The 105,195-nt window shown below is 70.2% G+C and carries 91 protein-coding genes and 2 pseudogenes; 65 read left to right on the top strand and 28 right to left on the bottom strand.

Going from position 1 to position 105,195, the window contains the following annotated elements:
• Nucleotides 1–428: 428 nt before the first annotated feature.
• The 5 genes from HY049_03630 to HY049_03610 all read right to left on the bottom strand — a co-directional run bounded on the left by HY049_03630 (nucleotide 429) and on the right by HY049_03610 (nucleotide 5,246).
• Nucleotides 429–623, bottom strand: coding sequence for a hypothetical protein (locus HY049_03630; protein ID MBI3447997.1), 195 nt, complete (start codon nucleotides 621–623; stop codon nucleotides 429–431).
• A gap of 4 nt (nucleotides 624–627) precedes the next feature.
• Complete coding sequence (locus HY049_03625) at nucleotides 628–1,500, bottom strand: SPFH domain-containing protein (GenBank protein MBI3447996.1); 873 nt, start codon at nucleotides 1,498–1,500, stop codon at nucleotides 628–630.
• A gap of 85 nt (nucleotides 1,501–1,585) precedes the next feature.
• Nucleotides 1,586–3,031, bottom strand: a complete 1,446-nt coding sequence (locus HY049_03620; GenBank protein ID MBI3447995.1) for an insulinase family protein — start codon at nucleotides 3,029–3,031, stop codon at nucleotides 1,586–1,588.
• Nucleotides 3,032–3,033: 2 nt separating this feature from the next.
• A complete protein-coding gene (locus tag HY049_03615) occupies nucleotides 3,034–4,440 on the bottom strand; it encodes an insulinase family protein (protein ID MBI3447994.1) in 1,407 nt (468 codons plus the stop codon).
• Nucleotides 4,441–4,535: 95 nt separating this feature from the next.
• Nucleotides 4,536–5,246: a 1-acyl-sn-glycerol-3-phosphate acyltransferase gene (locus HY049_03610; GenBank protein ID MBI3447993.1), complete on the bottom strand. Its 711-nt coding sequence runs from the start codon at nucleotides 5,244–5,246 to the stop codon at nucleotides 4,536–4,538.
• Between HY049_03610 and HY049_03605 the strand changes: the two genes are divergently transcribed.
• The 16 genes and pseudogenes from HY049_03605 to HY049_03530 all read left to right on the top strand — a co-directional run bounded on the left by HY049_03605 (nucleotide 5,245) and on the right by HY049_03530 (nucleotide 23,400).
• Nucleotides 5,245–7,356 (top strand): hydantoinase/oxoprolinase family protein, encoded by a 2,112-nt coding sequence (locus HY049_03605; GenBank protein MBI3447992.1) that lies wholly within the window; start codon nucleotides 5,245–5,247, stop codon nucleotides 7,354–7,356. The two genes, HY049_03610 and HY049_03605, sit on opposite strands and share 2 nt — an antisense overlap.
• Nucleotides 7,353–8,924 (top strand): hydantoinase B/oxoprolinase family protein, encoded by a 1,572-nt coding sequence (locus HY049_03600; protein MBI3447991.1) that lies wholly within the window; start codon nucleotides 7,353–7,355, stop codon nucleotides 8,922–8,924. The genes HY049_03605 and HY049_03600 overlap by 4 nt, the downstream gene beginning before the upstream one ends.
• Nucleotides 8,921–9,370, top strand: coding sequence for a hypothetical protein (locus HY049_03595; protein MBI3447990.1), 450 nt, complete (start codon nucleotides 8,921–8,923; stop codon nucleotides 9,368–9,370). The genes HY049_03600 and HY049_03595 overlap by 4 nt, the downstream gene beginning before the upstream one ends.
• A gap of 1 nt (nucleotide 9,371) precedes the next feature.
• Nucleotides 9,372–10,370, top strand: coding sequence for a UDP-glucose 4-epimerase GalE (gene galE / locus HY049_03590; GenBank protein MBI3447989.1), 999 nt, complete (start codon nucleotides 9,372–9,374; stop codon nucleotides 10,368–10,370).
• A gap of 39 nt (nucleotides 10,371–10,409) precedes the next feature.
• Entirely contained in the window at nucleotides 10,410–11,168 is a 759-nt protein-coding gene (locus HY049_03585) for an ABC transporter permease (GenBank protein ID MBI3447988.1), read from the top strand.
• 7 nt (nucleotides 11,169–11,175) lie between these two features.
• Nucleotides 11,176–11,928: an ABC transporter ATP-binding protein gene (locus HY049_03580; protein MBI3447987.1), complete on the top strand. Its 753-nt coding sequence runs from the start codon at nucleotides 11,176–11,178 to the stop codon at nucleotides 11,926–11,928.
• Nucleotides 11,925–13,103: an MCE family protein gene (locus HY049_03575; GenBank protein MBI3447986.1), complete on the top strand. Its 1,179-nt coding sequence runs from the start codon at nucleotides 11,925–11,927 to the stop codon at nucleotides 13,101–13,103. The genes HY049_03580 and HY049_03575 overlap by 4 nt, the downstream gene beginning before the upstream one ends.
• Complete coding sequence (locus HY049_03570; protein MBI3447985.1) at nucleotides 13,100–14,443, top strand: nucleotide sugar dehydrogenase; 1,344 nt, start codon at nucleotides 13,100–13,102, stop codon at nucleotides 14,441–14,443. The genes HY049_03575 and HY049_03570 overlap by 4 nt, the downstream gene beginning before the upstream one ends.
• A 31-nt stretch (nucleotides 14,444–14,474) precedes the next feature.
• Nucleotides 14,475–15,455 carry a GDP-mannose 4,6-dehydratase gene (locus tag HY049_03565; GenBank protein MBI3447984.1) on the top strand — a complete coding sequence of 327 codons (981 nt, stop codon included), beginning with the start codon at nucleotides 14,475–14,477 and terminating at the stop codon, nucleotides 15,453–15,455.
• A gap of 48 nt (nucleotides 15,456–15,503) precedes the next feature.
• Nucleotides 15,504–15,839 (top strand): annotated as a pseudogene (locus HY049_03560) (glycosyltransferase family 2 protein).
• Nucleotides 15,840–15,868: 29 nt separating this feature from the next.
• Nucleotides 15,869–17,191: a UDP-glucose/GDP-mannose dehydrogenase family protein gene (locus HY049_03555; protein MBI3447983.1), complete on the top strand. Its 1,323-nt coding sequence runs from the start codon at nucleotides 15,869–15,871 to the stop codon at nucleotides 17,189–17,191.
• A 32-nt stretch (nucleotides 17,192–17,223) separates the two neighbouring features.
• Entirely contained in the window at nucleotides 17,224–18,186 is a 963-nt protein-coding gene (locus HY049_03550; protein ID MBI3447982.1) for an SDR family oxidoreductase, read from the top strand.
• A gap of 11 nt (nucleotides 18,187–18,197) precedes the next feature.
• The gene (locus tag HY049_03545) at nucleotides 18,198–19,775 is read left to right on the top strand and encodes an O-antigen ligase family protein (protein MBI3447981.1); all 1,578 of its coding nucleotides are present in this window, start codon (nucleotides 18,198–18,200) and stop codon (nucleotides 19,773–19,775) included.
• Nucleotides 19,772–20,929 (top strand): DegT/DnrJ/EryC1/StrS family aminotransferase, encoded by a 1,158-nt coding sequence (locus HY049_03540; protein MBI3447980.1) that lies wholly within the window; start codon nucleotides 19,772–19,774, stop codon nucleotides 20,927–20,929. Before HY049_03545 ends, HY049_03540 begins: the two co-directional genes overlap by 4 nt.
• 89 nt (nucleotides 20,930–21,018) lie before the next feature.
• Nucleotides 21,019–22,290 carry a tetratricopeptide repeat protein gene (locus HY049_03535; protein ID MBI3447979.1) on the top strand — a complete coding sequence of 424 codons (1,272 nt, stop codon included), beginning with the start codon at nucleotides 21,019–21,021 and terminating at the stop codon, nucleotides 22,288–22,290.
• A 6-nt stretch (nucleotides 22,291–22,296) separates the two neighbouring features.
• Nucleotides 22,297–23,400, top strand: a complete 1,104-nt coding sequence (locus HY049_03530) for a mannose-1-phosphate guanylyltransferase (protein MBI3447978.1) — start codon at nucleotides 22,297–22,299, stop codon at nucleotides 23,398–23,400.
• A 4-nt stretch (nucleotides 23,401–23,404) separates the two neighbouring features.
• Here the strand turns inward: HY049_03530 and HY049_03525 are convergent, their stop codons facing one another.
• The 4 genes from HY049_03525 to HY049_03510 all read right to left on the bottom strand — a co-directional run bounded on the left by HY049_03525 (nucleotide 23,405) and on the right by HY049_03510 (nucleotide 30,118).
• Nucleotides 23,405–25,222 carry a DNRLRE domain-containing protein gene (locus HY049_03525; GenBank protein ID MBI3447977.1) on the bottom strand — a complete coding sequence of 606 codons (1,818 nt, stop codon included), beginning with the start codon at nucleotides 25,220–25,222 and terminating at the stop codon, nucleotides 23,405–23,407.
• A 54-nt stretch (nucleotides 25,223–25,276) separates the two neighbouring features.
• Nucleotides 25,277–27,100 (bottom strand): DNRLRE domain-containing protein, encoded by a 1,824-nt coding sequence (locus tag HY049_03520; protein ID MBI3447976.1) that lies wholly within the window; start codon nucleotides 27,098–27,100, stop codon nucleotides 25,277–25,279.
• Nucleotides 27,101–27,431: 331 nt separating this feature from the next.
• A complete protein-coding gene (locus HY049_03515) occupies nucleotides 27,432–28,985 on the bottom strand; it encodes an oligosaccharide flippase family protein (protein ID MBI3447975.1) in 1,554 nt (517 codons plus the stop codon).
• Complete coding sequence (locus HY049_03510; GenBank protein ID MBI3447974.1) at nucleotides 28,982–30,118, bottom strand: glycosyltransferase family 4 protein; 1,137 nt, start codon at nucleotides 30,116–30,118, stop codon at nucleotides 28,982–28,984. Before HY049_03510 ends, HY049_03515 begins: the two co-directional genes overlap by 4 nt.
• Before the next feature lie 152 nt (nucleotides 30,119–30,270).
• Between HY049_03510 and HY049_03505 the strand changes: the two genes are divergently transcribed.
• The 9 genes from HY049_03505 to HY049_03465 all read left to right on the top strand — a co-directional run bounded on the left by HY049_03505 (nucleotide 30,271) and on the right by HY049_03465 (nucleotide 40,469).
• Nucleotides 30,271–31,383, top strand: a complete 1,113-nt coding sequence (locus HY049_03505) for a glycosyltransferase (protein MBI3447973.1) — start codon at nucleotides 30,271–30,273, stop codon at nucleotides 31,381–31,383.
• Complete coding sequence (locus HY049_03500; GenBank protein MBI3447972.1) at nucleotides 31,380–32,780, top strand: O-antigen ligase family protein; 1,401 nt, start codon at nucleotides 31,380–31,382, stop codon at nucleotides 32,778–32,780. Before HY049_03505 ends, HY049_03500 begins: the two co-directional genes overlap by 4 nt.
• Nucleotides 32,777–33,511 carry a class I SAM-dependent methyltransferase gene (locus HY049_03495; GenBank protein MBI3447971.1) on the top strand — a complete coding sequence of 245 codons (735 nt, stop codon included), beginning with the start codon at nucleotides 32,777–32,779 and terminating at the stop codon, nucleotides 33,509–33,511. Before HY049_03500 ends, HY049_03495 begins: the two co-directional genes overlap by 4 nt.
• The gene (locus tag HY049_03490; GenBank protein MBI3447970.1) at nucleotides 33,508–34,623 is read left to right on the top strand and encodes a glycosyltransferase; all 1,116 of its coding nucleotides are present in this window, start codon (nucleotides 33,508–33,510) and stop codon (nucleotides 34,621–34,623) included. The genes HY049_03495 and HY049_03490 overlap by 4 nt, the downstream gene beginning before the upstream one ends.
• Nucleotides 34,620–35,702 carry a glycosyltransferase family 4 protein gene (locus HY049_03485; protein ID MBI3447969.1) on the top strand — a complete coding sequence of 361 codons (1,083 nt, stop codon included), beginning with the start codon at nucleotides 34,620–34,622 and terminating at the stop codon, nucleotides 35,700–35,702. The genes HY049_03490 and HY049_03485 overlap by 4 nt, the downstream gene beginning before the upstream one ends.
• Entirely contained in the window at nucleotides 35,699–37,438 is a 1,740-nt protein-coding gene (locus HY049_03480) for a nucleotidyltransferase family protein (GenBank protein ID MBI3447968.1), read from the top strand. The genes HY049_03485 and HY049_03480 overlap by 4 nt, the downstream gene beginning before the upstream one ends.
• Nucleotides 37,435–38,658 carry a glycosyltransferase gene (locus HY049_03475; GenBank protein ID MBI3447967.1) on the top strand — a complete coding sequence of 408 codons (1,224 nt, stop codon included), beginning with the start codon at nucleotides 37,435–37,437 and terminating at the stop codon, nucleotides 38,656–38,658. The genes HY049_03480 and HY049_03475 overlap by 4 nt, the downstream gene beginning before the upstream one ends.
• On the top strand, nucleotides 38,658–39,797 hold the full coding sequence (locus HY049_03470; GenBank protein MBI3447966.1) for a glycosyltransferase family 2 protein: 1,140 nt from the start codon (nucleotides 38,658–38,660) through the stop codon (nucleotides 39,795–39,797). The genes HY049_03475 and HY049_03470 overlap by 1 nt, the downstream gene beginning before the upstream one ends.
• 78 nt (nucleotides 39,798–39,875) lie before the next feature.
• Nucleotides 39,876–40,469, top strand: coding sequence for an SIS domain-containing protein (locus HY049_03465; GenBank protein ID MBI3447965.1), 594 nt, complete (start codon nucleotides 39,876–39,878; stop codon nucleotides 40,467–40,469).
• A 13-nt stretch (nucleotides 40,470–40,482) separates the two neighbouring features.
• On the opposite strand, the gene HY049_03460 is transcribed toward HY049_03465, so the two are convergent.
• A complete protein-coding gene (locus tag HY049_03460; GenBank protein ID MBI3447964.1) occupies nucleotides 40,483–43,212 on the bottom strand; it encodes a M1 family metallopeptidase in 2,730 nt (909 codons plus the stop codon).
• Nucleotides 43,213–43,385: 173 nt separating this feature from the next.
• On the opposite strand from HY049_03460, the gene HY049_03455 reads away from it, so the two are divergent.
• From HY049_03455 to HY049_03425, 7 genes are all read left to right on the top strand, one after another.
• On the top strand, nucleotides 43,386–44,789 hold the full coding sequence (locus tag HY049_03455) for a sugar transferase (protein MBI3447963.1): 1,404 nt from the start codon (nucleotides 43,386–43,388) through the stop codon (nucleotides 44,787–44,789).
• A 1-nt stretch (nucleotide 44,790) separates the two neighbouring features.
• A complete protein-coding gene (locus HY049_03450) occupies nucleotides 44,791–45,864 on the top strand; it encodes an SGNH/GDSL hydrolase family protein (protein MBI3447962.1) in 1,074 nt (357 codons plus the stop codon).
• On the top strand, nucleotides 45,861–47,768 hold the full coding sequence (locus HY049_03445) for a tetratricopeptide repeat protein (GenBank protein ID MBI3447961.1): 1,908 nt from the start codon (nucleotides 45,861–45,863) through the stop codon (nucleotides 47,766–47,768). Before HY049_03450 ends, HY049_03445 begins: the two co-directional genes overlap by 4 nt.
• Before the next feature lie 31 nt (nucleotides 47,769–47,799).
• Nucleotides 47,800–48,864 carry a nucleotidyltransferase family protein gene (locus HY049_03440; GenBank protein ID MBI3447960.1) on the top strand — a complete coding sequence of 355 codons (1,065 nt, stop codon included), beginning with the start codon at nucleotides 47,800–47,802 and terminating at the stop codon, nucleotides 48,862–48,864.
• Entirely contained in the window at nucleotides 48,861–49,676 is an 816-nt protein-coding gene (locus tag HY049_03435; protein ID MBI3447959.1) for a class I SAM-dependent methyltransferase, read from the top strand. Before HY049_03440 ends, HY049_03435 begins: the two co-directional genes overlap by 4 nt.
• Before the next feature lie 121 nt (nucleotides 49,677–49,797).
• Nucleotides 49,798–50,970 (top strand): polysaccharide biosynthesis/export family protein, encoded by a 1,173-nt coding sequence (locus HY049_03430; GenBank protein MBI3447958.1) that lies wholly within the window; start codon nucleotides 49,798–49,800, stop codon nucleotides 50,968–50,970.
• A 58-nt stretch (nucleotides 50,971–51,028) separates the two neighbouring features.
• The gene (locus tag HY049_03425; protein MBI3447957.1) at nucleotides 51,029–53,086 is read left to right on the top strand and encodes a polysaccharide biosynthesis tyrosine autokinase; all 2,058 of its coding nucleotides are present in this window, start codon (nucleotides 51,029–51,031) and stop codon (nucleotides 53,084–53,086) included.
• On the opposite strand, the gene HY049_03420 is transcribed toward HY049_03425, so the two are convergent.
• Nucleotides 53,087–54,028 carry an SDR family oxidoreductase gene (locus tag HY049_03420; GenBank protein MBI3447956.1) on the bottom strand — a complete coding sequence of 314 codons (942 nt, stop codon included), beginning with the start codon at nucleotides 54,026–54,028 and terminating at the stop codon, nucleotides 53,087–53,089.
• Nucleotides 54,029–54,199: 171 nt separating this feature from the next.
• Between HY049_03420 and HY049_03415 the strand changes: the two genes are divergently transcribed.
• Genes HY049_03415 through HY049_03405 form a run of 3 tightly spaced genes read left to right on the top strand, consistent with a single transcriptional unit; the run spans nucleotide 54,200 to nucleotide 57,610 of the window.
• Nucleotides 54,200–54,916, top strand: a complete 717-nt coding sequence (locus HY049_03415; protein MBI3447955.1) for a lysophospholipid acyltransferase family protein — start codon at nucleotides 54,200–54,202, stop codon at nucleotides 54,914–54,916.
• Nucleotides 54,913–56,097 carry a lipid-A-disaccharide synthase gene (lpxB, locus tag HY049_03410; GenBank protein MBI3447954.1) on the top strand — a complete coding sequence of 395 codons (1,185 nt, stop codon included), beginning with the start codon at nucleotides 54,913–54,915 and terminating at the stop codon, nucleotides 56,095–56,097. Before HY049_03415 ends, lpxB begins: the two co-directional genes overlap by 4 nt.
• 52 nt (nucleotides 56,098–56,149) lie before the next feature.
• Complete coding sequence (locus tag HY049_03405; GenBank protein ID MBI3447953.1) at nucleotides 56,150–57,610, top strand: DUF362 domain-containing protein; 1,461 nt, start codon at nucleotides 56,150–56,152, stop codon at nucleotides 57,608–57,610.
• A 13-nt stretch (nucleotides 57,611–57,623) separates the two neighbouring features.
• On the opposite strand, the gene HY049_03400 is transcribed toward HY049_03405, so the two are convergent.
• From HY049_03400 to HY049_03385, 4 genes are all read right to left on the bottom strand, one after another.
• Nucleotides 57,624–58,310, bottom strand: coding sequence for an ankyrin repeat domain-containing protein (locus HY049_03400; protein ID MBI3447952.1), 687 nt, complete (start codon nucleotides 58,308–58,310; stop codon nucleotides 57,624–57,626).
• 84 nt (nucleotides 58,311–58,394) lie between these two features.
• A complete protein-coding gene (locus HY049_03395) occupies nucleotides 58,395–58,670 on the bottom strand; it encodes a hypothetical protein (GenBank protein ID MBI3447951.1) in 276 nt (91 codons plus the stop codon).
• Nucleotides 58,671–58,745: 75 nt separating this feature from the next.
• Nucleotides 58,746–60,137 carry a transcriptional regulator gene (locus HY049_03390; GenBank protein ID MBI3447950.1) on the bottom strand — a complete coding sequence of 464 codons (1,392 nt, stop codon included), beginning with the start codon at nucleotides 60,135–60,137 and terminating at the stop codon, nucleotides 58,746–58,748.
• 4 nt (nucleotides 60,138–60,141) lie between these two features.
• Complete coding sequence (locus tag HY049_03385) at nucleotides 60,142–60,612, bottom strand: DUF2231 domain-containing protein (protein ID MBI3447949.1); 471 nt, start codon at nucleotides 60,610–60,612, stop codon at nucleotides 60,142–60,144.
• 63 nt (nucleotides 60,613–60,675) lie between these two features.
• Between HY049_03385 and HY049_03380 the strand changes: the two genes are divergently transcribed.
• The 6 genes from HY049_03380 to HY049_03355 all read left to right on the top strand — a co-directional run bounded on the left by HY049_03380 (nucleotide 60,676) and on the right by HY049_03355 (nucleotide 65,702).
• Entirely contained in the window at nucleotides 60,676–61,800 is a 1,125-nt protein-coding gene (locus HY049_03380) for an aldo/keto reductase (protein MBI3447948.1), read from the top strand.
• A 108-nt stretch (nucleotides 61,801–61,908) separates the two neighbouring features.
• A complete protein-coding gene (locus tag HY049_03375; GenBank protein MBI3447947.1) occupies nucleotides 61,909–62,790 on the top strand; it encodes a YicC family protein in 882 nt (293 codons plus the stop codon).
• 9 nt (nucleotides 62,791–62,799) lie between these two features.
• Nucleotides 62,800–63,438 (top strand): guanylate kinase, encoded by a 639-nt coding sequence (gmk, locus tag HY049_03370; GenBank protein ID MBI3447946.1) that lies wholly within the window; start codon nucleotides 62,800–62,802, stop codon nucleotides 63,436–63,438.
• 43 nt (nucleotides 63,439–63,481) lie between these two features.
• A complete protein-coding gene (locus HY049_03365; GenBank protein MBI3447945.1) occupies nucleotides 63,482–63,745 on the top strand; it encodes a DNA-directed RNA polymerase subunit omega in 264 nt (87 codons plus the stop codon).
• Nucleotides 63,742–64,920: a bifunctional phosphopantothenoylcysteine decarboxylase/phosphopantothenate--cysteine ligase CoaBC gene (coaBC, locus tag HY049_03360; GenBank protein ID MBI3447944.1), complete on the top strand. Its 1,179-nt coding sequence runs from the start codon at nucleotides 63,742–63,744 to the stop codon at nucleotides 64,918–64,920. Before HY049_03365 ends, coaBC begins: the two co-directional genes overlap by 4 nt.
• 74 nt (nucleotides 64,921–64,994) lie before the next feature.
• A complete protein-coding gene (locus HY049_03355) occupies nucleotides 64,995–65,702 on the top strand; it encodes a uracil-DNA glycosylase (GenBank protein ID MBI3447943.1) in 708 nt (235 codons plus the stop codon).
• Here the strand turns inward: HY049_03355 and HY049_03350 are convergent.
• Nucleotides 65,665–66,450 carry an RNA methyltransferase gene (locus HY049_03350; protein ID MBI3447942.1) on the bottom strand — a complete coding sequence of 262 codons (786 nt, stop codon included), beginning with the start codon at nucleotides 66,448–66,450 and terminating at the stop codon, nucleotides 65,665–65,667. The two genes, HY049_03355 and HY049_03350, sit on opposite strands and share 38 nt — an antisense overlap.
• On the opposite strand from HY049_03350, the gene priA reads away from it, so the two are divergent.
• The 12 genes from priA to HY049_03290 all read left to right on the top strand — a co-directional run bounded on the left by priA (nucleotide 66,419) and on the right by HY049_03290 (nucleotide 81,972).
• Entirely contained in the window at nucleotides 66,419–68,710 is a 2,292-nt protein-coding gene (gene priA / locus HY049_03345) for a primosomal protein N' (GenBank protein MBI3447941.1), read from the top strand. The two genes, HY049_03350 and priA, sit on opposite strands and share 32 nt — an antisense overlap.
• A gap of 224 nt (nucleotides 68,711–68,934) precedes the next feature.
• Nucleotides 68,935–70,254, top strand: coding sequence for an acetyl-CoA hydrolase/transferase family protein (locus HY049_03340; protein MBI3447940.1), 1,320 nt, complete (start codon nucleotides 68,935–68,937; stop codon nucleotides 70,252–70,254).
• Nucleotides 70,255–70,257: 3 nt separating this feature from the next.
• Nucleotides 70,258–70,512, top strand: a complete 255-nt coding sequence (locus HY049_03335; protein MBI3447939.1) for a 4Fe-4S dicluster domain-containing protein — start codon at nucleotides 70,258–70,260, stop codon at nucleotides 70,510–70,512.
• Nucleotides 70,490–71,542, top strand: a complete 1,053-nt coding sequence (gene vorB, locus HY049_03330) for a 3-methyl-2-oxobutanoate dehydrogenase subunit VorB (GenBank protein ID MBI3447938.1) — start codon at nucleotides 70,490–70,492, stop codon at nucleotides 71,540–71,542. The genes HY049_03335 and vorB overlap by 23 nt, the downstream gene beginning before the upstream one ends.
• 22 nt (nucleotides 71,543–71,564) lie before the next feature.
• Nucleotides 71,565–72,977, top strand: a complete 1,413-nt coding sequence (locus HY049_03325) for a 2-oxoacid:acceptor oxidoreductase family protein (protein ID MBI3447937.1) — start codon at nucleotides 71,565–71,567, stop codon at nucleotides 72,975–72,977.
• Nucleotides 72,978–73,022: 45 nt separating this feature from the next.
• Nucleotides 73,023–75,377 carry an NADP-dependent malic enzyme gene (locus HY049_03320; GenBank protein ID MBI3447936.1) on the top strand — a complete coding sequence of 785 codons (2,355 nt, stop codon included), beginning with the start codon at nucleotides 73,023–73,025 and terminating at the stop codon, nucleotides 75,375–75,377.
• A 247-nt stretch (nucleotides 75,378–75,624) separates the two neighbouring features.
• Nucleotides 75,625–76,293 carry a glycine cleavage system protein H gene (locus tag HY049_03315; GenBank protein ID MBI3447935.1) on the top strand — a complete coding sequence of 223 codons (669 nt, stop codon included), beginning with the start codon at nucleotides 75,625–75,627 and terminating at the stop codon, nucleotides 76,291–76,293.
• A 213-nt stretch (nucleotides 76,294–76,506) separates the two neighbouring features.
• Nucleotides 76,507–77,268, top strand: a complete 762-nt coding sequence (locus HY049_03310) for a 4Fe-4S dicluster domain-containing protein (protein ID MBI3447934.1) — start codon at nucleotides 76,507–76,509, stop codon at nucleotides 77,266–77,268.
• Nucleotides 77,269–77,317: 49 nt separating this feature from the next.
• Nucleotides 77,318–78,433, top strand: coding sequence for a Ni/Fe-hydrogenase cytochrome b subunit (gene hybB / locus HY049_03305; protein MBI3447933.1), 1,116 nt, complete (start codon nucleotides 77,318–77,320; stop codon nucleotides 78,431–78,433).
• Nucleotides 78,420–80,105, top strand: coding sequence for a HAMP domain-containing protein (locus tag HY049_03300; protein ID MBI3447932.1), 1,686 nt, complete (start codon nucleotides 78,420–78,422; stop codon nucleotides 80,103–80,105). Before hybB ends, HY049_03300 begins: the two co-directional genes overlap by 14 nt.
• Complete coding sequence (locus tag HY049_03295) at nucleotides 80,102–81,457, top strand: sigma-54-dependent Fis family transcriptional regulator (protein MBI3447931.1); 1,356 nt, start codon at nucleotides 80,102–80,104, stop codon at nucleotides 81,455–81,457. Before HY049_03300 ends, HY049_03295 begins: the two co-directional genes overlap by 4 nt.
• The gene (locus HY049_03290) at nucleotides 81,454–81,972 is read left to right on the top strand and encodes an archaemetzincin family Zn-dependent metalloprotease (protein MBI3447930.1); all 519 of its coding nucleotides are present in this window, start codon (nucleotides 81,454–81,456) and stop codon (nucleotides 81,970–81,972) included. The genes HY049_03295 and HY049_03290 overlap by 4 nt, the downstream gene beginning before the upstream one ends.
• Here the strand turns inward: HY049_03290 and HY049_03285 are convergent.
• Genes HY049_03285 through gltA form a run of 4 tightly spaced genes read right to left on the bottom strand, consistent with a single transcriptional unit; the run spans nucleotide 81,969 to nucleotide 86,274 of the window.
• Nucleotides 81,969–82,358, bottom strand: a complete 390-nt coding sequence (locus HY049_03285; GenBank protein ID MBI3447929.1) for an OsmC family protein — start codon at nucleotides 82,356–82,358, stop codon at nucleotides 81,969–81,971. The genes HY049_03290 and HY049_03285 overlap by 4 nt on opposite strands.
• A gap of 10 nt (nucleotides 82,359–82,368) precedes the next feature.
• Nucleotides 82,369–83,160, bottom strand: coding sequence for a HEAT repeat domain-containing protein (locus tag HY049_03280; GenBank protein ID MBI3447928.1), 792 nt, complete (start codon nucleotides 83,158–83,160; stop codon nucleotides 82,369–82,371).
• A 15-nt stretch (nucleotides 83,161–83,175) separates the two neighbouring features.
• Nucleotides 83,176–83,823: a hypothetical protein gene (locus HY049_03275; GenBank protein ID MBI3447927.1), complete on the bottom strand. Its 648-nt coding sequence runs from the start codon at nucleotides 83,821–83,823 to the stop codon at nucleotides 83,176–83,178.
• Between the two features lie 15 nt (nucleotides 83,824–83,838).
• Entirely contained in the window at nucleotides 83,839–86,274 is a 2,436-nt protein-coding gene (gene gltA / locus HY049_03270) for an NADPH-dependent glutamate synthase (protein MBI3447926.1), read from the bottom strand.
• 277 nt (nucleotides 86,275–86,551) lie between these two features.
• Between gltA and HY049_03265 the strand changes: the two genes are divergently transcribed.
• The 4 genes and pseudogenes from HY049_03265 to HY049_03250 all read left to right on the top strand — a co-directional run bounded on the left by HY049_03265 (nucleotide 86,552) and on the right by HY049_03250 (nucleotide 91,509).
• Nucleotides 86,552–87,574 carry a type I glyceraldehyde-3-phosphate dehydrogenase gene (locus HY049_03265; GenBank protein ID MBI3447925.1) on the top strand — a complete coding sequence of 341 codons (1,023 nt, stop codon included), beginning with the start codon at nucleotides 86,552–86,554 and terminating at the stop codon, nucleotides 87,572–87,574.
• Nucleotides 87,571–88,572, top strand: a complete 1,002-nt coding sequence (gap, locus tag HY049_03260) for a type I glyceraldehyde-3-phosphate dehydrogenase (protein ID MBI3447924.1) — start codon at nucleotides 87,571–87,573, stop codon at nucleotides 88,570–88,572. The genes HY049_03265 and gap overlap by 4 nt, the downstream gene beginning before the upstream one ends.
• Nucleotides 88,573–88,585: 13 nt before the next feature.
• Nucleotides 88,586–89,033, top strand: a pseudogene (locus HY049_03255) (Rieske (2Fe-2S) protein).
• Nucleotides 89,011–91,509, top strand: a complete 2,499-nt coding sequence (locus HY049_03250; GenBank protein MBI3447923.1) for a cytochrome b N-terminal domain-containing protein — start codon at nucleotides 89,011–89,013, stop codon at nucleotides 91,507–91,509. Before HY049_03255 ends, HY049_03250 begins: the two are co-directional and overlap by 23 nt.
• Nucleotides 91,510–91,513: 4 nt before the next feature.
• Here HY049_03250 and HY049_03245 read toward each other — a convergent pair whose 3' ends face one another.
• Nucleotides 91,514–91,849: a hypothetical protein gene (locus HY049_03245; protein ID MBI3447922.1), complete on the bottom strand. Its 336-nt coding sequence runs from the start codon at nucleotides 91,847–91,849 to the stop codon at nucleotides 91,514–91,516.
• Between the two features lie 319 nt (nucleotides 91,850–92,168).
• On the opposite strand from HY049_03245, the gene HY049_03240 reads away from it, so the two are divergent.
• Nucleotides 92,169–92,552 carry a response regulator gene (locus HY049_03240; protein ID MBI3447921.1) on the top strand — a complete coding sequence of 128 codons (384 nt, stop codon included), beginning with the start codon at nucleotides 92,169–92,171 and terminating at the stop codon, nucleotides 92,550–92,552.
• Nucleotides 92,553–92,579: 27 nt separating this feature from the next.
• On the opposite strand, the gene HY049_03235 is transcribed toward HY049_03240, so the two are convergent.
• From HY049_03235 to HY049_03205, 7 genes are all read right to left on the bottom strand, one after another.
• Nucleotides 92,580–92,786 carry a hypothetical protein gene (locus tag HY049_03235; GenBank protein MBI3447920.1) on the bottom strand — a complete coding sequence of 69 codons (207 nt, stop codon included), beginning with the start codon at nucleotides 92,784–92,786 and terminating at the stop codon, nucleotides 92,580–92,582.
• A 528-nt stretch (nucleotides 92,787–93,314) separates the two neighbouring features.
• Nucleotides 93,315–94,688, bottom strand: a complete 1,374-nt coding sequence (locus HY049_03230) for a sigma-54-dependent Fis family transcriptional regulator (GenBank protein ID MBI3447919.1) — start codon at nucleotides 94,686–94,688, stop codon at nucleotides 93,315–93,317.
• A gap of 183 nt (nucleotides 94,689–94,871) precedes the next feature.
• Nucleotides 94,872–95,369, bottom strand: a complete 498-nt coding sequence (locus tag HY049_03225; protein ID MBI3447918.1) for a hypothetical protein — start codon at nucleotides 95,367–95,369, stop codon at nucleotides 94,872–94,874.
• Entirely contained in the window at nucleotides 95,342–96,688 is a 1,347-nt protein-coding gene (locus HY049_03220) for a PAS domain S-box protein (protein MBI3447917.1), read from the bottom strand. Before HY049_03220 ends, HY049_03225 begins: the two co-directional genes overlap by 28 nt.
• Before the next feature lie 153 nt (nucleotides 96,689–96,841).
• Nucleotides 96,842–98,128 (bottom strand): hypothetical protein, encoded by a 1,287-nt coding sequence (locus HY049_03215; protein MBI3447916.1) that lies wholly within the window; start codon nucleotides 98,126–98,128, stop codon nucleotides 96,842–96,844.
• A gap of 34 nt (nucleotides 98,129–98,162) precedes the next feature.
• Complete coding sequence (locus HY049_03210; protein MBI3447915.1) at nucleotides 98,163–98,975, bottom strand: cytochrome b/b6 domain-containing protein; 813 nt, start codon at nucleotides 98,973–98,975, stop codon at nucleotides 98,163–98,165.
• Nucleotides 98,972–99,925, bottom strand: a complete 954-nt coding sequence (locus tag HY049_03205; GenBank protein ID MBI3447914.1) for a hypothetical protein — start codon at nucleotides 99,923–99,925, stop codon at nucleotides 98,972–98,974. Before HY049_03205 ends, HY049_03210 begins: the two co-directional genes overlap by 4 nt.
• A gap of 158 nt (nucleotides 99,926–100,083) precedes the next feature.
• Here HY049_03205 and HY049_03200 point away from each other — a divergent pair, with 158 nt between their 5' ends.
• The 7 genes from HY049_03200 to HY049_03170 all read left to right on the top strand — a co-directional run.
• Nucleotides 100,084–100,296, top strand: a complete 213-nt coding sequence (locus HY049_03200) for a hypothetical protein (protein MBI3447913.1) — start codon at nucleotides 100,084–100,086, stop codon at nucleotides 100,294–100,296.
• Nucleotides 100,297–100,317: 21 nt separating this feature from the next.
• Entirely contained in the window at nucleotides 100,318–101,184 is an 867-nt protein-coding gene (locus HY049_03195; GenBank protein MBI3447912.1) for a hypothetical protein, read from the top strand.
• Between the two features lie 13 nt (nucleotides 101,185–101,197).
• Nucleotides 101,198–102,148 (top strand): branched-chain amino acid transaminase, encoded by a 951-nt coding sequence (locus HY049_03190; GenBank protein ID MBI3447911.1) that lies wholly within the window; start codon nucleotides 101,198–101,200, stop codon nucleotides 102,146–102,148.
• 476 nt (nucleotides 102,149–102,624) lie between these two features.
• Entirely contained in the window at nucleotides 102,625–103,122 is a 498-nt protein-coding gene (locus tag HY049_03185; GenBank protein MBI3447910.1) for a hypothetical protein, read from the top strand.
• 792 nt (nucleotides 103,123–103,914) lie between these two features.
• A complete protein-coding gene (locus tag HY049_03180; GenBank protein ID MBI3447909.1) occupies nucleotides 103,915–104,280 on the top strand; it encodes a helix-turn-helix transcriptional regulator in 366 nt (121 codons plus the stop codon).
• Nucleotides 104,258–104,767 carry an SRPBCC family protein gene (locus HY049_03175; GenBank protein MBI3447908.1) on the top strand — a complete coding sequence of 170 codons (510 nt, stop codon included), beginning with the start codon at nucleotides 104,258–104,260 and terminating at the stop codon, nucleotides 104,765–104,767. The genes HY049_03180 and HY049_03175 overlap by 23 nt, the downstream gene beginning before the upstream one ends.
• Nucleotides 104,768–104,877: 110 nt before the next feature.
• A partial coding sequence (locus HY049_03170) for an alpha/beta hydrolase (protein MBI3447907.1) occupies nucleotides 104,878–105,195 on the top strand: 318 nt, incomplete at its 3' end.

The following is a 105,195-nucleotide window of genomic DNA, read 5'->3' as shown; positions in this document are numbered from 1 at the left end:
GATCGGACCTCTGGTTGCGCCATGAGAGGGTGACCTCCCACTTGTCGACCCCTCCAGTTTCCGCGGGCGCGCCGGGCACGGGCGCGTCGAGTCTTGCGGCCACTCACCCCTGGGCGAAAGCGGGCCTTGCCTGGAGCATCAGCGCGGCGAGGGCGACGAGCGCGCCTCCGGCCACCCTGTGCGCGAGCTTGAACGACGGCATGCGAGATCCTCCGGGTCCACATGGTTGGTGGTGCCGCCGGTGGAGCAAGCCGCGGACCACGGGAGATGCGGCTCTTGCCTGTCGGGATCGCGTCGAGAACCGCTTGAGGTGGCAAGGCTTGGCGGGACGACGAGTCGGGGAGGGACGGCGCGCGAACCCATAGAGAGTAAGCGCCCCGAGCCGACGATCCTAGAGTCTATGCGCGTCGCGTCGGCGAGCCGCCCCCTCATCCCGGCTTTCGCTTCCCTGCCCCGCCGGCGCCGTGTTCCGGCTCCTTCATGCGGCCCGAGTCCCGGAGAGCCCGCCTCAGGACCCACTCGATCTGTCCGTTGAGGCTCCGGAGGTCCGCGTCGGCCCAGCGCTGGAGCGCCTCGAGCACCGCCGGGTCGACGCGGAGGAGAAACGGTCTGCGCTCGGCCACGGCGCTACTGGTAGAGGGTGCCGGTGTTGACGACGGGCTGGGTCGCGTGGTCGCTGCACAGGACGACGAGGAGGTTGCTCACCATCGAGGCCTTCCGCTCCTCGTCGAGGACGACGATCTTCTGCTCCGAGAGCTTCGCCAGCGCCATCTCCACCATTCCCACGGCCCCCTCGACGATCTTCTGCCGCGCGGCGATGATCGCCGAGGCCTGCTGGCGCCGCAGCATCGCCTGGGCGATCTCGGCGGCGTAGGCGAGGTGGCTGATGCGCGTCTCGATGACCGAGATCCCCGCCTGGTCGAGTCGTTCCTGCACCTCCTTCTTGAGGTGCTCGGCGATCTCCTTCGCGTTGGCGCGCAACGACATGTGCGAGTCCTCGTGGGAGTCGTACGAGTAGCTCGTCGCGAGATTCCGGAGCGCCGCCTCCGTCTGGACGTGCATGAAGTTCTCGTAGTTGTCGACCTGGAAAAGCGCCTCCGCGGTGTCCACGACCTTCCAGACGACGACCGCCGCGATCTCGATGGGGTTGCCGTCGAGATCGTTCACCTTGAGCTTGCTGCTCTCGAAGTTCCGGACGCGCATCGACACGCGCCGGGCGGTGAGGAACGGGTTCGTCCACCGGAGCCCCGGCTGCCTCACCGTGCCGGCGTACGCCCCGAAGAGCTGCATCACCTTCCCCTCGTTCGGCGCCACGACGACGAAGCCGAGGGCGCCGAGGACCACGCCGGCCGCGGTCGTGACGAGCCAGAAGACGATCATCGCGGGCCGGGCGTCGCGGATTCCCGCCGCGACGCCGAGGACGCCGCCGGCGAGGAGCGCCAGCAGGATGGGGATCACGATCAGTCCTGAGAGGGTCGGGCGGGTCGCTTCACGAATCATGGTCTGTCGCCTCCTTGAGCGTGTGGTTGCATAATGATATCACTTTGCAACCACACGTCAAGGGGCGATGTCGTGCGGGGGAGGATCAGTGCGCGGCGGCCTTCGGGTTCCCCTCCGCGTCGAAGACGGCGACCGGGCCGAACGATTCGAGCTCGGCCCGGACCTTCTCCCCGTCCCCGACGACGACGATGGCGGATCGGGACGTGTCGCAGAGGCTCTTCGCGGCGTCGCGCACCTGCTCGGGCGTAACGGCGCCGATCTTCGCGACGTACGTCTCGAGCTCGTCGGCCGGAAGCCCGAAGAAGCGCTGCTCGGCGAGGAGGCCGGAGAGGGCCGCGGGCCTCTCGAGCTGCAGCGTGAAGATCCCCGTGGCGAGCGTCTTCGCAGCGGTCAGCTCGGAGGGGTCCACGGTCTCGTTGCGCACGCGGTCCAGCTGCTTCAGGATCTCCGCCAGGGCGGGCTTCGTGACGTCGGTGCGCACCTCGGTGACCGCGCACCAGTCTCCCGACCGGAGGCGCGTGCGGAACTCGCTGTGGGCGTCGTAGGTGAACCCCTTCTCCTCGCGGAGCACGAGGAAGAGCCGGGACGCGGTCCCCGCCCCCACGACGCCGTCGAGCATGAGAGCCGGGAAATAGAGAGGATCGGTCCGGCGAATCCCGAGAGTGCCGACGACGATGTCGGATTGCACCGAGCCGGGCCTGTCGACGAGGAGGATCCGCCTCGCGGACGCGGCCGGAGGGTCGGGGAACCGAGGCGCGGCGACGGACCCTCCCTTCCAGCTCCCCAGCTTCGCGGTGATCTCCGCGAGGGCCGCCGCCTCCTCGACGTCTCCGACGACGACGAGGATCGCCGCTCCCGGCACGAACATCTTCCGGTGGAACTCGGCGATCGCCCCCCTTTCCATCGCGTCAATCGACGCGTCGGTGGGGGAGGTTCTCGCGTAGGGGGAGCTCCCGTACACGGCGCCCGCGAACCTCTGGCGGGCGAGCCACGCGGGCTGCGCGCGGTTCTGCGCGAGTTCCTGCTTCATGTTCGCCTTCCGGAGCGCGACCTCGGCCTGCGGGAACGAGGGGTTGAGGATCTCGTCCGCCAGGAGCGAGGCCAGCCGCGGGACGAACTCGGAGAGAACGGAGCCGGACACGGTGACCGAGTCGGGGCCCGCGCTCGCCGTCAGGGAGCCTCCGATTGCGGCGAGCTCATCCGCGATCTGGCGGCTCGTCCGCGAGGTCGTTCCCTCCTCGAGCAGGTCCGCCGTCACCTGGCAGATGCCGGGGAGGCCGGCCGGATCCGATGTGGTCCCGAACGGAAGGACCAGGGTCATGTTCACGAGCGGCAGCCGGTGATCCTCGACGACGCGGACGAGCAGGCCGTTCGGCAGCATCGTGTCGTGGATCTTCGGGAGCTTCACCGGTCGGGGCGAGCCGGAAAGCGGTGCAGGGGCCTTCGGCGCGGGCGTCGCCGCGAGGGAGAGAGGCATCGCCGCGAGAAGGGCCGCGGCGATCGAAGTCATCGCCCCGGGGGGAACGCGCATGATCACTTCGCCTCCTTCACGCCGGCGGCCGCCGGCGTCGCGCCGGCCGGGGCCGGCTGGATCTCGATAACCACGCGGTTCGACGCGACGAGGAAGCTCGCCGCCGCCTGACGGATGTCCGAGGACGAGACGTCCAGGAACCTGGGGATGTCGGTGGTCATCCTCGAGGCGTCGCCGTCCACCGCCGCGTAGATGCCGAGCCGCGTCGCGCGGTCGAGGGTGGACGTGAGTCCCCTCACGACCTTCGAGCGGAACTGCACCTTCGCCCGCTCGAGCTCGTCCGCCGGAACCCCCTCCTTCGCGATCCGGTCGATCTCGGACTGGACCTCCGAAACGATGCCGTTGGCGTCGATCGACGGCTTGTAGATGACGAAGAGGCCGTACAGGCCGGGGCTCCGGTACTCGACGTAGTCGCCCAGGGGCATCCCCATGTCCCCCTGGATGGAGACCGCGACTTCCTTCCCCTTGACGAGATCCTGGTAGAGCCGCGAAGCGTTACCTTCGAAGAGGACCCCCTGAAGCAGCGCCAGGGCGTAGTAGTCCGTCGTGCTCCGCGCCGGCCCCCGCCACGCGATGACCACGCCGGGGGTCGGCGCCTGGACGTCCTTGACCGCCCTGCGCACCTCGCCGCCGGCGGGGGGCTCGGTCGAGTCGACGGCGATGGGGGAGGGCTGCCTCGGAATGGATCCGAACTCCCGCACGATGAGCCGCTTCGCCTCCGCGGGATCGAAGTCGCCCACGAGGACCAGCGTCGCGTTGTTTGGCGCGTAGTACGTGGTGAAGAAGTCCTGCACGTCTTTCACCGAGGCCGCGTTCAGGTCGTCGAACGATCCGATCGTCGAGTGCCGGTTCGCGTAGTTCTTGAAGGCGACGTCGGTGAGCTGGTTCGCGAGCGCGTCGGCGTACGGCTGGTTGTCGATGCCGAGCCGCTTCTCCTCCTTCACCGCCTCCTGCTGGTTCTTCAGGTTCTCGGCGTTGATGGCGAGCGAGCGCATCCGGTCGGCCTCGAGCCAGATCGCCAGCTCCAGCCGGTGGGCGGGGAGCTCGGCGTAGTAGTTCGTGTAGTCCTCGTGGGTCGATCCGTTGAAGATCCCGCCGTTGCTCTCGACGTACTTGAAGTACTCCCCCTTCCCGACGTTGGGGGTCCCCTGGAACATCATGTGCTCGAAGAGATGCGCGAACCCCGATCGCCCCGCGGGCTCGGCCCGGGATCCGACCGCGTAGTCGATCGAGTAGGCGATGACGGGGAAGGCGTGATCCTCGGACAGCACCACCTTGAGCCCGTTGTCCAGTGTGAAGGTCGTGAGCGGGACGGACGGCACAGCGCTCTTCGACCCGGCGGCGAGGACCACGGTCACCGGCGCCGCGAGAAGCAGGGCCGCGACCGCGAGCGATCTGATTCGATTCATCGGGTTCTCCCTTGAGCGTGGCGAGGAACGCGCCTCGACGCGTCCCGGTTCACGGGGCACGGCAGCGCGCCCCCGCACGTACGCCGATCCTGCGCTCAGGTTTCGAGCCTTTCGAGACCGGCGGCGAGCGCTGCGCGCACCTCGGCCACGAGCTCCTCGAGGTCGTCGGCCGAGCGGCCCCGCGTCGCGATCGGATCTCCCACCACGACGTCGATGCGCCCGGGGCGGATCCGGAGGGCCCCCTTGGGAAGGACCGCGTGGCTCCCGCGGATGCTGACGGGCACGATGGGCGCGCCGCTCCGCAGGGCCAGGTGGAAGCCGCCCTTCTTGAGCGGCTGGAGAGTCCCGTCGTCGCTCCGCGTTCCCTCGCCGAAGATCAGCACCGAGCGCCCCCGCCGCACCTTCTCCGCCGCGCGCTCGATGCTGAGGAGGGCTCGCTCGCGCCGCCCGCGATCCACCGGGATGAAGCCCGCGAGCCAGATCGCCCAGCCGAATACGGGTATCCAGAACAGCTCGCGCTTCGCGAGGACGCGGTACTGTCCCGGGAGGGCGAGGAGCAGCGCGAGGATGTCTACGTTGCTGGCGTGATTGCACAGGATCACGCACGGCGCGGCGCGCCGCAGGTTCTCCGGGCCGATCGCGCGCACCCTCACGCCGCAGGCGGTCGTGATCGCGAGCGCCCAGGGGCGCGCGAACCAGAGGAGGGGATCTCCGTTCGGGATCAGGATCAGCGCGACGATCGCCAGGACGCCGAAGAACGCGGTGCTCACCGCGATGACGATCGCGTGAAAGGCGATTCTCAGCATGGCGCGCGAGGATACGCGCGGCGCCGCGCCCCCGCAACGCGCAGGCCCGCCCCTTCGACGCGGGCGTCATGTAGAATCGCTCGCTTCGCCGGGAGCGAGGCGCGGGCGATCGGGGGGAGTTCCACTGCGAATCGGCATCGACACGGGCGGCACGTTCACCGACGTCGTGGTCGCGGGCGACCGGGGGGTCGTCTCGTTCAAGGTGCCTTCGACGCCCGCCGATCCCTCGATCGCCATCCTGGGCGCTCTCGCCGCCGCAGGATGGCGGGAGGGATCCGCGGCCCCAGCCGCCGGCATCGAGGTCGTCCACGGCTCGACGGTGGCCACCAACGCGCTCCTGGAAGGGAAAACGGCGCGCGTCGCCCTCGTCACGACCGCCGGGTTCGAGGACGTGCTCGAGATCGGCCGGCAGTCGCGCCCTTCGCTCTACGATCTCGAGGCGACGCGGCCGCCCCCCCTGGTGTCGAGGGATCTGCGGTTCGGGATCCCGGAGCGCGTTCTCGCCGACGGATCGATCCGCCGGCCCCTCGACGCCGGCGCCGTCCGGCGCGCCGCGGAGGCGGCGGTGCGCGCCGGGGCCGACGCGGTCGCCGTCTGCTTCCTCCATTCCTACATCCGGCCCGGTCACGAGGCCGAGGCGGCGCGCCTGCTCCGGGAGATCTTCCACGGCCCTGTCACGATCTCGTCGTCGCTCGTGCGCGAGTTCCGCGAGTATGAGCGGTGCAGCACCGCGGCGGTCAACGCGGCCGTCTCGCCCCTGGTCGGCAAATACCTCCGACGGCTCGAGGGGGGGCTTGAGGCGGGGTCGCTCACGATCATGGGGAGCAACGGCGGCGCGCTCGCTCCGGGCGTCGCCTCGGACGAGGCCGTCCGGACCGTCCTCTCGGGGCCCGCCGCCGGAGTCGTCGCCGCGCGCCGCGCCTGCGCCGCCGTCGGCATCGGCCGGCTCGTCTCGTTCGACATGGGCGGCACGTCGACCGACGTCTCCCTGGTCCCCGATCAGATCCTCCTGTCGGGTGAGACCGTGGTCGCCGGCTATCCGATCCGGACGCCCGTCGTGGACATCCACACCGTGGGGGCCGGCGGCGGCTCGATCGCCTGGATCGATCCGGGGGGGGCGCTCAAGGTGGGCCCGAGGAGCGCCGGCGCCGATCCCGGCCCGGCGTGCTACGGGCACGGCGGCCCCGCGACCGTGACCGACGCGAACCTCTTCCTGGGGAGGATCGTCCCCGAGCGCTTCCTCGACGGGAAGATGGCGCTCGACGCCGCGGCGGCGGAGCGCGCGATCGGAGCGCTCGCCGCGTCGCTCGGGATGTCCCTCGAGGAGACGGCGTCCGGCATCCTCGACGTCGCCAACGTGACGATGGCGCGGGCGATCCGGCATGTCTCCCTCTTCCGCGGGTTCGATCCCGCCGGGTTCGCCCTCTGCGCTTTCGGCGGCGCCGGTGGCCTGCACGCGTCGAGCGTCGCCGCCGCGGCGGGGATCGACGAGGTCCTGGTGCCCGCCGAGCCCGGGGTCCTGTCGGCGTGGGGGCTCCTGGCGGGAGACCTCGTCGCGGATCGATCGGAGACGGTGCTCGTCCCCGCGGGGCCCGTCAGCGACTCCGCCCTGAGATCGAGCTTCGCGCGGCTCGCCTCGGAGGCGAGCTCGATTCTCCTCGGGACCGAGCGCCCCGCGTCCGCGGGAGATCGCGTCGTCGTCGAGCGCACCATCGACGCGCGATACCGCGGCCAGTCGCATGAGATCGCAGTCCCTGCGGACGGCGACTGGATCGCCGCCTTCCACGCCGAGCACTTCAGGCGCTACGGGTTCGACCGGCGCGGCGACGACGTCATCGCGGTGACCGTGCGCGTCGCCGCGCGCCTTCCCGTCGCGCCGGTCCCCTTCGCCGCCCCCGAGCGGCGCGAGGCCGGCCGCCGACCGGCGCGCCTCTGGGATCGCGGGGAGTGGCGCGAGGGGGTCTCGATCGAGAGAGGGGGGCTGACTCCCGGAGAGACCGTCCGGGGGCCCGCGGTGGTCACAGAGGCCGGCGCCACGACCTTCGTCCCGTCGGGATCGAGCGCGATCGCGGGGGCCGACGGCTCCCTGCGGATTCGGAGGGCTCGATGACGCTGCCCGTGCAGATCGAGATCTTCCGGAATCTCTTCGCGTCGGTCTGCGACGAGATGGGGGCGGTGCTGAGGCGCGCGGCCTACTCGCCGAACATCAAGGAGCGCTGCGACTACTCGTGCGCGCTCTTCGACGGCGCCGGCCGGCTGATCGCGCAGGGGGACCACATGCCCGTGCATCTCGGCTCGATGCCCGCGTCGGTGCGCGCCGTGCTCGACGCGATGCACCTCGCTCCCGGGGACATCGCGGCGGTGAACGATCCCTTCGCGGGCGGAACCCACCTCCCCGACATCACGATGGTCGCCCCGTACTACGGCTCGGACCCGGAGTCGCCGCTCTTCTACTCCGCGAACCGCGCCCATCACTCGGACATCGGCGGGATGTCTCCGGGCTCGATGCCGCTCGCCTCCGAGATCTTCCAGGAGGGGCTCCGGATCCCCCCCGTCCGCTTCGCGCGCGGGGGACGCGTCGACGATGACCTGCTGGCGATGATCCTCGCCAACGTGAGGACCCCCCGCGAGCGGTCGGGGGATCTGCGAGCGCAGATCGCCTCGCTCGACGTGGGGCGCGCCCGCGTGGCGCAGATGTGCGCGACGTACGGAGAGGCGGCGGTGCAGGAGAGGGCCGCCGAGCTCCACGCGTACGCCGAGCGCGGCACCCGGGCCCTCCTCGCGACGCTCCCCCCGGGAATCTACGAGTTCGAGGACGCCCTCGAGGACGACGGTTTCGGGAGCGGGCCGTTGCCGATTCGCGTCCGCATCACGCTGCGGGATCGCGAGGCGATCGTCGATTTCACCGGCACCGCGCCTCAGACCGCCGGGCCCGTGAATGCCGTCGAGGCGATCACGCGCTCGTCCGTGCTCTACGCCTTCCGATGCCTCCTGCCGGTCGAGGTGCCCGCGAACGACGGATGCTTCGTCCCGATCCGGCTCATCGCCCCGCCGGGAACGATCGTCAACGCGAACCCGCCCGCCGCCGTCGCCGCCGGCAACGTCGAGACGTCGCAGCGCATCGTCGACGTCGTCTTCGGGGCCCTCGCGCGCGCGATCCCCGGGCGGATCCCGGCCGCGAGCGCCGGGACGATGAACAACGTCGCCATCGGCGGGACGGATCCCGCGACGGGCGCCGCCTTCGCGTACTACGAGACCCTGGGAGGGGGCATGGGGGGGCGGCCGGGGAGCGACGGCCTGAGCGCGGTGCACACCCACATGACCAACTCGCTCAACACCCCCATCGAGGCGATCGAGCACGATTTCCCCGTGGTGATCCGCCGCTACAGCCTGCGCGCGGGCTCCGGCGGCGAAGGCCTGAGGCGCGGCGGCGACGGCCTCGTCCGCGAGTACGAGTTCCTCGCGCCGGCGGAGGTGACGGTGCTGTCCGAGCGGAGATCGCTCCGCCCGTGGGGCGCCGCGGGGGGCGAGGCGGGGGCGCCCGGCCGGGACACCCTGGTGGGGCGCGACGGGAGTGAAGAGCGGATGCCCGGGAAATTCCGGGCGCGCGTGGCGAAGGGTGACGTGCTCATCGTGGAGACGCCCGGCGGCGGAGGGTGGGGGAGACGCAAGCCATGAACACCGGGACCTTCGTTTGGATCGTGCGGGCCACCATGCTCGCCGGCGCCCTGTACGATCTCTTCTTCGCCATCTGCATCCTCGCGGCGCCCGCGGCTCTCGCGGGCGCGCTGGGCCTCGAGATGCCGCAGCAGCAGATCTACCTCCGGTTTCTCGGAGTCTTCCTGGCCGGCGTCCCGGCCTTCTACCTCATGCCCGTGCTCCACCCCGGCCGATACCTCGGCAACGTCGTCGCCGCGGCGCTCCTGCGCGCTCTCGGCGGCGTCTTCCTCGTGGTCGCCGTGCTCGGGTACGGCGAGCCGAAGGCCTTCCTCGTGCTCGCGGCGGCCGATCTCGCCTTCGCGGCCGTGCACTACCTTTCGCTCGTTCCGTTCGCCGGGCTCGCGGTGTGGAAGCTCACCGGAGTCGATCTGTCGCCGCGCGGCGCGGCCACCGGAGGTTCCTGACATGGACGTTCTCGTGACGGGTGGGGCCGGGTACATCGGCTCGTTCATCGTGCAGCTGCTCCGCTCCCGCGGGGACCGCGCCATCGTGCTCGACGATCTCAGCGAGGGACACACCCGCGCCGTCGGCCGGACGGATCTCGTCGTCGGCGACATCGTCGATCCCGAGGCGGTCGACCGCGCCCTCTCGCTCGGGGAGGTGCGCGCCGTCATCCACATGGCGGCCTCCGCGCAGGTCGGCCAGTCGATGCGCGACCCGGCCGCCTACTACGAGAACAATCTGGTCAAGTCGATCGCCTTCCTGAACCTCGTGCGGGCGCGGGGCGTTGCGAAGCTCGTCTTCTCCTCGACCGCCGCGGTGTACGGGGAGCCGGTCAGCGTGCCGATCACCGAGGAGCACCCCACGGCGCCGACGAACCCGTACGGGGCGACGAAGCTCGCCTTCGAGCACGCGCTGCGCTGGTACGGCGAGGCCTACGGGTTCCGCTCGATCGCGCTGCGCTACTTCAACGCCTCGGGGGGCGGGCTCCCGGCGGGATCGATGGGCGAGGACCACGATCCCGAGACGCACCTCGTCCCGAACATCCTGCGCGCCGCGCTCGGGGTCTGCGACTTCGTCGAGATCTTCGGGACCGACTATCCGACGGCGGACGGGACGTGCCTGCGCGACTACGTGCACGTGCTTGATCTCGCGGAGGCCCACGTCCTGGCGCTGCGGGCGCTCGACGCGCCGTCCGCGGGGGCGGCCTTCCGCGCGTACAATCTCGGCGCCGATCAGGCGGCGAGCGTGAGGGACGTGATCCGCGTCGCCGAGGAGGTCTCGGGCCGATCGATCCGCGTGCTCGAGGCGGGGCGCCGCCCGGGCGACCCCGCGCTCCTCCTCGCCTCGTCCGCGCGGCTGAAGAAAGAGCTCGGATGGAGCCCGCGTTTCAGCGACCTGAAGACGATTATCGACTCGGCGCTCGCGTGGCATCGCGATCACCCGCGGGGCTACGGCGACTGACGGTCGCCGCCCCCGCCCCGTGTGTCATAATCGCCCGCGATGGGGGAGATCCTGAGGAACGGCCTCGAGGAGGTGGGCGGGGTCGCGATTCTGTTCCGCGCGGCGGTGAGGCAGATCTTCTCCCGCCCGTTCGAGGGCGAGCAGATCCGCCATCAGCTCTTCCAGTTGGGGGTGCGATCGCTGTCGATCACCACGATCACGGCGGTCTTCACCGGCATGGTCCTCGCGCTCGAGACCGCGTACACGCTGGCGCAGTACGGCGCGCGCATGCTCATCGGCAAGGCGGTCGCTCTCTCGATGGTGCAGGAGCTCGGCCCCGTTCTGACCGCGATCGTGGTGGCCGGGAGGGTCGGCGCGGGGATCACCGCGGAGATCGGGACGATGAACGTCACCGAGCAGGTGGACGCGATCCGCGCGCTCGGCGCAGACCCGGTCAAGAAGCTCGTCATGCCGAAGGTCGTCGCCACCTTCCTGATGGTCCCGGCGCTGACGGTGCTGGCGGACTTCGTCGGCATCCTCGGCGGGCTCTTCATCAGCGTCATGGAGCTGGGCCAGTCGGGGTCGTACTATCTGAGGCAGGTCGTCACGACGCTGAGCTTCCGGGACGTCTTCACGGGGACGGGCAAGACGCCGGTCTTCGCGCTCATCATCGCGCTCGTCGCGTGCTACAACGGGCTGCGCGCGTCGGGGGGCGCCGACGGCGTCGGCCGGGCGACGACGCGCACCGTGGTCACGGCGTCGATCGCGATCCTCGTCTCCAACTTCTTCCTGACGAAGCTCTTCTTCGTCGTGCTCTGAGGGGCCGGTGGCGGAGCCCTTCATCCGGTTCGAGGACGTCAGGAAGTCGTTCGGGCCGAAGGTGGTCCTCGACGGCGTGACGCTCGACGTGCCGAGAGGCGAGACGATGGTCGTGCTCGGCGGGAGCGGCACCGGGAAGAGCGTGCTGCTCCGGCACGTCATCGGGCTGCACCGGCCGGACGGAGGGCGCGTCTTCGTCGACGGGGACGACGTCACGGACTACCCGGAGGAGCGGTTCATGGCGGTGCGCCGCAAGGTGAGCATGCTCTTCCAGGCCGGGGCCCTCTTCGATTCGATGAACGTGTATGAGAACATCGCCTTCGGGCTCAGGGAGCACACGCGGATGACGGAGGAGGAGATCGGCGCGCGGGTCGCCGGGAAGCTGGAGCTCGTGGAGCTCCCGGGGGTGGAGGCGCTGACGCCCGCGGATCTTTCCGGAGGCATGCGCAAGCGCGTGGCGCTCGCGCGCGCGATCGCGCTCGAGCCGGCCGGCCTGCTCTACGACGAGCCGACCACGGGGCTCGATCCGATCACGGCCGGGGCCATCAACCATCTCATACGGAATCTCCAGCGCGCCCTCGGGGTCACGGCCATCGTCGTGACGCACGACATCGACAGCGCGTTCACGGTGGGGGATCGCATGGCGTTCCTGCATGAAGGGAAGCTGCTCTTCACAGGCACCGTGGCGGAGGCCCGGGCCAGCGCGGAGCCCAGGCTCCGCGCGTTCCTCGACGGTGCGCGACGGGGAGGTGACCGATGACCGGACCGAAGCGCGCCGGACGGGACCTGAGCGTCGGCCTGGTCCTGACCGTCGCGGCCCTGATCTTCGCCGTGGGGCTCTTCGCCATCGGCAGCGAGAGCCGCCTCTGGTCCCGGAAGGTCGCGTACAGGATCCGGCTCGCGAACACCAACGGGCTCCAGGTCGGCTCGCCGGTGCGGCTCGTCGGGGTGCAGGTCGGGACGGTGACGGAGGTGGTCCTCCCCGAGGACCCTCAAAGGAGCGACATCGACATCGTCCTCAAGGTGGACCATGCCGTCGAATCGCGCATTCGCCGGGACACGACGGCCACGCTCAAGGTCCTCTCCCTGCTCGGCGGCGACAAGTTCCTGGATCTCACCCCCGGGAGCGCGCGGGAGCCCGTCCTCGAGCCCGGGTCGTACATCCAGGTGCCCGAGGGGATGGGGATGGAGGAGTTCCAGGCGCTCGGGGCCTCGATCGCCGACGATCTCCAGGGGATCACGAAGGGGCTCAAGGTGATCCTCGACCAGCTCCAGAACCGCGAGACCTTTCTCGGCTCCGCCCTCTTCGATCCGAACTTCGGGAAGGAGACGATCTCCAGCCTGAAGGAATCCGTCGCCACCACGAACTCCATCCTCGGGAAGGTGGACCGGGGGCAGGGGCTGGCGGGGCGGCTGCTCGCGGACCGGGAGCTCGCCGACACCACCGTCGCGCGCGTCGAGACCTCGCTCGGTCGCATCGAGGCGATCCTCGGCCGCCTCGCCGACGAAAAAGGCGTGGCGATGCAGGCGCTGGCGCCCGACGGATCCGTGAGCCAGATTCTAGCCAATCTCCAGGCGACCACCGGGACGATGAAGGGCCTCGTCCAGGAGATCCGGGACGGGAAGGGCCTCGCCGGTCGCCTCGTCACGGACGACGAGGTCGCGGGCCAGGTCCTCGGCGATCTGAAGAAGGTCACGGAAAACCTCAGGGAGATCACCGAGAAGCTCAACCACGGGGACGGGACCGCCGGAGCGTTCATCAACGACCCGACCCTCTATCGAGATCTTCAGGACGTGCTGCACGGGGTCCAGAAGAGCAAGATGATGTCGTGGTTCGTCCGGCACTATCGCGAGAAAGGAGAGAAGGAGCGCTTGAAGGATCCCAACAACGACGGCACGACGAAGCCGGAGCCCGTCTCGCCGGAGGGGCTGTGAAGCGAGCCGCGGGGAACGGCCGGAAGATCGCCGACGACCTGCGCGCCAGGGTGGACTCGAGGCGCGCGCAGATCGGAATCCTGGGCCTGGGGTACGTGGGCCTGCCTCTCGCGCTGGAGTTCTCGCGGCAGGGCTTCCGGGTCCACGGCATCGACGTCGACGCAAGAAAGGTCGACTCCCTGAAGCGGGGGCGCTCGTACGTCCAGGACGTCTCGTCGAAGGCGCTGCGGGAGGCGCTGGGCGCCGGCAGGCTCAGCGCGACGTCGGATTTCGAGATCATCCGGAAGCTCGACGCGGTCATCGTCTGCGTGCCGACTCCGCTCCGCAAGACGCGCGATCCCGACATCTCCTACATCGTCTCGGCTCTCGACGAGATCGCGCCGCGCGTCCACCGGGGGATGCTCATCGTCCTCGAGTCGACGTCGTATCCCGGGACCACCGAGGAGATCATGCTGCCGAGCCTCCAGGAAGGGGGCCTGCGGGCCGGCGTCGATTTCTTCCTGGCCTTCTCGCCGGAGCGCGTCGATCCCGGGAACGCCCGGTACGGGATCCGCAACACCCCCAAGGTCGTCGGCGGGATCACCCTCGCGTGCGGCCGCATGGCGGCCCACCTCTACCAGCAGGCGGTGGAGAGGGTCGTCCCCGTGAGCTCGGCGCGCGCCGCCGAGATGATCAAGCTCCTCGAGAACACGTTCCGATCCGTGAACATCGGCCTGGTGAACGAGATCGCGCTCATCTGCGACCGGCTCAAGCTCGACGTCTGGGAGATCATCTCGGCGGCGGCGACGAAGCCCTTCGGCTTCATGCCGTTCTACCCCGGGCCGGGTCTCGGCGGCCACTGCATCCCGATCGATCCCCACTACCTCTCGTGGAAGCTGCGGACGCTCGACTACCAGGCGCGGTTCATCGAGCTGGCGGCGGAGGTCAACGGGCAGATGCCGAACTACGTGCTCGGCAAGGTGGTCGACGCGCTGAACGTGCGCCGCAAGGCGCTTCGCGGCGCGAAGGTGCTCGTCGTCGGCGTCGCGTACAAGCGGGACACCAACGACACGCGCGAGTCGCCGGCCCTCGACCTGATGCGCCTGCTGCGGGAGAGGGGGGCCGTGGTCCGGTATCACGATCCGCACGTGCCGGCCCTTCACGGCGGCTCCCATGGCCCGGCCGCGACGTCGGTCCCGCTCACGCGCGGATCGCTCCGGGGCCTCGACTGCGCGGTCATCGTCACCGATCACGCCGACGTCGACTACCAGAGAATCCTCGACGGAGTGCCGGTTCTCGTCGACACGCGCAACGCCACGCGGAGCCTCAAGCGCGGCCGCTCGAAGCTCGTGAAGCTCTGAGGGGGCCGCAGCCACGGGAGGGGGATCGCACGTGAGCACAGTGCTCGTGACGGGGGGCGCCGGGTTCATCGGCTCGCACCTCTGCGAAAGGCTGCTGGCCCGCGGGGATCGGGTCGTCGCTCTCGACAACTTCGATCCCTTCTACGACGAGGCGATCAAGCGCGACAACGTGGCCGCCGCGCTCGCGCATCCGCGCTACCGCCTCATCACGGGGGACATCCGGAGCGCCGCGACCGTCGACGAGGTCCTGGGCGCGGAGAGGTTCGACGTCGTCGTCCACCTCGCCGCGCGCGCGGGCGTGAGACCGTCGATCGCGGAGCCGGCCCTGTACAGCGACGTGAACCTCACGGGCACGTCGGTCCTGCTCGAGGCGTGCCGGCGGCACGGTCCCCGTCGCTTCGTCTTCGGGTCGTCCTCCTCCGTCTACGGCGACGCGAACAAGGTCCCGTTCGCGGAGAGCGATCCGGTGACCCATCCGGTCTCCCCCTACGCGGCCACGAAGGCGGCGGGGGAGCTCCTGTGCTATGCCCACCACCACGTGCACGCCCTCGACGTCACGTGCCTGAGATTCTTCACGGTCTACGGCCCGCGCCAGCGCCCCGAGATGGCGATCCACAAGTTCGCGCGCGAGATCCTCGAAGGGCGGCCCCTTCCCCGTTACGGCGACGGCTCGACCGAGCGCGACTACACGTACGTCGACGACATCATCGAAGGCGTCGTGAGGGCGATGGACAGGGTCTCGGGGTTCCACATCTACAACCTCGGGGAGTCGCGCCGCGTGCCGCTCTCTTCGCTCATCGCGATCCTCGAGCGCGAGATCGGGACGCCGGCGAAGATCCAGGCCATGCCGAACCAGCCCGGGGACGTCCGCATGACGTGGGCGGACGTCTCGCGCGCGCGCGAGGAGCTGGGGTACGACCCGAAGGTGCCCATCGAGGAGGGGATCCGGCGCTTCGTAGCGTGGCTGAAGGATCGGCGGCCGGGAAATCGCGCCGGGGTCGTCTCCTCTTGAAGGCCTCCGTCGTCATCCCGGTCTTCAACGAGGTCCACACGGTGCTCGTTCCTGGCGGGGCCCCACCGCGTTCACCTTTTCTGGCATTATGCCGGCAATCGCTTTCTGACGCTCCTGAGCAACATGCTCTCGAACATCAACCTGACCGACATGGAGACCTGCTACAAGGTCTTCAGGCGCCGGGTCCTCGACGGCCTGAAGCTGCGATCGGATCGCTTCGGGTTCGAGCCCGAGTTCACGATGAAGGTCGCGCGGCGGGGATGGCGGATCTACGAGGTCCCCATCTCCTATCACGGCCGCGACTACGCTCAGGGAAAGAAAATCGGCTGGAAGGACGGCGTCGCGGCGATCTGGTGCATCGTCAAGTACCGCTTCGTCGACTGACGCGCGCGAGGCCCGAGGGGACGCATCGAATGAACATCGCCGTCGTGGGAACGGGGTACGTCGGGTTGGTGACCGGGGCGTGCTTCGCCGAGTTCGGCGTCCACGTGACGTGCGTGGACAAGATCGAGGAGAAGGTCCGCGATCTGAAAGCCGGCAGGATGCCGATCTACGAGCCCGGCCTCGAGGAGATGGTCGAGCGCAACGTGCGGCAGGGGCGATTGAGCTTCACGACCGATCTCGCCACCGCCGTCGAGCAGTCGCTCGTCATCTTCATCGCCGTCGGCACCCCGCCGGACGAGTCCGGCGCCGCCGACCTGACCTTCGTCCGGGACGTCGCGCTCGCGGTCGCGCGCCACCTCAACGAGTACAAGGTCGTCGTCACCAAGAGCACCGTCCCGATGGGAACCGGATCGATGATCCGCAAGCTCATCGAGGAGAACCGGAAGTCCGAGATCGCCTTCTCGGTCGCCAGCAACCCCGAGTTCCTCCGCGAGGGGGCCGCCGTGGAGGACTTCATGCGGCCGAACCGAGTGGTGATCGGGACGGAGGACCCGCAGGCGACGGCCATCCTGAGGGATCTGTACCGCCCTCTCTACCTGATCGAGACGCCGTTCCTCACCACCGACGTCGTCACGGCCGAGATGATCAAGTACGCGAGCAACGCCTTCCTCGCGACCAAGATCTCCTTCATCAACGAGATCGCCAACCTCTGCGATCGCATCGGAGCCGACGTCCACGACGTCGCTCGCGGGATGGGGCTCGACAACCGGATCGGCCGCAAGTTCCTCCACCCCGGCCCCGGGTTCGGCGGCTCGTGCTTCCCCAAGGACACCCAGGCCGTCGCGCAGATCGCGCGCAACCGCGGGTACCGCCTTCGCATCGTCGAGGCCGTGATGGAGGTCAACGACCAGCAGATCGGGGAGGTCATCGGCAAGGTGCGCGATCTCGTCGGCGAGCCGAAGGGGAAGACGGCCGCCCTTCTCGGGATCTCGTTCAAGCCGAACACGGACGACATCCGCGAGTCGCCGGCGCTGCGGGTCGCCGAGATCCTCGGGGAGTGGGGGATGAAGATCCGCGCGTACGATCCGGTGGCCATGGAGGCGGCGCGCAAGGTGCTGAAGGGTGTCACCTTCGCGCAGAGCGAGTACGACGCGGCGGAGGGGGCGGACGTCCTCGTCGTCGCCACCGAGTGGAACCAGTTCCGGCAGCTCGACCTCGGCCGCCTCAAGAAGGTGATGAAGTCCCCGGCCATCGTGGACCTCCGGAACATCTACGAGGTATCTGAGATGTCGCGGCTCGGTTTCAGCTACCGCTGCGTGGGCCGGCCGGGGGTCGACGCGGGCAAGCGCTGACGGGCCGGAACGCGAGGCCGGCGGGAGGATCCGTGGGGAAACTGTTCGTCGTCACCGGCGGGGCCGGCTTCATCGGCTCGAACATCGTGGAGCGCCTGCTCCGCGAGGGGGAGCGCGTCCGCGTCGTGGACAACTTCGCGACGGGACGGCGCGAGAACATCGACGCGGCGAGCCGCGCGGCAGGAGGCGCGCGCCCGGAGATCCTGGAGGGAGATCTCGCGGACGTCGAGGTCGCGCGTCGCGCCGTGGACGGCGCGTCGTACGTCCTGCACCAGGCCGCCATCCCCTCGGTGCCGCGATCGGTCGCCGATCCCGTGCGGACTCACGCGGCCAACATCACCGCGACGCTCAACCTCCTCCAGGCGGCCCGCGAGAAGGGCGTCGAGCGGTTCGTCTACGCCTCGTCCTCGTCGGCCTACGGCGACACGCCGGTCCTGCCCAAGGTCGAGACGATGCCGACCTCCCCGCTGTCCCCCTATGCCATCCAGAAACTCGGAGGGGAGCAGTACGCGCGCGTCTTCCACGCTCTCTACCGTCTCCCGACGGTCTCCCTGCGATACTTCAACATCTTCGGGCCCCGTCAGGATCCCGCCTCCGAGTACGCCGCCGTGATCCCCCGGTTCATCACGATGATGGCCGCGGGGAAATCACCGACGATCTACGGCGACGGAAAGCAGACGCGCGACTTCTGCTACATCGACAACGCGGTCGACGCGAACCTCCTCGCGTGCCGGGCGGGGGACTCCGCGCTCGGCCGCGCGTTCAACGTGGCGTGCGGGCGGCGGATCTCCCTCCTCGATCTCGTCCGCATCGTCAACGGCATCCTCGGCGCCGACGTGGCGCCCAGGCACGATCCTCCGCGCGCGGGCGACGTCCGCGATTCGCTCGCCGACGTGTCGGCCGCGCACGAGCACCTGGGGTACGACCCGAAAGTGCACCTCGAGGAAGGTCTGGCGCGGACCGCGGCTTTCTTCGTCCCGCGGATGCGTGCATGAGGAGGGGCTGAGTGGGAGGGCGGGAAGCCGCCTTCGACGCCGGGATTCTCGGCCTCATGATCCTCATCGTCACCGGGGCGCCCCTCGCTCTCGGGGCGGTCCAGCCCCCGGTCGCCGGCGCGCTCGAGTGGGCCTGCCTCGTCCTCGTGCTGGTCTGGGTGGTGCGGTGCGCGTGGGTCCCGCCCCCGAGGGACGCAGGTCCCCCCCGGTTCTCGAGGTTCGGCCTCTTCGGGCACCGCCTCGTCTCGAGCGGGGTCGAGCTTCCCGCGCTCCTTTTCGCCCTGGTCGTCGCGGCGCAGCTCGTGCCGCTCCCCTCGGCCGTCGTCCGGCGCGTGTCCCCCGCGGCCGGCGCCGTCTTCGCCGCGTCCCTGCCCGGATGGGACGCCGGGCACGTCGACTTCGCCGGCACGGGATCGTTTCTCGCGGGCGCCGAGGGGGACGCGGTGGTGCGCCGTCTCCTCGACGCTCCCGGCCCCCGTTCCGAGGGGCTCGGCGCGGCGGCGTCCACGTTCCGCCCGCTGAGCATCTACCCGTTCGCCACCGCCCAGCGGCTGGCGATCTTCGTCTCGCTGCTCGGCCTGTTCGTCGTCGCCGTCAACTTCCTCGTCGTGAGGCGCCGGGTGGCTCTTCTCACGCGCTGGCTCGTCGTCCTGGGATTCGCCATCTCCGTCTTCGGAATTCTCCAGAGGTTTTCCTGGAACGGGAAACTGTACTGGTCGATCGACGTCGACTCCGCGGCGGCTCCGTTCGGCCCCTTCATCAATCGCAACCACTTCGGCGCCTTCGTCGGGATGATCATCCCCATCGCGGCCGGGATGCTGCTCGACCAGACCCGTCGCCTCGCGGGTCCCGCGGGCGGCCGCGGGCTCTTCTCGCTGGCGGCGCACGGGCCGGAGCCCTTCGCGCGGCTCCTCCTCGTCTCCTTCGTCGTCGCGGTCATGGCCGGGGCGCTGGTCCTCTCCGCGTCGCGCGGAGCGATCCTCGCCCTGGCCTGCGCCCTCGCGCTGTCGGGGGCGGCGATGGCGGTGCGCGGGAGAGTCGGGAGGACCGAGGCGCTCGTGGCCCTGGCCCTCGTCGGCGCCGCGGTGGCCGTCTCGATCTGGCTCGGCGTGGGCCCGCTCGCCGAGAGGCTCCAGGCCTTTCGCGAGGTCGAGTCGGAGCCCTCGTTCGTCTCCCGGTTCGTCGGCTGGCGGGCGACGCTCCAGATCGCCGCGGCCTACCCGATCCTCGGGACCGGCCTCGGGACCTTCTCGGAGGCGTGGGGCTCCGTCTACCCTGCCGGGACGTCGTACGCGTGGCATGAGGCGCACAACGACTACCTGCAGCTCGCCTCCGAGACCGGGATCGTGGGCGTCCTCGTCTTCCTCGCGGGAGCCCTCGTCTTCGCGAGGAGGTATCTCGTGCCGTCGATCACCGGGGCCCGGGCGGGCGAGTCGTACGCATCGCGAGGCGTCGGCGTCGGGGTGCTGATGGTGGCGATCCATTCCCTCGTCGATTTTCCGCTGCAGATCAACGCCTGCGCCGTGCTGCTCGTGACGATGACCGGTCTGCTGGTCGCGACGCGGCTCACGGCCGAGGAGAGCGCATGAGCGTCCCGTTCCTGGACCTGACACGGCAGCACGGCCCGCTCCGCGGAGAGATCGACGCGGCGCTCTCCCGCGTGCTCGACTCCGGGCAGTACATCCTCGGGCCCGAGACCGCGGCGCTCGAGCGCGCGCTCGCCGAGCGCTGCGGCGTGCCGCACGCGATCGCCGTCGCCTCGGGGACCGACGCCATCCTACTGGCGCTCGTGGCGCTCGGCGCCGGCCCGGGCGCCGAAGTCGTGACGACGCCCTTCACCTTCATGGCGACCGGGGGGGCGGTGGCGCGCACGGGGGCGCGCCCCGTCTTCGCCGACATCGATCCGGAGACGTACAACCTCGATCCGGCTCTCGCCGAAGCGGCGGTGACGCCGCGCACGCGGGCGCTGCTCCCGGTCGATCTCTACGGGCTGTGCGCCGACTGGGCGCGGTTCGAGGGTCTCGCCGCGGCGCGCGGTGTCGCGCTCGTGGAGGACGCGGCGCAGTCGATGGGCGCCCGGTGCGACGGTCGGCCGGCCGGCGCCTTCGGCGATGCGGCCGCCTTCTCCTTCTATCCGACGAAGAACCTCGGCGGGATGGGGGACGGCGGGCTCGTCACGACCCGGCGGGCCGATGTCGCGGAGAGGATCCGGCTTCTTCGGGCGCATGGGGACGCGGGCGGTTACGATCACCGTGAGGTGGGGATGAACAGCCGGCTCGACGCCTTCCAGGCGGCGGTGCTCCTCGTCAAGGCGTCGCGCCTCGACGCCTGGAACGACGAGCGCAGGAGGATCGCGGCGCGCTACACGCGCCGGCTGCTCGATCTCTTCCCGGGCGGGGAGGGCGTGGGGCGGCGGGGCGGCCGCGCGGGCCCGATCGTTCCGCCGACTCCGGCGCCGGCGGGAAGCCTCCCGATTTTTCACCAGTACGTCGTCCGCGCCGAGCGGCGCGCGGAGCTGATGACCCACCTTCGCTCGAAATCGATTGGATGCGCCGTCTACTACCCGACGCCTCTTCACCTCCAGCCGTGCTTCCGCGACCTGGGATATCGGAAGGGCTCGTTCCCCGAATCGGAGAGGGCGGCGGCTGAGGCCCTCGCGCTGCCGATCTTCCCGGGGCTCACCGAGGCGGAACAGGACGAGGTGTGCGGGGCGATCGACGGCTTCTTCCGGGGGAGGGGGTGAGCGACCGGGGCGCGCGTCGGCTGGCATTTCCCGCGAGCCCGCCGTCTCGCTCCGCTCCCGGCCCCGGGATCCGCTGGGCGGTCACCGCGATGGCTTTCCTCGTCGCCGCCGGCGCGGCCTGGCTGCAGTTCGATCGAGGGTGGGTTGGATGGGAGGCGTCCCGTGGAGCCGAGCTCTACAACTCGGGGAAGCCCGGCCCGGCCTACCCCTATCTCACGCGCGCCGTGTCGCGAACGTCCCTCGCCGCGAAGCCGTGCCTGGATCTGGGCGATCTCGCCGTCTGGACGGTGGACGACGGAGCGTTCCAGCATTTCTACCGGATCGACGACGCGCGGACGCTGCTGCGGCTCGCCTTCCTGTCGTACGCGGAGGCTCTCAATCGGCAGCCGGGCTCGGCCAGGGCCTGGGCCGGGCTCGCCGAGGTGTTCAAGAAAGAGCGATCGCTCCGGCTGAAGGACGAAGCGGTCGACCTCGACGCCCTCTCGGGGGAGCGGCCGCAGAGCCTCGACGCCGAGGACCGCCTCGTCGTCGCGGCGTACTCGCGGTCGACCCGCCTCGAGCCCAACAACTACTTCTACCACGCTTACCTCGGAGATTTCTACGACGGACGCGGCCTGAGGCGGGAGGCGCTCGCCGCGTACGCCCGATCGATCGAGATCATGCCGGACCTGTCGTGGCACTACTACCTGCCGAAACAGGACGTGCCGGCGGACCTCTACGCCGCCGCGCGCGGAGCGCTCGAGAGGGCGCTCGTGTCGAACCACCTCTTCCTGCGCGAGAGGGTCTGGCTCAATCTCGCGGATCTCGCCGAGAGGGCGGGCGACCACGACACGGCCGTGGACGCCTACCGCCAGGCGATCGCGGCGGCCGCGGATCCGTCGCCCTACATGCAGCTCCTCGGAGAGCTCCTCTTCGGCCTGAAGCGATACGACGAGGCGGAGAAGGTTCTCAAGGACTCCATCTCCCGCCAGAGCCTGCAGTCCCGAACCTCCGGTCTGGTGTACGCGCTGCTCGGAAAGTGCGCGATGATGCGGAACGACCAGCGCGAGGCGGTCGAGTACCTGAAGCAGGCGCGATGGCTCAGCCCGACGGTGGCGTACATCGGCGTCGAGCTCGGCCAGGCGTACGAGTCGCTCGGGATGCTCGCCCAGGCGGAGGCGGAGTACGAAGCGGCCATCCGCCTCGAGCCGAACAAGGCCAGCGTCTACGCCGAGCTGATCGCCATGTACCGCAGGACGCACCAGATCAGCAAGGCGATCGCGCTGGCGCGCCGGCTCGTCGAGATGTTTCCCGACAACGAGATCTTCAAGGACCAGCTCCGATCCCTGAACCGGGAGATCGGTCGGCCAGAGGCCGGGTAGGAGAGGATGCCGGACATCTATCACGTCATCATGGCGGGCGGATCGGGAACGCGCTTCTGGCCCGCGAGCCGCAGGTCGAGGCCCAAGCAGTTTCTTTCGCTCTCGGGCGAGGCCTCGCTGATACGGCAGACGTTCGATCGCTGCGCTGCGTCGGGGCCGGCCGGGCGGATCCTCGTCTCGGCGGGGGAGGAGCATCGCGCGGGAGTCATCGCGGCGCTCCCGGAGCTTCCCGACTCGCGTTTCATCGGCGAGCCGGTGGCGCGCAACACCGCCCCGGCCGTGGGCCTCTCGGCCCTCAGGCTGTCGCTGATGGATCCCGGCGCGATCGCGGTCTTCTGCCCGGCGGATCACGTCTACTCCCGCCCGGGGGCGTACGCCGAGGCGATCGCGACGGCCGCCGAAGTCGCCGCGGCCGGCGACCATCTCGTCACTCTGGGGATTCGCCCGGCACGCCCGGAGACCGGCTACGGGTACATCGAGGCGGGCGAGGCCGGCGCGTCAGGCTCGCTGCGGGCGCTCCGGTTCATCGAGAAGCCCGACGCGGCGACCGCCTCGACTCTCGCGGGCTCCGGACGCCACTTCTGGAACGCCGGGGTCTTCGTGTGGCGGGTGGCGTCGATCCTCGACGCGATCCGCCGCCATCATCCGATCCTGCACGACGGTCTTGAGAGAATCCGGGCCGCGCTCGGCCCCGCCCTCCCGGAGGCGGCGGACGATCCGCTGGCGCGCCCGGCCGTCCGGAGCGCCGTCCGCGAGGTGTTCGCCTCGCAGCCCTCGATCTCGATCGACTACGCCGTGATGGAAAAAGCCCGGAACGTTCTCGTGGTTCCGTGCGACGCGGGGTGGAGCGACGTCGGATCCTGGGACGCCGTGGCGGAGCTCGGCGCGCCGGACGACGCCGGCAACGTCCTCGACGAGGAGGTGCTGGCGATCGAGTCGAGCGGCAACCTGGTGCGTTCCGGCGGGAAGGTCATCGCGCTCGTCGGGGTGAGCGACCTGATCGTCGTCGACGCGGGCGACGCCCTCCTCATCTGCCGCCGGGGCTCGTCGCAGAAGGTCCGAGACGTCGTGGCCGCGCTCTCCCGGAGGGGTCGCCCGGACCTACTCTGAGCGATCAGAACTTCAGGACGACGTCGCCGGTCGAGGAGGTCACCCAGACGTTCGCGCCGTCGTACACCAGCCCCTCGGGGGCCGTCGCCGCCGGGTAGATGGCGATCAGCGAGCCGTCGCTCGCCCGCAGCTTGTAGACGTTGTTGCTGAACTTGTGCGAGACCCAGATCGACGACCCGTCGTACAGCGACCAGAACGGGCCGTTGCCGACGGGTATCGTCGCGAGGACCGCCCCGTCGCTCACCCGCAGGCGGGTCACCGTGTTGTCGTTGAAGTTGCACACCCACATCGACGCGCCGTCGAAGGTCGCGCGCAGCGGGACGGCGCCGACGCCGTAGGTCGCCAGGATCACGCCGTCGGACGGCCGCATCACCTGGACGGTGTTCGCGTTGCCGTTGGCGATCCAGATATTCACGCCGTCGAACGTCACGCCGCGCGGCGAGAGCCCCGTCGCGAACGTCCCCAGATTGGCGCCGTCGCTCGCGCGCAGCTTCGTGACCGTGTTGTCGGTCTGGTTCGGGACCCAGATGTTGGTCCCGTCGAACGCGTGCGCGGTGGGCCCGCGGCCGGTGGGGTAGTCGGCGATCTTCACGCCGTCGCTCGCCCGGACCTTCGAGACGCTGTTCCCCCCGAAGTTCGTGACCCAGACGAACGCGCCGTCGGTCAGGACCGCGAAGGGGGACTGTCCCGCCGCAAACGTCCCCTGGTTCTGGCCCGTGGCGACCGACAGCCGCTCCACGCTGCTGTTGTTGAAGTTCGCGATCCAGATGTATTGCCCGTCGAATGCCCCGCCGATCGGGTGGGCGTGCGTCACGTAGGAGATCGGGATCTGATTCGACTCGTACCAGCGGAGCGCCGCGATCGCCATCGGATTGAACGGGGTCCCCGCCGGTCCGGTCGGCCCCCCGGGGCCGGTGCCTCCGATCGGGCCGTCGGCGCCCGTGGGTCCGGCGGCCCCCGGCGCACCGGCGATCCCCTGAGCGCCGGCGCTTCCCGCGGTCCCCGTCACCCCCTGAATCCCGTCGGGCCCGGTCGGCCCGGCGGCCCCCGCCGGCCCCGCGTCGCCCGCGGTCCCCGGAATCCCCTGGAGACCAGGAGATCCATTCGCACCCGGGGCCCCGTCCACCCCGGGAAGCCCCTGAGGCCCGTCCGATCCCGGGATTCCATCGAGGCCCTGAGGTCCGGTCGCCCCCACCGGGCCCGGCGTCCCCTGCGCGCCCGCCGCTCCCTGGGCGCCGACCTTCGCCACGAGATCGACGTGCAGCGCCGGCGCGTGGCTGGTGGTCACGTCGTCCCGGCTGTCGAAGGCGACGGCCGCCCCCGACGTCGAGACGATCGCGATGCCGTGGTTCGGCACGACCCCGTCAATCCAGGATTTCACGAGCGACGTGACGTCGACGTCGACGAAGGTGCCGAGCGCGCCCGGCGCGACTGTGAACGTGGAGACGGCGGCGCCGAGGGCGGGCGATGAATCGAACGTGATGCCGCTCTCGGTCCAGGAGTCTCCCACCGGCCTCACTTCGAAGGCTCCCGCGGCCATCACGCTCCGGACGAAGAGGCGGACGCGGGCGAGGCCGACGTCCGCCGATGTGATCCCGCCGGGAAGCGTCGACATGTCGAACTGGAGGAATGCGGTCTGGAGCGGAGAGAGGGAGACGTCGAGCTCGGGGGCGGCGCCGAGCTGAATCGCGGAGGCGAGCGACGACGTGTGGGCGTCGGCGAACGCGGGGGCCCGCGCCGCAAGCGCTCCGTCCGCGAAGAGAGTGGCGGCGAGCGCGACGGTCGCCGCGGCGACGAGAGAGGGGTATCGGGCAGAGTACACCGATCCGCCGGCACCCCCCATTCCAAGCTCCATTTTCCGCGGCGCGCGCCGCGACTACAGCTTCGAGACTGTGTTGCTCAGCGAGTTCGAAATCCAGAGGTTGACGCCGTCGAACGCGATCCCCTGGGGGGCGGACCCGACGGAGTAGGTGCCGATGAGCGAGCCGTCGCTGGCGCGGAGCTTCGTGACCGAGCTCGCGCCGCTGTTCGTGACCCAGATGCTCTGACCGTCGTAGCCGATCGCGAGCGGCTGCGTTCCGACGTTGAATGTGCCGAAGACCACGCCGTCGCTCGCCCGCACCTTCGACACCGTGTTGTCGTCGAAGTTCGCGCTCCAGATGTACACGCCGTCGAAGGTCAACCGCACAGGCCGCGCCCCGACGTTGACCGTCTGGGTCACGGTGCCCGCCTGGTTCAGCTTCATGAGCGTGTTGTCGTTCGCGTTGGTGACCCAGATGTTCGCGCCGTCGAACGCCACCCCTCTCGGTGAGACGCCGACATTGAAGGTGCCGAGGATGACGCCGTCGCTCGGACGGATCTTCATGACGGTGTTCGAGTTCTGGTTCGCGATCCAGATGCTCGTCCCGTCGAAAGCGACCCCCGTCGGACCGCTGCCGACGATCACCGTCCCGACGACGACGCCATCAAGAGACCGCACCTTCGAGACGGTTCCGCCGCCGAAGTTCGTCACCCAGACGTTGGCGCCATCGTACGCGAGTCCGAGGGGGTTGTTCCCTACGGTGGAGTTACTCTGGAACGCCCCGGTGCTGACTCGGAGCTTGGTCAGGGTTCCGCTGTCGAAGTTCGCGATCCAGACGTTCAGGCCGTCGAAGACGACCCCCGTCGGCTTCGCGGACGTGGCGAAGGCGATCCCGCTCTGGACGGCCTCGAACCAGCGCAGCGTGGCGATTGCGAGGAGGTTCTGTGAGTTTCCCGACGGCCCCTGGGCGCCGATCGGCCCGATGGGACCTTGCGACCCGGTCGCGCCCGCGGGCCCCGTGTTGCCGGCAGGTCCCTGCAATCCCTGCGATCCGGTCGGCCCGACCGGCCCCGGCAGCCCCTGAGCTCCCTGCGCGCCCTGCGATCCGGTCGCGCCGGCAGTCCCGGTCGGCCCCAGCGGTCCTGCGATTCCCTGGATTCCCTGAGCGCCCGTGGCCCCCGCCGGTCCGGCCGCGCCCTGCGGCCCTGCGATCCCCTGGACTCCCTGGGGTCCCTGAAGGCCCTGCGGCCCCGTCGCGCCGGCCGGCCCGCCGGGGCCGGTCAGCCCGTTGGCCCCCTGAGGGCCCTGGGGCCCGACGAAGACGAGATCGAGAAAGGCCTCGTGGCTGGTGGTCGTGTTCTCCTTGCTGTCGAAAGCACCGGCCGGCCCACCGGTGCCCGAGACGAGCGCGATCCCGTCGTTCGACACGGATCCCGCGAGCCACGCGCTGACGAGCGCCGTCACGTCGGCCGTCATGTACGAGCGCGCGGAGGTGGCGTCGATGTCGAAGGAGGTTTCGACGGTTCCGAGGGCGGGAGCCGTGCTGAACGTGATCGACTCCTCGTTCCAGGGAGCCATCACGCGCTGCACGTTGATCGTTCCCGGGCTCGTCACCTTGCTCAGCCAGATCTTGAGCGTCGCCTTGGCGACCCCGCCGCCGGTGATCGCGCTGGGAAACGAGGAGAGATCGAACTTGAGGAAGGAGGTCGCGGCTGGGCTCTGCGACACGAGGACGGAGGTCTTCGCGCCGAAGTGCCCGGTCGGGGACGCGGACGAGACGTGCGCGTCGTCCATGAGCGTCGCCTCGATCGCCAGAGCGTTTCCTCCCGAGACGAAAGCCGTTGCGATGAAACCCAAGGTCAGCCCGATCACGCGTCGGTGCATGGAAAGCAGGTCCACGATACCTCCTGACACCCGGTTCAATTCGCCCCGGCCCCGCGGTGACTTGCCGCAGGCCGCGGCCCCAAGATCATACCCCCACAGGGCGAGAACGGGAGATGAATATTGGCCAGGAGCCCGCGCAGCGCTAGGTTTCAAGCCACGTCTGTCCCGAGAGATGTAACTTCCAACCCGGAAGCGTTGAAGCGGGCAGATCCCCCACCGATATCCAAACGGTCATCGTCGTTATCCAGGCGGCGCGAGGTGTCGCGTGCGCTTCCCGGGAGCGTGACGAATCCCCTGCGTAATGGGAGAACTCATTCAACCCGCATGCCAGGAGGTTACAGGCGTGTCATCCCGCGGCGGGCCGGCGGAACACCCGGCGCGCGAGCCGCTCGGCGGGACGAAAGCGCCCGCGGAGGAGGTCTCCGAGAAGGGCCAGATCGTCGTCTCGAACCGCGGGCCTGACGATCAGGATGAAGAGCCCCGCGCCCACCGCGGCGCCGATCGGCGCGGAGAAAATCGGCGCGCCGAAGACCCGTGGGACGAGGATTGCCGCCGCGAGAACGGCCGACCCGGCGAAGGTGGGCGCCAGCGCCTCGACGTCGTAGGCCGGCGCGAGGTACCGCGAGAGCTGGCGGTGAGCGTACGCGAGCCCGACGAGGAGCGAGACGACCCTCGCCACCGCGATCGCCGCCGCCGCGGTGATGGGCGGCGCCCCCGCCGCCGCGCCCGCGCCGAGGAGCGAGGTCATGATCGCCAGCTGGGTGAGCCCCGCGACCAGATTGTGCTTCAGCCTGTCGAGGGGCGCCCCCAGGACGTACACGTACCCGGTGACGAGATTGAAGGCCGCGTAAGGGGCGACGGAGAGCGACAGCAGCGCGAGGACGAGCGTCGCCGGTCGATACCGATCTCCGCCGGCGAGCTGCAGGTAGAATCCGCTGAGGGCCGCCGACGCCACGGAAAACGGCAGGAAGACCAGGATGAAGTAGCGGGACGCGGCCCGGAGCGAGCGCGAGACGGCCTCCCCCCCTCGGGATCGAAGCTCGGCCACCTTCGCGAGGACCGGGTCGATCGACGAGGCGATCATCTGCTGGTAGTACTGGATGAAGCGCTTCGCCACGAAGTACAGCGAGAAGACCTCGGGCGACAGGAAGACGCCGACCAGAAGCTGATCGGCCTGGGTGTAGAGGTACCTGAGGTACCCGTCGGCGTAGAACGGGACGGAGTAGCGGAGCAGGGGGCCGATCGACTGCCGGCCGCTCGGGCGGGCGAGGAGATCGCGGATCGACGCGAACGTGACCGCGATGCCGGCGAGCGTCCCCGCGGCGTACCCGAGAAGGTATCCGGCGAGCCCCCTCCCGGAAGGAGCCATCAGGAAGAAGAGCGCCAGGGAAGCTCCGCGCTGCGCGATCGCGCAGAGCACGTTCGCCCTTCCGTAGGTCCGGAACCGCTGGAGGGCGACCTGCAGCACCTGGTTGGCCTCGAAGATGTTCCAGAGGAAGACCCCCGCGGCGACGATGCGGATCTCCGGCACGAAGGCGTCGTCCTTCAGGAAGAGAAGGCTGATCGGGCGGGAGGCCGCGAAGAGAATCACCGCGACGACCGCGGACACGGACGCGTTGATGAGGAGCGAGGTCCGGAGCAGGCGCGACGCGCCGTCCAGATCCTGCTGGCCCATCAGGGCCGGGAGCTCACGTGTGCACATGGTCAGCAGCCCGAGCGAGCAGATCATCGACTGAGTGACGCAGAGCGAGCTGTAGACGGCGAAGACCGCCATCTCGCGGAGCGAGAGGAGCCGCGTGCTGACGGCGATGAAGATCATCGCCAGCCCGGCGACGACGAGGCGCGCGGACAGGAGTGTGACCGTGCCGGCGGCCACCGCGCGACGCACGCCGGGGGTCAAGCCGGCGCCATCCCTTCGTAGAGCTTCATGAACTCCCGGGCGACGGCGTCCCACGAGTGCCGGCGCATCGCGGCGTCGCGCGCGGCCGCTCCGAGGCGCTGGCGCTCCGCGGGATCCCCCAGCATCTGGACGGCGGCGTCGACGAACGGCTGGCGCTCGCCCCTGGGGTAGAGTCGGCCTGTCACGCGATCTTCCACGAGCCTGGGGAGATACACGGCCGCCGGGACGAGCACGGCGCGGCCGCACGCCATCGCCTCCAGGGCGACGAGGGAGAACGATTCGTCGAGGCTCGTCAGGACGACGAGATCGGCCGCGGCGTAGATCTCCGCCATCGCGTCGTGAGGGACCTCGCCCGCGATGACGACGTCGGGGCGGATGCCATCGGCGCGGAGCCCGGCCCGGGCGCACCGTCGGACGAACTCGGAGCGTGACGGCCCGTCCCCGGCCACGACGAGCCGGGCGCCCGCCACCCTCTCGCGGATTCCCGCGAACGCCTCCGCGAGGAGGGGGAGGTTCTTGAGGGGGACGAGCCTCCCGGCGAACAGGACCACGCGGTCGTCGCCGAGGAGCCCCAGCCTCTCCCTCGCGGCGGGCGGCACCGGCCGGAAGACTCCGGTGTCGACCCCCGCCGTGACCTCGTGGATGCCGGCCCGGAAGTTCTCCCGAAGATAGGGAGCGACGGCGCCCACACCCGCCACGTGGCGGCAGCGGCCGATGAGCGCCCTGTGGGTGAGCGAGGGGGGGCCGGGGAAGAGGACGAGCGACGGGATGAAAAGCTCCGACTCGAGGCGATGCGCCAGGCGGGCCAGCCCGGTGACGTGAACGACGTCCGGCCGGGGGAGGCCGGCCCGGATGAGGCGGAACGCCGCCCGCTCGAACCATCGAAGGTCCAGATCCAGGAGTCGCCAGCCGGCGTTTCCGAGGCGGTGGGCCGTCGATCTGAGATACGGCGTCCGGGCGTAGCGCGTCGGAATCCCCTCGATGGGCGCTGGGGTTGGCGAGAGGGCCGGCGTCCCGGTGATGATCTCGAGCTCCGCGCCCGCCGAGCGAAGGGCCCGAGCGAGGCTCAGGTCGTAGATTTCGCCCCCGCCGCGGTGGATCGCGGCGAGTCGGTTGACCAGCGTGACGCGCATCCGGGCCATTGTAGTGCCGTTCCGCCGTGGAGTCGGCGGGCGGGCTCCGCGTGCCACAGGTGTGACGCTCCCGTTGCGCGGCGTGGGTATCCGTTATAGATTGAAGTAGTTATGGGGAGCGGGGCCCGCGGCGGGGCGGACTTCGTCAAGTGATGGCGGACGCGCTCCTGCTCGTCTGCGACTTCAACGCGCGCGGTGGCACGCAGACGCAGGTGATGGAGCTCCTCGCGGCGCTCGATCGCCGGGCCTGGTCGCCCACTCTCTGCGCCCTTCATCTTGATGACGCCCTCAAGAGACATCTCGCACCGCTTCGCGTCCCGATCGTCGACCTCCATCTCCGGGGATGGTTTCGCCCCGCGACGCTCTCGGCCGTCGCCTCCGTCGCCTCGCGAATGCGCGCGGACAGGGTGCGCGTCGTCCACGCCTTTCTCCGCGACGGGAATCTCTTCGGCGCCGCCGCGGCGCGCCGGGCCGGCGTTCCGTACATCACCTCGGTCCGCAACCTGGACCTCAGGAGGCGCCCCCTCGATCTCGCCCTCAGCCGATGGGCTCATCGGGGCGCGGCCGCGGTGACGTTCAACTCGCGGCAGGTGCGCGATCTCGTCGTCACGCGGGAGCGCATCCCCCTCGCCCGGACGAGGATCATCGCGAACGGCATCGGCGAGGTCCCCGCCGCGACGGACCAGCCGGCCGGCGCCGATCCATGGCCGGCGGAGGCGTCGCCGCGCCTGCTGTGCGTCGCGTCCCTCTCGGCCAAGAAGGGGCATCCCTACCTCCTCGAGGCGTTCTCGCGACTTCGCCGCACGCACCCCGGCGCCGCGCTCGTGATCGCGGGGTCGGGGCCCGAGCGCCCGTCCCTCGAGGGGCGCGTCCGGGCGCTCGGGCTCGCAGGCTCGGTCATCCTCGCCGGCCATCGCGACGACGCCCGCGCGCTGCTCGCACGCGCCGACCTCCTCCTCCTCGCCTCGATCGAGGAGGGGATGCCGAACGTTCTCATCGAGGCGATGGCCGCGGGGATTCCCCAGGTCGCCACCGGCGTGGGCGCCGTTCCCGAGACGATCGACGAAGGCATCACGGGGTACGTCGTCCCCCCGCGCGATCCGATTCTCCTCGCCTCACGCGCGGAGAGGATTCTCTCGGACGGAGATCTGAGACGTCGCATGTCCGCGGCGTCGCGCGAGCGATTCACGCTCCGCTTCGGACGCGACCGGATGGCGCGAGAGCACGAGGCGCTCTACGTGGCCGTGGCCGGGGGGGGGCGATGAAGACCCTCGCGCTGGCGTTCCCCGGGCGCGAGCGCCTCTCGAAGCGGCGGATGATCGCCGGGCTGATTCTCACGGGGGCCACCCTCACGATCCTGTTCGCGATGGTCGTCCTCAGGCTCTCGATGCCGGGGATCCTCCTCGGCGCGGCCCTCGTCGCGGCCGCGGCGGCGACGGTCCTCTTCCCGGAGGTCGGCCTTCACGCGCTGATCCTGAACGCCGTCGTGGGCCTGGCGCACCTCGCCGATCTCCCGCGCCTCGGCCCCCTGTCCGTCCCCATCGCCTTCGAGCTGATCCTCGCGGCCGCCTTCGCCGTCCAGGTGGCGATCGGCAGGCGCCGGCTCCACGTCGGCTCGCTCCAGCACCTCCTGTTCGCGGCCCTCACGTTCTGGGTGGTCGTCTCGCTGCTCGTGAACGGCCGCGTCACCGAGGAGAACCTCGACGCGATCCGCAATCTCTACCTCGTCCGGCTCCTCATCTTCTTCCTGGTCACGAGCCTCTTCGTGGGCGAGAGCGCCATGAAGCGGCTCGTCGGCGTTCTCACGCTGGCGAACATCGGCCTCGTCGTCGCGTCCGTGGGCGGCCGTCTCGGCGTCTTCGGCCAGGAGAAGGTCGTCATCTCCGAGAAGATGCTGAGGACGACGGGCATCGTGCACAACCCGAACAACCTGGCGTTCGAGCTGACGACGATGCTCATCCTCGCGGTCTTCTCGTTCTTCGTCGTCGAGCGGCGCTGGCTGAGGACGGCGCTCCTGCTCCTGGCCGTCGCCGACGGCGCGGTGATCCTTTCGACGCTGTCGCGATCGGGCTTCATCTCGATGGCGGCGGTCCTCGTGTTCATGTTCTTCAAGGTCACCCGCAGCGCGCGCGTGATCGCGATCGTCCTCATCGTCGCCGTCCTCGGCGGCGTGGCCTCGCAGACGAATCTCGTGAAGCGGTTCCAGAGAATCGACGAGATCAAGGACGTCGATCGGTTCAAGATGGCGGTGATCGGCCTGAACGCCGCGAAGGCCAACCCCGTGTTCGGCGTCGGGATCGGCAACTTCCTCCGCGACTTCGATCGATACGACACGGTCAACTTCCGCCGGCACCTTCCCACGCACGACATGTACCTCGACCTGTCGGCGCAGATGGGGTTCCCGGCGCTCATCCTCTACCTCGCCGTCCTCGGGATCACCTGGCGGGGTCTGCGGAAGATCGAGACGCGCCTCGAGGCGCGCGGCGACCGCCGCTCGTTCCTGTACATGTTCGGCCTGGCCGTGCAGTGCTTCCTCGTGAACCTGTGCGTCTTCGGGTTCTCGGGAGACGTCGAGTTCGAGTACAGCGTCTTCATCATGCTGGCTCTCGGCATCCTGCTCCGCCAGAGGTTCGACGAGATGGAGGCCGTCGCGGCGCGATGAAGAGCCTGGCGGACCGCCGGCGTGCCTCGATGATGATCGGGGCCCGTTACTACACGCTCGCCCGCCATCGCGACACGCTGCTGAAGGCGGCGATCGCCGACAACCTGCCGAGGGAGGGCCGTTTTCTCGACGCGGGGTGCGGGAAGAAGCTGATGCTCGCGCAGATCTTCAGGGACCGCTGCCGCCTCGCGGTCGGCGTCGATCTCGAGGCGATGGCCGAATCGGGGCCGGGGGCGAGGGGGGTCGTCTCGGACATCGGCGCGCTGCCGCTCGCGGCCGATGCGTTCGACGTCATTGCGATGCGATCGGTCTCCGAGCACCTGGCGGATCCGGTCGCGGCCTTCCTCGAGATCGCCCGCGTCCTCCGGCCGGGCGGCGCCGCGATCGTGCTGTGCCCCAACAAGTGGTACTACTCGTCGATCCTCGGCCGGCTCGTCCCCGAGCGCATCGCGCCCTGGGCCCTCCGCACGATCTTCGGCAAAAACGTGTACGACAACTTCCCCACGTACTACCGCGCGAACACCCGGCGCGCCCTGCGGGCGCTGGCCTCGAGCGCGGGCCTCGCGCTCGAGCGGGCGACCCCGTGCGAGCACCCTCCCGACTATCTGAAGCTCTCCCCCTTCCTCTACCGGCTCGGCGTCACCTGGGATCGCGTCACCTCGCGCTGGCCTCCGCTCCATGGACTCGCGGTCTCCTACCTCTTCGTGATGAGAAAGCCGGTGAGGCCTTGACGCGGAAAGTCGTCCTCGTGATCGGCCAGCTCCAGCAGGGGGGCGCCGAAGGGCAGCTCGCGCTGCTCGCCCGCGGCCTCGCCGGAGCCGGATTCGTGCCCGCCGTCGCCTGCCTCTCCGAGGTGGCCGAGCCGCACGCCTCGAGCCTCAGGCGCGACGGGATCGAGGTCACGCTTTTTCCGCGGCGGGGCCGCCGCGATGTCGCGCGCGTGAGGGGCCTCGCCTCGATGCTCCGGGAGACCGGCGCTCATCTCGTCCACTCGTTCCTCGTCGGGGCGAACGCCTACGCGTACGCCGCGTCGCGGCTCGCGGGGCTCCGCCGCCTGATCGTCTCCTCGCGCACGACCATGCCCATCCCCTCGCGAGCAAGCCGGCTCGTCCACTCCTGGGTTTTCCGCAGCGCGTCGAAGGTGATCGCCAACGCCGAGTCGGTGAAGGAGTTCACCTCGGCGTACTACGGGGTTCCCGCCGCCTCGATACGCGTCGTGCGCAACGGGGTCGACACCGCCGGCGCGCGCGCGGCCGCCGGAGATCGCGCGGCGGCCCGCGCCGAGATGGGGGTGCCGGCCGAAGCGGTGCTCGTCGGGACGGTCGGCCGCCTGTCGCGGGAGAAGAACCTCGATCTCTTCGTCGACCTCGCCGCCGCCCTGGCGCGCGAGAGCCCGTCCACACGGTTCGCCGTCGTGGGAGACGGCCGGCGACGCGACGCGCTGGCGCGATCGATCCGCACCGCCGGGCTGACGGAGCGCGTCGCGCTCCCGGGCGCGCGCTCCGACGTGCAGAGGCTGCTCGCCGCGATGGACGTATTCGTGCTGACCTCCGACACGGAGGGACTCCCGAACGCCGTGCTCGAGGCGATGGCCGCGGGGCTCCCGGTGGTCGCGACGCGCGTCGGCGGGGTCGGGGAGCTGGTCGCGGACGGCCTCTCCGGCCATCTCGTGCCTCCCGGGCAGATCGTTCCCCTGCTGACCGCGGTCCGCGCGCTGGTCGCGGACCCCGGCCTCCGGGCGCGCCAGGGGAGCGCGGGACTCGGGCGCATCGCATCGGATTTCGGCGTCGCGCGCATGATCGAGGCGACCGCAGGAGTCTACGAGGAGGTCCTGTCCACGTGAAACGCGTCGCGATCCTGTGCGAGGTCCTCCACCCGCCCCTCGACGAGGGGGTCCGGATCTTCGCGGCGGAGATCGGGGCGGCGATGTCCCGGCGGCGGGAGGTCCTTCTCCTCGGCGAGCTCGACGCCGAGGTGAAGGGGATGGCCGTCCACGGCGTCCTGCGCGACCGCTTCTTCGTCGGATCGGCGCTCTCCCGGTCGATCGCGTCGTTCGCCCCCGAGGGAATCGTCTACATCCCGTGGACCTCGCTGACCCCGCGCACCTTTCTCAGGACGGCCGTCCTGCGGCGCCGCGCGCCGTCGGCCCGATTGGGGGTCGTCGCCCTCCAGCCCCGGGATCCGGGATGGCTCATGCGGGTGGGAGCCCGCCTCGGCCCCCCCGATCGCCTCTTCGCGCTCGGCCCGTCCGTCGCGGCGCTCTCGGCGCGGCTCGGGCTCGCCTCGACGCGGCTCGAGGGGGGCGTCGACACGGCGCGCTTCCGCCCCCTCGGCGACGCGTCGAAGAGCGCTCTCCGGCGATCCCTCGGCCTCCCCGCGTCGGCGTACATCGCCCTTCACGTCGGTCACCTCAAGGAGGCGCGCGGCGTGCTGGCCCTCAAGTCGATCCAGGCGATCCCGGGCATGCAGGCGCTCCTCGTCACCAGCACGAGCACGCAGGGTGACGCCGACGTCCGCCGCGAGCTGCAGCAGGCGGGGGTGCGCGTCGTGGATCGCCACCTCGCGGACATCGAGGAGCACTACCGCGCCTCGGACTGCTACGTCTTCCCGGTCCATTCGTCGCTCGACGCGATCGAGCTGCCGCTCTCCATCCTGGAGGCGATGGCGACGAACCTCCCGATCGTCACGACGAGATTCGGCGGCGTCCCCGCGCTCCTCGACGGGGCGGGAGCGGGCGTCGTCTTCTTCGAGTCGGAGGCGGAGCTGCCGCGCGCGGTGCTCGGCATGCGCCAGGATCGCCCCGCGCCGGAGCTGAGGCGCCGCCTCGAGCGGCTGACGTGGGACGGAATGGCGGAGCAAATCGTGAAGAGCCTCGAGGCCGCCGTCCCGGCTCCCCCGGCTTCGCGGGAGGCGCGGGCTTGACGGACCCGGCGGTGATGCGCGCCGCGGTGGCTCTGGCGCTCGGGATCGCTCCCGGGGCAGGGGGCGCGCGGGCCGCCGGCGATCTCTCGGCGGAGGAGTCCTCGGCCGTCGTCTCCCTCCTGGCCTCGAACAAGGTGTCGCTCCTCGCGCTCTTCGAGGCCGGAGAGGGCGCCGATCCGCTCCGATCGGCCGTCGCCGCCTCGCCGGCCGGCGCCGCGACGATCCTCTCGGCGCGCGCCCGCAGGCAGGAGCTGATCGACGCGTATCGTCCCGTCGCCGAGGCGCTCGCGGCCTCCGGGATCCGTCCCGTCCTCTTCAAATCTGCGGCCCCCTTTCCCTACCTGAGCAGCAATCTCGACGTGCTCGTTCCCCCGAGCCGCTTCGAGGAGAGCGCGCGGATCGTGGCGGCCCTGGGACACATCCGTTTTCCGCACTACCGCGAGGACCACAAGCTCCTCTTCCGCACGTTCGAGCGCGGCCGGCCTGGCCTGAGCGTGCACCTGCACGAGTGCGTCTCCTGGGGAAAGATCGTCGTCGCCGACGGCGAGGAGGTGGCCGCGCGTTCGGTGGGCGGGGAGGAGCCATGGCTCCGCGTCTCGTCGCCCGCGGACGCGCTCACCGCGACGCTCGCCCACTCGATTCTCGAGACCGACGAGGTGCGCCTGAGCGACCTGCGCACGGTCCGGCGGTGCCTCGCCCGCGGCGCGCGCGTCACCGACTTCCTCGCGGAGGCGAGGGAGCGCCGGTGGGAGGCGGCCGCGTCGTCGTCGCTCTTCCTCTACGACGCCGTCTGCCGCGCGGCCGGGGCCGGGCCGCTCATCGAGGAGGCCGATCGCGATCGCGCCGTGGACGCGTTGGCTCGCTCCGCATGGGCGCGCCGATCGATCCGCCGGGTCGTCCCCACGGCGGGAGTGGCGCTCCCGCACAGGACGCCGCGCTGGTTCTCGAAGGGGCATCTCGTCGCCCTGATCGCCGGGGACGACCGGCGGGAGCCGGATCGCAGGGTGAGGGATCTGGCCGCGAGCGGGTGGAACCTCGTGGCCAACCGGCTCGCGATCCGATGCCGCCCCGCCCAGCTCATCACGATCAGCGGTCCGGACGGCGCGGGCAAGAGCCGTCTCGCCGAATCGGTTGAGCGGACCCTGAGGCTGTGCGAGGTTCCCGTCGCGCGACTCTGGAGCCGCGGCGGCTTCTCGCGGATGGCGGTGTCCGGGAAGGCGCTCGCGCGCCGCGTCGCGAGCGGCCGGATCCCCGCGGCGCGCGACGAGGAGGCGAAGCGGGCGTTTCTCTCGGGACGCTGGAGGCGGAGCCTGTGGACCTGGGCCGTCGTGCTCGAGCAGGCGGCGTCGCTCCAGCGGGCGCGGCTCGCGCTCGCGGCCGGGCGGACGATCATCTGCGATCGCTACGCGTACGACGCGCTCGCCGATCTCCTCGGCCGCTCTCCGGACGGCGGGCGATCCCTGCCCGCGCGGGCGGCCGGCTTCCTCCTCGGGGCGGCTCCCGCGCCGGACATCGCCTTCCTCATCGACGTGAACGCCGAGATCGCGCACGCGCGGAAGGAAGACGGGACGACGCTCGAATCGCGCCGGCGCCTCGCGGGCGCCTACCGGACGATCGCCGGCGCGGCCCCGTTCGTGCGCCTCGACGGGGATCTTCCCTTCGACGAGATGGCGCAGCAGGCGATCGACGCGTCGGTGCGCCGGACGTTCGACGCCTTCGCGAGAGATCGCGCATGAAGGTCGCGTACCTCGTCTCCCTCTTTCCGAAGATCTCCGAGACGTTCATCCTGCGGGAGATGCAGTCGCTCCGCGAGCGGGGAGTCGAGGTCGCGGTCGTGTCGCTGAAGAGCCGGCGGGAGCCCCTCGCGCATCCGGGCGCCCGCGAGTTCGAGGCCGATACCATCTACGCCGACGGCGCGGGCCCCGCCGCGGCCGCGTTCGTCTCGTCTCTCGCGACGCGCCCGCTCGCCTCGGGCGGCGCGCTGGCCCGGGTGACGGCGGGGTCCCTGGCGACCGCCCCCGCCGAACTAGTGAAGTCGCTTCCGCTCGTCGCGGTCGCGGCTCGCGTGGGGCGGCTGCTCAGGGCGCGGGGCATCGATCGCGTCCACGCCCACTGGGCGACGTACCCCGCCCTCGTGGCCTGGGCCGTCCGGAGGCTCGAGGGGATCCCGTACTCCCTCACGGCGCACGCGCACGACATCTTCGCGCCGAACCCGCTCCTGAGGCGCAAGATCCTCGAGTCCGACTTCACCGTCACGATCTCCGAGTCCAACAGGAGGCACCTCGAGCGCGCGTGCGGCGCGGAGGCGGCCCGGCGCCTTCGCGTCGTCCACTGCGGCGTGCCGCTCGGCGAGTACCCGGTGAGGGAGGCGCTTCCCGCCGGTCCCGTGCGCGTGATCTCGGTCGGGAGGCTCGTGGACTACAAGGGGTTCCCGACGCTGCTCCGCGCGATCGCGACGCTGCGCGACCGCGGCCGCGACGTCACCTGCGAGATCATCGGTGACGGGCCGCTCGAGGCGACGCTCCGCCTGCTGATCCGCGAGTTCACCCTCACGGATCGCGTCGAGCTGACGGGGTCCCGCCCGATGGACGAGGTGCGGCGGACGATCTCGGCGGCGAGCGTGTGCGCCCTCGCGTGCGAGCGGGGACGGGGCGGCCTGATGGACGGCATCCCCGTCGTGCTGATGGAGGCGATGGCCCTCGGCGTGCCGGTGGTCTCGACGCGGCTCTCCGGCATCCCCGAGCTCGTCGAGGACGGAAGGACCGGGCTCCTCGTCGAGCCGGGGGACGCGCGCGCTCTCGCGGATGCGCTCGACGCGATCACGACGGACCTCCCCCTCGCCGCTCGGCTCGCGGGCGCCGCGCGCCGCCACGTCGAGGATCACTTCGACATCGCGAAGAGCGCCGACGCGCTCCTCGCGCTGATGCGCTCGCCGCCCGCGGGAGCGGCTCGCTGATGGCCCGCGCCGCGTTCGCCGCGTTCGCGGGGCTCATCCTCTACTCGTACGCCGCCTATCCGATGATCCTCTGGACGCTCGCGGTCCTGTTCGGGAGGAGGAGCCGCGCCGACGAGGCGCACACTCCCTCGGTCTCGGTCCTCGTCCCGGCGTACAACGAGGAGGCGGTCATCGCGCGGAAGATCGAGAACACTCTCGCTCTCGACTACCCCCGCGACCGGATCGAGATCGTCGTCGCCTCGGAGTCGACGGATGGCACCGACGGGATCGTCGCGGGGTACGCGGGCGCCGGCGTGAGGCTGCTTCCGAGCCGCGTGCGGCAGGGGAAGGTGCGGAACCTCGCGCGCGCGGTGCCGGAGAGCCGCGGGGAGATCCTTCTCTTCACGGACGCGAACGCGATGATCCGCCCCGACGCGCTGCGGAAGATGGTCCGCCACTTCGCGGACCCCCGCATCGGCTCGGTCTCGGGGCGGCTCACCTACGCGAACGACGAGAGGACCGCGGCGGGAGCGTCGGAGGAGGTGTACTGGGGGATGGAGCAGCTCCTCAAGTCGGCGAGCAGCCGCCTCTTCTCGCTGCCGGGTGCGAACGGATCGCTCTTCGCCGTCCGGCGCGAGCGCTTCCGGCCGATCGCCCCCGATCGCGGCGACGACTTCGAGATCCCGATCCGGTGCATCCTCGACGGGTACGGCTCCATCCTCGAGCCGGGCGCGGTCTCCGTTGAGGGGGCGACGGCCCGCTTCGTCCACGAGTACCGCCGCAAGGTCCGGATCATCAACTGGATGCTCACGAGCGCCGCCGTCCTCCTCAAGGAGGCGATCGGGCGGGGGAGATGGCTTCTCGCGTTCCAGCTCCTGTCGCACAAGATCAACCGCTGGGCTGTCCCCTTCTGGCTCGCCGGGCTCTTCATCGCCAATCTCTTCCTGCTCGACGCGGGCCCGATATTCCTCGCGTCGGCGATCGCACAGGCGGCGTTCTACGCGGTCGCCCTCGGCGCGATCGCCATGGAGCGCGGGGCGGCGCCCCTTCGCGGCTGGCTCGCGCTGCCGGCCTACTTCGTCGTCGTGCACGCCGCCTCCGCGGTCGGCGTCGTGACGTGCCTCCTCGGCCGCGAGGTGACCTGGCACAGGACGAGGTGAAGGGCGACGGAGGACACTTGAATCCGCCGCCCGGTTCGGTTCAAATGCGGCTCCAATCCCGGAGACGAGGGCCACGCGTTGACCTCCCGGCACATCAAGGCAGCACTCGACGAGAGCGCGGCCGCCCTGGCGCGGCTGACGGGGGACTCCGGGGCGATCGAGTCGATCGCGAGAGCCGGGCTCGCGCTCGCGGAGTGCTTCGAGAGCGCGGGGCGCGTCTTCGCCTGCGGCAACGGCGGGTCGATGTCGGACGCGATGCACTTCGCCGAGGAGCTGTCGGGGAAATTCCGGAAGGAGCGTCGCGCCCTTCCCGCAGCGGCGATCAGCGATCCCGGCCACCTCAGCTGCGCTGCGAACGATTACGGCTATGAAAGCGTCTTCGCGCGGTACCTCGAGGCGCACGCGAGACGCGGGGACGCGCTCCTCGCGATCAGCACCAGCGGGCGAAGCCCCAACGTCGTCCGGGCCGCGGCGCTGGCGCGGGAGCTCGGGCTCACCGTCGTCGCGCTGACCGGACGCGCGGCGACCCCGCTCGCGCGAGAGGCGTCCATCGAGATCTGCACGCCGTTCGGCGAGTGGTCCGACCGCGTGCAGGAGCTCCACATCAAGGTGATCCACATCCTCGTGGAGCTCGTCGAGCGCCGGCTCTTCCCCGAGAACTACGCCGACTGATCTTCCGCGGGGGCTACTCCGCCGCCGGCCGCGCGGTCTCGAAGAAGGAGCTCAGGGCGGCCTGCCCGTACGATCTGAGAGCGATGCACTGGCTCGCGTTCTGAACCCCCTCGGTGAGGAACCGCTCTCCCCCGGGGATCTTCTTCCCCTCGAAGAAGACCCGCGCCGCGTCCCGCCTCGCCTCCGAGCAGAAGACGCCGATCCTCCGCTCGAGTCGCGGCGCGCCCGCAAAACCTCCCGGCATCCGCTTCACGATGTCGTCGAACCGCGCCTCGAGAAACGCGAAGGCCTGGTCGCGCGTCTCCGCCCGCTCGAGCGCGCCGGTCAGGATGCCGTTCAGGTCCTGCACGCGCACCGCGTCGGTGAGCGAGAGCTCCATGGCCGAGGCCAGCGGCGGGCCGGGAGGGAGATTCTCCATCGCGGTCAGCGCGTTCGTCCTCGCGCCGGGAGTGCGCGCCGACGCGAGGAGCACTCTCGCGTCGGCGAACCCGAGGTCGCCGTGGCGCGCCGTGATCGCGAGAGCCGTCGCCGCGATGGACGCGGGGATCGAGGCCGGATCGTCGAGATACCTCCGCGTCCGCTCCGCCGCGCCCGCAAGGACCCACGGGGCGCGGCCCCGGATGCCGAGCGTCTCGAGAAGGCGCGGCCTCAGGATGGCGTCATCATCGCTTTCCCCGGGGGCGGGATCCCACGACAGGCGCTTCCCCTCGGGCTCGAGGGTGCGCCGCACGAAGGACTCGAACCCCTCGCCGCTCGCCAGGTCGTCCCAGACCTCCGCCACGCGGTCGAGGCGTGAGGCGACCTGCTCCAGCTCCCGCCGGCCGCCGTGCTTCGCCACCGCCTCGAGGGTCGTCAGGAAGGCGCCGGGGTCGAGCTTCCCGGCGGCGACCATCGCCCACGACTGATCGAGGAGGGCGATACGGGAGCGCGTGGCGTCGTCGGCCCCCGCCGTTCCGCTCACCCCCCACGGAGAGGACACGGCCTCGCCGAGCCGCGCCGCGACGTCGCGGGGCACCGACCAGCGGTAATAGCCGTACTCGCCCGCGTCGGGGTGGATCCATGCCGGGCACGACGTGGCGCCGGGGAGCGGGGAGGTCATCCGCTCCTCCGAGAGGACGACGCAGGTCCGCGAGACGCCGCCACCGGCCGGATAGGCGAGACAGACGGGGATGATCCACGGGCCGCCCGGCGGGAGGCCCTCGGGGGCCGCGCCGCCGAGAGGGCGGTAGAGGGTCTGGGTCAGCGTCACCATGGGAGGCGCCGCCGCCTGGCACGACGGCGCGGCGTCCACGCGCGGCACGCCGGGACGATCGAGGAATGTCCGGGCCATCTTCCCCACGTCCTTGCCGGACGCGGCGCCCAGGGCCTCGAAGAGATCGTCGGCCGTGGCGTTCCCGTACGCGTGCGCCGCGAGGTGGCGGCGAATCCCGGCGCGAAACGTCTCCTCGCCGAGCCACTGCTCGATCATGGCGAGGATGGTGGCTCCCTTCGCGTAGGTGAGCGCGTCGAAGGACGACTCCGCGTCGCGGACGCCGTTCACCGGCTGGCGCACCGCGCGCGTCCCCGCGACGGAGTCGGCGGCGAACGCGCCCGCGCGCTGCACCAGGAGCCCCTCCCGCGCGCGCCGCTCGGGGTGCCAGAGGTCGGTCGCCCGCGCCGCCATCCACGTCGCGAACGACTCGTTCAGCCAGATGTCGTTCCACCACGGCATCGTCACGAGGTCGCCGAACCACTCGTGCGCGATCTCGTGCGCGATGACCGCGTCGATCCTCCAGAGCCGGGCGAGGGAGGTCGTCTTCGGATCGACGAGGAGCGCCTCCTCCCGGTACGTGATGAGGCCGGCGTTCTCCATCGCGCCTGCGGCAAACTCGGTCTGCGCGGCGGCGTCGAGCTTGTCGAAGGGGTACGGCTGCCCGAAGTACTCCTCCATGATCGGGACCATCTCGGCGTGGGTCCGGAGCGACGACTCGAGCATCGGGCCCTTCCCCTTCGCGGCGACGCCCCGGATGCGCGTCGTGCTCTTCGGCCCCTCCACGAGGTCGAAATCACCGACGTCGAAGGAGAGGAGGTACGCCGGGAGGGGGCGGGTCTCGCGGAAGCGGATGGTCTTGAAGCCGCCCTTCGCGGTCGTCGCCTCGTCGAGGGTCGTCGCGATCGCCGACATCGACTCGGGGATCGTGAGGGTGAGCCGGAACGGAGTCTTGAAGCGCGGCTCGTCGAAGCACGGGAACGCGCGCCGTGCGTCCGCGGTCTCGAACTGGGTGTAGGCGTACCAGTTGCCGGCCTCGTCGCGCGCGCGGTAGAGCCCCGCGAGATTCCGGTCGAACGATCCCGAGAAGACGACGCGCGCCTCCGCCGGCCCCGGATCCAGCGACGCGGGGAGGGTCACCATCTTCTCTCCCTCGCCGGGCTCCGCCCCGGCCCCCGCGGCGTCTGCGACGAGCGCCGGAAAGGTGCGCCCGCCCGCCGTCACGAGGACCGACTCGATCTTCAGGTCCCGGGCGTGGAGGTTGAACGTGTAGACGCGCTCGCGCACGTCGAGGCCGATGACGACCTCCCCCTCGAAGTGATCCTCGCGCGGATCCACCTTGAGCTTGAGGTCGTACCGCGTGGGGGCGACCTCGTCGGGCAGGCGCCCGGGACCCGGGCGGTGCGACGCGGCGCGCCCCGTACCCTCCGCGGAGTAGGCGGCCGGGGCCGCGGCGATGAGGATCGCGGCGGCGAAGCGGGAGAGCGCGGTCATCTTCGACCCTCCGTGGGGATGGGGAGCGCGCGGGAAGGCGCGCGGAGCCGGCCGAGGCTACGCCGCGCCCCCGCGTGCGTCAATCCTCGCGGCGCCGAGCGTCCTTCCCGCGGCGTCGCGTCGCCGGAGGGCGATCCCACCTCCCCCCGGTCGGGGCCTATATTGGGCGCGCGATGGCCGGCCTCTTCCGCGTCCCGGTGAGACGACAGCAGATCCTCCTCGTGCTGGGGGACTTCACGATTCTCGTCGTGTCGCTGCTCCTCGCCTTCGTCATCGCCCGCTTCGCGCACTTCAACATTCTCTTCCTGCTCGACCGGTTCACCGGCGGGAGCATCATCTATTTCTCCGTCTACCTCCTCGTGTTCTTCGTCGGCCAGCTCTACGAGCTCGATCGGCGCTACCGGGAGTCCCATTCGTTCTTCCACATCGCGGCCCTGGTGACGGCGGCGTTCGTCGTGATCGCCACGCTCTACTACGTCGTCCCGTACTGGCGCATCGCCCGCCGCGTCATGGCGATCCAGGCGCCGCTGGTGGCGGTCCTCATCTACCTGTGGCGGAACGCCTACGACCTCGTCTCCCGGCGGTTCGTCGCGCCGCGCGCGGTGCTCCTCGTGGGCGCCGGCGAGACCGCCCAGGCGCTCATCCGGGATCTCGAATCCGCCTACGGCGGCGAGTACCGGATCGCCGGCATCGTCGTCGACGACCCCGCGCTCCAGGGCCTCACGGTCCTCGGCGTCCCGGTGCTCGGCGACACCGAGGGGATCGCCGACGTCGCGGCCCGCGAGGGGATCGAGGCCATCGTCTTCTCCGCGGGGTTCACCGGCGCGTCGAACGGTCACCTGGTCCGCCGCATGCTGGAGCTGAAGGCGCGGGGGGTCCGGGTCTACGAGCTCCCCACCTTTTATATGCGCGTGACGGGCAAGGTGCCCGTGAGGTTCATCGAGGACCGCTGGCTGCTCTTCGGCCAGGATTCCCCGGGTCTGGTCGCTCAGGAAAAGCTGAGGCTGATGAGGCTGTTCGACTACGTCGTCGCCGCCGGCGCCCTCGCCCTCCTCTCGCCCCTCATCCTGATCGTCGGTGCGGCGATCCGGCTGACCTCCCGGGGGCCGATCCTCTACCGGCAGGAGCGCCTCGGCCTCGCCCGGAAGCCGTACCGCCTCCTGAAATTCCGCACCATGGTCGCCGACGCGGAGAAGGAGAGCGGGCCGAGGTGGGCGGACGCCGGGGACCACCGCGTGACGGTCATCGGGAGATTCCTGCGGCGCGCGCGCATCGACGAGATCCCGCAGTTCGTGAACGTGCTGCGCGGGGAGATGGCCGTGATCGGCCCGCGCCCCGAGCGCGCGCACTTCGTGGAGCTGCTCGAGAGGGAGATCCCGTACTACACCCTGAGGTTCGCGGTGCGCCCGGGCCTCACCGGGTGGGCGCAGGTGAACCACCCCTATGGGAACACCGTGGAGGACGCGCACACGAAGCTCCAGTACGATCTGTACTACCTCCAGGAGCGGTCGTTCTTCCTCGACGCGGTGATCGTGCTCAAGACGCTGCAGACGATCGTCTTCCGACCCGGTTACTGACATGAGGGGCGGTCTCCGGAACGCTCTCCTCGCGTGCGCCTCCGCCGGCCTCTTCTTCGGCGCCGCCGAGATCGCGTTGAGGCTGACCGGCCTCGCCCCCTCGAGAGCGCTGCGCTCCCCCGATCTGAGGACCCTCGATGCCATCCCCGGTCTCTTCGAGCCGGGGCAGGACTTCACCGATCGCGTCCGCCGCGATCTCCCGTCGCACATCCGGATCAACAACCTCGGCTTCCGCGGGCGCGATCTGCCCGAAGCGCGGCCGGCGTCGGCGCGGCGCGTCCTGTGCCTCGGGGACTCCTACACGTTCGGCGATCACGTGAACGACGACGAGGCCTACCCCGCGCTCCTCCAGGCGGCGCTGCGCGCGGCATCCCCCGCGGCCGGGTACGAGGTCGTGAACGGCGGGGCCAACGGCTTCGGCGTCCTGGACGAGGAGCGGTTCTGGATCGAGAAGGCGGATCGCGTCGATCCGAACCTGGTCATCGTCACATTCTCCCCGAACGACATCTCCGACCTGACGCGCCCCGCGCTCGTCTACGATCAGATGCGCGAGCACGCCGCGGTGAAGTCGAGGCCCGTCGTGGGCCCGCTTCTCAGGTTTCTCCAGGACACCGCCTGCTTCAACGCGCTCCAGATCCTGGCGGCCAGGGGAAGCGTCGCGATGAAGTCGCACGACGCGATCCCCCGGGTGGAGCCGTCGCGCGCCGGCCCCGACGCGGCTCCCGAGGCCTGGGAGGCCTATCACAGGGCGCTCGTCGCCTTCGGAGGCGCGCTCGGGAGGCGGGGCCGCGCGTCCCTTCTCGTCCTCTATCCGTCGTGCGGAAACGTCTCGGGCGAGGATAGGTCCTTCGCCTCGGATCGCCTTCCCGGCTGGGCCGCAGAGGCCGGCATCCCCTTCCTCGACCTCCTGCCGGCGTTTCGTGACGCCGCGCGCGCGGGGTCGCCGCTCTTTCTCGTGCCCGCCGACGCGCATCCGTCTCCGGCCGGTCATGCCGTCGCCGCGCGGGCGATCGCCCGGCGCCTCCTCGAGGGCTCCGCCGCGCCGCCTCCCCCCGAGAGGGGAGTCGGCCCTTGACGGCGCGCGGGTGGGGGCTCGCGGCCGCGGCCGCGCTCGTCGGGGCGCTTCTCTACGCGAACACGATCCCGAACGAGTTCGTCTTCGACGACATCGCCGTCGTCCGCGACAATCCGTTCGCCCGCGATCCGTCGGCGGTCCGGGACATCTTCCTCTCGAGCTACTGGGCCGGGGCGCATGGGCCGGCCGACCTCTACCGGCCGATCACGATCCTCAGCCTCGCGCTGAATCGGGCCGTCACGGGGGAGGGGGCGGCGGGATACCACGTCGTCAACGCGCTGCTGCACGGCCTCGTCTCGGGCGCTGTCGTGCTGCTGGCGATGGCGCTCGGGCTCCCGGGCGGCGCCGGACTTGCCGCGGGGCTTCTCTTCGCGGCGCATCCTGTCCACGTGGAGGCGGTCGCTCCCGTCGTCGGCCGGTCGGAGCTCCTCGCCGCGCTCTCGGTTCTCGCGGCCTGGCTCGTGCACCTGCGCGCGCGCCGGGGCGCCGGGGCGTTCGCCGCCACGATCGCCCTGTTCGGCGTCGGGCTCCTCTCGAAGGAGAACGCGATCGTGTTCCCGGCGCTCGCCGCCCTCGCCGCGGTGGCCCCCCCGCATGAGGATCGTGCCGGGCGGCCGTCGCGATCGAGACGCCTGGAGCTCGCCGGTCTCGCGCTCCTCGCGGGGGGGTACGTCGCGGCCCGCGCGGCGCTCGTGCCGGCGGCGTCGATGATCGATCCGAGATCCAACGTGTACGCCTCGGCCGGCGGGGCGACGCGCCTCCTCACGTCCGTCGGCGTCCTCGGACGGTATCTGGGGCTCCTGGTATTTCCGCGGACCCTGTCGGCGGACTACTCGTACCGCCAGATCGAGGCGATCGGCTCGCCGCTCGACCCGCTCTTCCTCGCTTCGGCGGCCGCCCACGTCGCGCTGCTCGCCGCCGGGCTGCTCCTCCTGCGCCGGGGGCGCCTCTCCGGCCTGGGGATCCTGATCTACCTCGTCGCGATCCTGCCGGCTTCGAACCTCCTCGTGCCGACCGGAACGCAGATGGCCGAGCGCCTCCTCTATCTTCCCTCCGTGGGGCTGTGCCTCGCCGTCGCGGCGCTCTTCGGCGAGCCGCCCCTCTCGTCGCGCCCGGCCTTGCGGCGCGCGGGGGTCGGGGCGCTCGCGCTCGCAATCGCTCTCTTCGCCGCCCGCACCGTGGAGCGGAACCGCGACTGGTCGGACCAGCTCACGCTCTTCTCGAGGACCGCCGCCACGTCGCCGCGAAGCGCAAAGGTCCACTTCAACTACGGCCACGCCCTCGGCGAGCGCGGCGATCACGAGGCGGCCATCGTCGAGTATCGCCGCGCCCTCGAGATCCAGGGGGATCTCGCCGAGGCCCGCCACAATCTCGGCCGCGAGCTCCTCGATCGGGGGGACGTCCGCGGGGCGATCGACGAGATCGGCGCCGCCGCCCGTCTCGACGCCGCCCTCCCCGACGTGCGCTCGGATCTGGGGCTGGCGCTCGCCCGCGCGGGGCGCCTCGCCGAGGCCGAATCGGCGTATCGCCAGCAGCTCGCTCTCCACCCGGAGGAGTACGCCGCGAACATGAACCTGGGGATTCTTCTCCTGGATCGGGGGGACGCCGCCGCCGCGATTCCGCACCTGGATCTGGCCGTGAAGGCGAAGCCCGCGGACGCCGACGCGCGCGGCCGGCAGATCCTCGCCCTGGCGCTGACGGGGAGGCCGGCGGACGCGATCGCCGCTCTCGACTCGGCGCTCGCCGCGAGCGCCGCCTTCCCGAAGATGCTCGTCCCGTTCGCGCGCGCGGCGGTCCGCCTCGGCCTCACGGATCTCGCGAGGGCGGCGGCGGGTCGGGGCGCCGCGGCCGGTGCGGCGCTCCCCGAAGATCTCCGCGCGCTCCTCCCGGCGCCGTCGCCTTGACGGAGCGCGAAGCCCGGAAGTAGCGTGCCGCATGATCGAGCATTCCCACCACACGGACGGGGATGTGGCGCGCTTCGCGATATCCCTGCTCCGCGGGGAGGCGCTCCCGGACGTCGCCGCGAGCGATGCCGCCCGCATGGCGGAGGGGCTGAGGCGGTCGGGGCTGACCGCGCTGGCGCTCCACCGCCTCAACGGCCGCGACGTCCCCCCGGCCCTCCGGGGCGCCCTGGAGACGGAGCGGAACCGGCTCCGGGCCGACCTCGCGCTCCTCTACGACCGCCTCTCGCGCCTGTCGGTCGTGCTCGACGCGGCCGGAGTCCCGTTCATCGTGCTCAAGGGGGCGGCCCTCGCGCCGCTCCTGTATGAGGCCCCCGAGCACCGGCCGATGGTCGACGTCGACATCCTCATCCGCCGGGGCGACTGGCCGCGCGCCCGCGCCGCCCTGCTCGAGCACCGATACAAGCTGCCGACCGAGCAGGAGGAGGCCTACTGGCTCGCGAACTACTTCAACTTCTCCGTCGGGTCCCCGGATCCGCGGCCGGCGTCGTTCGACGTGCACTGGTCGCTCGGCCAGGAGATCCGGTTCCGCGTCGACGAGGAGGGGCTGTGGGCGCGGTCGGCGACGATCGTGTCCGAGGGGAGGACGCTCCGCCGGCTGGGGAACGAGGATCTTCTCCTCGGCCTCATCCTCCATCTCGCGTACCATTACTTCGACGCGCGCCTCCTGTGGCTTCACGATCTGCACCTTCTCTGCGGGAAGGTGCCGATCGACTGGGAGGCGGCGACGCGGCGCGCGGAGAGCTGGGGGATGAGGACGATCTTCGCGCTCGGTCTCGCGTACGTCGAGAAGGTCTTCCCCGGGTCGATCCCGCCCCGCGCCCTCGCCAGAAACGCGCTCGGCCCGCTCCGGCGCGGGATGCTCGCCACCCTCAGGTCACCTCAGCCCGGTCGCCTCTTCCGGGGGGATGACGTCCGCGCGGGGCAGATCGTGCAGGGGCTCCTCGTGATGGACTCTCCGCTGACGATGGTCCGGTTCAGCGCCGACAAGCTCTCCCGCCGCCTGCGGTTCCTCGGCCGGAGGCCGCGCCTGAAATGAACGAGCGGGATCCCGTGGAGGGGCCCCGACCGGAGCCGGAGGCGCGCCGATCCCTCGCGACCGTCCGGGAGTACCTCGAGGAGAAACGGGGGCTGACGCTCGCCGACCACGAGGCCGAGTTCCGCAAGACGATCGCGCTCCTTCGCCGCGTGAAGGAGTTCGGACCGGGCGCCGACCTCCTCGAGATCGGATCCGGATCCGGCTGGTTCACCACCCTCGCGAGCCGGGAGGGGTACCGTGCCGTGGGGGTGGAGATCTCGTGGGAGCTCGTGGAGTTCGCGCGGCGCCGGGCCGCGGAGGCGGGGATCGCGGCCACCTTCCACGAGTCGCGCGCCGAGTCCCTCCCGCTTCCCGACGCGGCCTTCGACGTCGCCTACGCGAACTCGGTCATGGAGCACGTGAAGGGATGGAGGGAAGCGCTAAGGGAAGCGCACCGCGTCCTGAGGCCGGGCGGCCTCCTCTTCGTCGGGACGACCAATCGCCTGTACCCGATCTCGACGGAGATCGACTTCCCTTTCTACCAGTGGCTGCCTCTCGCGGCCCAGATCCGCATCGCGCTCCGCAAGAAGGGGCCCGACGTGATGGAGAACGGGCTTGCCTGGAACCACTTCACGCCCATGGGGCTTCGCCGGGCCCTCGCGGAGACCGGCTTCCGACAGGTCCTCGACGTCTTCGATCTCGTCCGCCCCGGGGACCTGCGGGGTGTCAAAAGAGCGGCGGTTCCCCTGCTCGGCCTGCTCCGTTCGTCGCGGGCGGCGAGAATCCCCCTGTTCACGCTCATCTCGACGACCAATCTCTGGGCGTTGAAGTAGGCGGGACGGGCTGGATTCCTTGACGGTCCACCCGTAAGGCACTAATCTTTCAACACTTTTGGGTCGATTGGAGGAGGGACTGCGCTTGCGTCAACCGAGCCGCGTCCGGTCGCGGAGGATCGTGCTCCGCGCGGCCGCGGGCTTCGTCGCCGCGGTCGCCCTCCCTCCCGCGCTCGCCGACGTGACGCTTCCCACCCTCACCGGCGTCTCGGTCTCCATCGAGGGGAAGCTCGTGCGCGCGACGCTCCAGGGAGGCCCCGGGTTCGAGGACTTCACTCTCGGGCGCCAGGGGCCGCCGGAAAAGCGCGACCTCGTCCTGGTCCTGAGGGGCGCGGTGAGCGCGGTCAGCGCCACCCCCACCGACGTCTCGGGGCCCGACCCGATCCTCCCGTTCGAGATCACTCCCGTCGTCGATGCGGCGGGGGCGTCGGTGCGCATCGTCTTCCCGGCGGAGGGGGACGCGCTCGTGCGGCTCGAGCGGGACCACGGACAGCTCTCCCTCGTCCTGATTCCCCCCGAGCCGAAGCGCACCGTCTCGGCCGACACCTACCGCATCGGCGCCGACGACGTCCTGGCGATCTCCGTCTTCGGGCACGACGACCTCACCAAGACGACGAAGGTCAGTCCCGTCGGCCTCATCAACTTCCCGCTCATCGGCAACGTTCACGCCGCGGGGCGCAGTGTCGACGAGGTCTCGGTGGAGATTCAGGATCGCCTCGCGAAGGATTTCCTGGTCGATCCGCACGTGACCGTGTCGGTCTGGGAGTATCTGAGCCAGTGGGTGAACGTGATCGGCGAGGTCGCGAAGCCCGGGCGGTACTACATGACCGGGCCGACGACCATCGTCGACGCCATCTCGCAGGCGGGCGGCCTCCGCGCGACCGCGGGGGAGACGGTTCTCGTCGCGCGGCGCGCCGGGGAGGCGAACCCCGACGCGGCGGGTGAGATCCTCAGGTATTCCACGGCCTCCCTCCTCAGCGAGGAGAAGGCTTCGGTCATCGTGAGGCTGCGCCCGGGCGACGTCGTCAACGTGCTCGCGCGCGAGGTCTTCTACGTCTCCGGAGAGGTGCGGAACCCCGGAGCCTACCCGCTCGAGCGGGGGACGACCCTCACGAAGGCGATCACCATGGCGGGCGGCGCGGCCTCCGGGGGCGCGGGCTCCGCCGAGCTGATCCACGAGGAGAACGGATCCCAGCAGAGACTGTCGTTCACGCTGCGGGACATCGAGGAGAGGAAGATCCAGGATCCAGCGCTCCGGCCCGGCGACGTCGTCGTGGTCCGGGCGAGATCCTGAGAGGCGTCGGGAGCCGATGAACACGCAGGAGACCGGTCGCGAGCGCGGAAGCCACCTCATGGATTCGTGGAGAATCCTCTGGGGCGGGCGCACCACCGTCCTCACGACGTTCATCGTCATCGTCACGGTCGGCATGGTCGGGACCTTCCTCCAGGCGAAGATCTACCGCGCGGCCGCGACGCTCGAGATCCACGCGCGCGCGCAGAAGGTCGCACCGGTCGCGGACGTCTCGCAGATCGGGACGACGGAGATGGGCTGGTCGGCCGAGGACCGCTACTTCAAGACGCAGCTCGAGGTCCTCAAGAGCCGCGACGTCGCCGAGCGCGCCTTCGACCAGCTCGGGCTCAAGGAACATCCGCGCTTCAAGGGGATCGAGGATCCGGTCGGGCTCTTCGCCAAGATGCTCGAGATAGAGCCGGTGGCCGACACGGGCGTCGTCCGCCTCGCGATGGAGGGCCCGGACAGGGAGGAGACCGCGGCGTGGGTCAACGCCGTGGCCGACGCGTACGTCCAGCGCAACATGGACCAGGCGGTGCAGGCGACGCGCGCGGCCGTCGACGCGCTGCTCCAGGAGATGGAGCCCTGGAAGAAGCGCCTCGCCGATACCGAATCGAAGAAGTTCGCCTACGCGCGGGATCAGAAGGTCTTCGTCCCGGAGGTCGAGCGGAAGTCCTACGACGAGCGGCTGTCGCAGCTCGAGAAGGACGCCACGACGACGCAGCTCCACCGGCTCCAGCTCGAGGCGGTCTTCCAGAAGATCAAGGAGATCGAGCAGGCCGGCGGCACGTACCAGGTCATCCCCCAGGTCGCCGAGGACCAGGTCCTCCGCGATCTCAACAAGCAGCGGATCGATCTCGAGACCGAGCTGAAGCGGCTCCTCGTCACGTACAAGCCGGGGCACTTCAAGGTCAAGGAGATCTCCTCCGAGCTCGACAAGCTCAAGCAGAAGATCGACTCCGAGACCGAGAGGATCATCAGCGCGATCCGGACCGATTACTCGCTCACGCAGGAGCGCGAGAAGGACCTCCGGGGCGCGATCGATGCGACCAAGAACGAGGCGCTCACGGTCTCGGAGAAGGCCTCGGGCTACACGATGCTCGAGACCGAGGCGGCCGAGTCGAAGCGCATCTACGACCTCATGACGGGGCGCATCAAGGAGGTCGATCTCAACGCCGCCCTGATCCGCAACAACGTCTCCGTCCTCGACCACGCGATCGTCCCGCGCCACCCGGAGCGGCCGAAGAAGCTCCTGAATCTCCTCCTCTCGATCTTCCTGGGCCTGGGCGTCGGCGTCGGGCTGGTCTTCTTCCTGGAGTACGTCGACGCGACCGTCCGCTCCGCCGACATGGTGGAGCGCGAGCTCGGGCTGAGGATGCTCGCCATCGTTCCGACGAACCTCCCGGAATCGGCGGAGGCGGCGAACGAGGCGTTCCAGTCGCTGCGGCTCGCGATCCAGATCGAGAGCCAGGAGGGCGATCGCCGCGTGCTCCTCGTCACCAGCGCGGCGCCGGCCGAGGGGAAGTCCACGGTCGCGGCCGCGCTGGCCCGCAGCCTGGCCCGCGGGGGCGATCGGGTCTGCCTGGTCGACGCCGACCTGAGGCGCCCGTCGCTGCACACCGTCTTTTCCGTCCCTTCGAGCCCCGGCCTCGGCAACGTGCTCGCCGCGGGCGAGGCGGCGCCGGCGTGGAGGACCCACCTGAGGGACGGCGACGTGGGGGGGCTGAAGCTGCTCCCGTGCGGATCGCTTCCCCCCAACCCTCCCGAGCTCATCGCGAGCGAAAGGTTCAGCGCGCTCGTGAAAATCCTCAAGTCCGAGTTCGACTGGGTGGTGATCGACTCGCCGCCGGTCGTCGGGCTCGTCGACGCCGTCCACGTGGCCTCGCTCGCCGACCTCACGCTCCTGGTGATCCGGCACGCGTCGACGGACAGGGACCTCGTGAAGAACGGCATCGAGGGGCTGAGGCGCGCGGGCGGCCGCATCGCGGGGGCCGTGCTGAACGACGTCGACATCACCCGCGGCGACGCGCGGTCCTCGTATGGGGCCGTCTATTACCCGTCGCGCGTCTCGTCCGACACGTCGCGATCCTCCGCCCTCAGGCGGCCGGCCGCCCTCTAGTCAGAGGGCCAGGCGGGCCCGGAAGTCCTGCAGGGTCTTACCGAGCCCCTCGCCGAGATCGACCTTCGGCTCCCAGCCCAGCAGCCGTCGCGCCCGCGTGATGTCGGGCTGTCGGACCTTCGGGTCGTCCACCGGGAGCGGCCGCGACTCGATCTTCGACGCGCTGCCCGTGATCCGGACGATTTCGTCGGCGAGCTGGCGGACCGTCATCTCCACCGGGTTGCCGATGTTCACAGGCTCGTGGATGTCGGAGTCGAGCAGCTTGACGATGCCCCCCACCAGATCCGACACGTAGCAGAACGAGCGCGTCTGGGAGCCGTCGCCGAAGACGGTGATCGGCTCGCCCCGGAGCGCCTGCGCGAGGAACGTCGGGATGGCGCGGCCGTCGCGGATGCGCATGCGCGGCCCATAGGTGTTGAAGATGCGGACGATCGCGGTGTCGACGCCGTGGTACCTGTGGTAGGCCATCGTGATCGCCTCGGCGAAGCGCTTCGCCTCGTCGTACACGCCGCGCGGGCCGATCGGGTTCACGTTACCCCAGTACGATTCCTGCTGGGGATGGACCTGCGGGTCGCCGTAGACCTCGGAGGTCGACGCGATCAGGATGCGGGCCTTCTTCACCTTCGCGAGGCCGAGCGCCTTGTGGGTGCCGAGGCTGCCGACCTTGAGCGTCTGGATCGGCAGCTCCATGTAGTCGATCGGGCTCGCGGGGGAGGCGAAGTGCAGGATCGCGTCCACCCCGTCGGCGACGTAGATGTAGTTGGTGATGTCCAGATTGATGAAGGCGAAGGCCGGATGCCCCATCAGGTGCGCGATGTTCTCGGGGCTCCCGGTGAGGAGGTTGTCGACGCAGACGACGCGGTCTCCGCGCTGGATGAGGTGGTCGCAGAGGTGCGACCCGATGAACCCGGCGCCGCCGGTGATCAGAACGCGCTTGGACATGGACTCTCCTGGGCCGTCGGGCGCCGGCGCCCCGCGCCGCGATGACGGACGGGCCATTCAATCCGAGGCGCCCTCGATCGTCAAGCGCACGGCCCTCGAGGGCCCTTGCGTTATCATGCGCGGCGCCCGATCGGCCCGCGCCCCGCGGGAGTCGGGGAGGAGAGCGCCCCGTTGAAGCTGCCCGGCTGGCTGATGCTGCCGCTCGTGCCCCGGGCGGCATCGCTCGCCATCCGGGGCCTCCGGGCGACGATGAGCCTGAGGTGCTCCGGGGGTGAGGTGCTCGAGTCGATCCGCGCGGGCGGCCGGCCGTACATCCACGCCTTCTGGCACGGCCATCTCCTGCTGATGCCGTACGCCTATCCCGGCGGGAGGATCGCGATCCTGATCAGCGAGCATCGGGACGGGGAGTACATCGCGCGCACGATGGCCCGGTTCGGCCACTCGGCGATCCGCGGGTCGACGACGTCGGGAGGGGCCGCCGCGCTCCGAGGGGCGGTGCGGCGGGCGAAGGATGGATGGGACATCGGCTTCACCCCGGACGGACCGAGGGGGCCGAGGCACGTCGTGCAGATGGGAGTCGTCCTCACCGCGCGCCTCTCGGGGCTGCCGATCGTCCCCGTCTCGTTCGCCGCCTCCGGCGCGCGCTCTCTCGGCTCGTGGGACGGCTTCGTCGTTCCGAAGCTCTTCTCGCGCGGCGTCTTCGTGTACGGCTCTCCCGTTCCGGTCACGGCGTCGGCGGATGAGGACGAGATGCGGTCGGCCGCCTCGAGGCTGCAACAGGCCCTCGTCCTCGGCACCGAGGAGGCGCAGCGGCTCGCCAGCGACCGGGCCGCGTTCGAGGGGCTCCGTCCCGTCGGGCCCCTGCGCGCCGCGGAAGCCTCGCGATGAGCGGCGGACCCGGGCGGCGCCGCGTGCTGATCGTGGCCGGCGAGACATCGGGGGATCGCCACGCCGCGGGACTGATGCGGCAGGCCGCGGCGATTGACCCGGGCCTCGAGTTCGTGGGCATCGGCGGCGCCGAGATGCGCGCGGCCGGCCTCGATCCGATCTTCGACGCGGAGTCGATCGCGGTCGTCGGTCTCTTCGAGGTGCTGAGGCACCTCCCCGCGCTCCGGAGGGCGTTCGCCCTCTGCCTCGAGACGCTGCGCGGCGGGGTCGACGCCGTGGTCCTCGTGGACTACCCGGGGTTCAACCTGCGGCTCGCCGCGCGGGCGCACGCCATGGGGGCTCGCGTCCTCTACTTCATCAGCCCCCAGGTCTGGGCGTGGAAGGCGGGGAGGATCGACCAGATTGCGCGGGACATCGACCGCCTCCTCGTCGTCTTTCCGTTCGAGGTGGACCTGTACCGCGGCCGCGGGCTCGAGGTCGAGTGCGTCGGCCATCCTCTCGTCGACGAGGTGCGCGCGTCGGGCCCGCCCGACGACGTGGCGCTCCGGATCGGCCTCGATCCCCGGCGGCCGACTCTGGGCATCCTTCCGGGGAGCCGCGCCTCGGAGGTTTCGCGCCATCTTCCGCCCGCTCTCGGGGCGGCGCGGCGGCTCAAACGGTTCGAGCGCGAGCTGCAGATCGTCATCCCCCTGGCGCCCACGATTGACGACGCGACGACGCGATCGGCGCTCGCGGAGTTTCCGGATCTGAATCCGGTGTTGAGCCGCGAGCCCTTCTACGATCTGCTCTCGGTCTGCCGGGCGGCCATCGTCTCGTCGGGGACGGCGACGCTGGAGGCCGCGCTGATGGAGATCCCCATGGTCGTCATCTACCGCCTGCATCCGCTGACGGCCATGGTGGCCCGCCGGCTGACGACCATCGAGAACTTCGGGCTGGTCAACGTCGTCGCCGGCGCGCGCATCGTCCCGGAGTGCATCCAGGAGAACTGCACGCCGGAGCGCATCGCGCGCGAGGTCGAGAGATTCTTCGCCGATCCGGCGCTCCGGGAGGGGGTCCGCAGGGATCTCGCCGGCATCCGCGCGAAGCTGGGAGAGGGGGGCGCGTACACGCGGGCGGCCCGGTCGCTCGTCGATTTCCTGTCGAAGGCAGGAGACGGCGCCCGAGCGCCCGCGGCTCTTTGACACTTCCCGGGGCGGTCGCTAGATTTCGCCGAACCATCGGAGATCGAGAAGTTTGAGCAGGACACCCGTTTCCATCTGCGACGTCGGCGACGCCACGTACCCCGGCCGGGCGCCGTTCGATCCCCCCGAGGCGTACCCGGAGATCGCGCCGCGGCCGGCCCGCCTCGACGTCCACAACCGCATCTATCCCGCCGTCCGGGAGAGCTTCTTCCAGCTCGGCTTCGACGCCGGGCGCTACGGGACCGCGTCGTGGAACCCCCTCGGCGAGCTGGTGAGGCCCGGCGATCGCGTCGTCATCAAGCCGAACCTCGTGCGCCACTTCCACGGCGACGGGCTGACGACGGAATCGCTCATCACCCACGGGTCGATCCTCAGGGCGGTCCTCGACTACGTCCTCGTCGCGCTGCGCGGCCAGGGAAAGCTGACGATCGGCGATTCGCCGCTCCAGTACGCCGACTTCCCGACATGCCTCAGGCTGTCGGGGGTGGACGCGGTGCTCGAGGCGGCGCGCGAGCGGACGCGCTTCGACATCCGGGCGGTCGATTTCCGGAAGGAGCGATCCGAGAAGCGCGACGGGATCATCTACAGCCGCATCCCGAATCACGGAGACCCGATGGGTTACCGGGAGATCGAGCTCGGGACCCACAGCCGCTTCGACGGGCTCGGGGAGCGCAGCCCGCGGTACCGCGTCACGCAGTACGACCCGACGACGATGTCGAAGAGCCACGGGCCCGATCGCAACGCCTACCTCTTCCCCGCGACGGTCCTCGACGCCGACGTCCTGATCAATCTCCCGAAGCTCAAGACGCATCGCAAGGCGGGGATCACCGCCGCGATGAAGAACCTCGTCGGGATCAACGGATCCAAGGACTGGCTGCCGCACCATTCGTTCGGATCGGTCGCGGAAGGAGGGGACGAGTACCTCGCCCCCTCGCTGAGGAAGCGTCTCTCCTCCACGGTGAGGGATCGGATGGAGGCCGCGGACGGTCACCTCGCGAAGAGGCTCTACAAGACGCTCGACCGCGGCATCCTCTACACGCGCCGGCTCGTCCCACTCCCCGATCCCTTCTTCGAAGGGTCATGGTACGGCAACGACACGATCTGGCGGACCGTTCACGATCTGCACCGCGTGCTCTTTTTCGCGGATCGGGACGGCGCGATGCGGGAGGAGCCCCAGCGCCGCTACCTTGCGCTGATCGACGGCATCGTCGCCGGCGAGAGGGAGGGGCCCATGCACCCGAGCCCGAAGCGCGGCGGCGTCCTCGTCGCCTCGACCAACCCGCTCGCGGCGGACCTCGTCTGCTGCCGGCTGATGGGCTTCGACGAGCGCAAGCTGCCGGTCCTCAACTACGCCGTCGGCAACGGTTTCTACCCGTCGCTCGCCGCGGCGGCCGACGTCGACCTCCGCGTCAACGTCGAGAGGTGGAAGCGCCTCTTCACGCTGAAACGGACGGAGACTCTCGCCTTCGAGCCGTCGGCCGGGTGGAAGGGGCACATCGAGCTCGAGGCCTGAGCGCCGCCCGCGCTCACCTCCCCGCGCCCCGCTCCCGAACCAGGGAGACGATCTCGGTCCTGCCGCGGAGCCTCGCGAGAAGAAGCGAGATCCGTCCTTCGAGCCCGGCGCGCATCCTCAGCTCCGGCGCCCTCTCGAGGAGGGCCTTCACGACCGATGTCCTTCCCGCCGCGACCGCGTTCGTCAGCGCGCGGCTCCCGGAATCCTCGTCCGCGCGCTGAATCGCCCCTCTCTCCAGGAGCAGGAAGAAGATGGCGTCCATGTCGCCCGCGCCGCGCCCGGCGTCGCAGTCGCATGCCGCGGCGGCGGCCACCAGCGGCGTCAGCCCGTCGGTGGACGCGCCGTTCACGTCGGCGCCCCGATCGAGAAGCAGGCGCACGGCGTCGATCTGCCCCTTGTGGATCGCGTGGAGGAGAGGCGTCCATCCGTGAATCCATCCATCGCGCCGATCGACGGCGGCGCCCGCGTCGACCAGCGCGGCCATCGCGTGCGTGGTCCCGGCGCGCGCCGCCCACATGAGAGGCGTCCACCCCTCGGGGTCGAGGCCGTCCGGCGCGGCGCCGCCTGCCAGCAGGCGACGCACCTCCGGAACGTCGCCGCCCCTCGCGGCGATCGCGAGCGGTGTCGCGGGGTGGGGAATGCATCCGGTGACTTGCAGCGCGAGGGCGATCCAGGTGATGAGCGTCAGGCGGCCTTTCATGATGCGGGCTCCTCTTCGATTCGGGCCCCGGTCCGGGTCAGCCGTCCTGGCTCGATCCCGCCTCGAGGGGCCGTGGATGGGACGCTAGGTGAGAAAGAAGACGGCGGCGAAAGCGGCGAGCGCCGCGGCGGCCTGAATCGCCATCATCCGCAGCGCCTGGCCCGGCGCCCGGGACAGCCACTTGAGCGCGAAGAACGCCAGGACGGGGACCTGACCTGCCATGAGGATCTGGAAGAGATGGGCCGCGGTGCACTCATCGGCCTCGTGGACGATGCCGAACATGGCCACGTGACCGAGCACGATGGCGAGGGCGGCGAGAGACATGGCCGGGGGAATCCAGGCGGTCGGCTGCTTCATCATGCGGGGATCATGGCGCGAGCCCCGACGAAAGACCTGAGCGAATGATGAGGAAGGCGTGATTTCCGGGTCATCACCCTATTCGGGGAGCCTCGGACGCCGCGTGAGCCCCAGCACCAGCCCGGCCCCGAAGAGGAACCCCTCGTAGACGGCGAGGACCGTGCGCGTCCAGGGCCCGACGTCGCGCTCGCCCAGGAGGTGGGCGAGGGGGGCGATGCCGACCTGCGACCCGTCGAAGGAGCGCGCCATGAAGTCGAGGCTCGTCCCGCTGAGATGCCCTCCCGCCAGCGTCAGCGCCACGCCGCCGAGCGCGCAGCACGCGCCGGTGATCGCGGCGGCGCGCAGGCGGCCTGCGCCGCGCGGCGTCGCCATCCCGCCCCCTCCGGGCCGGGGCGTCGAGATCGCGTAGCCGAGCCCCGCCGCGCCGCCGATGACGAGACCCTCGAATCCCCCCCCCGTGGCGGCGAGGTCGTGCCCGAACAGCCCCTCGAGCGTCGCGCGGCCGATGAGGTGAGCGCCGAACCCGACGGCGCCGCCGCCGAGCGCGCCGAACGCGGCGAGCGCGGCGCCGCGAAACGATCGCGCGACCGCCTCGGCGACCGCGAGCCCGGCTCCCACCCCCGCGGCGCCGAGACCTCCGACGATCGCGCCGACGAGCGCGAGGGTCACCGGGAGGGCCTGGGAAGCGGTCGAGTCCGGGGAAAACCTCATCGCCGCCGCCCCACCCAGCCCCGCGACGAGCCCCGACGCGGCGCCTCCTCCCGCCGCCGCGCCCCATCGGGCCGAGGCGAGACGGGCGGCGCGGCCGAGCCGCATCCCGACCAGGGCGAGAATCGTCCGCCCGGCCGCCGGAGAACCGAGGATCGGCACGGCGCCCGCGCCGACGACGTCCCATCTCGCGTCGCGAAGCAGGGCGCGACCTCCGGGACCGCCGCGCATGGCGTCGAGCCGGCGAAGCGCTTCGGCCGTGCCGAGGGAGTGGAGCGCCTCCGCCGCGGCGCGCTGTTCCTGCTCTCTCTCCGCGCGCGTCGAGGCCGTCGGGGCGAGAAGGCGCTGGAGCTCGGGGGCGAACGGATCCGTCTCCGCGGCGGGAGCCGCCCGGGCCGGGACGCGGGGAGCGGGCCCCGTCTCGGCCTCTTCCACGACGTCCGGATGGACGAAGCGGTACCCGTGTCGCGGAAGCGTGCGGATGAACGCCGGCTCGCGCGGATCGTCTCCGAGCGCGCGGCGCAGGGTGCGGATCGCCTGGCTCAGCGCCCCGTCGGAGACGACGACGTCGCTCCAGGCGGCGTCGAGGATCGCGTCGCGGGACACCGCCGCGCCTCGGCGGGCGACGAGCAGGACGAGGAGATCGAAGTACCGCGGGATGAGCGGGATCTCGGCGCCGTCGCGCGAAAGCGTGCGTTGCGACGGCGAGAGCGTGAAGGCGCCGAAACGGAATCGGGTCGGCGGCGGGGGAGGTGTTTCCATCGTCTCAGTCGCGCCCGGCCGCGGGGCCGCCGGGCGCAGCCGGGGCCGCCGTCACGCCGGCCCCGTGCCGGTACACGAGCATCCCGCCGAAGTACCCGGCCCTCGCGAGAAGAAGCGCGCCGACGATCCACGCGGCGAAGGTCACCCAGTGGAGGGCGGGGGTGAGCTTCCGGAAGCGCGCGAGGGCGCCGCGCGCGCCGGCGAGCGCGAGGAAGAAGAACATCGTGAGCTTCCCCGACTCGGCGTGCTCCTCGATCGCCGCGTCGAGCGCCGGAGGCCGCGCGATCTCCATCGCCTGCGCCGAGCCGCTCCGCACGGCGGCGACGCTCGCGAGCGTCCCCACGACGAGGAGGACGAGCGCGGCGCGGGAGAGCCACTCTCGCTTCATCAGGAGCGCCGCGAGGTCCAGGAAGAGGCCCAGGATCAGGAGCGCGATCGGGAAGTGGACGATGATGGGGTGGGCCGGAATCTCCATGCGGTGGTCATTCTAGCGAACCCCGGGATCGACCGCGCGGAGTCCCGAAGGTAAGATGTCGGGATGATCGCAGGGCGAGCGACCACGGAGGGGACCGCGCGCTATCGGACCCGCTTCGCCCGGACCGCGGCCGGCGATCACTTCACGCAGCACCGCGGGATCTGGCTCTCGTCCATCGGGATGGGGACCTACCTGGGTGAGCCGGACGACCGGGACGACGCCGCGTACGACGAGGCGGCGCGCGCCGCGCTCCTCGCGGGGTGCAACGTCCTCGACAGCGCGATCAACTACCGGTTCCAGCGCAGCGAGAGGGCGCTCGGCGGCGCCCTGGCCGCCCTGGTGGGCGAGAAGAAGATCGCGCGCGACGAGTTCGTCGTCGCCACGAAGGGCGGCTTCATTTCCTTCGACGGGGCGTGGCCGCAGGATCCCGCGGAGTGGGTGAGCCGGACGTTCATCCAGCCCGGGATCGCGCGCGCCGACGACATCGTCGCGGACTGCCACTGCATGGCGCCGGAGTACATCGATCACCAGTTCGAGACGAGCCGGACCAACCTCGGCCTCGAGACGATCGACATCTACTACATCCACAACCCGGAGACGCAGGTGGGAGCCATGGGCCGGCCCCAGTTCCTCGCGCGCCTCGACGCGGCGTTCACGGTTCTCGAGAGAAAAATCGCGCACGGAAAGCTCCAGATGTACGGCACGGCGACCTGGGACGGGTATCGGGCCGCGCCGTCGGATCCGGGCCACCTCTCTCTGGCCGACGTCCTCGCCGCGGCGGGGCGCGCCGCGACGGCGGCGGGATGCCGCACGCACCATTTCGCCGCCGTTCAGCTTCCGCTCAACCTCGCCATGCCGGAGGCCCTGTTGAAGGCGACGCAGACGTCGGCGTCCGGCGCTGTCCCGCTCCTCGAGGCGGCCCGCGCGGCGGACCTGATCGTGATGGCCAGCGCCTCGATCCTCCAGGGGCACCTCATCCGCCGGATGCCCGCGCAGCTTTCCGAGGCGATCCCGGGAGGGAAGTCCCTCGCGCAGAAGGCGATCCAGTGGGTGCGCTCGGCGCCGGGGATCGCCACGGCGCTCGTGGGGATGAAGTCCCGGCGGCACGTCGAGGAGAATCTCGCGCTCGCCGCCGCACCGCGGATGACCCCGGAGGACTTCCAGGGCCTCCTTCCCGCCCGCCGCTGACCTCTCCGGCGTGCGCCTTGAATCGAGGGCGGCGTCCGGACATAATGGCCGTTCCGTCGCGGACGGCCCGGACGAGGGCCCCCAATCCTCCAGGACATCGATACACCCATGATTCGAAGCATGACCGGCTTCGGCCGGGCCGAAGGCAGAGTCGGATCGCGCCTCATCGGCGTCGAGATTCGGAGCGTGAACCACCGGCACGCGGAGGTGCGCGTGAAGGTTCCAGCCCGTCTCGCGGCGCTCGAGGATCCGCTGCGGCTGAGGCTCTCGGCCTCGGTGACGCGCGGGCGCGTCGACGCGACGGTCAACGTGACGGGCCCCGAGGAGATCCCGCCGGTCGAGATCAACCACGCGCTGGTGGGAGCCTACCTGAAGGCCGCCGCGGAGATCTCGGAGCGGCACGGGATCCCCGGGTCGGTCCGGCTCGAGTCGATTCTCACCCTCCCGGGGGCCGTGAGCGTCCGTTCGGCGAACGGAGCGGTGAGCCCCGAGGACCAGAAGGGGATCGAGGGGGCGTTCGATCGCGCGATCGCGGCCCTCCAGCAGGCGCGCGCCGCCGAAGGGAAGCGGCTCTCGACCGACATCGTGGAGCGCCTGAGGCGCATCCGGAAGCATCGCGACGCGATCGATCGCCGCGCGAAGGGGCTCCCGAAGAGGACCGCGGTGAGGCTGCGGGCCAGGGTCGAGGAGCTCGTCCACGGCGTCACGATCGATCCGATGAGGCTGGCGCAGGAGGTCGCGCTGCTCGCGAGCCGCACCGACGTGACGGAGGAGCTCGTCAGGCTCGCCGGCCACGTCGACGAGGCGCTCGTCACCCTGCGAGATTCGAAGGAGCCCGCGGGCAAGAAGCTCGATTTTCTGCTTCAGGAAATGCACCGCGAGGCGAACACGATCAACTCCAAGACCGAGGACCTCGGCGTCAGCCGCGACACGCTGGCCATCAAGGCCGAGGTCGAGAAGATCCGCGAACAGGCCCAGAACATCGAATAGGACGGACGCGTGCCGACAAGAGGCGACATCTTCGTGGTCTCCGCCCCGTCGGGGGCGGGCAAGACGACGCTCATCCGCCGCCTGCTCTCCGAGGTGCAGGGGGTCCACTTCTCCGTGTCGCACACGACCCGCAGGCCGAGGCCCGGGGAGGCGGAGGGGGTCGACTACCACTTCGTAGATCGCGCGCGGTTCGACGGGATGATCTCAGAAGGGCAGTTCCTCGAGTGGGCCGACGTCTACTCCCGCCGCTACGGCACGTCGGTCGACGAGGTCGACGGGCCGATCTCGCGGGGCGAGGACGTCCTGCTCGACGTCGACACCCAGGGGGCGGCGAGCATCAAGCGGCTCCGCCCCGAGGCGCTCCTGGTCTTCGTCCTGCCGCCGGGGGTCCAGGTGCTGAGGGAGCGCCTCGCGGGCCGCGCCCAGGATGACCCAGATCAGATGGCGAAGCGGATCGAGGCCGCGCGCAAGGAAGTCGCCGCCTGGACGCTCTATGATTACTGCCTGGTCAACGACTCTCTCGAGCGCGCCCTTCGCGATCTCCAGGCGATCATCCGCGCCCGGAGGCTCGGGCGCGATCGGGCGACCGAGCAGGTCCGTGACATCGTCGCAGGATTCGAGGCGGCGCGCACCGCACCCACGCCCTGACCGGCGCGGGACGACAACACAGGACGAAGGAGGCTCAACCCGCATGAGGCACATCCAGTACCCCGACGATCTCGAGAGCAAGTTCAAGTTCGTGACCGTCGCCTCGCTGCGCTGCATGCAGCTCCAGAAGGGGGCGAAGCAGCGGGTGACGTCGAGATCGCGCAAGTACGCGACGGTGGCCCAGGAAGAGGTTCTCGCCGGGTTCGTCCGCGAGATGACCGAGGAGGAGATCAAGGCCGCCGCGGAAGCCGCGATGGCCCCGGCCCCCGAAGAGCCCAAGGCCGAGGTAGCCCAGGCCACCGAGTGAACGTCGTCGTCGGCGTCACCGGAGGGATCGCCGCCTACAAGGCCGGCGAGATCGTCCGGGGACTCCGGAAGCGCGGGTGCGTCGTGCGCGTCGCCATGACGCGCGCGGCCACCCGGTTCGTCACGCCGACGACATTCCAGGCCCTCTCCGCGAACAAGGTCCTCCTCTCCCTCTTCGACGGCGACGAGGCGGAGATCCGGCACATCTCCCTGGCGCGCGAGTGCCGGCTCCTGGTGGTGGCTCCCGCCACTGCCAACGTCCTCGCGAAGCTCGCGAGCGGCATCGCGGACGATTTCCTCACGACGTTCGCCCTGGCCGTCCGCTGCCCGCTCCTCATCGCTCCCGCCATGAACCCCCGCATGTGGGATCACCCCGCGGTGAAGGAGAGCGTGGCGAAGCTCGTCTCCCGCGGGGCCCACTTCATCGGCCCCGAGGAGGGGGAGATGGCCGAGCCCGACCGCGGCGTCGGCCGCCTCGCCGAGCCCGCGGCGATCGTCGATCGCGCGATGGAGATCCTGGGAAGCCGCCGCACGCTCACGGGGCAGACGCTTCTCGTCACGGCCGGCCCGACGCGCGAGCCGATCGACGCGGTGCGCTTCCTCAGCAACCCGTCCTCCGGGAAGATGGGGTTCGCGATCGCCGCGGCGGCGGTCCGCCGTGGAGCCGGGGTGGTGCTCGTCAGCGGCCCGACCGCGGTCGCCGATCCCGAAGGGGTGAAGGTGATCCGCGTGACCACCGCCGCCGAGATGCGCCGGGCCGTCGTCGAGGCCCTTCCCGAGGCGACGATCGTCGTCAAGGCCGCGGCCGTCTCCGACTTCGCGGTCGCGACCCCCGCACCGGGGAAAATCAAGAAGGCCGCCGCCTCGCGCACCGTGGAGCTCGTGCCGACCCCCGACATCCTCAAGGAGATCTCGGCCCTCAAGGGAGGGCGGCTCCTCGTCGGCTTCGCCGCCGAGACCGGCGACCTCGTCGCCAACGCGCGGCGCAAGCTCGTCGAGAAGAACCTCGACATGATCGTGGCGAACGACGTCTCCGGGGGGGCCGCGTTCGGCGCCGACGATCTCAGCGTCGTCGTCCTCGACCGCGAGGGGGGCGAGACGCGCCTCGGGCCGTCGCCGAAGGCCGACATCGCCGAGCGCCTCCTGGACCTCATCGAGGAGAGGCTCGCGGCGTGAGTCCCCGCGAAAGCGATCCTCCGGCGCGGGATCCCGTCGGCGATCTCGTCGAGCACCTGCGATTCCTGCGCGAGATGGGTGTGCGAGAGCTGAGGGCGACTCCGGGCGCCGCGCCCGCGCAAGCCAAACCCCAGATGTCCGCCAAACCCGAGAGGTCCGAGGCGCCACGGGCTCCCGTCTCGAAGGCCGCCGGGCCGGCGTCCACGTCGCCGCGGGCCACGGCCCTCACCGAGCTTCGCGAGAAGGAGATCGGCGAGTGCCGCCGCTGCCGCCTCTGCGAGCAGAGGACGAACATCGTCTTCGGCGTCGGAAGCCCCGAGGCGCGCCTGATGTTCGTGGGGGAGGGGCCCGGGCACGACGAGGACCTCCAGGGGATCCCGTTCGTCGGGCGGGCGGGGCAGCTTCTGACCGACATCATCACCGCGATGAAGTTCACGCGCGATCAGGTCTACATCGCGAACGTCGTCAAGTGCCGTCCGCCTCAGAACCGCACCCCGGAGCCCGACGAGATCGGGGCGTGCCTCGGGTTCCTCGAGAAGCAGATCGAGATCATCGCGCCGTCGGCGATCGTGTGCCTCGGCGCCGTGGCGGTCGCGGCCCTGCTGGGGGCGACGGGGGGGATCACGAAGATCCGGGGGACGTTCCGCGAGTTCCGCGGGATCCCCGTCATGCCCACGTTCCACCCCGCCTACCTGCTGCGGAGCCCCGACAAGAAGAAGGACGTCTGGCGCGACATGCAGCAGGTCATGGCCCTCCTCGCGGGCGAGAGCGATCGCGGCTGAGCGCGTGCACGACCCCCTCGAATATCCGGATCTCCCGGCGGGTGAGGAGGGCGCGATTGAAAACCCTTCGCAGCTCCCGCACCATGTGCTCCTTCGCCGTCCCCTCGAAGAAGCCGGCAGAGTCCAGCAGGGAGTGCAGCCGACCGTAGAAACCCTCCAGTTCCTCCTGCGACGGGGGATCGTTCCCGCCGGCGCCGGCGCCGGCGCCGGGGGGCGGATCGGCGGGCCCGAGCGCCTCGGTCGCGGCCATGCGGATCTCGTACATGAAGAGGAGGGCCGCCTGCGCGAGGTTGAGCGACGCGTACGCGGGGGAGGACGGAATCGAGCCGAGGATCTGGCAGCGGGCCATCGCCTCCCGGGTGAGGCCGATGTCCTCCTGCCCGAAGAGGAGAGCGACCGGCCCCGCCGCCGTGGCCGCGAGGAGGCGGGGTGCGAGCTCCTTCGGCGTGAGGACGGAGTGGCCGTCCGGAGGGGCGGAGGTCGTCCCCGCGACGAGGACGGCGTCGGCCACGGCCTCCTCGATGGAGGCCGCCTCCTCCCGGGCCGCGACGACGTCTTTGGCGGACCAGGCCATTCGTGACGATTCGACGTCGAAGTGCGACGGATCGTCGTAGCGCATCGGGTCGGCGATCCGCAGGCGGGAGAACCCCATGTTCTTCATCGCCCGTGCGACGGAGCCGACGTTGCCGGGGCTCTTCGGGCGCCAGAGGACGATCGTGAATCGCGACAGGGACGGAGGATCGATCACCCCCGCATCGTACCAGAGCCTGTTCGTCTCGATCGCGCTCGCGGTCCCCGTGCGCACCCTCTTCACGTACCGGGTTCCCGGCGGGATGGAGAATCGCCCCCTCCCCGGCTGCCGCGCCGTCGTCCCCTTCGGGCGCCGGACGATGGCCGGGGTGATCGTCTCCGTCTCGGAGACGGCGGGGATCGACGAGGCGCGCCTCAAGGACGTCGTGGCGCTCCCCGACGCGGAGCCGGTGATCCCGGAGCCCCTTCTCCAGACGATGGTGTGGGCCGCGAAGTACTACGTCACCGCGCCGGGGCCGATCCTCACGGCGGCCCTCCCGCCCTCGAAGTCCGCGCGCGGGAAGGACGGCGGCGGGCCGCGCGCGCTCGAGTCGCCGGCCACCGAGTCGGTCTTCTCTCTGGCGGTCCCGATCGAGCGGGCCCTGGCGGCGAGCGCGCGGGCGCCGCGCCAGCGCGGCGTGATCGAGGCGCTCGCCTCGGCGGCCGGTCCGATGACGGCCGCAGAGCTGCGGAACGCGCTCGGCGACGTCGGCGCGGCGCTGGCCGGACTTCGGCGGCGCGGGAGCGTGAAGTCCGGGAGGCGGGCCGGCACGCGGGCCCCCGGGATTCTCGAGCCCGCCGCGCCGGCCGTCCCCCCCGTCCCGACCGCCGAGCAGACGGCGGCGGTGAGCGCGGTCGCCGCGGGGGTTGCGCGGGGGGCGTACGCAGGCTTCCTCCTCGTCGGTCCCACGGGGAGCGGAAAGACCGAGGTCTACCTCCGATCGATCGAGGGGGCGCTCGGCGCCGGCCGCTCCGCGATCTACCTCGTCCCGGAGATCTCGCTGACGCCCCTCCTCGCCCGGACGCTCCGGGCGCGATTCGGGGCCGCCTTTGCGCTGCTGCACTCGTCGCTCACCCCCGGCGAGCGGGCGACCGAGTGGCGGCGCGCCCGGTCCGGGGAGGCGCGCGTGGCCCTCGGCCCGCGCTCCGCCCTCCTGTCCCCCCTCGGGTCGGTCGGGCTCATCGTCGTGGACGAGGAGCAGGACTCCTCGTTCAAGCAGGAGTCGGATCCGCGCTACAACGCGCGGGACCTCGCCCTCGTCCGCGCGCAGAAGGAGGGGGCGTGCGCCCTGCTCGGCTCGGCGACGCCGTCGATGGAGTCGTACCGTCTCGCCGAGACCCACCGCCTCACGCTCCTCACGCTCGCGGAGCGCATCGAGGCCCGGCCCCTCCCGGTCGTCGAGCTGGTCGACATGCGGATCGAGGACGAGGCGATCGGAGGGGACGAGCCTCTCTCGCGCAGGGTGCGCGACGCGCTCCGGGAGCGGCTGGCGCGCGGGGAGCAGTCGATCGTCTTCCTGAACCGTCGCGGCTGGGCCCCCTCGGTCCTCTGCCGGAAGTGCGGGGAGAACGTGAAGTGCCGCCGCTGCACGATCGCGCTGACCTGGCACCGGGCGGATCGCCGGCTCCTCTGCCACTACTGCGGATATCAGCGGGGGCTCCCCGGCGCGTGCCCGTCGTGCGGGGCGGACAGGCTCACGCTCGCGGGGACCGGGACGGAGAAGCTCTACGACGAGATCCGCCAGATCTTTCCAGAGGCGAGGGTGGCGCGCCTCGACCGGGACGTCGCGCGAGGGCGCGGCGCGCCGGGGCGGATCCTCGAGGCCTTCGAGCGCGGCGCCCACGACATCCTGGTCGGGACCCAGCTCGTGGCGAAGGGGCACGACTTCCCGAACGTGACGTTCGTCGGCGTGGTCAGCGCCGACTTCTCGCTCGGGTTCCCCGACTTCCGGGCGGCCGAGAGGACCTTCCAGGTCCTCACCCAGGTCGCGGGGCGGGCCGGGCGCGGCGATCGGCCGGGGGAGGTGGTGATCCAGGCGTACCGGCCGGATCACTACGCCATCCAGGCCGCGGCGCGGCAGGACTTCGCCGGCTTCTACCTGAAGGAGAGCCGGTACCGGAAGCTGATGGGATATCCCCCCTTTACCGCCATGGCCAACGTGATCGCCTCGGCCGCGTCGATCACGACGGCGCAGCGGCGCGCCGCCGAGGCGGCCGCGGCGATCCGGCGGGCGGGGGGCGACGACCTGCGCGTGACGGGCCCGGCGATCGCTCCGCTCGCGAAGCTGAAGGGGCGGTATCGCTTCCAGATCATGGTGCGCGCGGCCGATCGGCGCCGCCTCTCCGCGGCGCTCAACGAGGCGGTCGAGGCGCTGTCGAAGGCGCCCGGCGGGACGCGCGACCTCATCGTCGACGTCGACCCGGCGTCGCTGCTCTAGCGGCCGCGGATCTCCCGGCTGTGCGAAGGCGCGCCGCCACGCGCCGAGTGGCGCTCCCGCGGGCGGGCCGCCCGCCGCCGCGCGACGGCTGATTCCGGGCCAACCCGATGCGCGCGATACACTTACCCTCGCGCGCCCATCCGAGCGCCGTGGCACCTCATTTGCGAACAGTTGGATCGCGGGCCGAGCCGGCGAGCCAGCTCCGCGGACGAGAGGGAGACCCCATGAGCTGGACCGACGACTACACGCGAAAGGTGACGACCGCCGACGAAGCGCTCCGGTGCGTGCAGTCGGGAATGCGCGTCTACATCCACCCGGGGTGCGCCGAGCCCGAGGCCCTCGTGGACGCGCTGATGAAACGGGACCCGGCGGTCCACGACGTCGAGATCGTCCACCTCCTCACGCTCGGGCGGGCGCCCTACATCCAGCCCGAGATGCGCGGCCACTTCCGCCACAACGCGATGTTCATCGGCGGCAACGTCCGCGAGGCGGTGAACGACGGCCGCGCCGACTACACGCCGATCTTCCTCAGCGAGATCGAGAGCCTCTTCGAGAGCGGCGAGATGCCGCTCGACGTCGCGCTGGTGCAGGTCTCGCCGCCGGACGACCACGGCTTCTGCTCGTTCGGCGTCGGCGTCGACACCACGCTCACCGCCGCGCGGATGGCGAAGCTCGTCGTCGCCCAGGTGAACGAGCGGATGCCCCGGACTCTCGGAGACAGCTACATCCACGTGAGCGACATCGACGCCTTCGTCGAGGCGACTCAGCCCCTGTGCGAGCTGCCGAAGACCGAGATCCAGGATCTGCACCTCGCGATCGCGCGGAACGTCGCCACGCTCATCCCCGACGGCGCGACGCTCCAACTCGGCATCGGCGGCATCCCCGACGCGGTCCTGCTGCACCTCAAGGACCGGCAGGATCTCGGGATCCACACCGAGATGCTCTCGGACAACGTCATCCCGCTCATCGAGTCGGGGGTCGTCAACGGCCGTCTGAAGACGCTGCACCCGAGGAAGATCATCCTAGGGTTCGTGCTCGGGTCGCGGAAGCTCTTCGACTTCGTCGACAGGAACCCGATGTTCGAGTTCCACCCCGCCGCGTACACGAACAGCCCGGCTCTGATCGCCCGCAACGATCGGATGGTCGCCGTCAACTCGGCGCTCCAGATCGACCTGACGGGCCAGATCGCGGCCGACTCGCTGGGGACCTACCTCTACAGCGGGATCGGGGGGCAGGTCGATTTCATCCGCGGGTCGTCGTTCGCGAAGGGGGGAAAGCCGATCATCGCCATCCCGTCCACCGCGAAGAACGACGGCGTCTCCCGCATCACGCCCATGCTGAGCCCCGGCGCGGGGGTCGTGACCTCGCGCGGCTCGGTGCACTACGTCGTCACCGAGCACGGGGTCGCGTACCTGCACGGGCGCTCGATCCGCCAGCGGGCCGAGGCGCTCATCCAGATCGCCCATCCGAAGTTCAGGGAAGAGCTTTTCGACTACTGCGAGCGGACGCGCTGGCTCTCACGGCCCGCGCCGGCCGGGAGGTGAGGAGTGGCCGCCGAGAAGCGCGGTTTCGTGTCGGTAGACGTCGCTGAATGCAAGGGGTGCGGCCTCTGTGTGGAGGCCTGCCCCGTCGAATGTCTCGAGCTCGAGGCCGGCCTGAACGCCTACGGCGTCCATCCGGCGCACTACACCGGCGCCGGATGCACCGGCTGCGGCATCTGCTTCTACGACTGCCCCGAGCCCGGCGCGATCGAGGTCATGAAGATCCGGGAGGCCGTCCATGCGCCAGCTCACCAAGGGTAACGTCGCCGTCGTCAAGGGGGCGCTCCTCGCGGGGTGCGGCGCGTACTACGGCTACCCGATCACCCCGGCGAGCGAGATCGCCGAGGCCGCGGCCCTGTACTTGCCGCAGGTCGGAGGTGTCTTCCTCCAGGCCGAGAGCGAGGTCGCCGCGATCAACATGGTCTACGGCGCCGCCTCGGCGGGGGTGCGGGCGATGACGGCCTCGTCGGGGCCGGGCGTGAGCCTGATGCAGGAGGGGATGTCGTATCTCGCCGGGGCGGAGCTGCCGTGCGTCGTCGTCGACGTCGTGCGCGGCGGCCCCGGGCTCGGGAACATCGCCCCGGAGCAGAGCGACTACTTCGCCCTCGTGAAGGGGGGAGGGCACGGGTGCTACCGGAACCTCGTCCTCGCCCCCGCCTCCGCGCAGGAGATGGCCGACCTGACGCGCCTCGCCTTCGACCTCGCCGACCGGTATCGCAATCCCGCCGTCGTCCTCACCGACGGGTTCATCGGCCAGATGATGGAGCCCGTCGATCTCGACGCGACCGTCGCGGTCCCCGAGGCGAAGCCCTGGGCGGTGGCCGGCACGGCGGAGACGCGGAAGAACCTCATCAGCTCGATCTTCCTCGAGCCCGATCTCCTGGAAGCCCACGTGCGGAAGCTCGAGGCGAAGTACCTCGAGGCCGAGCGGCTGGAGGCGCGGCACGAGGTGTACCGCGGCGAGGACGCCGACACCCTGGTCGTCGGGTACGGGATCGTCTCCCGCGTCCTCCGGTCCGCCGTGGAGCAGGCCCGCAAGGCCGGCGCGGCGGTGGGCCTCTTCCGTCCCATCTCGCTGTGGCCCTTCCCGAAGGAGGCGCTCGTCGCCGCGGCGTCCCGGTGCCGCCGCGTTCTGGTGGTCGAGCTGAGCACGGGGCAGATGGTCGAGGACGTGAGGCTGGCGCTCAACGGCACCGTTCCCGTCGAGCTTCTCGGGCGGGTCGGAGGCAACGTCCCTTCGGTCGAGGAGATCCTCGATCGGCTCCTTCCGGTTGGCGCGGCGGCGAGGTGACCACGTGAGCGAGTATCAGTCGATCCTCTCGAAGTCCGACGTCTTCTACGATCGCTACGAGCGGAAGGCGGAGCTGCAGCACCAGACTCATTACTGTCCCGGCTGCGGCCACGGCATCGCGCACAAGCTCCTCGCCGAGGCGATCCACGATCTCGGCGCGAAGGACAGCACGATCTTCGTCAGCCCCGTCGGCTGCTCCGTCTTCGCCTACTACTACTTCGACGTGGGGAACGTGCAGGCGGCGCACGGGCGCACGCCGGCCGTGGCCACCGCGCTGAAGCGGTCATGCCCCGGGAGCCTCGTCATCGGGTACCAGGGGGACGGGGATCTCGCGGCGATCGGCACCGCGGAGATCCTCCACGCGGCGAACCGCGGCGAGGCGATCTCGATCTTCTTCGTCAACAACGCGATCTACGGGATGACGGGCGGCCAGATGGCGCCGACGACGCTCGTCGGCCAGACGAGCACGACGACGCCGTGGGGAAGGCGGCCTGCGAACGAGGGATACCCCATCCACGTCGCGGAGCTTCTCGCGACCCTCGAGGCCCCGGCGTACATCGAGCGCGTGTCGCTGCACGACGGCAAGAACATCATGAAGGCGCGGAAGGCGATCCGCAAAGCGCTCGACATCCAGCGCGCGGGCGCCGGCTTCACGTTCGTCGAGATCCTCTCTCCCTGCCCGACCATCTGGAAGATGACCCCCGTCGAGGCGCAGAGGTGGGTCGAGGAGAAGCTCCTCCCGGTCTTCCCGCTCGGAATCCTGAGGGACAGGCGCCCCGCGATCGCCGCGGACGGCGGGCCGCCCCGGAAGCCGATGGCGGAGGTCCTGGGCCTGACGAGGGACGCGGCCGGGGCGATCCCCGCTTCCGGCGCCGGCGCGGCGGTGCAGCCCGTGACGGTGAAGGTCGCGGGCTTCGGCGGCCAGGGGGTCCTCCTCCTGGGGCAGATGCTCGCCGAGATAGGGCTCCGAGAGGGGATGGAGGTGAGCTGGCTGCCGTCGTACGGCCCCGAGATGCGAAGCGGCAGCGCGCACTGCCATGTGTGCATCGCCGGCGAGCGCATCGGCTCCCCGCTAATCTCAAACCCCGACGTCCTCATCGCGATGAACGAGCTCTCGCTGAGGAAGTTCGCCCCCCACGTGAGGGCGGGCGGGCTCATCCTGTACAACCAGGACGCTCTCCCGGCGGGGTTCGACGCGGCCGCCGCGCGCGTCGTCTGCGTCCCGGCATCCCGGATCGCCGACGATCTGGGCGCGGCGAGGGCGGCCAACGCCGTCCTCCTCGGGGCGCTTCAGGCCGAGACGGCGACCTTCGGCGCTGAGGTGGCGCTCTCGGTTCTCGTCGCGGCGATCAGGAACCCGTCGCTCCACGAGCTGAACCGCAAGGCGTTCCAGGCCGGCCGCTCCTTCGCGGCCGAGAGGACCGCGGCCGCCTGACGACCGTGCGACGAGTCGGCCCGTGACGTCCATTGAGGTGACCCCATGGCAATCCGCAAGCAGGACGCGCTCGATTACCACCAGGGCGCGCGCCCCGGAAAGATCGAGGTCATGCCCACGAAGCCGTGCCGCTCCCAGCGGGATCTCAGCCTCGCCTACACGCCGGGGGTCGCCGAGCCGTGCCTCGAGATTCAGAAGAATCCCCACGATGCCTTCAAGTACACCTCGCGCGGCAACCTCGTCGCCGTGGTGAGCAACGGGACGGCGGTGCTGGGCCTGGGGAACATCGGGGCGCTCGCCGGCAAGCCGGTGATGGAGGGAAAGGGGGTCCTCTTCAAGAGGTTCGCGGACATCGACGTCTTCGATCTGGAGGTCGGGACGGAGGATCCCGAGGAGGTCATCCGGCTCTGCCAGCTCCTCGAGCCGACCTTCGGCGGCATCAACCTCGAGGACATCAAGGCGCCGGACTGCTTCCACATCGAGGAGACGCTGAAGCGCACGATGAAGATCCCCGTCTTCCACGACGATCAGCACGGGACCGCGATCATCTCCGGCGCGGCGCTCCTGAACGCCGTGGAGATCTGCGGCAAGTCCATCGACGCGATCCGCATCGTCGTGAACGGCGCGGGAGCGGCCGGGATCGCGTGCGCCGAGCACTACGTGAGGCTCGGGGCCCGCCGCGAGCGGATCACGCTGTGCGACACGAAGGGGGTCGTCCACCAGGGGCGCACCGAGGGGATGAACCCGTACAAGGCGCGCTTCGCGCACGCCACGGGCGATCGGACGCTGCACGACGCGATGAAGGGGGCGGACGTCTTCGTCGGCCTGTCGGCGGCCGGGGCGGTGACCGGGGAGATGCTCCGGACGATGGCGGCGAACCCGATCGTCTTCGCGATGGCGAACCCGACGCCCGAGATCTCGTACGAGGAGGCACTCGCCGCGCGACGGGACGTCCTCATCGCGACGGGCCGGTCCGACTATCCCAACCAGGTCAACAACGTCCTCGGGTTCCCCTTCATCTTCCGAGGCGCCCTCGACGTGCGCGCCACCGCGATCAACGAGGAGATGAAGCTCGCCGCGACGCGCGCGCTGGCGGCCCTCGCCCGGGAGGACGTGCCGGACTCGGTCTGCCGGGCCTACGGCGTCGATCGCCTGCGGTTCGGGCGCGACTACATCATCCCGAAGCCGTTCGATCCCCGCGTGCTGATCTCGGTGGCCTCCGCGGTGGCGCGCGCCGCCATCGAATCCGGCGTGGCCCGGGAGCCGATCGACATCGGCGTCTATCGCGAGCAGCTCGAGCGGAGGCTCGGCAAGGCGCGCGAGGTGACGCGCATGATGGTCCTCAAGGCCCAGGCCTCCCCGAGGCGGGTCGTCTTTCCGGAAGGGGAGCACGAGAAGATCCTGCGGGCCTGCCACATCCTGGCCGAGGAGCGGATCGCCCGCCCGATCCTCCTCGGAGATCCGTACGCCATCCACATGAAGGCCGCGGATCTCGGCGTGCCGCTCACCGGGATGGAGGTGGTAGACCCGCGCGAGTGGTCGCATCGCGAGGAGTACGTGAAGGAGCTGGTGCGCCTGAGGCAGCGGCGCGGCGTGACCCCCTCGGAGGCGCGCTCCCTGATCGACGATCGCAACGTGTTCGGCTCGATGATGGTCCACATGGGGCACGCCGACGCCCTCGTCTCGGGGGTGACCCAGCACTACCCCGACACGATCCGCCCGGCGCTGCAGATCATCCGGACGCGCGAGGGAATCCGGAAGGTCTCGGGCTTCTACCTCATCGTGACGAAGAGGGGGGACCTCTACTTCCTCGCCGACACGACCGTGAACATCGATCCGTCGGCCGAGGACCTCGCCGAGATCGCCCTCTGCACCGCCGAGGCGGCGCGCCGATTCGACGTCGTGCCGCGGGTCGCGATGCTGTCGTTCTCGAACTTCGGCAGCACGAAGCACCCGCAGGCCGAGAAAGCGCGGCGGGCCGTCGAGCTGGTGAAGAGGCGGGATCCTCTCCTCATGATCGACGGCGAGATGCAGGCCGACACCGCGGTCGTCCCGGAGATCCTCGAGACGACGTACCCCTTCTCCGGGCTGCGCGGCGGGGCGAACGTGCTCATCTTCCCGGATCTCGCCTCCGGCAACATCGCCTACAAGCTCCTCATGCGGCTGGGCGGCGCCGAGGCGATGGGCCCGATCCTGATGGGGCTGAGCCGTCCGGTGCACGTCGTCCAGCGCGGCGCCGAGGTCGAGGAGATCGTCCACGTCGCCGCGATCGCGGTGGTGGACGCGCAGGAGGCGGTCGCCCGGAAGCCCGCCGGGACCGAGATGAAGAACGCGTCGATCGCCGGTGAGAAGCTCGACGCCGCCGCGGCGCCCCGAACTCCTTCAGCCGTGGGAACCTGACGGGATCGGGCGCGATCCGGCCCCGCCGGGCCGGTGAGAATCTGAACGAACCGACGCGCGGCCGGCATCGAGGCCGCGCGTTTCTCTTTCCGGACGGCGAGCGCAACGCGCACGCGGCCCACGGGTTGTGAAGGCGCTGCTCGCCGGTCGCCGCCGGGCCCCCCGGGGGCACGCACCTTGTAATCCAGACTGGTGAGCGCGAACGGCTGTGGGAGCGCCGGACGCGCCGCCCGCCAGGAGGTGCGTCATGACCGTCATCCTCGTCCTCGTCACGTTCATCGCTCTCGTCGTCACCGATTACGTGTACAGCCGGCGCCACGCGATCGTCTCGCTCCAGGCGGCCGCCCCGGCCGAACCGGCCGCGCCGCTCCGTCCCGCGTTCGCCGCCGGGTTCGAGGTTCGCGATCACCTGAAATACCACCCGGGGCACACGTGGGCACTGCGCGAGAGCGCCAACCTCGTCCGCGTCGGCATCGACGACTTCGCCGCCCGGCTGATCGGCAAGGTCGATCGCATCACGCTGCCGCGCCGGGGCCAGTGGATTCGCCAGGGTCAGAAGATCTGGAGCGTCGAGCGCGACGGAAAGAAGGTCGACATGGCGTCCCCGATCGAGGGGATCGTCACCGAGATCCACGAGGCCGCGGCCGCCGCTCCCGACGAGGCGCGCCGGCACCCGTACGACGACGGCTGGCTCGTGAAGGTGGAGTCCCCGGACGCATCGACGAACCTCCGCAACCTGATCGCGGGAAACGTCGCGAAGAGCTGGATGGAGGAGGCCGCGTCCCGTCTCCGTCTCCGCCTTCCGGCCGTCGCCGGCGCCGTGGCCCAGGACGGCGGCGTGGCGATCGACGATGTCCCGTCGATCCTCTCCGGCGACTCCTGGCTGGATCTCGCACGGGAGTTCTTCCTCATCTGAACCGGCTCCGGAGACGTCTTGACGCGCACTCATGCGTTCAGGTTCTCAGCAGTCGGGAGGAAGGGACGGTGCGGGCGGAGGTCGCGCAGGCGGTGCGCGATGAATCCCGCGACGATTCAGCGGTTTGGCCGCCGGTGCGCGGAATGACGACGCGGCCGCCCGTGGCAGGGAGATTGCCTCTTTCCATGTCGTCCGCCCGCGCGGAGGAGTGTCGTGAGCCTCGCCATCCTGTACGACGCCACGCTCTGCATCGGCTGCAAGCAATGCGAGCAGGCGTGCGCCGACCGGCACAAGCTTCCGTACGACGACGCGATCGCGGCGGAAGAGGTCCAGTCCGACCACAAGCTCACCGTCGTGCAGGGGCGCGACGACAGGTTCATGCGGCGCCTCTGCATGCACTGCGTCGAGCCGACCTGCGCGTCGGTCTGCCCCGTCGCCGCGCTGAGGAAGACCCCAGAGGGCCCGGTCGTCTACGACGAGGATCGCTGCATGGGGTGCCGCTACTGCATGGTGGCGTGCCCCTTCTCGGTCCCCCGCTACGAGTGGACGAAGCTCCTCCCGAGGGTCCGCAAGTGCGACTTCTGCGCCGGGACCACCCTCGCCGGCGGGGTGCAGGCCTGCGCCGAGATCTGCCCCACCGGCGCGACGAAGTCCGGCGAGCGGGCGGCGCTGATCGCCGAGGCGCGAAGCCGCCTCGCGGAGAACCCCGCTCAGTACGTGCCGCACGTCTACGGCCTCGAGGAGGTCGGCGGCACATCGGTCCTCATGCTCTCCGGCGTGCCGTTCGAGAGCTTCGGCTACCGGACCGACATGGTGAAGGAGCCGATCCCGATGCTCACGTACCGGGTCCTCTCGCGGATCCCCGACTTCGTTCCCCTCGGCGGGATCCTCCTGGGAGGGATCTGGTGGATCACGCACCGGCGCGACGAGGTCGCGGCCGAGGAGCACGCGGCTCCTTCCGGCGAGGGGAGGTGACGCGGTGAAGGGACGCATCACGTTCTGGAAGGGAGTCTTCCTCGCCGTGATGATCGCGGCGGCGTACGCGACCGTCGTGCGGTTCACCCGGGGCCTCGGGGCGTCGACCCACCTCAGCGATCGCTTCCCGTGGGGCCTCTGGGTCGGCTTCGACGTCCTGTGCGGCGTGATGCTGGCGGCCGGCGGCTTCACCCTCACGGCGGCGGTCCACATCTTCAACATCGAGCGGTTCAAGCCGATCATCCGCCCCACCGTCCTGACGGCGTTCCTCGGATACATGCTCGTCGTCGTCGCGCTCATGTTCGATCTCGGCCGGCCGTGGCGGGTCTGGCACCCGCTCGTCATGTGGAACCCCCACTCGGTCATGTTCGAGGTCGGGTGGTGCGTCACGCTGTACACGACGGTGCTGGCCCTCGAGTTCTCGCCGGTCGTTCTCGAGCGGTTCCACCTCACGCAGGCGCTGAAGGTGGTCCGCGCCATCTCCGTGCCGCTCGTCATCGCCGGGGTGATCCTCTCGACGCTCCACCAGTCGTCGCTGGGCAGCCTCTATCTCATCGTCCCCGAGAAGCTGCACGCGTACTGGTACTCGCCTCTACTCCCGGTCTTCTTCTTCCTCTCGGCCATCGGCATCGGCCTCGCGATGACGATCATCGAGTCGTGCCTGAGCGCGCGCCACTTCGGGAAGAAGCTGGAGCTGCCCCTCATGCGGGAGCTGGGCCGCATCCTGACCGTGGTGCTCCTGCTCTACGGGATGCTGAAGTTCCTCGACCTGTACCACCGGGGCGCCCTGGATCTCGTCCTCCACATCGGGTACGAGACCGATCTCTTCCTGCTCGAGCTCGGCCTCGGCCTCGCGCTCCCGATCGCGCTTCTCCTGGTGCCGCGCGTCCGCGACACGGAGGGGGGCCTCTACCTCGCGTCGGTTTTCACCGTCCTGGGGTTCATCGTCAACCGCCTCAACGTCAGCATCACCGGGATGGAGGCGTCGGCCGGCGTGAGCTACGTCCCGAAGTGGACCGAGGTGGCCGTGACTGCCGGGATCGTGGCCGCCGGCTTCGCGATCTTCGGCCTGGCGGTCCGCTACCTGCCGATCTTCCCGAGGGGGGTCGAAGAGCTCGCCGCCCGCCCCGCTCCGCGCGTGAGGCTGGTCCATGTCCGGGACTGAGAGGATCCCGTTCGCCCGATCGCTGGGGTTCCGCCTCACGTCGCTCCTCGTGGCGGGGATCGTCAGCGTCCTTCTGCTCCTGGGCTGGTCGGTGGTCGGCGTGCACCGGGGAAACCTGGAGCGGGCAAGCCTCGGGAGCGCGGAGCGGATCTCCGACGTGATCAAGCGCAGCACGTCGTACGACATGCTCCGCAACGATCGCGAGGGGCTCTACCACATGATCGGCACCATCGCCGACGAGCCCGGGATCGTGAGGATCCGGATCTTCAATCAGGAGGGGCGGATCAGCTTCTCCACCGACGGGCCGGAGGTCGGGTCGCTCGTCGACAAGAGCGGCGAGGCCTGCTACGGGTGCCACGCGAGGTCGTCCCCCCTCGCGAAGCTCGATCGCCCCGACAGGTTCCGCATCTACACCCTCGCCTCGGGGGAGCGCGCCCTCGGAGTCATCAGCCCGATCGAGAACAGCCCGTCCTGCTCGGAGGCGGCATGCCACGCCCATCCCGCCGATCAGCGCATCCTCGGCGTCCTCGATACCGACCTCTCGCTCGCCCCCGCCGACGCGGCGCTGCGGGCCGGGACCCGCCGCATCGTGCTCAGCACCTTCGTCGCGGTGACGATCGTGTGCCTCGTCTCGGGGTTCTTCGTCTTCAAGCTCATCAACCGCCCCGTGCGCGATCTCAAGCGCGCCACGGAGAGGGTCGCGAGCGGCGACCTCGCGCACGAGATCGAGGTGCGCTCCGTCGACGAGCTGAGCGATCTGGCGGCCTCGTTCAACGCGATGACCCGGGACTTGAGGGGCGCGCGTGAGGAATCGGCCGCCTGGGCGCGCACCCTCGAGTCGAAAGTCCGGACGAAGACCGCGGAGCTCCAGGGCGCGCACGCGCACCTCGTCCAGATCGAGAAGATGGCCTCGATCGGCAAGCTCTCGGCCGTCGTGGCCCACGAGATCAACAACCCCCTCGCGGGAATCCTCACGTACGCCAAGCTGCTGGGGCGCCGGATGGATCGCGGCGACTGGGGGGAGGGACGCCGTCTGGAGGCGCGCGACAGCCTGCGGCTCATCGAGCAGGAGAGCCAGAGGTGCGGGGAGATCGTGAAGAACCTCCTCGTCTTCGCGAGGCAGGCGCCGCTTTACACGGCCTGGTCGGACCTCAACCCGGTCGTCGAGCGATGTTTGAGGCTCGTGGAGCAATCCATGGAGATGAAGGGGATCCAGGGGAGGCTCGAGCTCGATCCGGACCTCCCGAAGGCGTTCTGCGACCCGTCGCAGATCGAGCAGGTGGTGATCGCTCTGGTGGTCAACGCGATCGAGGCGATGCCGGCGGGCGGAGCTCTCGAGATCACGACCCGGGCCCGGGCGGCGGCGGGGGAGATCGATCTCGAGGTGCGCGACGATGGCCCGGGGATCCCCGGGGAGATCCTCCCGCACGTCTTCGAGCCCTTCTTCACCACCAAGGAGAGGGGGCACGGATCCGGGCTCGGGCTCGCCGTGAGCCACGGGATCGTGCAGCGGCACGGGGGCCGGATCGCCATCGTCTCGGATCCCGCAGCGGGAACGGTGTTCACGGTGACCCTGCCGATCGGGGGCGCCTTCGCCCGCGAGGCCCCCGCGCCGGACGCGATGTCGACAACCTATGTGACGGAACGGGACCGCGCGGAGGTGAGGACGTGAGCGACAGGGGAAGGCTTCTAATCGTCGACGACGAGGTGTCGGTCCGGGATTCGCTGGCGAGGTGGTTCGCCGACGAAGGATACGAGGTCGGGACGGCGGAGAGCGCGTCGGGCGCATTGAAGAGGGTCGCGGAGGCGGCATGGGACGTCGCCCTCCTCGACATCAAGATGCCGGGAATCGACGGCATCGAGCTGCAGCGGCGGCTCCGGGAGATCGAGCCCGACCTGCCGATCGTCATCATGACCGGGTACGCCTCGGTGGAGACGGCGGTGCAGGCCCTGAAGGACGGGGCGTACGACTACGTCACGAAGCCCTTCGACCCCGACGACATCGCGCACACCGTCAAGAACGCGCTGGCGCACCGGAAGGTGAAGGACGAGAACGTGCGGCTGAAGGAGCGCGCCCTCGAGGCGGCGAGGCCCGCCGAGCTCGTCGGGCGGAGCGCCGCGATGCAGAAGGTCTACCGGGCCATCGAGACGGTCGGGCCCAACGAGACGTCGGTCCTGATCGCGGGGGAGAGCGGCACCGGCAAGGAGCTCGTGGCGCGCGCGATCCACGCCGCGAGCCCGAGGCGGTACAACCCGCTGGTCGCCATCCACTGCGGGGCGCTGACCGACACCCTCCTCGAGAGCGAGCTGTTCGGCCACGAGAAGGGGGCCTTCACCGGCGCGCAGTACCGCAAGAAGGGGAAGTTCGAGGTGGCGGAAGGGGGGACGGCCTTCCTCGACGAGATCGGCGACATCAGCCTGAAGACCCAGACGGATTTGCTCAGGGTCCTGCAGGAGAAGGAGATCACGCGCGTCGGGAGCACGCAGCCGATCAAGGTCGACTTCCGCTGCATCGCCGCCACGCATCGCGATCTCGAGGGGCTCGTGGAGGAGGGGAGCTTCCGCGCGGACCTCTACTACCGGCTGAACGTCTTCCGGATCGAGATCCCGCCGCTGCGGGACCGGACCGAGGACATCCCCCTCCTCGCCGAGAGCTTCGTGAGGCGCTTCGGCCTCGCGATGAGCCGCCGGATGGAGGGGATCGCCCCCGACGCGATGAAGCTCCTGCAGGAGTACGACTGGCCCGGCAACGTGCGGGAGCTCGAGAACGCCATCGAGCGGGCCATGGTCGTCGCGTCCGGCCCGCGGCTGGCCGCCGAGCACTTCGCGCTGAAGACGGCGCCGACCCCCGTCCCCACGACGCTCGAGGAGGTCGAGCGCGCCCATATCCTCAAGACGCTCGAGATCTGCCACGGCAACAAGACGCGCGCGGCCCTCGCGCTGCACATCGACCGCGTGACGCTGCACAACAAGCTCAAGAGGTACGGCTACATGAGGGACAAGGTCGCCGCCGGGTCGCGATGAGGGCGGTTCGGCTCCAGCCGGTCGGGGACGTCGAGGCGACGGAGGTCGAGACGCTGGCGGCGGGGCTCGAGGCGGTCGGCTTCCGGTGCGCCATCGCCGCCGATCGGATCGATCCCTCCTTCGCGTACCACGCGGACCGCGGCCAGTACCATTCGACTGCGATCCTCGCGCGCCTCGCCTCGTCGCCGGCGTCCGACATCCGACTCGCGGTGACGGCGGTGGATCTCTTCATCCCGATCCTGACGTTCGTCTTCGGCGAGGCGCAGATGGGTGGGCCGTGCGCCATCGTCTCGACGAAGCGGCTCGGCCAGGAGTTCTACGGGCTGCCGCCCGACGGGTCCTTGAGGAGCGAGAGGCTCCTCAAGGAGGCGCTCCACGAGATCGGACACACGCTCGGCCTGCGGCACTGCGACGACTACCGGTGCGCGATGGCCTCGTCCCACGCGGTCGAGAGGATCGATGTCAAGGAGGCGGCGTACTGCATCGCGTGCGCCGGGACCGTCCGCTCCCTCTAACGCGAAGCGGCCACCGGAACGTGGAGCACCGTCCGCACGGCGGGCGGGCACTCCAGCGTGTTCTTCAGCGTGCAGAGGTTCACCGCCCGCTCGATCGGTGCGAGGTGCCGCTCCTCGACGGCGGCCGGGAGGCGGACCTCGATCCGGATCTCGCCGAGGCGCCTCGGCTCCTCGGCGTGCCCCGCCTCGATGACGACGCTCAGGCCGCTGAAGGGGAGCCCGCGGGACTTCAGATAGCTGACCGCGAAGACTCCCGCGCAGGCGCCGAGGCTTCCGGCAAAGAGCACCGGTGGAGAGGGGAGCGGATCGCGGCTCGGTGCGACGATCCTCCCTTCGCTCACGATCGTGTAGCGGGCCTCCTGATCGAAGACGACCTCGACGCGCATGGACTCTCCTTCACGCATCCTTCAGCGCTTGAAGGGCCTGGATCGCCTCGCGGCGAACGATGTAGGCCCGATCCCAGTCGGTCTCCTCTCCCCGGGTGACGAGCTTCTCGAGGAGGACGCGGAGGTGGTGGACCATCTCCGCGTCGAGGTATCCGCGCCCGGCGAGCTTGCCGAGGCTGCGCGCCGCCTTCGCGCGCACCGCGGGCTGGACGTCCGAGGCGGCGCGGCAGAGGGCCTCGAAGATCTCGCGTCGTCGCCTCGGGGTGAGGGCGTCGGGGGGCACGGCCTCGACGATTTTCCCGAGCGCCCGCGCCGCGCTGTCGCGGACCTCCTTGTCGGGGTGCATGAGCGCCCCCACCACCTCGGGGAGCGCCTCGTGGACCGCTTCGGAGCGGATCTTCCCGATCGCGTAGAGGGCGAACGACCGGCTGTACGAGTCCTCGGCGGTCGCGAGGACGCGCCGCAGCGGGAGAAGCGACGGCGCGCCGATCCTGCCGAGGACGCGCGCGATGTGCAGGTGGCTCTTGATGTCCGACCCCTCGATCAGGTGGATGAGGAGAGGGATGAGGGGCTCGCCGGCCTGCGCCAGCGCCTCCTCGGCCGCCTCGATCGCAGGCTCGAGGTCGGGGCGATCGAAGACGTCCACGTAGAAGAGGCCGCAGAGGGCCTCGGCGACTTTCCTCACGTCGGCCCCCTGGAGCGAGGGGAGCCGTTCTCCCAGGCGCACGACGCTCCGGAGCACGTCGTCGACGTCCTCTGCGGCGAGGGCCTCGATGAGGGCGTGGAGCTCGGGGGCGGTCATGGCGCGCTCCTTCCGTCAGGCTCTCGCGGGCCGCCCCGCGATCTGGTCGATCTCGGTCTCGAGCATCGCGACATGGTCCTCCTCCTCGGCCGCGAGCTCGCGGCATATCTCCCGCTCGGCCCCTTCGGGGAGCTCCCGGGCGCGGAGCTGGAAGTGATCGCGCGTGCGGCGCTCGAGCTGGAGCGCCCGCTCGTAGAGGGGCAGCATCTGTCCCGTGATGTCGTCGAAGTCGATCCCCGAGAAGAGCCGCGCGGCGAGGAGCCGCTCGGCGTCCTCGGGAAGGCGCAGGACCTCGGGGTCGAGGTGGACGTGGTACTTCGTCTCGATCTCGCGAAGATGATCCTGCTCGTTCAAATAGAGCTGCTCGAAGAGGGCGCGGACCTCCGGCGACCGGGCCGGCTCCCGTCCGAGCTGGTAGAACTGGTACATGTTCACCTCGAACTGCATCGCCTCCTCGACGACCCTCAAGCTCTGCGCCTCACCGGCGCCGTAGGGCGTCATCAGGACGTTCTCGCCCCCGCAGAGGAAGCACCGTCCGTACGGGACCACGAACCCCGTCGAGCGCTTGCCGCACTTGCGGCACTTCCACGTGTGCCGGATCTCGGCGCAGCAGATCGCGTCGTCGTCCAGCGGCTCACGGCATTTCGGGCAGGTCGAGGCCATCGCGAGTCTCCTCCGTCAGGGGGCGACCGGGCGACCGGAGGCCGCCTCGATCGCTTCTCCCGCCGCTTCGGCCGGGCCGCCGTCCCCGGAGGCGCTCCCGCCCGGGGACACTCCGAGGTGCCGGAGCATCGCCTTCGCCGCGCGCCGCCCCGCTCCCATCGCAAGGATGACCGTGGCCGAGCCGGTGACGATGTCGCCGCCCGCGTAGACGCCCGGGATGTTGGTCTCGCCCGTCGCCTCGTCGACGACGAGGTATCCCCACTTGTTGGTCCGGATCCCGGGGGTCGTCTGCGCGATGACGGGGTTCGCCCGCGTGCCGAGGGCGCAGATCACCGTGTCGACGTCCACCTCGAACTCGGAGCCGGGGACGGCGACTGGCCTGCGCCGCCCCGACTCGTCGGGCTCGCCGAGCTCCATGCGGATGCACGTCATCCCTTTCACCCACCCCTTGCCGTCGTCGAGCACCGCCACGGGGTTGGTGAGCCAGCGGAAGACGATTCCCTCCTCCATCGCGTGATGGAGCTCCTCGGCACGGGCGGGGCACTCCGCGCGGCTGCGCCGGTAGACGACGGTCACCGATTCGGCCCCCATGCGCAGCGCGACGCGCGCGGCGTCCATGGCGGTGTTGCCGGCCCCGACGACGGCGACGCGGCGTCCCATCCCGACGGGGGTGTCGTAGAGGGGCTGCCGGAATCCCTGCATGAGGTTCACGCGCGTCAGGAACTCGTTGGCCGAGAAGACGCCGTTGAGCGCCTCGCCCGGGACGCCCATGAATCGGGGGGAGCCCGCTCCGGTCGCGACGAAGACGGCGTCGAACCCGCGCTCCCCCATGAGCTGCGGGATGGTGAAGAGCTTGCCGATAATCGTGTCGAGCTCGATCCTCACGCCGAGGCGCTTCAGGTTCTCGATCTCGACGTCGATGGTGTCGTTGGGAAGGCGGAACTCGGGAATCCCGTACTTCAGCACGCCGCCCGCCACGTGCAGCGCCTCGTAGATCGTCACGTCGACCCCGGCCTTGGCCAGGTCGCCCGCGCAGGCGAGCCCCGCCGGGCCGCTCCCGACGATCGCCGCGCGCTTCCCCGTGAGAGGGGCCTTCGTCTCCTCGTCCCACCCCCGGCCGACCGCGAAGTCCGCGACGAAGCGCTCGAGCCTGCCGATCGCCACCGGCTCGAGCTTGCCGCCGACGACGCAGTTCGCCTCGCACTGCGTCTCCTGCGGGCAGACGCGGCCGCAGACCGCGGGGAGGCCGTTCGCCTCCTTGAGCACGCGGTACGACGCGGCGATGTCCTTGCGGGAGAGGGCGGCGATGAAGGCCGGGATGTCGATCTCCACCGGACAGCCGGGAACGCACTTCGGCTTCCTGCACTGGAGGCAGCGATCGGCCTCGAGGAGCGCGAGGTCGAGGGAGTACCCGAGGTTGACCTCCTCGAAGTTGTGCGCCCGGACGTCGGGGGGCTGCTCGGGCATCCTCATCTTGGTCGGGCCGACGGTGCGAATCGTCTTCACGGCGGGCTTCACCCCCGGCGGCAGCGGGGGCATGGGCTCGGGGGCGGCCGGAAGCGCGCGGCACCTCGAGACGGCCACGGCCGGATCCGATCCGCCGGCGCCGAAGCTCCGGAGCGCGGCCGCCTCGCGGCCGAAGCGATCCATCGCCTCGCGCTCCTCGCGCTCGAAGCGCTTCTGCCGCAGCATCAGCTCGTCGAAGTCCACGCCGTGCCCGTCGAAGTCGGGGCCGTCCACGCACGCGAACTTCATGTCGCCGCCGACCGAGACGCGGCACGAGCCGCACATCCCGGTCCCATCGACCATGATCGAGTTGAGCGAGACGAAGGTGCGGATTCCCATGGGGCGCGTCACGTGCGCGCAGGCCTTCATCATGACCAGGGGACCGATGGCGATGACGAGCTTCACGTCCGGGTGCTTGCCGAGCACGGCCTTGAGCGCGTCGGTGACGAACCCCTTCATGCCGGCGGAGCCGTCGTCGGTCGCCACGATCATCTCGTCGCTGAAGGAGGCGAACTTCTCGCGCCAGAAGATCCGGTCGGCGCTCCTGAACCCGATGATGGAGATGGTCGTGTTTCCGGCCAGCTTGTGAGCCCGGAGCTGGGGGAAGACCGGGGCGACCCCGAGGCCGCCGCCGACGAGGACTACCTTGCCGAGGGGCCGAGCCTCGCTCGCGACGCCCAGGGGCCCGATGAAATCCAGGATCTCCGCCCCTTCGGGAAGGGCCATCATCTGGTGCGTCGTCTTGCCGACGGCCTGGACGACGACGCTCACGGTCCCGGCGTCGACGTCGTAGTCGGCGACGGTGAGGGGGATGCGCTCCCCCGTCTCGTCGATCCTCACCATCAGGAAGTGCCCGGGGCGGGCGGCGCGCGCGACATCGGGCGCCTCGATCTCCCAGAGAAAAGTTCCGGGGCCGAACTGGTCGCGCCTGACAATCCTGAACACGCCGTCTCCTGGCCCGAAACGCGTGCGCCATATGGCGCACGCGCGGCCGCGACTGCGGCCTGGGGCGCATCCCGCGGCCCCTTCACGGTGGTCGATCCCCCGAGGGGGCGGGCTCCGATCGGGGGTTCGCAAAGTCCGTGCCCCGGCCGGTTCCGGTCGGGGGCGGGCCCCGGCTCCGCGGCCGGCTCCCCGATCGAGGCGCCACTCAACGACCGCGGCGATTCGGCGCAAGCCTTTTGCAATAGACTCGCGGTCGAACTGACCGGGGGGAGATCGCATGGCGGTCCGGATCGGGTTGATGGGGTTCGGAAGGATCGGCCGCAACATCTTCCGGATCCTCGCGAGCCAGCGGGATGTCGAGGTCGCGGCGATCAGCGACGTGGCCGAGCCGCAGGCGCTCGAGTACCTGCTCAGGTTCGATACCGTCTTCGGGCGCTATCCCGGCGCCGTCGAGGCGCACGAAGGCCGCCTGATCGTCGACGGCCGATCCATCCCGCTCCTCGCCGGGCGGGACCCCGGCGACGTGCGCTGGTCGGATCACGGGGTCGAGGTCGTCATCGAGGCGACCTCCCGCCCGCGCTCGAGGGCGGAGATGCAGCGCCATCTCGACGCCGGCGCGGCGCGCGTCATCCTCTGCGTGCCCATGAGCGACGAGCCCGATCTCACCGTCGTCGTGGGCGTCAACGACGGCGATCTGAGACCCTCTCATCGCATCGTCTCGAACGCGTCGTGCACCGCGCATTGTCTGGCCCCCGTGGCCTCGGTTCTCCACGCGAGGTTCGGGATCCGGAGGGGCTTCGCCACCGCCATCCACGCCTACACGAACGCCCAGCGGCTGGCGGACGTCCCGGCCGGCGACCTGAGGCGCTCGCGCGCCGCCGCCGAGAACATCATCCCCGCCGACACCCGGGCCCACGAGCTCGTCATGAGGCTGATCCCTGGTCTCGCGGGGAGGCTCGGCGGCCTCGCCGTGAACGTCCCGGTCCCCGACGGCAGCGTCGTGGACTTCGTCGCGCAGCTCGAGAGGCCGGCCGACGCCGCCGCCGTGAACGCCTCGATCCGTGAGGCGGCCGCGTCGTCGCTCCAGGGGGTGGTCGCGTACGAGACGGAGCCGATCGTCAGCAGCGACGTGATCGGCGACCCGCACTCGGCGATCTTCGATTCGCTGGCGACCATGGCCCTCGGCGGAGACCTCGTGAAGGTGCTCGCGTGGTTCGACAACGGGTGGGGGTACGCGAGCCGCGTGGTCGATCTCGTGAAGAAGCTGGCCGCCCTCGGCGCCGCGGAGCCGGCGCGATGACCCCGCGGATCGCCGTCAACGGGTTCGGCCGCATCGGGCGCAGCGTGCTCCGGATCCTCTCGGGGCGGGGGAGCGCGGAGGTCGTCGCCATCAACGACATCTCGAGTCCCGAACAGCTCGCTTATCTCCTCAAGTACGACACGGTGATGGGGACGTTCGATCGCGACGTCGAGTCGCGGGAGGGGAGCCTCGTCGTCGGCGGCCGCGCGATCCGGCTCCTGTCGGAGAAGGATCCCGGACGCCTCCCCTGGAAGGAGATGGAGATCGACGTCGTCGTCGAGGCGACGGGGCGCTTCCGGAAGCGCGCCGAGATCGCGCGCCATCTCGAGGCGGGCGCCCGGAAGGTGATCCTGACCGTTCCGGCGAAGGACGCGATCGACGCGACCGTCGTCATCGGCGTGAACGATGCGTCGCTGTCGCCGTCGCACCGGATCGTCTCCAATGCGTCCTGCACCACGAACTGCCTCGCCCCGGTGGCGAAGGTGCTCGACGAGACGTTCGGCATCGAGCGCGGCATGATGACGACGATCCACGCGTACACCAACGACCAGCGCCTCGCGGACGTCCCGCACAAGGATCTCCGGCGCTCGAGGGCCGCGGCGGAGAACGTCATCCCGACGACGACCGGCGCCGCCCAGGCCGTGGGGCAGGTCCTCCCGCAGCTCGCCGGCCGGCTCGACGGCATGGCGGTGCGGGTCCCCGTCCCCGACGGCTCGCTCGTCGACTTCGTCGCCATCCTGAAATCGCCCGCGACGCGCGACGCGATCAACGAGGCGATGCGCCGGGCGGCCGCGGGCCCGCTCTCGGGGATTCTCGAGTACAGCGCGGCGCCCCTGGTGTCGAGCGACGTCATCGGCAACCCGCACTCGAGCATCTTCGATTCGCTCTGCACGCAGGTCATCGATCGTCACGCCGCCAAGGTGGTCTCGTGGTACGACAACGAGTGGGGGTACTCGTCCCGGGTCGCCGATCTGATCGATCGCATCGCCCGGAACTGACGCGAGGAGGAGGATGGGAATGCCGGATCCGATCAGCCGGCCGCGCCGGCGCTTCGTCAACTGGCTCCTGGGCACCGGAGCGGGGTCGCTCGTCGCCGCCATCGTCTACCCGGTCGCGCGCTACGTGAGCCCCCCCCGACGTCCCGGAGGCGCAGACCTCGCGCGTGCTCGCCGCGAAGCTCTCCGAGCTGGGGGCGGGAGGATGGAAGATCTTCAAGTTCGGCAACGATCCGGGGATTCTCGTCCGCACGGCCGAGGGGGATGTTCGCGCGTTCAGCGCGACGTGCACGCATCTGGAGTGCACGGTCCAGTTCCGGAAGGATCTGGGGCAGATCTGGTGCGCGTGCCACAACGGCACTTACGATCTCAATGGACTGAACGTGGCCGGGCCGCCTCCGCGCCCCCTGACCAGGTTCTCCGTCAACGTGAGCGGCGACGATGTCTACGTCTCCAAGGCCTGACGCGGCGCGCGGGCCGGACGCGGCGCGCGGCGGCATCGGCCGCTGGCTCGAGGAGCGGCTCGGCTGGAGCGGCCTCTGGGAGCTTGCCCGCCACAAGACCGTCCCCGTCCACCGGCACAGTCTCTGGTACTACCTCGGCGGGATGACGCTCTTCTTCTTCCTCGTGCAGATCGGGACCGGGATCCTCCTGATGCTCTACTACCGGCCCAGCGCCGAGGAGGCGTACGAGTCGGTGCAATTCTTAATGACGCGCGTCCCCTTCGGATGGCTCGTCCGCTCCATCCACTCGTGGAGCGCCAACCTCATGGTCGGGGCCGCGGCGGTGCACCTCCTTTCCGTCTTCTTCCTGAAGGCGTACCGCAGGCCCCGCGAGCTGACGTGGATCAGCGGAGCGCTGGTCTTCTTCCTCGCGATGGGGTTCGGATTCTCCGGATACCTCCTGCCGTGGAACACGCTCGCCTACTTCGCCACGAAGGTCGGGACGGACATCGCGGGGACGATCCCGGTGGCCGGGGGATTCCTCCTCCGCTTCCTGCGCGGAGGCGATCGCGTGACCGGCGGCACTCTCTCGAGATTCTACGGCTGGCACGTCGCGATCCTCCCGGCCATCACCGCCTCCCTCGTCGGGCTCCATCTCGCGCTCGTGCAGAAGCACGGGATGAGCGTTCCCCCGGACGCCGAGGACCGGCCGAGCGGGCGCACGATGCCCTTCGTGCCGAACTTCCTCCTGCGGGATCTCTTCGGGTGGACGCTTGCGCTCGCGGCGCTCGCGGCCCTCGCCGCGTACGCGCCGTGGGAGCTCGGCGTGAAGGCCGATCCGTTCGCGCCGGCGCCCGCGGACATTCGCCCCGAGTGGTACTTCCTCTTCATGTTCGAGACGCTGAAGCTCGTGCCGGGAGGAGCCATCGGCGGCATCGAGTACGAGGCGATCGCGATCCTCGCGTTCAGCCTGGGGGGCGCCGTCCTGCTGGCGGTCCCGTTCCTCGATCGCCAGCCGGGGCGGAGCCGGACGAGCCGGGCCTTCTCCATGATGGGATGGGTGGCGCTCGCGTACGTGATCGGGATGACCGCGAAGGGTTACCACTCGATCTGGCCCGTCGTCGTCCCGCTCGCCGGACTCGCCCTCGTCCGCGCGATCGGCGCGCGCTCGGGAGCGGCGGTCCTGCTCGCGGCGACGCTGCTCCTGGCGGCGGGCGGCCCGGCCGTCGCCGCCCCGAAGGCGGACCGGCCGCCGGCGCCCGGCACGACCGGCGAGGCGGCGGCCGCGCGAGTCCAGCCGCCGGCGGATTCATGCGTGACGTGCCACGCGGCGCTCGGGGAGATCGACGAGCGTCTTTCGAAGCCCGTGAAGGGGTTCGAGCTGGACGTGCACGCCGCGAACGGGCTCGGGTGCGCGTCGTGTCACGGCGGGGATGCGGCTCCGGACAAGGCGGAGGATTCCGACGCCGCGATGGATCCGAAGAAAGGGTACGTTGGAAAACCCGCCCGCGCGAAGATCGCGGAGTTCTGCGGGCGCTGCCACGCAGACGCCGCCTTCATGAAGACGTACAGCCCCGCGGCCCGCGTGGATCAGGTGGCCGAGTACCGCTCGAGCGTCCACGGGAAGAAGAACGCGGCGGGCGACACGAAGGTCGCGACGTGCATCGACTGCCACGGCGTCCACGGCATCCTGCCCGTGGCGAGCCCGAAGTCGCCGGTCTACGCGACGAACGTCCCCTCGACATGCGGGAAGTGCCACGGAGATCCGGCGATCATCGCGGCGTACGGGCTCAAGGGGAATCCTCCGGAGGAGTGGCGGACGAGCGTCCACGCGGAGGCGCTGCTGGTGAAGGGGGATCTCTCCGCCCCGGCCTGCAACGATTGCCACGGCAATCACGGCGCCGTCCCCCCCGGGGTGAAATCACTCGCCTTCGTGTGCGGCCAGTGCCACGGGCGCGAGGCGATGCTCTTCCGCGCGTCGTTCAAGAGGCCCCTCTTCGACAAGATGGGGAAGGGGGAGTGCACCGTCTGCCACGGCAATCACGCCATCGTCCACCCGCGCGACACGCTCATCGGGACCGGGGAGGGGACGGTCTGCTCGAAGTGCCACAAGCCGGGCGACGTCTGCGATCAGCAGAGCGTGAGGATGCGCCGGGCGCTGAACGACTACGCCGGGTCCATCGCCGACGCGCACGAGGTCCTCGGCAGGGCGGAGCGGGCCGGAATGGAGGTCAGCGATGCGCTCTTCACGCTCAAGAAGGAGGGGGTGAGCGGTCTGGTCGAGACGCGGGCCCTGGTTCACTCCTTCGATCCGGATCGCCTCGTCAACCGGGCGGCCGAGGGGACGAAGACCGTGCTCGAGGCGAAGGGAGCCGGCGTCGCGGCGCTGGAGGAGCTCGAGAGACGGCGGCGGGGGCTCGCGATCAGCCTCGTCTTCGTGGCCCTGCTGCTCTGCGGGCTCTTCCTGAAGATTCGGCAGATCGAGCAGGGAGGCTGAGCCGCTAAGGGAGATCGCGATCGCGGGACGCGAGCTTGAGGAGCCGGTCCGCGTCCCGCCGCTGCGATTCGGCCTCGATCTCGGCGTGCACCTCCCGGATGAACGCGAGAGCCCGGTCGCAGCGATCGCACTCTCCGCCGAGCGTCGCGCACGGGACCCCGTCGGCCTGCGCGTCGGCGCAGGTCGGGCCGGAGGCGCTCGCAACCGCCAGCCTCACGCGGCGGGCGATGGTTCCATCGCTCTGGAGCGATGGGCTGCCGAGCATCTCGTTCAGCCGATCGAGTCCTTCCAGGATCTGGCGATGGACGTTTCGGGCCGATTCCGGTGTGGGAGTTTTCATCGGACGGTGCGCTCCTCGAATGGGGGGGCGCTCCCGCGCGTCACCCCTGCCGCAGTCCGTCGCAAACGCGATGCCGCCCTGCTCCCCGTCGAAACTGCCGCGGGGTGAGGAATTCGCGCTCCGCGCGGCCGCCGGCCGCGCGGGGGCGCGCGTCGCTGCGGGCTGCCGCGCACAGCGCGTCCGGCAGCACCCCGTGAGGCCGCGCCCAATCCGGCTCGGGCGGTGGGGCGGTTCTTGCACCTTTCTCTTCTCCGGACTCCGCCCGTCGTCCGGTGGCGTGGTCCCGCCCCGGGACCGCCGCACGATTCAGGAGGACATCATGGCGACTCGCGATCGCGTTCTCGTCGTGGACGACGAGCCGTCCCTGAGGCGGCTGTACCGCGTGGAGCTCGAGCAGGCCGGGTTCGAGGTCAGCGTCGCGGCCAGCGCCGAGGAGGCGCTCGTGCAGGTCCAGGGCGAAAGGCCGGCCGTGGTCGTGATGGACATCCGCATGCCGGGAATGGACGGGCTGGAGCTGATGTCCCGAATCCTCGCCCTCGAGCCGGGGACGCACGTCGTCCTCAACTCGGCGTACGGATCCTACCGGGATCTCTTCTCGTCGTGGGCGGCGGACGCGTACGTCATCAAGTCTTCGGACGTGCTTCCGCTCGTGAGGGAGGTCGAGCGCCTCGCGCGCCCCGCCAGGCGGCGCGGCGCCGCCTGAGGTGAGGGCCCCGGCCGGTTGGCTTCGCTACTTCTCCTCCCACTTCGTGTCCGCCTTGTCGAGGGTGCCGGTCAGGACGACGCGATACTCGCCGGTCTCGGGGTTCATCGCCTCGACCTTCGCACGTGCGGAAGTGCTGTTGAGGATCATCTCACCGACCTTGGTCCGAAGGCTCGCCGGTGACGCCGGAACATTCTCGAGCGAACGCAGATCCTGGATGTGGAATCTGGCCATCTGTTTCACCTCCTTTCGTTCTGGAATCGAACACACCTGCGGCACGAAGATCCGATCGGGGAGCAGCCGGGGCCCTCGAGGGGATCAGGTGTTACGGGTTCTCGTGTCGATCCCGCACGACAGCACGACGCGGTAGGGGCCGCGCGGCTCCATCGTGGCGGGTGCGTCGGGTTCCGCCTCTCCGGGCCGCCTGCGGACAGCGCGGAGCGTTCGGGGCGCCCTGCGGGGCGCCGGGGCTTCCCGCACGATCGACTTTGTGACGTGGGTCGTGGCGGCGCTCGTCTTCATGGCTTCCTCGAGTGACGCGGCGCCCTCGACTCGCGGGGGGGCGCCTCCTTCGGCGCGTCGGACGAGGAAACGGGCAGCAAGCAGCGTGCCGTGGCGTGAATTCGCGCCGGGCGCGGAGATCCCGGAGATCGGGGCGTCGGGACCGGAGTTTTCTGAAAGCCGATCCGAAAAGAACATCGATCCGCCCGCCGACGGTGCGCGGCGCTCCTCAAGCCGTGCGGGGAGGCGCGCAAGAGCCCGTCAGAGATACCCGAATTTCTTCATCTTGTAGCGAAGCGCATCGCGCGAGATGCTCAGGAGCCTCGCGGCGTGCGTCTGGTTCCCGCGCGTCTTCTCGAGGGCCTGCTTGACCATCTCCCCCTCCATCCGCTCGAGCGAGTAGCCCGACTCGGGGAGGCTGAAGCCGTCGCCCGCCGCGAGGTCGGCTCCCGCCGCGGGCTCGCGGATCTCCTTGGGCAGGTCGCCCAGCGACAGCTCGGCCTTGTTCTCGAGGATCATCGCGCGCTCGATGACGTTCTTGAGCTCCCTCACGTTGCCGGGCCACGTGTGCCCCATCAGGCACTGCAGCGCCTCCTCGTTGACCCCCTTCGTGGTCTTCTTGAACTCCTGGTTGAAGCCGTCGATGAAGTGCCTCACGAGGGCCGGGATGTCCTCCTTGCGATCGCGGAGCGGGGGAAGCGTGATGGGAATGACCTTGAGGCGGTAGTAGAGATCCTCGCGGAAGCTGCGGTTCCTCACAGCTTCCTCGAGATCGCGATTCGTCGCCGCGATGATGCGGAGCTTCACCGTGATGTCCTTCACGCCGCCGACGCGCTTGAACGTCTTCTCCTGCAGGAAGCGCAGGAGCTTGGCCTGGAGGAGCACCCCCATGTCGCCGATCTCGTCGAGGAAGAGGGTGCCGCCGTCGGCGAGCTCGAAGAGCCCCTTCTTCTGGAAGCGGGCGTCGGTGAAGGAGCCCCGTTCGTGCCCCATCAGCTCGCTCTCGAGGAGCGTCTCGGGGAGCGCGGAGCAGGTGATGTTCATGAAGGGCTGCCCGGCGCGATCCGAGGCGTAGTGAATCGCCTTGGCCACCAGGTCCTTGCCGGTCCCGGATTCGCCCTGGATGAGGACGGTGGTCGCCTGGCTCTTCGCGATCTTCTCGATGAGCTCCAGCACCTCGATGATCGCGCGGCTCTTGCCGACGATGTTGGTGAGGCCGTACCGCCGCTCCTGCTCCGAGCGCAGGTGCCGCACCTCGCGGCGGAGGCGGCTCGACTCGAGCGCGCGCGCGACGGTCACGACCATCTCGTCGTGGTTGAACGGCTTGTTGATGTAGTCGTACGCGCCGAGCTTGATCGCCTCGACGGCGGTGTCGACGCTGCTGTACGCCGTCATGAGGATGACGGGGATCTCCGGGTGCGCGGCCACGGTCTTCCGGAGCACGTCGAGCCCCGTCATGTCGGGGAGGCGGTAGTCGAGGACGATCAGGTCGATCGTCTCGCGGCCGAGGATTTCGATGCCGCCGGCGCCGTTCTCGGCCTCGAACACGTCGTACTGGTCCTTCTTGAGCCGCTCCTTGAGCGACCAGCGGACCAGCTTCTCGTCTTCAACGATGAGGATCGTCTCGTTCGCCATCCCGAAGGGCTCCCTCGCGCGGCCCGGCGCCGCGACGGACGGTGCGTCAAATCGCAACCGGTGTGCCACGCCGCCGACACGACGCCGCTCTTCAAGTCGTTGAATCCGCGGGGAAGTGGGCGCTTCCCGGGCGCGGAACCGCCTCCCGCAGGTGCGCAAGATAGCGCACCTGCGGGGTCTGGCTCATTTCCAGTGCTTGATCTTCGCCCGGGCGGCCGCGAAATCGAACCCCTTGAAATGGGTGCTCTTCGAGTTGTGACAGGTAACGCAGGTCTTCTCGTCGGGATCGACGAGACCCAGCGAGACCGACTTCGCTTGGGCCGCCGCGTGATCGGCGGTGTACTTCTGCTTGCTCATCACGTCCGCGGCCTTGTACAGGCTGCCGGCCCCGTGGCACGACTCGCACTGCACGCCGGCGAGATCCGCGCCGGCCGCGGCCGGCTTGCCGGCGGCGGTCGTGTGGCAGCCGACGCACTCGGGCTTCGTGCGCTCCTCCGGCTTGAGCGCCTCGAGCGCCTTCGCGTGGGGGCTTTCCGCCCACGCCTTGAACTCCGCCATGTGGCAGGCCTTGCACCTGGCGACGCCGACTGCCTGCGCGTCGGCGGCGAGAGCGGAGGCGAGCGCCGCCGCCAGGATCACCGCGACGATCCCGATCAGCCGGCCGTTGCCATGGGCTTGCATGACGCCATCTCCTTCCCGCGGGCTGTCTCCGGAACCGGGAGCGTGAGCGTGACGGTGGTGCCGATACCCGGAGCGCTGGTGAGTTGAACGGTTCCGTGGTGGGCTTCGATGATGCTGCGCACGATGGGGAGCCCGAGCCCGGTTCCGCGCGCCTTCGTCGTGAAGAATGGCTCGAACGCCCGGTCGCGGAGATCGGCGGGCATCCCCGGCCCGTCGTCCGAGAAGCCGATCTCGAGGCTCGGGCCGGCGCGCCGCGTGACGATCCGCAGCGTCCCGCCCGGCGGCATCGACTGGTAGGCGTTGATGATGACGTTCTGGAAGGCCTGCTCGAGCCGCGTGGGATCTGCCTCCACGGCGGATTCTCCGGGAGCGAACGCACGCTGGACCTTCTTCCCCTTCGCGTCGGGGCTCGAGGCGAGGGCCGCGACCGCCCGATCCAGGATCGCGTGGAGGTCGGCGGGCTGGGGAAGGAGCCGCCCCGGCCTCGCGTACGCGAGGAGGTCATCGACGATGTGCGCGATGCGCGAGACCTGGAGATCGACCTCGGCGCCCACGCCCTCGGGCAGCTCGCCCCACAGAGGGCTTCCCTTCAGCACGGCGACGGTCCCCGAGATCCCGGCGAGGGCATTCCGGACCTCGTGGGCGATCGTCGCCGCCGTCTCGCCTATCGCCGCGAGCTTCTCGGTCTGGATGAGGCGCGATTCCAGCTCCTTCTCGGCGGAGACGTCGCTGATCATCGCGGACGAGCCGATGATGGCCCCGGCCTCGTCGCGGAACACGGAGCGCGTGATCCGGACGCTGATGATGGCGCCGTCCTTCCGGACGCGGCGCGTCTCGAGGTTCCGAACGAATCCGTGGCTCCGCACCAGCTCCCGGATCCGCCCGGGCTCGCCGGACTCGATGAGATCCTTCGGAATGAGGCACGTGACGTTGCGCCCGATGATCTCCTCGGGGCCGTAGCCGTAGATCTCCTCGGCGGACCGGTTCCACGAGCAGATCCGGTCGTCGTTGTCGAGGCAGAGGATCCCTTCGCCCGCGTCCCTCACGATGTTCTCGAAGAAGACCCGCACGCGGCGCGACTCCTCGGACTGGAGCCTGAGCTGCTCCTCGTAGCCGCTGCGGTAGCGGATCAGAAGCCATGCGGTGAGGAACGACATGATCACCGCGGTGGACGCGCCGCGGAGGATGTAGAAGACGACGAGGTCCTCCGGATTCCCGGGCTTCAGGCCGGACCACTCGGCGAGCTCCCAGAGCGCGAAGATGCAGACCATGACGACCGCCAGGGTCGCCACCATCCTCCGGATGCTCGTCGCCGCCATCGCGTCTCCCTGAGGCACGGTTCCGCCGGACCCAAGGCGCCGAAAGGGCAACCGTTGTGCCACGCAAGGGATCCCGGGTCGCACCGGCTCGAGCCCTGATTGCAACGAGTTGGGAAGATCGATCCCCGCGAAGGGGGGGATCCGATGCGCGGTTCAGCGCATCTGCGGGGAAGAGCGCATGCTCGTCGGCGCGGGAAGCCAGATGACGAACCGGGAGCCCGACGCGCTCGTGAGATCGAGAGTGAGCGTCCCGTCGTGGCTCTCCGCGATTTTCCTGGAGATGGCGAGGCCGAGCCCGGTCCCCGATCGCCGTGTCGAGAAGAAAGGCTGGAAGATCGTCTCGGCGAGGTCGGCCCGGACTCCGGGGCCGTCGTCCTCGACGGCGATCTGGAGGCCGCCGGCGGGCGGGCGCTTCGCGGAGATCCTGATGTTCCCCTTCCCTCCCATGGCCTGGGCGGCGTTCAGGACGAGGTTCACGAGAACCTGCTGGACCTGCGCGCCGTCCATGGGGAAGGGGGGAAGGGCGCGGTCGCCGCCGAACGTGACGCGGACGTGCTTCATCAGCGGATCGTCGGCGAGAAGGCGCGCCGTCGTCCGGATCAGGTCCATGGGATCGACGTCGGATCGCGAGGGCGTGGCGGGGCGGGCGTAGATGAGCAGGTCGTTGACGCGCTCGTCGAGCCGCCGGATCTGGCCGAGGATCTCGGCGACGATCGCCTGCTTCGGATCGTCGCGAGGGAGGTCGCCGGAGAAGACCTGGATCGCGCCGCTGATGGCGGCCAGCGGGTTCCGCGTCTCGTGCGCGATGACGGCCGCCACCTCGCCGATCGACGCGAGGCGCTTGAAGGTCGCGTTCTGCTCGGTCTGGAGGATCTTCCGGAGCCAGTCGACGCGGTACGTCTCGAGCATCAGCGCGAGGGAGACGTCGAGCACCCGGGCGTACGCGACCTGGATCGCAACCGCCTTCGCCGCCGCGCGCGGCTTCCCGCGGAGCAGGATCCCGCCGAGGTGCTCGCGAAAGACGTTCATCCCCGTGACCATGAACGACTGATCGAGGCCGACCGCGACGTGGCGCGCCCCGATCGCGGCCTGGAGGACCGCGAACTCCTCGTCGTGGGGCCCCCGCAGCGTGCGCTCCAGCCAGACCGCGAGCGTGGCCTTCAGCCGCTCGACCTGGGCCCGTCCGCCCACGAGCACCCGCACCGCCTCGGCGTCCTCCTCGATGCGGGCGTAGAAGTCCTCGATGATCTCGGGAATTCTCGGCCGGACCTCCGTCAGGAACTTCGCCACGAGGGCGGAGTCCTCGTCGGTGAGCCCGACGTACGCCTTCACGCGCGCGCACAGCGTCGCCGGGTCGGGCCCGTACGCGTCGGCGGCAATCGCCGCCGGCGCCCGGGCCGGCCGGGGAGGGGCCGCTCGCTGAGACCTCTGACGGTTCATCCGATCGCAGTATAAGAGAACGATTCCGTTCGCGTCACGTCCGCGGTGCGGCGACCCTCCCGGCCGCGTCGGGTGCGGGCCGAGGCGCCGCCGGTTCGAGCCCGGAGCCCACCGCGGCCATCGTGGCCTCGTACTCGAGCGGGTGCTCGTGCTTCATCTCGTCGAGAGAGATGCGCCCGTCGATCCACGTGCGGTTCATGGGGAACGCCCCCGGCCGCAGGTGAACCTGGTACATGTGCCAGATGATGATGGCGAGGAACGCCAGGATCGCCTCGTACGAGTGGACCACGCGCACGAAGTCGAAGACGTAGCGCGGGAAGAGCGCCATGGTCGCCTCCTCGAACCAGAGCATGAGGCCGGTGACGGCCATGAGGAGGCTTCCCCAGACCACCGCGAGGTACTCGAACTTCTCGATGAAGGTGTACCGGCCGTACTTCGGATGCGACCGCGGGAGTCCGATCCGGAACCGGCCGAGAAGCCGGCGCCCCCTGCGCGACGCGCGGAGCCGCCCCGGAATGTGGAGCTGCCAGCTCAGCGTCGAGGCGGCGTCCTGCAGATCCTTCGTGCCGGGAAGCAGCGCCTTGAAGTCCCGGTTTCCCCTCGCGGAGAGGAGGACGTAGAGGAGATGGAACCCGCACAGCCCCATCAGAGAGACGCCGGCGACGCGGTGGACGATCCCCCTCCACCGGAAGACGTCGCCCGCGGCGAGGACGCTCTTCAGCCACGGGCCGGGGTTCATCATCATCGGGAGACCGGTCACGACCAGCACCGTGAAGGTCGCGATGAGCACGGCGTGCTGGATTCGCTGGGAGAGAGGCATCCTCAGGACGGCGCGTGGCTCGCTCACGGCCGGGCTCCGGGCCGCTCGCGCCGGTGGCGCCGGCGGAAGCGGAAGTCGGCGATCATGAAGACGAGGAAGACCGACATCATGCCGCCGATCGCCGAGAGGTAGAAGCGGCGGGCGACGTACGTGACGCGGTTGTCCTCCCACCGGTCGCCGAGGTGCACCTTTCCGACGGCGAAGTTCTTCCCCGCCTGCTCGTGGCAGCGGCCGCACGTCGCCGGCAGGTTGTCGTGGGCGATCGTCGAGCGGGGATCGCTCGACGGGAGGATCCGGTGCACGCCGTGGCACGTCGCGCAGTTCGCGACGGCCCGGTCGCCGTACGCGTTCGCGAGGCCGTGGAAGCTGTCGCGGAAGGTCTGCATCCGGGCTGCGGGGATGTCGTACTTGCGCGCCACCTCGGCGTCGTCGTGGCAGCTCGCGCACGTCATCGCCTGGGCCTGCGAGTTGACGGGAGAGCCCGGGTCCTGCGTCATCTGGATCGCATGGCCCCCGTGGCAGGTGAGGCATGTCGGGACGTCGCTGTTCCCGGCCGCGAGCTCCTGGCCGTGGATCCCCTCGCCGTACTCGCGGGCGATCGCCTCGTGACACCTGCCGCACATCGAGGAGAGCATCGGCCCGCGCCGCGCGCTCGGAAGGGCAGCGGCGCGCGCGATGCCGTGCGAGCCGTGGCAGTCCGCGCAGGCGGGAGGGTGTTTTGCCGAAGCCGGAACCTCGTGGCACCCCGTGCAGTCGACCGGATTGGGTTTCGCGTGCGGGAAATCCTTCACCTCCGCCAGGTCGGCATGACAGGAGGTGCACGCAAGGCCGGCCGCTCCGTGGACCGACTTCTCGATCGCCGGGGCCACGTCGTGGCAGTCCGCGCAGGGAGAAGCTCCCGCGGATTCAGCGCTCCGGGCGAGGCCGCCACCCGTGACGGCCAGGACCGCCGCGGCGACGGCGGCGAAAGCGGACACTCGTGGAATCGATCGGAAACTCATCGTCGGGACGGCTCCGATGAGGTGTTCAGCAACACACGTACCAACCCCGCGCCGATCACGGGCGGCCCCGCCCGCCGTGGCACACGGGATGCAGTCGGGACGGGTGGAGTTCGGAGACGAAGGAGAGGTTGGCCATGACTGACGACGCCAGGATTCAGGAGAAGCTGGGAGAGCTAAGGCGCCTCGTGCGCTCCGGCAAGGAGCGGCTCGCGACGCACTCGCCGGTGTGGGCCGTCTACCTCGCGGGCGAGACGCTCCGCGCGATGGGTCAGGTTCTCGACGAGATGGACGAGGAGACGCCCCCTTCGACCAGGGACTTCGGCCGTCCGGCGCGCAAGGTGGGCTGAGGCGGGCGGGGAGGTGTGACCATGGACACGATCCGGCTGGCGACGGAGGGAGGGGCCCGCGGACTTCGCCGGGCTCTCGCGGCGCAGCGGGCGATCGAATCGGCGGTGAAAGGCGCCCGCGTGGCCACCGTGATCTCATCCGGCCTGACGTCCCTTCGCGACGGCACGGCGGACGCGGCGGTCCTCCGCGCGGCGGATCCGGCGCTCGACTCCCGCGAGGGGGCCGTCCTCGTCGCGGTGCTCTCAGGGCGTGACGCCCGGTATCGGTGCGTCTCCAGATCCCGGCCGGCGCTCTCGCTCCTCCTGCCCGGGGCCAGGGTGGCCGCCGCGGACGACGTCGCGCTCGCCCAGATGCGCGCCGCCCACCCGCTCCTTCGACTCGAGAGGATTGGGGATCCGGCGGCGCTTCCGGAACAGTTGCGGCACGGCGAGTGGGCCGCGGCGTGCCTTCCCGTCGACGCCTTCGACGGGGGAGCCTTCTGGGGGCTGAGAGTCGAGACGATGGAGGTGGAGGAGATCCTCCCGCCGGCCGGCCAGGGGGCGATCGCGCTCCTCGCGGCCCGGTCCGACGCACGGGTCCGCGAGGCGCTCCGATCGCTCGACGATCGCGACGCCCGCCGGTGCGTCGACGCGGAGCGGACCTTCGTGAGGGAATCCGGCGACGTTCCCGGCACGGTCGCCGCGGCGCACGCGATCGTCCGGGACGGCCGGCTCGAGCTTTGCGCCCTCATCGCGGAGGAGGACGGCCGGTGGATCGCACGGGATGCCGCGGAGGCCGAGAGCGTCTTCGGCGAGATCCTCGCGCGCGAAGTGGCCGACTCGTGCGGCGAGGCCGCGGCGCGGCTGTCCCGGGCGGGCCCGGGCTTGAAGCGAGCAGCTTCCTTCTGAGAATGGAGACGCCATGACCGAGCCGATCGTCTACTTCCGTGAATCGTTCCTCCCCGAATCCGGGGCGAGAATCCCGCTCCTCACGCACGGCCTCCAGTACGGCACCGGCGTTTTCGAGGGGATTCGCGCCTACGCCGACGCCGCGACGGGCGACATCCGCCTCTTCCGCGCCACCGATCACTTCGAGAGGATGGCGCGCAACGTGAGGTTCCTGAACATCACTCTTCCCCACGCCCCGGCACAGCTCACCGCGATCGCGGCCGAGCTGATCCGCCGCAACACGCTCCGAGGGGACGTCTACATCCGGCCCATCGCGTTCAAGGCGGCGACGAAGATCGGCGTCGGCCTTCCGGCCGAGGACGCCTTCGCGATGATGGCCGTCCCGATGGGGGACTACCTCGACACGCAGAAGGGGCTGCACTGCGGCGTCAGCTCGTGGAGGCGCCTCCAGGACAACTCCATCCCCTGCCGGGCGAAGATCTGCGGCGCCTACGTCAACTCGTCGCTCGCGGCCCAGGAGGCGCGGGATCGCGGGTTCGACGAGGCGATCTTCCTGAACGAGGCGGGGCGCGTCGCCGAGGGGAGCGCGATGAACATCTTCCTCGTGCGCTCCGGCGGGCTTGTGACCCCGGACGTCTCGCAGGGGATCCTCGAGGGGATCACGCGCGACACGGTGATTCGCCTCGCCCGGGAAAGGGGAGTGCTCACCGAGACGCGCTCGGTCGATCGCGCCGAACTGTACGTGGCCGACGAGGCGTTCCTCTGCGGGACGGCGGCCCAGATCGCGCCGGTCACCCGCATCGACGGCCGCGCGGTGGGTGACGGGTGCACGGGCCCGATCACGGCCGGGCTTCGCGAGCTGTACGAGAACGTCGTGCGGGGGAGGTCGGCGAGGCACATCACGTGGCTGCACTCGATCAAGAAGGACGCCGTCCGGCCCGTGCCCGTCGAGATCGCCGTCTAGGATCGCGCCGCCCCTCTGATTCCTTGTTTTCGCGACGCTCCGGGAATAGTCTCGGGGTATGAGTCTCGGCGCGGCGCCTCACGGGGTCTCGTACGCGATCGACGGCTTCGGTGCCCTCACGGTTGGCCCGGCCTGCGGGTCGGGAGGGCCGCTCGCCGTGTTTGCCGCAGAAGGTAGCGACGTTAGACGGGCGCGGCGTCGCCGTCTAAGCCACCAAGAGGAGCGAGGCGCTGCTCGCGGCATCCCCTGTGCCCTCAAGTGTTTTCCCGGCGACGCGGCGGAGGACTGCCTGGAAATTCCCGTATTAGACGGCAGGACCAGAACGTCTAAGACGCCAATGGCAGCCGTTATTCGGGACCTGTCTAATTAGAGTTGGGCGTGCATGAAATGACGAGGGTAGAGTGCACCTCCGATTCGTAATCCTTGCGGCGATGCTCGGGTGCCTGAATTGCGCCCACTCGCGACCGGAACGTAGCATGGAGTCCGACTACCCGCGACCGCACTGTCTTGCCGAGGCGGCGCTCGAACAACAACTCACAGAAGATGAATCTAGAGAAACGCTCGACGATCCTAGGGAAGATGGACCTACACAGGAAGAGCTCATGGCAAGCCTGGGGCGTTATCTTACCAAGGCCCGTGAGACGCTCCCCGTTGCACGCAAGAAGTTTCTCCAAGGGTTGCCGTCGTGCGGCTTGTTTGCCGTCGTCCGACGCACCCCATATTTGGGCGCGATGCCGTCGGAAGACCTCGCGAACACGTGGGTTGCCGAGTTCTACATCGTCGACGGGCTTTCACCCGGAACGGTATGGGGTCACCTGTGGATGAGCGTCCACCCACCTGAGTTGGTCAACAATGTCGTCGGTTTTCCCGATTCTGAGGTTGTAGATTGGCTCATTGTAAATCCGGATGGCAGCATCGAAGGAAACTGGTGGAGACAATGGGCGCAGGATCGACGCGACGGTAAGGTCCCTTGACAGACGTGACGCCCAACAACAGCGTGAAGCGGACGCGCTCATCGCACGTGGCAGCGGTCGTCGCTCGGCGGCGCGCCGCTTACGCTGAGCGTTGGGCGCACAAGGTGAAGAACGAAATGCGGGACAGTCGGTGACAACGTTCGCCTTTTCCACTGCGGCCTCTGTGCTCGCCTTTGCAACTGCCATCTACTACGCGTGGGTAACCATCGAGACGCGTCGAAGCAACGCGTCGATTGGCCAAGCGCAACATGCAGCCCGAGACCCTCATCGTTTGGAGCTGCGGCGGCGCTCGTGGAACGCGATGGGCTCCGCTGGTCTGTGTCTTCTCCTTGGGATAGCGTTCGCCATGTTCTCCAGCGCAGTGGCCGTCCTTGAGAATGCGGACCTGAGTGGAATCGAACGTAGCCTGGAGCTGCGTGTTGTCTTGAGCGGAACAGGCTTTGCGTGGCCGCCGTGCGGATCCAGCCAGGCGCGCTCGCCGACCAACAGCGCGACATCTGCGGCTGGGCGGACATCAGGTGTATCGTCGGAATCGACGGCCGAGCTGAACCTGCCTCCATCATGGTCGTGCGGGCGACGCACCGACCCATCGGTGAGTCTGGAGCAAGCGCGATTGCGCAGTCTATCTTTCGGCCAGCCGTCCGCCGCGGCCATACCGTTCGGCAACGCACCGCACAGCGCATCTCGTTCACCGTTGACCCGGCGCCGGGGCACACCGCCCGGACGGCGGCAACGCAGCGGGCGCTCAGCCTCCCCTTGCATGCCGTCACCCATGCTGTTATACTGAACCGTATGGTGCAGTATAGCCAAACCCACTTCGATGCCTCTTTCGGCGCGCTCTCGCACGCCACCCGACGCGGCGTTCTGGAGCAACTCGGGCGTGCGGACGCTTCGATCACGGCCCTTGCCGAGAGGTTCCACATGTCCCTCACGGGCATGAAGAAACATGTAGGCGTCTTGGAGCAAGCGGGGCTCGTCACCACGGAGAAGGTCGGGCGCGTGCGGACCTGCAAGCTCGGGCTGCGCGGACTGGAAGAAGAGGCGGCATGGATCGAGAGGTACCGCCAGCTCTGGAGCGTACGCTTCGACGAGTTGAACAACGTTGTCGAGGAATTAACACGGAAGGAGAGAGTCGATGGACGAAAGAAGAGAAAGTGAGGCCACCCCCACGAAGAACCACACGACGGTGGAACGGAAGTCCGAGCTCGAACTCGTCGTCACACGAACCGTAAACGGTCCCGCGCGCCTCGTGTTCGAGGCGTGGACCAAGGCAGAACTATTCAGGAGGTGGTGGGTACCAAAGTCGTATGGGCTGACCCTGCTTTCCTGCGAAATGGATGTTCGCGCTGGGGGGCAGTATCGTTTGGTGTTTCGCCACGAAGATTCGACGATGGAGTTCTTCGGCACGTACCTCGAAGTGACACCGCACTCACGCCTCGTTTGGACCAATGAGGAAGGAGACAACGGCAAGACCATCACCACGGTGACCTTCGAGGGAAACGCCGGCAAGACGTTGTTGGTCGTGCACGATCTCTATCCGTCGAAAGAAGCGCTTGACTCCGGATCGACGGGCGCGTTGCCCGAGACGCTCGACCAACTCGACGAGCTTCTCGTGAGCCTGGGATCGAGCACAGAGACAAAGTGACGCAGCCAATCCATAACAGGCCCGGAACCCGTGTGCGCGTACGTCGCGAGCCAAGGAGTGTTTAGATGAAACGGAATGACACCAGCATGTGGACAACAGCTTTCCTCCTGATGACGCTCGTGGCGGCTGACGCGTCGGCCCAGCAGGTGCCAATGACCGGCTACGCGCCAATCAACGGACTCAACATGTACTACGAAGTCCACGGTGGCGGCGAACCGGTGGTGTTGCTTCACGGCGCGTTCATGACCATCACCAACAACTGGACCGGGTGGATCGGCGAACTCTCCAAAACGCGGAAAGTAATTGCCGTCGAAATGCAGGGTCACGGCCGGACGGCGGACGTCCCACGAGATTTCACCTACGAAAACCTCGCCGATGACGTGGCGGCACTGCTCAATTATCTCAAGATCCCGCGAGCGGACCTTATC

It is taken from the genome of Acidobacteriota bacterium (assembly GCA_016195325.1).
GTDB lineage: Bacteria > Acidobacteriota > Polarisedimenticolia > JACPZX01 > JACPZX01 > JACPZX01.
Note: the sequence above shows the minus strand (reverse complement) of the source record. Positions and strands in the feature narration are given on the sequence as shown.

Coding starts and splice junctions, on each gene's coding strand:
- HY049_03530 (MBI3447978.1), top strand. CDS start 22,297: ATGCCGGACATCTATCACGTCATCATGGCGGGCGGATCGGGAACGCGC.
- HY049_03575 (MBI3447986.1), top strand. CDS start 11,925: ATGACCGGACCGAAGCGCGCCGGACGGGACCTGAGCGTCGGCCTGGTC.
- HY049_03505 (MBI3447973.1), top strand. CDS start 30,271: ATGGCGGACGCGCTCCTGCTCGTCTGCGACTTCAACGCGCGCGGTGGC.
- HY049_03185 (MBI3447910.1), top strand. CDS start 102,625: ATGGAGTCCGACTACCCGCGACCGCACTGTCTTGCCGAGGCGGCGCTC.
- lpxB (MBI3447954.1), top strand. CDS start 54,913: ATGAGCGGCGGACCCGGGCGGCGCCGCGTGCTGATCGTGGCCGGCGAG.
- HY049_03220 (MBI3447917.1), bottom strand. CDS start 96,688: ATGGCGGCGACGAGCATCCGGAGGATGGTGGCGACCCTGGCGGTCGTC.
- HY049_03320 (MBI3447936.1), top strand. CDS start 73,023: ATGGCAATCCGCAAGCAGGACGCGCTCGATTACCACCAGGGCGCGCGC.
- HY049_03605 (MBI3447992.1), top strand. CDS start 5,245: ATGGCGCGCGAGGATACGCGCGGCGCCGCGCCCCCGCAACGCGCAGGC.
- HY049_03215 (MBI3447916.1), bottom strand. CDS start 98,128: ATGAACCGTCAGAGGTCTCAGCGAGCGGCCCCTCCCCGGCCGGCCCGG.
- HY049_03425 (MBI3447957.1), top strand. CDS start 51,029: ATGGATTCGTGGAGAATCCTCTGGGGCGGGCGCACCACCGTCCTCACG.
- hybB (MBI3447933.1), top strand. CDS start 77,318: ATGATCGCGGCGGCGTACGCGACCGTCGTGCGGTTCACCCGGGGCCTC.
- HY049_03615 (MBI3447994.1), bottom strand. CDS start 4,440: ATGAATCGAATCAGATCGCTCGCGGTCGCGGCCCTGCTTCTCGCGGCG.
- HY049_03535 (MBI3447979.1), top strand. CDS start 21,019: ATGGCTTTCCTCGTCGCCGCCGGCGCGGCCTGGCTGCAGTTCGATCGA.
- HY049_03625 (MBI3447996.1), bottom strand. CDS start 1,500: ATGATTCGTGAAGCGACCCGCCCGACCCTCTCAGGACTGATCGTGATC.
- HY049_03230 (MBI3447919.1), bottom strand. CDS start 94,688: ATGGCGAACGAGACGATCCTCATCGTTGAAGACGAGAAGCTGGTCCGC.
- HY049_03495 (MBI3447971.1), top strand. CDS start 32,777: ATGAAGAGCCTGGCGGACCGCCGGCGTGCCTCGATGATGATCGGGGCC.
- HY049_03450 (MBI3447962.1), top strand. CDS start 44,791: ATGAGGGGCGGTCTCCGGAACGCTCTCCTCGCGTGCGCCTCCGCCGGC.
- HY049_03180 (MBI3447909.1), top strand. CDS start 103,915: ATGGTGCAGTATAGCCAAACCCACTTCGATGCCTCTTTCGGCGCGCTC.
- HY049_03200 (MBI3447913.1), top strand. CDS start 100,084: ATGACTGACGACGCCAGGATTCAGGAGAAGCTGGGAGAGCTAAGGCGC.
- HY049_03585 (MBI3447988.1), top strand. CDS start 10,410: ATGGGGGAGATCCTGAGGAACGGCCTCGAGGAGGTGGGCGGGGTCGCG.
- HY049_03475 (MBI3447967.1), top strand. CDS start 37,435: ATGAAGGTCGCGTACCTCGTCTCCCTCTTTCCGAAGATCTCCGAGACG.
- HY049_03315 (MBI3447935.1), top strand. CDS start 75,625: ATGACCGTCATCCTCGTCCTCGTCACGTTCATCGCTCTCGTCGTCACC.
- HY049_03595 (MBI3447990.1), top strand. CDS start 8,921: ATGAACACCGGGACCTTCGTTTGGATCGTGCGGGCCACCATGCTCGCC.
- gap (MBI3447924.1), top strand. CDS start 87,571: ATGACCCCGCGGATCGCCGTCAACGGGTTCGGCCGCATCGGGCGCAGC.
- HY049_03500 (MBI3447972.1), top strand. CDS start 31,380: ATGAAGACCCTCGCGCTGGCGTTCCCCGGGCGCGAGCGCCTCTCGAAG.
- HY049_03460 (MBI3447964.1), bottom strand. CDS start 43,212: ATGACCGCGCTCTCCCGCTTCGCCGCCGCGATCCTCATCGCCGCGGCC.
- HY049_03390 (MBI3447950.1), bottom strand. CDS start 60,137: ATGGAAACACCTCCCCCGCCGCCGACCCGATTCCGTTTCGGCGCCTTC.
- HY049_03275 (MBI3447927.1), bottom strand. CDS start 83,823: ATGGCCTCGACCTGCCCGAAATGCCGTGAGCCGCTGGACGACGACGCG.
- HY049_03300 (MBI3447932.1), top strand. CDS start 78,420: ATGTCCGGGACTGAGAGGATCCCGTTCGCCCGATCGCTGGGGTTCCGC.
- HY049_03555 (MBI3447983.1), top strand. CDS start 15,869: ATGAACATCGCCGTCGTGGGAACGGGGTACGTCGGGTTGGTGACCGGG.
- HY049_03385 (MBI3447949.1), bottom strand. CDS start 60,612: ATGGAGATTCCGGCCCACCCCATCATCGTCCACTTCCCGATCGCGCTC.
- HY049_03510 (MBI3447974.1), bottom strand. CDS start 30,118: ATGCGCGTCACGCTGGTCAACCGACTCGCCGCGATCCACCGCGGCGGG.
- vorB (MBI3447938.1), top strand. CDS start 70,490: ATGCGCCAGCTCACCAAGGGTAACGTCGCCGTCGTCAAGGGGGCGCTC.
- HY049_03435 (MBI3447959.1), top strand. CDS start 48,861: ATGAACGAGCGGGATCCCGTGGAGGGGCCCCGACCGGAGCCGGAGGCG.
- HY049_03280 (MBI3447928.1), bottom strand. CDS start 83,160: ATGACCGCCCCCGAGCTCCACGCCCTCATCGAGGCCCTCGCCGCAGAG.
- HY049_03265 (MBI3447925.1), top strand. CDS start 86,552: ATGGCGGTCCGGATCGGGTTGATGGGGTTCGGAAGGATCGGCCGCAAC.
- HY049_03250 (MBI3447923.1), top strand. CDS start 89,011: ATGTCTACGTCTCCAAGGCCTGACGCGGCGCGCGGGCCGGACGCGGCG.
- HY049_03365 (MBI3447945.1), top strand. CDS start 63,482: ATGAGGCACATCCAGTACCCCGACGATCTCGAGAGCAAGTTCAAGTTC.
- HY049_03225 (MBI3447918.1), bottom strand. CDS start 95,369: ATGCAAGCCCATGGCAACGGCCGGCTGATCGGGATCGTCGCGGTGATC.
- HY049_03600 (MBI3447991.1), top strand. CDS start 7,353: ATGACGCTGCCCGTGCAGATCGAGATCTTCCGGAATCTCTTCGCGTCG.
- HY049_03175 (MBI3447908.1), top strand. CDS start 104,258: ATGGACGAAAGAAGAGAAAGTGAGGCCACCCCCACGAAGAACCACACG.
- HY049_03420 (MBI3447956.1), bottom strand. CDS start 54,028: ATGTCCAAGCGCGTTCTGATCACCGGCGGCGCCGGGTTCATCGGGTCG.
- HY049_03285 (MBI3447929.1), bottom strand. CDS start 82,358: ATGCGCGTCGAGGTCGTCTTCGATCAGGAGGCCCGCTACACGATCGTG.
- HY049_03340 (MBI3447940.1), top strand. CDS start 68,935: ATGAGCTGGACCGACGACTACACGCGAAAGGTGACGACCGCCGACGAA.
- HY049_03395 (MBI3447951.1), bottom strand. CDS start 58,670: ATGATGAAGCAGCCGACCGCCTGGATTCCCCCGGCCATGTCTCTCGCC.
- HY049_03290 (MBI3447930.1), top strand. CDS start 81,454: ATGAGGGCGGTTCGGCTCCAGCCGGTCGGGGACGTCGAGGCGACGGAG.
- HY049_03195 (MBI3447912.1), top strand. CDS start 100,318: ATGGACACGATCCGGCTGGCGACGGAGGGAGGGGCCCGCGGACTTCGC.
- HY049_03400 (MBI3447952.1), bottom strand. CDS start 58,310: ATGAAAGGCCGCCTGACGCTCATCACCTGGATCGCCCTCGCGCTGCAA.
- HY049_03235 (MBI3447920.1), bottom strand. CDS start 92,786: ATGGCCAGATTCCACATCCAGGATCTGCGTTCGCTCGAGAATGTTCCG.
- HY049_03355 (MBI3447943.1), top strand. CDS start 64,995: ATGGGTGTGCGAGAGCTGAGGGCGACTCCGGGCGCCGCGCCCGCGCAA.
- HY049_03245 (MBI3447922.1), bottom strand. CDS start 91,849: ATGAAAACTCCCACACCGGAATCGGCCCGAAACGTCCATCGCCAGATC.
- HY049_03440 (MBI3447960.1), top strand. CDS start 47,800: ATGATCGAGCATTCCCACCACACGGACGGGGATGTGGCGCGCTTCGCG.
- HY049_03240 (MBI3447921.1), top strand. CDS start 92,169: ATGGCGACTCGCGATCGCGTTCTCGTCGTGGACGACGAGCCGTCCCTG.
- galE (MBI3447989.1), top strand. CDS start 9,372: ATGGACGTTCTCGTGACGGGTGGGGCCGGGTACATCGGCTCGTTCATC.
- HY049_03540 (MBI3447980.1), top strand. CDS start 19,772: ATGAGCGTCCCGTTCCTGGACCTGACACGGCAGCACGGCCCGCTCCGC.
- HY049_03470 (MBI3447966.1), top strand. CDS start 38,658: ATGGCCCGCGCCGCGTTCGCCGCGTTCGCGGGGCTCATCCTCTACTCG.
- HY049_03375 (MBI3447947.1), top strand. CDS start 61,909: ATGATTCGAAGCATGACCGGCTTCGGCCGGGCCGAAGGCAGAGTCGGA.
- HY049_03610 (MBI3447993.1), bottom strand. CDS start 5,246: ATGCTGAGAATCGCCTTTCACGCGATCGTCATCGCGGTGAGCACCGCG.
- HY049_03190 (MBI3447911.1), top strand. CDS start 101,198: ATGACCGAGCCGATCGTCTACTTCCGTGAATCGTTCCTCCCCGAATCC.
- HY049_03380 (MBI3447948.1), top strand. CDS start 60,676: ATGATCGCAGGGCGAGCGACCACGGAGGGGACCGCGCGCTATCGGACC.
- HY049_03455 (MBI3447963.1), top strand. CDS start 43,386: ATGGCCGGCCTCTTCCGCGTCCCGGTGAGACGACAGCAGATCCTCCTC.
- HY049_03620 (MBI3447995.1), bottom strand. CDS start 3,031: ATGCGCGTTCCCCCCGGGGCGATGACTTCGATCGCCGCGGCCCTTCTC.